This window comes from Nitrospira sp., from assembly GCA_029194675.1.
Taxonomy (GTDB): Bacteria; Nitrospirota; Nitrospiria; order Nitrospirales; family Nitrospiraceae; genus Nitrospira_D.
Genome location: JARFXP010000006.1, coordinates 57672 through 173014, shown reverse-complemented (window position 1 = coordinate 173014; position 115343 = coordinate 57672). Strand labels below are relative to the sequence as shown.

The 115343-nt window shown below is 56.6% G+C and carries 115 protein-coding genes (2 of these 115 cut by a window edge); 86 read left to right on the top strand and 29 right to left on the bottom strand.

Features of this window, described 5'->3' with window-relative positions:
* The 3 genes from P0120_22685 to P0120_22675 all read right to left on the bottom strand — a co-directional run.
* Positions 1-2052, bottom strand: partial view of a DNA polymerase III subunit alpha gene (locus P0120_22685; protein ID MDF0677118.1) — the 5' portion only. 1008 nt of this gene lie to the left of the window's left edge; 2052 of the gene's 3060 nt are visible here — the first part of the coding sequence; its start codon is at positions 2050-2052; its stop codon lies beyond the left edge, outside the window.
* Positions 2049-3230, bottom strand: a complete 1182-nt coding sequence (locus P0120_22680) for a hypothetical protein (protein MDF0677117.1) — start codon at positions 3228-3230, stop codon at positions 2049-2051. Before P0120_22680 ends, P0120_22685 begins: the two co-directional genes overlap by 4 nt.
* Before the next feature lie 220 nt (positions 3231-3450).
* Positions 3451-5871 (bottom strand): mechanosensitive ion channel, encoded by a 2421-nt coding sequence (locus P0120_22675; protein MDF0677116.1) that lies wholly within the window; start codon positions 5869-5871, stop codon positions 3451-3453.
* 267 nt (positions 5872-6138) lie between these two features.
* On the opposite strand from P0120_22675, the gene rpsF reads away from it, so the two are divergent.
* The 13 genes from rpsF (at position 6139) to P0120_22610 (ending at position 14988) form a co-directional block, all read left to right on the top strand.
* Positions 6139-6486, top strand: a complete 348-nt coding sequence (rpsF, locus tag P0120_22670; GenBank protein MDF0677115.1) for a 30S ribosomal protein S6 — start codon at positions 6139-6141, stop codon at positions 6484-6486.
* Complete coding sequence (locus P0120_22665) at positions 6473-6871, top strand: single-stranded DNA-binding protein (protein MDF0677114.1); 399 nt, start codon at positions 6473-6475, stop codon at positions 6869-6871. Before rpsF ends, P0120_22665 begins: the two co-directional genes overlap by 14 nt.
* 24 nt (positions 6872-6895) lie before the next feature.
* The gene (gene rpsR / locus P0120_22660) at positions 6896-7150 is read left to right on the top strand and encodes a 30S ribosomal protein S18 (GenBank protein ID MDF0677113.1); all 255 of its coding nucleotides are present in this window, start codon (positions 6896-6898) and stop codon (positions 7148-7150) included.
* A gap of 5 nt (positions 7151-7155) precedes the next feature.
* Positions 7156-7806, top strand: a complete 651-nt coding sequence (locus tag P0120_22655; protein ID MDF0677112.1) for a DUF177 domain-containing protein — start codon at positions 7156-7158, stop codon at positions 7804-7806.
* Between the two features lie 35 nt (positions 7807-7841).
* Complete coding sequence (gene rpmF / locus P0120_22650; GenBank protein MDF0677111.1) at positions 7842-8027, top strand: 50S ribosomal protein L32; 186 nt, start codon at positions 7842-7844, stop codon at positions 8025-8027.
* A gap of 116 nt (positions 8028-8143) precedes the next feature.
* On the top strand, positions 8144-9163 hold the full coding sequence (gene plsX / locus P0120_22645; protein ID MDF0677110.1) for a phosphate acyltransferase PlsX: 1020 nt from the start codon (positions 8144-8146) through the stop codon (positions 9161-9163).
* Entirely contained in the window at positions 9160-10134 is a 975-nt protein-coding gene (locus P0120_22640) for a ketoacyl-ACP synthase III (protein ID MDF0677109.1), read from the top strand. Before plsX ends, P0120_22640 begins: the two co-directional genes overlap by 4 nt.
* Before the next feature lie 125 nt (positions 10135-10259).
* Positions 10260-11195 (top strand): ACP S-malonyltransferase, encoded by a 936-nt coding sequence (gene fabD, locus P0120_22635; GenBank protein ID MDF0677108.1) that lies wholly within the window; start codon positions 10260-10262, stop codon positions 11193-11195.
* Positions 11196-11271: 76 nt separating this feature from the next.
* The gene (fabG, locus tag P0120_22630) at positions 11272-12015 is read left to right on the top strand and encodes a 3-oxoacyl-[acyl-carrier-protein] reductase (GenBank protein ID MDF0677107.1); all 744 of its coding nucleotides are present in this window, start codon (positions 11272-11274) and stop codon (positions 12013-12015) included.
* Between the two features lie 90 nt (positions 12016-12105).
* Positions 12106-12339 carry an acyl carrier protein gene (gene acpP / locus P0120_22625; GenBank protein ID MDF0677106.1) on the top strand — a complete coding sequence of 78 codons (234 nt, stop codon included), beginning with the start codon at positions 12106-12108 and terminating at the stop codon, positions 12337-12339.
* Between the two features lie 2 nt (positions 12340-12341).
* Positions 12342-13604 (top strand): beta-ketoacyl-ACP synthase II, encoded by a 1263-nt coding sequence (fabF, locus tag P0120_22620; GenBank protein ID MDF0677105.1) that lies wholly within the window; start codon positions 12342-12344, stop codon positions 13602-13604.
* Between the two features lie 13 nt (positions 13605-13617).
* Positions 13618-14325, top strand: a complete 708-nt coding sequence (rnc, locus tag P0120_22615; GenBank protein ID MDF0677104.1) for a ribonuclease III — start codon at positions 13618-13620, stop codon at positions 14323-14325.
* A 57-nt stretch (positions 14326-14382) separates the two neighbouring features.
* Positions 14383-14988: a peptidylprolyl isomerase gene (locus P0120_22610; GenBank protein ID MDF0677103.1), complete on the top strand. Its 606-nt coding sequence runs from the start codon at positions 14383-14385 to the stop codon at positions 14986-14988.
* Between the two features lie 147 nt (positions 14989-15135).
* Here the strand turns inward: P0120_22610 and P0120_22605 are convergent, their stop codons facing one another.
* Both P0120_22605 and P0120_22600 read right to left on the bottom strand, forming a co-directional pair.
* Positions 15136-15741, bottom strand: coding sequence for a hypothetical protein (locus tag P0120_22605; protein ID MDF0677102.1), 606 nt, complete (start codon positions 15739-15741; stop codon positions 15136-15138).
* 92 nt (positions 15742-15833) lie between these two features.
* Complete coding sequence (locus P0120_22600) at positions 15834-16817, bottom strand: hypothetical protein (GenBank protein MDF0677101.1); 984 nt, start codon at positions 16815-16817, stop codon at positions 15834-15836.
* Positions 16818-17039: 222 nt separating this feature from the next.
* Here P0120_22600 and folD point away from each other — a divergent pair, with 222 nt between their 5' ends.
* The 4 genes from folD to P0120_22580 all read left to right on the top strand — a co-directional run bounded on the left by folD (position 17040) and on the right by P0120_22580 (position 20515).
* The gene (folD, locus tag P0120_22595) at positions 17040-17900 is read left to right on the top strand and encodes a bifunctional methylenetetrahydrofolate dehydrogenase/methenyltetrahydrofolate cyclohydrolase FolD (protein MDF0677100.1); all 861 of its coding nucleotides are present in this window, start codon (positions 17040-17042) and stop codon (positions 17898-17900) included.
* A gap of 10 nt (positions 17901-17910) precedes the next feature.
* Positions 17911-18798: a methylenetetrahydrofolate reductase gene (locus P0120_22590; protein ID MDF0677099.1), complete on the top strand. Its 888-nt coding sequence runs from the start codon at positions 17911-17913 to the stop codon at positions 18796-18798.
* Positions 18798-19586: a 3-methyl-2-oxobutanoate hydroxymethyltransferase gene (panB, locus tag P0120_22585; protein MDF0677098.1), complete on the top strand. Its 789-nt coding sequence runs from the start codon at positions 18798-18800 to the stop codon at positions 19584-19586. Before P0120_22590 ends, panB begins: the two co-directional genes overlap by 1 nt.
* Before the next feature lie 152 nt (positions 19587-19738).
* A complete protein-coding gene (locus P0120_22580; GenBank protein MDF0677097.1) occupies positions 19739-20515 on the top strand; it encodes a sterol desaturase family protein in 777 nt (258 codons plus the stop codon).
* Between the two features lie 12 nt (positions 20516-20527).
* Here the strand turns inward: P0120_22580 and P0120_22575 are convergent, their stop codons facing one another.
* Both P0120_22575 and queF read right to left on the bottom strand, forming a co-directional pair.
* Positions 20528-21334 (bottom strand): symmetrical bis(5'-nucleosyl)-tetraphosphatase, encoded by an 807-nt coding sequence (locus tag P0120_22575; protein MDF0677096.1) that lies wholly within the window; start codon positions 21332-21334, stop codon positions 20528-20530.
* 88 nt (positions 21335-21422) lie between these two features.
* Positions 21423-21824, bottom strand: coding sequence for a preQ(1) synthase (gene queF, locus P0120_22570; protein MDF0677095.1), 402 nt, complete (start codon positions 21822-21824; stop codon positions 21423-21425).
* A 739-nt stretch (positions 21825-22563) separates the two neighbouring features.
* On the opposite strand from queF, the gene P0120_22565 reads away from it, so the two are divergent.
* The 5 genes from P0120_22565 to P0120_22545 are packed head-to-tail and all read left to right on the top strand — an operon-like array spanning position 22564 to position 26699.
* Positions 22564-23466 carry a thiamine pyrophosphate-dependent enzyme gene (locus tag P0120_22565; GenBank protein ID MDF0677094.1) on the top strand — a complete coding sequence of 301 codons (903 nt, stop codon included), beginning with the start codon at positions 22564-22566 and terminating at the stop codon, positions 23464-23466.
* A gap of 21 nt (positions 23467-23487) precedes the next feature.
* The gene (locus tag P0120_22560; protein MDF0677093.1) at positions 23488-24204 is read left to right on the top strand and encodes a 2-oxoacid:acceptor oxidoreductase family protein; all 717 of its coding nucleotides are present in this window, start codon (positions 23488-23490) and stop codon (positions 24202-24204) included.
* A 9-nt stretch (positions 24205-24213) separates the two neighbouring features.
* Complete coding sequence (locus P0120_22555) at positions 24214-24537, top strand: pyruvate ferredoxin oxidoreductase (protein ID MDF0677092.1); 324 nt, start codon at positions 24214-24216, stop codon at positions 24535-24537.
* A gap of 22 nt (positions 24538-24559) precedes the next feature.
* Positions 24560-25324 (top strand): carbon monoxide dehydrogenase beta subunit family protein, encoded by a 765-nt coding sequence (locus P0120_22550; GenBank protein MDF0677091.1) that lies wholly within the window; start codon positions 24560-24562, stop codon positions 25322-25324.
* A 40-nt stretch (positions 25325-25364) separates the two neighbouring features.
* Positions 25365-26699, top strand: coding sequence for a transketolase C-terminal domain-containing protein (locus P0120_22545; protein MDF0677090.1), 1335 nt, complete (start codon positions 25365-25367; stop codon positions 26697-26699).
* 171 nt (positions 26700-26870) lie between these two features.
* Here P0120_22545 and P0120_22540 read toward each other — a convergent pair whose 3' ends face one another.
* Complete coding sequence (locus tag P0120_22540) at positions 26871-27119, bottom strand: hypothetical protein (GenBank protein MDF0677089.1); 249 nt, start codon at positions 27117-27119, stop codon at positions 26871-26873.
* 209 nt (positions 27120-27328) lie between these two features.
* Here P0120_22540 and P0120_22535 point away from each other — a divergent pair, with 209 nt between their 5' ends.
* The 4 genes from P0120_22535 to P0120_22520 all read left to right on the top strand — a co-directional run bounded on the left by P0120_22535 (position 27329) and on the right by P0120_22520 (position 29931).
* The gene (locus P0120_22535) at positions 27329-28336 is read left to right on the top strand and encodes a small ribosomal subunit Rsm22 family protein (GenBank protein ID MDF0677088.1); all 1008 of its coding nucleotides are present in this window, start codon (positions 27329-27331) and stop codon (positions 28334-28336) included.
* A 178-nt stretch (positions 28337-28514) separates the two neighbouring features.
* Positions 28515-28796 (top strand): type II toxin-antitoxin system RelE/ParE family toxin, encoded by a 282-nt coding sequence (locus P0120_22530; protein ID MDF0677087.1) that lies wholly within the window; start codon positions 28515-28517, stop codon positions 28794-28796.
* An 8-nt stretch (positions 28797-28804) separates the two neighbouring features.
* Positions 28805-29119 carry a HigA family addiction module antitoxin gene (locus tag P0120_22525; protein MDF0677086.1) on the top strand — a complete coding sequence of 105 codons (315 nt, stop codon included), beginning with the start codon at positions 28805-28807 and terminating at the stop codon, positions 29117-29119.
* A 212-nt stretch (positions 29120-29331) separates the two neighbouring features.
* Positions 29332-29931, top strand: a complete 600-nt coding sequence (locus P0120_22520) for a hypothetical protein (protein ID MDF0677085.1) — start codon at positions 29332-29334, stop codon at positions 29929-29931.
* A 274-nt stretch (positions 29932-30205) separates the two neighbouring features.
* Here the strand turns inward: P0120_22520 and P0120_22515 are convergent, their stop codons facing one another.
* Positions 30206-30388, bottom strand: coding sequence for a hypothetical protein (locus P0120_22515; protein ID MDF0677084.1), 183 nt, complete (start codon positions 30386-30388; stop codon positions 30206-30208).
* A 64-nt stretch (positions 30389-30452) separates the two neighbouring features.
* Positions 30453-30812 carry a hypothetical protein gene (locus P0120_22510; protein MDF0677083.1) on the bottom strand — a complete coding sequence of 120 codons (360 nt, stop codon included), beginning with the start codon at positions 30810-30812 and terminating at the stop codon, positions 30453-30455.
* A gap of 101 nt (positions 30813-30913) precedes the next feature.
* Here P0120_22510 and P0120_22505 point away from each other — a divergent pair, with 101 nt between their 5' ends.
* The 11 genes from P0120_22505 to P0120_22455 all read left to right on the top strand — a co-directional run bounded on the left by P0120_22505 (position 30914) and on the right by P0120_22455 (position 46434).
* On the top strand, positions 30914-31324 hold the full coding sequence (locus tag P0120_22505) for a dual specificity protein phosphatase (GenBank protein MDF0677082.1): 411 nt from the start codon (positions 30914-30916) through the stop codon (positions 31322-31324).
* A 275-nt stretch (positions 31325-31599) separates the two neighbouring features.
* Positions 31600-32439, top strand: a complete 840-nt coding sequence (mutM, locus tag P0120_22500; protein MDF0677081.1) for a bifunctional DNA-formamidopyrimidine glycosylase/DNA-(apurinic or apyrimidinic site) lyase — start codon at positions 31600-31602, stop codon at positions 32437-32439.
* A gap of 180 nt (positions 32440-32619) precedes the next feature.
* The gene (locus tag P0120_22495; protein ID MDF0677080.1) at positions 32620-33816 is read left to right on the top strand and encodes an ATP citrate lyase citrate-binding domain-containing protein; all 1197 of its coding nucleotides are present in this window, start codon (positions 32620-32622) and stop codon (positions 33814-33816) included.
* A 92-nt stretch (positions 33817-33908) separates the two neighbouring features.
* A complete protein-coding gene (locus P0120_22490; GenBank protein ID MDF0677079.1) occupies positions 33909-35729 on the top strand; it encodes a citrate/2-methylcitrate synthase in 1821 nt (606 codons plus the stop codon).
* Positions 35730-35811: 82 nt separating this feature from the next.
* Positions 35812-38058 carry an aconitate hydratase gene (locus P0120_22485; GenBank protein MDF0677078.1) on the top strand — a complete coding sequence of 749 codons (2247 nt, stop codon included), beginning with the start codon at positions 35812-35814 and terminating at the stop codon, positions 38056-38058.
* 23 nt (positions 38059-38081) lie between these two features.
* Complete coding sequence (locus P0120_22480) at positions 38082-40310, top strand: NADP-dependent isocitrate dehydrogenase (protein ID MDF0677077.1); 2229 nt, start codon at positions 38082-38084, stop codon at positions 40308-40310.
* A gap of 124 nt (positions 40311-40434) precedes the next feature.
* A complete protein-coding gene (locus tag P0120_22475; protein ID MDF0677076.1) occupies positions 40435-41148 on the top strand; it encodes a 2Fe-2S iron-sulfur cluster-binding protein in 714 nt (237 codons plus the stop codon).
* Positions 41149-41234: 86 nt separating this feature from the next.
* Positions 41235-42818 (top strand): FAD-binding protein, encoded by a 1584-nt coding sequence (locus P0120_22470; GenBank protein ID MDF0677075.1) that lies wholly within the window; start codon positions 41235-41237, stop codon positions 42816-42818.
* 188 nt (positions 42819-43006) lie between these two features.
* Positions 43007-44185, top strand: a complete 1179-nt coding sequence (gene sucC, locus P0120_22465; protein ID MDF0677074.1) for an ADP-forming succinate--CoA ligase subunit beta — start codon at positions 43007-43009, stop codon at positions 44183-44185.
* Between the two features lie 163 nt (positions 44186-44348).
* The gene (gene sucD / locus P0120_22460) at positions 44349-45221 is read left to right on the top strand and encodes a succinate--CoA ligase subunit alpha (GenBank protein MDF0677073.1); all 873 of its coding nucleotides are present in this window, start codon (positions 44349-44351) and stop codon (positions 45219-45221) included.
* Between the two features lie 367 nt (positions 45222-45588).
* A complete protein-coding gene (locus P0120_22455; protein MDF0677072.1) occupies positions 45589-46434 on the top strand; it encodes a hypothetical protein in 846 nt (281 codons plus the stop codon).
* A gap of 327 nt (positions 46435-46761) precedes the next feature.
* Here the strand turns inward: P0120_22455 and P0120_22450 are convergent, their stop codons facing one another.
* A complete protein-coding gene (locus P0120_22450) occupies positions 46762-47115 on the bottom strand; it encodes a PilZ domain-containing protein (protein ID MDF0677071.1) in 354 nt (117 codons plus the stop codon).
* Between the two features lie 161 nt (positions 47116-47276).
* Entirely contained in the window at positions 47277-48716 is a 1440-nt protein-coding gene (locus tag P0120_22445; GenBank protein MDF0677070.1) for a secretin N-terminal domain-containing protein, read from the bottom strand.
* 1058 nt (positions 48717-49774) lie between these two features.
* On the opposite strand from P0120_22445, the gene P0120_22440 reads away from it, so the two are divergent.
* The 4 genes from P0120_22440 to P0120_22425 all read left to right on the top strand — a co-directional run bounded on the left by P0120_22440 (position 49775) and on the right by P0120_22425 (position 57424).
* On the top strand, positions 49775-53785 hold the full coding sequence (locus tag P0120_22440) for a hypothetical protein (protein MDF0677069.1): 4011 nt from the start codon (positions 49775-49777) through the stop codon (positions 53783-53785).
* A 102-nt stretch (positions 53786-53887) separates the two neighbouring features.
* Positions 53888-55372 (top strand): amidohydrolase family protein, encoded by a 1485-nt coding sequence (locus tag P0120_22435; GenBank protein MDF0677068.1) that lies wholly within the window; start codon positions 53888-53890, stop codon positions 55370-55372.
* 156 nt (positions 55373-55528) lie between these two features.
* Entirely contained in the window at positions 55529-56212 is a 684-nt protein-coding gene (locus tag P0120_22430) for a TIGR00266 family protein (GenBank protein MDF0677067.1), read from the top strand.
* 93 nt (positions 56213-56305) lie between these two features.
* Positions 56306-57424, top strand: coding sequence for a M48 family metallopeptidase (locus tag P0120_22425; protein ID MDF0677066.1), 1119 nt, complete (start codon positions 56306-56308; stop codon positions 57422-57424).
* Positions 57425-57471: 47 nt separating this feature from the next.
* On the opposite strand, the gene P0120_22420 is transcribed toward P0120_22425, so the two are convergent.
* Complete coding sequence (locus tag P0120_22420) at positions 57472-57810, bottom strand: hypothetical protein (GenBank protein ID MDF0677065.1); 339 nt, start codon at positions 57808-57810, stop codon at positions 57472-57474.
* Between the two features lie 432 nt (positions 57811-58242).
* Between P0120_22420 and P0120_22415 the strand changes: the two genes are divergently transcribed.
* The 3 genes from P0120_22415 (at position 58243) to P0120_22405 (ending at position 59588) form a co-directional block, all read left to right on the top strand.
* A complete protein-coding gene (locus tag P0120_22415) occupies positions 58243-58806 on the top strand; it encodes a metallophosphoesterase family protein (GenBank protein ID MDF0677064.1) in 564 nt (187 codons plus the stop codon).
* Between the two features lie 78 nt (positions 58807-58884).
* A complete protein-coding gene (locus tag P0120_22410; protein MDF0677063.1) occupies positions 58885-59094 on the top strand; it encodes a hypothetical protein in 210 nt (69 codons plus the stop codon).
* Positions 59091-59588 carry a hypothetical protein gene (locus P0120_22405; GenBank protein MDF0677062.1) on the top strand — a complete coding sequence of 166 codons (498 nt, stop codon included), beginning with the start codon at positions 59091-59093 and terminating at the stop codon, positions 59586-59588. The genes P0120_22410 and P0120_22405 overlap by 4 nt, the downstream gene beginning before the upstream one ends.
* A 154-nt stretch (positions 59589-59742) precedes the next feature.
* On the opposite strand, the gene P0120_22400 is transcribed toward P0120_22405, so the two are convergent.
* On the bottom strand, positions 59743-60321 hold the full coding sequence (locus P0120_22400) for a hypothetical protein (protein MDF0677061.1): 579 nt from the start codon (positions 60319-60321) through the stop codon (positions 59743-59745).
* A 188-nt stretch (positions 60322-60509) separates the two neighbouring features.
* Positions 60510-60833 (bottom strand): TRL-like family protein, encoded by a 324-nt coding sequence (locus P0120_22395; GenBank protein ID MDF0677060.1) that lies wholly within the window; start codon positions 60831-60833, stop codon positions 60510-60512.
* Between the two features lie 365 nt (positions 60834-61198).
* Here P0120_22395 and P0120_22390 point away from each other — a divergent pair, with 365 nt between their 5' ends.
* A complete protein-coding gene (locus P0120_22390; protein MDF0677059.1) occupies positions 61199-61705 on the top strand; it encodes a DUF3015 family protein in 507 nt (168 codons plus the stop codon).
* A 126-nt stretch (positions 61706-61831) separates the two neighbouring features.
* Here the strand turns inward: P0120_22390 and P0120_22385 are convergent, their stop codons facing one another.
* On the bottom strand, positions 61832-62041 hold the full coding sequence (locus P0120_22385; protein MDF0677058.1) for a type II toxin-antitoxin system HicA family toxin: 210 nt from the start codon (positions 62039-62041) through the stop codon (positions 61832-61834).
* Positions 62038-62241 (bottom strand): type II toxin-antitoxin system HicB family antitoxin, encoded by a 204-nt coding sequence (locus P0120_22380; GenBank protein MDF0677057.1) that lies wholly within the window; start codon positions 62239-62241, stop codon positions 62038-62040. Before P0120_22380 ends, P0120_22385 begins: the two co-directional genes overlap by 4 nt.
* 255 nt (positions 62242-62496) lie before the next feature.
* On the opposite strand from P0120_22380, the gene P0120_22375 reads away from it, so the two are divergent.
* Entirely contained in the window at positions 62497-64419 is a 1923-nt protein-coding gene (locus P0120_22375) for a DUF4105 domain-containing protein (protein MDF0677056.1), read from the top strand.
* 41 nt (positions 64420-64460) lie between these two features.
* A complete protein-coding gene (locus P0120_22370; protein MDF0677055.1) occupies positions 64461-65228 on the top strand; it encodes an alpha/beta hydrolase in 768 nt (255 codons plus the stop codon).
* Positions 65229-65261: 33 nt separating this feature from the next.
* Here the strand turns inward: P0120_22370 and P0120_22365 are convergent, their stop codons facing one another.
* From P0120_22365 to P0120_22325, 9 genes are all read right to left on the bottom strand, one after another.
* Positions 65262-65666, bottom strand: a complete 405-nt coding sequence (locus P0120_22365; GenBank protein MDF0677054.1) for a hypothetical protein — start codon at positions 65664-65666, stop codon at positions 65262-65264.
* 230 nt (positions 65667-65896) lie between these two features.
* A complete protein-coding gene (locus P0120_22360) occupies positions 65897-66631 on the bottom strand; it encodes an SDR family oxidoreductase (protein MDF0677053.1) in 735 nt (244 codons plus the stop codon).
* Positions 66632-66662: 31 nt separating this feature from the next.
* Positions 66663-67442, bottom strand: coding sequence for a TIGR04282 family arsenosugar biosynthesis glycosyltransferase (locus P0120_22355; protein ID MDF0677052.1), 780 nt, complete (start codon positions 67440-67442; stop codon positions 66663-66665).
* A 3-nt stretch (positions 67443-67445) separates the two neighbouring features.
* The gene (locus tag P0120_22350; GenBank protein MDF0677051.1) at positions 67446-68141 is read right to left on the bottom strand and encodes a TIGR04283 family arsenosugar biosynthesis glycosyltransferase; all 696 of its coding nucleotides are present in this window, start codon (positions 68139-68141) and stop codon (positions 67446-67448) included.
* Between the two features lie 5 nt (positions 68142-68146).
* On the bottom strand, positions 68147-68560 hold the full coding sequence (locus tag P0120_22345; protein MDF0677050.1) for a hypothetical protein: 414 nt from the start codon (positions 68558-68560) through the stop codon (positions 68147-68149).
* Positions 68561-68562: 2 nt separating this feature from the next.
* Positions 68563-69720 (bottom strand): 2'-deoxycytidine 5'-triphosphate deaminase, encoded by a 1158-nt coding sequence (locus P0120_22340; protein MDF0677049.1) that lies wholly within the window; start codon positions 69718-69720, stop codon positions 68563-68565.
* The gene (locus P0120_22335) at positions 69717-70910 is read right to left on the bottom strand and encodes a KamA family radical SAM protein (protein ID MDF0677048.1); all 1194 of its coding nucleotides are present in this window, start codon (positions 70908-70910) and stop codon (positions 69717-69719) included. The genes P0120_22340 and P0120_22335 overlap by 4 nt, the downstream gene beginning before the upstream one ends.
* Positions 70911-70928: 18 nt before the next feature.
* Positions 70929-71261 (bottom strand): glutathione S-transferase N-terminal domain-containing protein, encoded by a 333-nt coding sequence (locus P0120_22330; GenBank protein MDF0677047.1) that lies wholly within the window; start codon positions 71259-71261, stop codon positions 70929-70931.
* Between the two features lie 78 nt (positions 71262-71339).
* Complete coding sequence (locus tag P0120_22325; GenBank protein ID MDF0677046.1) at positions 71340-72854, bottom strand: hypothetical protein; 1515 nt, start codon at positions 72852-72854, stop codon at positions 71340-71342.
* Between the two features lie 184 nt (positions 72855-73038).
* Here P0120_22325 and P0120_22320 point away from each other — a divergent pair, with 184 nt between their 5' ends.
* The 11 genes from P0120_22320 to P0120_22270 all read left to right on the top strand — a co-directional run bounded on the left by P0120_22320 (position 73039) and on the right by P0120_22270 (position 84986).
* The gene (locus P0120_22320) at positions 73039-74520 is read left to right on the top strand and encodes a phosphatidylglycerol lysyltransferase domain-containing protein (GenBank protein ID MDF0677045.1); all 1482 of its coding nucleotides are present in this window, start codon (positions 73039-73041) and stop codon (positions 74518-74520) included.
* A complete protein-coding gene (locus P0120_22315; protein MDF0677044.1) occupies positions 74517-76829 on the top strand; it encodes a PAS domain S-box protein in 2313 nt (770 codons plus the stop codon). Before P0120_22320 ends, P0120_22315 begins: the two co-directional genes overlap by 4 nt.
* Positions 76830-76951: 122 nt before the next feature.
* Positions 76952-77767: a CbbQ/NirQ/NorQ/GpvN family protein gene (locus P0120_22310; protein MDF0677043.1), complete on the top strand. Its 816-nt coding sequence runs from the start codon at positions 76952-76954 to the stop codon at positions 77765-77767.
* 227 nt (positions 77768-77994) lie between these two features.
* Positions 77995-78321, top strand: a complete 327-nt coding sequence (locus tag P0120_22305) for a DUF167 domain-containing protein (GenBank protein ID MDF0677042.1) — start codon at positions 77995-77997, stop codon at positions 78319-78321.
* Entirely contained in the window at positions 78318-78749 is a 432-nt protein-coding gene (locus P0120_22300; GenBank protein MDF0677041.1) for a glycine zipper family protein, read from the top strand. Before P0120_22305 ends, P0120_22300 begins: the two co-directional genes overlap by 4 nt.
* Positions 78750-79140: 391 nt before the next feature.
* Positions 79141-79455, top strand: a complete 315-nt coding sequence (locus P0120_22295) for a hypothetical protein (protein MDF0677040.1) — start codon at positions 79141-79143, stop codon at positions 79453-79455.
* A 432-nt stretch (positions 79456-79887) separates the two neighbouring features.
* The gene (locus tag P0120_22290; protein ID MDF0677039.1) at positions 79888-80580 is read left to right on the top strand and encodes a Slp family lipoprotein; all 693 of its coding nucleotides are present in this window, start codon (positions 79888-79890) and stop codon (positions 80578-80580) included.
* Between the two features lie 720 nt (positions 80581-81300).
* Entirely contained in the window at positions 81301-81915 is a 615-nt protein-coding gene (locus P0120_22285) for a TetR/AcrR family transcriptional regulator (GenBank protein ID MDF0677038.1), read from the top strand.
* A 4-nt stretch (positions 81916-81919) separates the two neighbouring features.
* Positions 81920-82909 carry an HlyD family efflux transporter periplasmic adaptor subunit gene (locus P0120_22280; protein MDF0677037.1) on the top strand — a complete coding sequence of 330 codons (990 nt, stop codon included), beginning with the start codon at positions 81920-81922 and terminating at the stop codon, positions 82907-82909.
* Entirely contained in the window at positions 82906-83847 is a 942-nt protein-coding gene (locus tag P0120_22275) for an ABC transporter ATP-binding protein (GenBank protein MDF0677036.1), read from the top strand. Before P0120_22280 ends, P0120_22275 begins: the two co-directional genes overlap by 4 nt.
* Positions 83844-84986 (top strand): ABC transporter permease, encoded by a 1143-nt coding sequence (locus P0120_22270; protein MDF0677035.1) that lies wholly within the window; start codon positions 83844-83846, stop codon positions 84984-84986. Before P0120_22275 ends, P0120_22270 begins: the two co-directional genes overlap by 4 nt.
* Positions 84987-85567: 581 nt before the next feature.
* Here P0120_22270 and P0120_22265 read toward each other — a convergent pair.
* Both P0120_22265 and P0120_22260 read right to left on the bottom strand, forming a co-directional pair.
* Positions 85568-88495 (bottom strand): COR domain-containing protein, encoded by a 2928-nt coding sequence (locus P0120_22265; GenBank protein MDF0677034.1) that lies wholly within the window; start codon positions 88493-88495, stop codon positions 85568-85570.
* Between the two features lie 287 nt (positions 88496-88782).
* The gene (locus tag P0120_22260) at positions 88783-89274 is read right to left on the bottom strand and encodes a hypothetical protein (GenBank protein MDF0677033.1); all 492 of its coding nucleotides are present in this window, start codon (positions 89272-89274) and stop codon (positions 88783-88785) included.
* A 324-nt stretch (positions 89275-89598) separates the two neighbouring features.
* On the opposite strand from P0120_22260, the gene P0120_22255 reads away from it, so the two are divergent.
* From P0120_22255 to P0120_22210, 10 genes are all read left to right on the top strand, one after another.
* A complete protein-coding gene (locus tag P0120_22255; GenBank protein ID MDF0677032.1) occupies positions 89599-90465 on the top strand; it encodes an NAD(P)H-binding protein in 867 nt (288 codons plus the stop codon).
* 38 nt (positions 90466-90503) lie between these two features.
* Positions 90504-90965: a DUF5069 domain-containing protein gene (locus P0120_22250; protein MDF0677031.1), complete on the top strand. Its 462-nt coding sequence runs from the start codon at positions 90504-90506 to the stop codon at positions 90963-90965.
* A gap of 4 nt (positions 90966-90969) precedes the next feature.
* Entirely contained in the window at positions 90970-91647 is a 678-nt protein-coding gene (locus P0120_22245; protein ID MDF0677030.1) for a DsbA family oxidoreductase, read from the top strand.
* Between the two features lie 41 nt (positions 91648-91688).
* Entirely contained in the window at positions 91689-92366 is a 678-nt protein-coding gene (locus P0120_22240) for an ankyrin repeat domain-containing protein (GenBank protein ID MDF0677029.1), read from the top strand.
* Positions 92367-92403: 37 nt separating this feature from the next.
* Positions 92404-92952: a heme-binding protein gene (locus P0120_22235; protein MDF0677028.1), complete on the top strand. Its 549-nt coding sequence runs from the start codon at positions 92404-92406 to the stop codon at positions 92950-92952.
* 27 nt (positions 92953-92979) lie between these two features.
* Positions 92980-93399: a VOC family protein gene (locus tag P0120_22230; GenBank protein ID MDF0677027.1), complete on the top strand. Its 420-nt coding sequence runs from the start codon at positions 92980-92982 to the stop codon at positions 93397-93399.
* 128 nt (positions 93400-93527) lie between these two features.
* Complete coding sequence (locus P0120_22225; protein ID MDF0677026.1) at positions 93528-95138, top strand: Na+/H+ antiporter; 1611 nt, start codon at positions 93528-93530, stop codon at positions 95136-95138.
* A gap of 104 nt (positions 95139-95242) precedes the next feature.
* Positions 95243-95632 (top strand): cupin domain-containing protein, encoded by a 390-nt coding sequence (locus tag P0120_22220; protein ID MDF0677025.1) that lies wholly within the window; start codon positions 95243-95245, stop codon positions 95630-95632.
* 95 nt (positions 95633-95727) lie between these two features.
* Positions 95728-96030 carry a hypothetical protein gene (locus P0120_22215; protein MDF0677024.1) on the top strand — a complete coding sequence of 101 codons (303 nt, stop codon included), beginning with the start codon at positions 95728-95730 and terminating at the stop codon, positions 96028-96030.
* A gap of 335 nt (positions 96031-96365) precedes the next feature.
* Positions 96366-96929, top strand: a complete 564-nt coding sequence (locus tag P0120_22210; protein ID MDF0677023.1) for an ester cyclase — start codon at positions 96366-96368, stop codon at positions 96927-96929.
* Between the two features lie 153 nt (positions 96930-97082).
* Here the strand turns inward: P0120_22210 and P0120_22205 are convergent, their stop codons facing one another.
* Positions 97083-97547, bottom strand: a complete 465-nt coding sequence (locus P0120_22205) for a hypothetical protein (protein ID MDF0677022.1) — start codon at positions 97545-97547, stop codon at positions 97083-97085.
* On the opposite strand from P0120_22205, the gene P0120_22200 reads away from it, so the two are divergent.
* From P0120_22200 to P0120_22115, 18 genes are all read left to right on the top strand, one after another.
* The gene (locus tag P0120_22200; protein MDF0677021.1) at positions 97546-97818 is read left to right on the top strand and encodes an SDR family oxidoreductase; all 273 of its coding nucleotides are present in this window, start codon (positions 97546-97548) and stop codon (positions 97816-97818) included. The two genes, P0120_22205 and P0120_22200, sit on opposite strands and share 2 nt — an antisense overlap.
* 36 nt (positions 97819-97854) lie before the next feature.
* Positions 97855-98562 (top strand): SDR family NAD(P)-dependent oxidoreductase, encoded by a 708-nt coding sequence (locus P0120_22195; protein MDF0677020.1) that lies wholly within the window; start codon positions 97855-97857, stop codon positions 98560-98562.
* A 150-nt stretch (positions 98563-98712) separates the two neighbouring features.
* On the top strand, positions 98713-99798 hold the full coding sequence (locus P0120_22190) for an MBL fold metallo-hydrolase (GenBank protein MDF0677019.1): 1086 nt from the start codon (positions 98713-98715) through the stop codon (positions 99796-99798).
* Positions 99799-99814: 16 nt separating this feature from the next.
* Entirely contained in the window at positions 99815-100285 is a 471-nt protein-coding gene (locus tag P0120_22185) for a sulfite exporter TauE/SafE family protein (GenBank protein ID MDF0677018.1), read from the top strand.
* Between the two features lie 138 nt (positions 100286-100423).
* Positions 100424-103234 carry a 2-oxoglutarate dehydrogenase E1 component gene (locus P0120_22180; protein MDF0677017.1) on the top strand — a complete coding sequence of 937 codons (2811 nt, stop codon included), beginning with the start codon at positions 100424-100426 and terminating at the stop codon, positions 103232-103234.
* Positions 103224-104474 carry a 2-oxoglutarate dehydrogenase complex dihydrolipoyllysine-residue succinyltransferase gene (gene odhB / locus P0120_22175; GenBank protein ID MDF0677016.1) on the top strand — a complete coding sequence of 417 codons (1251 nt, stop codon included), beginning with the start codon at positions 103224-103226 and terminating at the stop codon, positions 104472-104474. Before P0120_22180 ends, odhB begins: the two co-directional genes overlap by 11 nt.
* 56 nt (positions 104475-104530) lie before the next feature.
* Positions 104531-105997 (top strand): dihydrolipoyl dehydrogenase, encoded by a 1467-nt coding sequence (lpdA, locus tag P0120_22170; protein ID MDF0677015.1) that lies wholly within the window; start codon positions 104531-104533, stop codon positions 105995-105997.
* 178 nt (positions 105998-106175) lie between these two features.
* Entirely contained in the window at positions 106176-106715 is a 540-nt protein-coding gene (locus P0120_22165; GenBank protein MDF0677014.1) for a hypothetical protein, read from the top strand.
* 21 nt (positions 106716-106736) lie between these two features.
* Complete coding sequence (locus P0120_22160; GenBank protein ID MDF0677013.1) at positions 106737-106934, top strand: hypothetical protein; 198 nt, start codon at positions 106737-106739, stop codon at positions 106932-106934.
* Positions 106935-106962: 28 nt separating this feature from the next.
* On the top strand, positions 106963-107547 hold the full coding sequence (locus tag P0120_22155; protein ID MDF0677012.1) for a sugar O-acetyltransferase: 585 nt from the start codon (positions 106963-106965) through the stop codon (positions 107545-107547).
* A 44-nt stretch (positions 107548-107591) separates the two neighbouring features.
* Positions 107592-108773 (top strand): cation:proton antiporter, encoded by a 1182-nt coding sequence (locus tag P0120_22150; GenBank protein ID MDF0677011.1) that lies wholly within the window; start codon positions 107592-107594, stop codon positions 108771-108773.
* Positions 108774-108794: 21 nt separating this feature from the next.
* Entirely contained in the window at positions 108795-110639 is a 1845-nt protein-coding gene (locus P0120_22145; GenBank protein ID MDF0677010.1) for a glycoside hydrolase family 15 protein, read from the top strand.
* A 44-nt stretch (positions 110640-110683) separates the two neighbouring features.
* On the top strand, positions 110684-111022 hold the full coding sequence (locus tag P0120_22140) for a hypothetical protein (protein MDF0677009.1): 339 nt from the start codon (positions 110684-110686) through the stop codon (positions 111020-111022).
* A gap of 228 nt (positions 111023-111250) precedes the next feature.
* Complete coding sequence (locus P0120_22135) at positions 111251-111925, top strand: hypothetical protein (protein ID MDF0677008.1); 675 nt, start codon at positions 111251-111253, stop codon at positions 111923-111925.
* A 171-nt stretch (positions 111926-112096) separates the two neighbouring features.
* On the top strand, positions 112097-112864 hold the full coding sequence (locus P0120_22130) for an ROK family protein (protein MDF0677007.1): 768 nt from the start codon (positions 112097-112099) through the stop codon (positions 112862-112864).
* Positions 112865-113065: 201 nt separating this feature from the next.
* Positions 113066-113542, top strand: coding sequence for a hypothetical protein (locus P0120_22125; GenBank protein MDF0677006.1), 477 nt, complete (start codon positions 113066-113068; stop codon positions 113540-113542).
* Between the two features lie 274 nt (positions 113543-113816).
* Positions 113817-114095 carry a BON domain-containing protein gene (locus P0120_22120; protein MDF0677005.1) on the top strand — a complete coding sequence of 93 codons (279 nt, stop codon included), beginning with the start codon at positions 113817-113819 and terminating at the stop codon, positions 114093-114095.
* Positions 114096-114335: 240 nt separating this feature from the next.
* On the top strand, positions 114336-115343 hold the 5' portion of the coding sequence (locus tag P0120_22115; protein ID MDF0677004.1) for an FAD-dependent oxidoreductase. The gene runs 525 nt beyond the window's last position; the window shows 1008 of its 1533 coding nt (coding positions 1-1008); it begins with the start codon at positions 114336-114338; its stop codon lies beyond the right edge, outside the window.

The following is a 115343-nucleotide window of genomic DNA, read 5'->3' as shown; positions in this document are numbered from 1 at the left end:
GCGAAAGAATTGGGCGCGGTAATCCTGTAGCTGCTTGGCCTTGTGTTTCTTGCTCAATACTTTTCGGAGCTGGTCGGCATCGTCGATTGAGAAATCTGCCAGTGCCATCGCCACTTTCGAGACGTCTTCCTGATACGTCATGATACAATGTGTTTCGTTCAGAACTCCCTTCAGTTTGGGATGCCAGAAGGCGCATGACCCTGCTTGCGCTCTGCGGATAAACTCTTCGACGAAAGGATTGGTCGCAGGTCTGACCAGAGACGAGACCATGACGAGATACTCGAAGACATTGGCCACTGCGCGGCGGTGCGGCGGCATGCCGGTCCATAGTTTTCTCAATAAGAGGCGCGTGGCGGGCGATTCGATGTAGAAGCAGCCGATCGTGTTGCCGCGTCGGATCGCCTCCTGCGTGGCGGCATCGTTCAGCGGGTCCCAGGTTTCGTAGTCGATCGTTCGGCCCGTATGCGTGGCGATGGCCGCGAGGGCATCTCGAATCACAGCGAGCGACCGGTTGCCTAGGATATCGATCTTCACGAGTCCCGCGTCCTCCGTCTGGTCCTTTTCCCACTGGATGACCGGCAAGCGCTTGGCCGTGTATTCCACCGGCACGTAGCGTCGGATTTCATCCGGTACGATGACGATTCCACCACAATGCATGGAAAGATGACGAAAGTGGTTCTGTGCCTTCAGTGCCAGAGCCAGAATCTCAGGCCACGGGGCTTTCAACCGTAGGATTTGTGACAGCCGATGAAGCCATTGCTCGTTGGTTGGCGGAGTGGAAAAACCGAGGAGATCTTTTTGACGGACAACATGTGAAGACATCCTGCCGATTTCTTCGCCCGGCATGCCGTACACCTTGGCGACCTCGCGGATGGCTGCCCGGAACCCAAGACCGTTTTGGTTTGCCACCATGGCGGCCTGGCGATCGCCGTACTGTTCGAACACCCATTTCAAAACGTTGTCGCGCTCGTCCCATGCAAAATCGATATCGATGTCCGGTGGATCTTTCCGGCCTGGATTGAGAAACCGTTCGAAGAAGAGATGATGTTTGATCGGGTCAACGTGGGTGATGTGAAGACAGTACGAAACGATTGATGCTGCGACTGAACCGCGGCCACAGGTGGTCCGTTTTGACGCCGTCACAATTTCCTCCACGACAAGAAAATAGTGAGCGAAGCGTTTCCCTCGAATGATCGTCAACTCTTTTTCAATCCGGTCACGAACCTCTTGTGTGATGACACCATATCGATCCTGTGCACCGGCATAGGTTTTGGCTTTGAGTGTCAAAAACGCTTCTTCATCGGTCAGCCGGCGAAAGGCAGGAAAGATCGCCTCGCCAAAACGCCAGTCGCTGTAGCAGGTCTCTGCGATGCGGACACTGTTCTCCAACGCATCCGGAACGTGAGGAAACTGGGATGCCATGAGCGCGGAAGGCATCAGCCATTGCCTCGGTGCGCAACAGGCTCTTTCGAGTAGTCGTGACAGAGTCGTGTTGAGGGCAATGGCGCGCAACAGGCGATGCGTAACAAAGTCATCTGCATGAGAGAAGTACACGCGATTGGTAGCGACGGGCGGAAGATCGATATGACGGCTGAAGAGGAGGGTATCATGCATAGCAGGTCCCGGCGTCAATTCGACATAGAGGTCTTGCCGCGAGTCTTTGGCCCAAGCCATGAGCGCCGCTTCGTCGTCCGTGAAGATGATGAGACCATCACGATAGCGTGAGACTGATGAAAGAACGTCGAACGAGGGATTGCAATGTCTCTCCGACAGCACCCGACAGAGGTTGGCATAGCCGCCCGGTGTTTTGGCCAGCAAAATCGCCCGATGGTCATCGGTGGTCAGTTCAGTGCCGAGAACCGGTCGGAACCCCAGTTGCTTCGCTTGCTCGACAAAACGGATCGCTCCGTACAATCCGTTCGTATCAGTCAAGGCCATGGTGGGCAATCCTTGCCGCTGTGCCGAGAGGCAGAGTTCTTCCAGCGGCGACACACCGCGCATTGGCGAGTAATCGGAATGGACATGCAGATGCACGAACGGAGGCGCCGTCATCGTAACGTTCTTCCCCAGGACAGGACCTGTTCGCCGAATTTTGCGCGAATTTGATCCATCGCCAACGAGAGGCGGTGAGAGCGGGGAAGCACGACGGATTTCGACTCGTCGAAGAGCAAAAGTTGCTGGGCCGGTGGTTCCAACCGACTGACCTGAAGCATCAGCCGTGTGAGACGTACCCGTCGACGGAAACATCGATAGAACAAGCCTGTCAGCACTGGCTGGAGATCGCTTTCCCAGTAGGTGTGGTGGGGCAGCGTCTTATGAGCGGTCTGCTCGATATGGTCGCTATGACGAACTGTCAGCGAGATGTGCCGGCACATCCGTTGCTGTTGCCGCAGCGTGGCGCAAAGCTGCTCCAATAATCGGTACAGCTGGCTCTGCAAGAGTCGATCATCCATTTCATCCGGATCGAGGAGAACGGACCGTTCGATCATCGGCTGAGCGATTGGTGGGCGTACCGGGGAAGGATCGACCCCCAAGGCCCAGTCGTGCAGCAAACTGGCCGGAGGGCCGATGGCGGCTTGCAGATGCGCCAATGAAACGGAGGCGATCGCGCCGAGTGTAAGGAGGTTTAAATCTTTTAATCGTTGTAGGACCCGTGAGGTTTGGATACGGTGAAGGCCGGGGAGCAACATGGTCGACAACGGAGCGAGGAACGGTTGCTCACACCCGGAGTGGATCGACAACACTCTGGGTGGTTTCGTGAGTGTGGTTGCGGCCAGTTGCGAGACCAGCTTGTTTCCCGCCAATCCGATCGTACTCGGCCATCCCTGCTGATGGGTCAACTCTCGACTGATGCGGGTCGCTGTATCGATGGGAGGGCCGAAGAGTCTGGTTGTGCCGGTGAGGTCCAGGAAGAGCGAACCGGGCCTGATCGATTCCCAAGCCGGCGCAAAAGATGAGATACGGTGTTGTAGCTCGCGATGGGCGGCTTGAGTCAGTGATGGGTCCGGAGGGATCATCCGCAGACCAGGACAGATCAGCCGTCCTAGGCCTACAGACATGCCCGGCTGAAGGCCTTCGCGAAGCGCTTCAGCGGAAACTTCTCGGATCAACGCGCGCGGCGTATGAGTCGGTGCTACGGCCACCGGCCTGTTCCGCAACGCGCTGTCAGCGGCACGGGCCAGCACGATTCTAAAGGCAGGAATCTGTAGACAGGCAATATGGCGATCCATGGCAAGTCAAATTCGTAACCAATGGTTACAGTAAAATGGATCCCCGTCAAGTACGTAGAATAGCCGAGCCTAGATTTCGGTCGTGGATCCCGGCCTATGAGGAGTGGGACTTCGGCGATGTGAACCCGCGGTCCATAAGATGGGCGACCTCCGGGCATTCGACGATCAGTGCGAAACGACAGGCGCTTCGGCCCTGATGTCCTCATGTGACTGCATGGCATCAGGCGGTCGGATGACTGTGAATCCCGCCCTGTTCCCGTCCTTCTGCTGGATGGATCGGCTGGTTCGGTTGATTCGTGACGTGAATTTCAATCGGCCTGGTGGTATTCAGATGGACATCTCGCTGGGGATACGAAACGGAGATGCGTTCGTCGCCCAGGCTCTTCTCGATCATGAACCGCAGGTCGCTGCCGACCAGCGCCGGGTTGACCCCGGGGGCGAATGCCACCCAGTAGTACAACGTGAACATGAGCGCGTTGTCTCCGAAGTCTTCAAATAGGACCAGCGGTTCCGGATCCTTCAACACCAGTCCGTGCTGGGCGGCCGCCTCGCTCAACAGGTCGCGGACCCGCTTGACCGGCGATCCATAGGCGACCCCGACCTTCAGGGAGAACCGCCTTGTTCGATTGGAGTAGGTCCAGTTGCTGAGATTCCGCTCCAAGAGGTTGCTGTTGGGTATGTGCATCTCCATGCCGTTGCCGTCACGGATCGTCGATGAGCGGAACCCGATGCTCCGGACCTCCCCCACGACCCCGTCGATCTCGATTAGGTCGCCCACGCGCAGCGGCCGCTCAATGAGGACCATGAGGCCGCTGATAAAGTTCTTGAGCAGATTCTGCGTGCCGAAGCCGATGCCGATGGCGAGCGCTCCGCCCAGGAAGGCGAACACGGTCAGCGGAATCTTAACCCAGACCAAGCTGACGATCAGCACCACGGTGAACAGTATGGCGAACGTCCACTTGCGGAGGATGTCGGCCAGGGGTTCTTCCATCCGCAGCCGGCCGACGGCGAGGCGCTGCACAAACTTGGCCATGGCCACGGACGCCCAGTATCCCAGCATCAACAACAGGATGGCACGAAACATTTTCCCGATCGTCACGCTCCGTCGGCCGCTGATGGATTGACCGTCGACCTCGATCGTGTCTTCGACCGCGAAAAGCTCGAACTCCCAGATGCTGGTCAGCGTGCGTGAAGCACCGGTGAGCGACGCCTGCAGGCGGGCCGAGAGCGGAAGCGCTTCCTCCTGTTGTTCGAAACGGGCTTGGAGCAATTCGAGCAGGCGATGGAACTGTTGTGAGCGTTCCAGCCCGCGATGATAGTATCGCCCCCGCTCTCGGTAGCGGTCTACGAGGGGACGTAACCGGGCGACCTCCGCCGGTGCCGTGGCATGTTTCAGCCGCGTTTCCAACTCGCCCTCCTGCCCCGATGCCATGTCGATCTGCTGCCCGATATAGTCCCTCCAGGTCCTGGCCTCTTGGATGATCGGCGTCAAACGGTGAAAGGCCTCGCGGGCTTTGGCCACGTCGCCCTCGCTCACGACCGCAAACCGGCCCTCCCAGATCCGACGTTCCATCTCTACGGTATCCAACATATGCCGCAACATCTCGACGCGGATATCGGCGTTTTCCGATTGCACGCGCCCCAACTCGGCGCGGTCGACCAGCAAGGAGCGGGCGGCAGCGGCTTTCGGCGATTCCTTGCCGCCCGTGGCTGTAGTCGTCTTGGCTCCATTGAGCCGTGTGACCGCTTGGTCGTGAGCACGATGGCTGGCTCGCTGGTCTCTCAGCGCCAGATCAAGCTCCGCCTCCAACCCCGTCCGTTCCGTCTCGAGTCGCTCTCGAACCTTATCCAAATCCTGTGTATTAAACCGTTGCTCGGGCTCGGCCCGAGCAAGCTGCCGTTGCGCGAAGGCCAGTCGGGCCGTCGCCTCGGCCAGTTCCTCCTGACGGGCTTTCACCGACTGAGTCAGCATGGTGGCTGAGGCGGCCATGGCGCGGCTACGCAGGTGAGCCAAGTCGCGGAGCCAGGTGAGTCGAGTCGTTTGGGTCCGATCCTTGCCCATTTCGAGTTGCTCGGCAGCCAGCCGCAATCGTTGCTCGGCGGCCTTGAGCGCTTCCTCGCTACGCTCAGCCGCACGCATCGTGGCGGCCAGCTTGGACTCCAGCAGCTCGACCGTCCGTTTCAGAGATCGGGCGCGGTCCCGGAGGGAATCGACGATGAGAACGGAGTAGGGGGGCGGATCTGGAAAGTCCATCCACTCGCGGTTCTCTCGTTCCACTTGTTCACGGCGTGTGCGCGCCTGCTGTAGCTTTTGGGTATCTTCAAGCTGCTGTTCGTAGGCACGGGCCAGCTGGTAGAGGAAGGAACGGCGCTCCAGCAATTCGTTCTCGGGAGTGCCTGGTGGAGCACCGGCCTCCAATGCGCCGGATGGGCCGACCGAATTGAGGTCCGCTTCGGCCGCAGCCAACCGGTCACGCAGTTGCCTGATCTGCTCTTCAGGCGATGGCGGGTCTGGGGCGGCGGGCTTGCCGGTCGCATTGCCGCCGCCGGAAAGGCTTGGGAGCCGAACCGGGGATTGGGCCGGGGCGATGGAAGGCGACAGGATCAGGAGGACTGATATGATCAGCAGCCAGCTTCTCATGGCTCCAACGTACCTCCTCATCCCTCCCGTCCGTCAAGTGGGATCAGGCAGGACGATTGACTTATCGCGATCGTGACGAACCGGGCGTGCCCTGGCGCGAAGCAAAATCTTGGCGCTCAGTCCTGGTGAGCCGGAGATTAGGGGTGGGCGGTGATTCATTGACAGTGTAAGAAATCTTGTGCTACGGTCCACCCTTCTTTCGCCGAATAGGCGCCCTACACCTCGCTCCCGACTGGTTCGGGGGCCTTTGCCCAGGAGGATCGCTGCATGGAGCTCTACGAGTCTCTGTTTATCATTCGTCCGTCCGTCTCTGATGAGGAGACGAAGGCGCTCATCGATAAGATGAAAAACGTCGCCGACAAGACCGGCGCCCAATTCATCAAAGCCGAGAATTTAGGGAAGAAGAAGCTCGCCTATGAAGTGCGTCGTGAACGGAAGGGTACCTACGCCTATTTCTACTTTAAGGCGCCGAACAACACGGTCGGTGACCTCGAACGGGCCTATCGATTGGAAGACAACATCATCAAGTTTCTGACGGTCCATCACGAGAAGCCCTTGGTGGAACGGCGTCCGGTGGAAGCCTCGACACAGGAGTCAGACGGTGGCCGGATTTAACAAAGTCATATTGATGGGGAACCTCACCCGTAATCCTGAGCTCCGGTATACGCCGAGCGGGACACCGGTGGCGAGTTTCGGCTTGGCGGTGAGCCGTCGGTTTAAACAGGGTGAAGACCTGAAGGAAGAAGTCTGCTTTGTCGATATCGTGGTGTTCGGCAAACAGGCCGAACATTGCGGGCAGTATCTCAGTAAAGGTAACGGGGCGATCATCGAAGGTCGATTGCAGCAGCGCCGATGGGAAACGGAAGATGGCCAAAAACGCAGCAAACATGAAGTGGTCGCCCAGACCGTGACGTTCATGCCCAAGCGCCAAGACGGTGGGACGAGTGCGGAACCTCCGATGCACGATGAGCCCGGCTATGAGATGAGTGAAGAAGGTTAATGACAGGAGCATGAGGAGGCAGTGATGGATCGAAGCGAGAGCGAACGTGGTGGAGGCGGAGGACGGTTATTTCAACGGAGACGTCCTTGTCGATTTTGTCTGGATAAAGTGCCGATCGATTTTAAGGATGCCGGACTCCTCAGGAATTTTTTGACGGAGCGGGGAAGGATCGTTCCGCGCCGCATTTCCGGGAATTGCATGCGTCATCAGCGTGAACTGACGGTGGCCGTCAAGCGGGCTCGACATATCGCCATCATCAGCTTTGCCGAGGAGCGATAGCGAACGTGATCGTCGATTTCGATGCACCGGGGTGGGGCAGCGGCAGGCTGCCGAGGATGACCATGGATGTATTGACACCGAAAATCGCGGACATCACGGCCGAAGGGCTTTCATTGTCGGGGGACCTGACGGGAGAAGAGTTGGGACTGACGGATACGGATGTGTCCATCCGCGGAACCATGGCAGTCGGGCTGGATCTTCGAGCGATTGAACGTACCATCTATGTGACCGGAGTCGTGGAAGGAACAGCTGTCCGCCAATGCGTGCGATGCCTTAAAGATTTTGACGACCCTCTGGCGTTTTCGTTACGTGTGGCCTATGAGCGCGAGGCCAAAGCGACGAGTGGCGTCGCAAAGCGAGACGATCCACGGAAGAGGAACTCGGCAGCACCTCCGGAGGGCGAAGCAGAAGAACAGAACGACGATCTCTACTACTTTACGGGTGATCATCTGGAATTGGGGCCGATGCTGCGCGAGCAATTGATTCTTGCTGCTCCCATGCACCCGCTCTGTTCCGAGGACTGCCGCGGACTCTGTGCTCGTTGCGGGAAAGATCTGAATGAGGGCCCTTGTCGTTGTGGTGAAGAGCCGACGGGAAGCCCGTTTCAGGTGTTGCGTACTATGAAAGACAAGCTGAGGGACCTTGGTGAGCGCTGAGCAGTGGTTCGAATCGAGCGGAAGAAGGAGTCATCATGCCCAATCCCAAACATAAACATTCACGGGCGAGGCGCGATAAGCGTCGTACCCAAAAGCTGCGCATGACCCCGCCGGGGATGGCAGTGTGCCCACAATGTCACGAGTTGAAGCTGCCGCATTATACCTGTTTGAATTGTGGCACCTACAAGGGCAAGGCGGTCATTCAAGTCGAAGAGGCGTGAGCAGGTTGTCCAAATCGGTCCATGGCGCGAGTTTCCCAGCACGTCTAACGTGAGCCTAGGGGGCGACGCGTGTTCAGCCAGTTATTCCAACGCCATCCGTGAGCACGCCATCTCGCATGAAGATTGCGCTCGACGCGGTAGGGGGCGACCATGGCCCCGCACCCTGTATCGAGGGCGCTTTTCAGGCCGTGAAAGAGTTTGACGTCGAGGTCATTCTCGTCGGCAACGAGACCACACTGAAACAGGAATGTGAGCGTCAGTCCTGTCACGATTCCCGCCTCACGATTCGGCATGCATCCCAGGTCGTCGAAATGCACGAGTCGCCCGCCGTTGTCGCTCGGAAAAAGCGGGACTCGTCGATCTGGGTTGCGACCGAGTTGGTCAAGAACGGCCATGCGGACGCGGTTGTGAGTCCCGGCAACACGGGCGCGAGCATGGTGGCGTCGTTCTTTGTGTTAGGACTGATGAAGGGAGTGGAGAGACCGGCGATCGCTACCAGCCTGCCGACGTTGAGTGGGGAAGCGATCATGCTCGATGTGGGGGCCAACGTCGACTGCACCGCCAAACATCTTGAACAATTTGCCTTGATGGGGAATGAATACGGGAAGCATCTGCTCAGAAAATCGAATCCCCGTGTCGGCCTTCTGAGCATCGGCGAGGAAGACAGCAAGGGCAACGAAGTCACCAAAGAGGCGTTCAAGCTCCTCAAAGGCAGTTCGATGAACTTTGTTGGGAATATCGAGGGGCGTGATGTGTACAGCGGTATTGCCGATATCGTTGTCTGCGACGGGTTCATCGGCAACGTCGCCTTGAAGATTTCCGAAGGTGTGGCCGAGATGATCAAGCGACTGTTGCTCAAGGAAATCTCGGGCCACTTCCTTGGCCGACTTGCCTATCCCTTGATCTCCGGGCCTCTCATGAATCTGAAACGGAAAATCGACTATGCCGAGTTCGGCGGAGCCCCGTTGCTGGGGGTCAATGGGATTACGATGATCTGCCATGGTCGATCGTCGGCCAAGGCCATCAAGAATGCGGTCCGACGAGCGAAGGGCATGGCTGAAGGCGGCGTGCGAGAGCTGATTCAGCGCGATATTGAAGAGAGTCGCTCCCGTCCGTCTATGGAACTGGAGATATGAAAGCCTGGATTGCCGGAACCGGCTCTTACGCGCCTGCCAGGGTCCTGACGAATGCGGATCTCGAACGGATGATCGCCACCTCCGATGAATGGATTCGCGAACGGACAGGTATTTGCGAGCGGCGTATTGCAGCCACCGGAGAGGCCTGTTCGGATTTGGCGGTGCAGGCCGGGAAGCGGGCTTTGACCGCGGCCGGTCTCGCGGCGACCGATCTCGACATGATTTTGGTCGCCACCTGTACGGGTGATTATCCTCTCCCTGCAACGGCCTGTCTTGTACAGCATCAACTCGGCGCGACCAGAGCCGCGGCGTGCGACCTTTCAGCCGCCTGCTGCGGATTTGTCTACGCGCTCTCGGTGGCGGATGCGTATGTCAAAAATGGGATGCGCCATGTCCTGGTGATCGGATCGGAGGTGATGTCTGCCATCATCGATTGGACGGACCGGAACACCTGCGTGCTGTTTGGGGATGGGGCCGGTGCGGTCGTCGTCAGTGCAAGCGATGGAGAACGAGGGATCCTCTCTACTCACCTTCGATCCGACGGTGCCCTCTGCGAGCTGATCATGGTGCCGGGAGGAGGCTCACGAACTCCACCATCCGAAAAAGTGCTCGCCGAACGCCTGCAGTACATCAAGATGAAAGGGAACGAGACGTTTAAAGTCGCCGTACGCACCTTGGAAGAGATCGCTCGTGCGACTCTTACGGCCAATGGTCTCAGGGTGGAGGATCTTGATCTCTATGTGCCGCACCAAGCCAATGTGCGAATTCTGAAGGCGGTGATGGAGCGGCTGGGCCTTCCGATCGAAAAGGTGCTCCTGAACCTCGATCGTTACGGGAATACTTCTGCGGCGTCCATCCCGATTGCACTGGATGAAGCGGTTCGCGAAGGGCGTATCAAGGATGGCTCGTTGGTGATGCTGGGGGCGTTTGGGGCAGGATTGACCTGGGCCTCCGCAGTCATCCGATGGTAGAGAACGAACAGTTCATGATCCAGGACCATTCCGATGTGGAGCTCATGCTGATTGTGGGAAGGCGACAGCTTGTGAAAACTTTTCCCGTTGACTTTGCTCGGGATTTCGAAGATATCTAACGCCCCATGACTCTAGGAATCGGGCTTGTTTTCCCTGGACAGGGTTCCCAGTCGGTCGGGATGGGGAAGGCGCTCTATGACGCGCATCCCTCATTGAAACCCGTTTATGATGAGGCCTCTTCGGTCCTGGGTTATGATATCGCCGAGTTGTGTTTCACGGGACCGGCTGATCGACTCAACCGAACAGAATTCACCCAGCCGGCCTTGCTCGTGAGCAGTGTGGCAGCGTTGAAACTGTTTGAGCCGGTCGGAATCAGGCCGCTGGCGGTGGCGGGCCATAGTTTGGGCGAGTACTCCGCGCTGGTTGCGGCAGGCGGCGTGTCCTTTCGTGATGCCGTTAGCCTGGTTCAGATACGGGGACGCTACATGTCCGAAGCCGTGGCTCCCGGAACCGGTCTCGTGGCGGCTCTGTTGGGCTTGACCGGTGAGGTTGTTAAAGAAGTCTGTCATGGAGCGTCATCCGTCGGGATCGTCGCCCCAGCAAACTTCAACTCCCCAGGGCAGGTGGTAATTGCCGGCGAAATGGCGGCGGTGGAACGAGCCATTGAATTGGCCAAAGCACAAGGCTGTAAAAAAGCCATCCCATTGCCGGTCAGTGTGCCGGTTCATACCCCATTGATGCAGCAAGCCGCCGATCGATTGGCGAAGGATTTAGCCGGGGTTCGGTGGTCGGACCTCAGCGCCCCTCTGGTGAATAACGCCGAGGCGAAAGCGATCAGCCGGGCGGACGAGATCCAAACGTCATTGGTTCGTCAGCTGCCCTCTTCTGTACTGTGGGAGAATACCGTCCAGACAATGGGAAGAATGGGCGTCACGACGTTCGTAGAAATCGGCCCTGGTACAGTCCTGACCGGCTTGATCAGACGAATTCTGCCTGATGCGAAACTGTTGAATGTGAACGATCCGAAGTCGTTAGACGCGACACTCAAGGCGGTCAGCTAAGGCCGGACTGTCCGCGTGGAAAACCAGGTGACGAATTCCCCGTCAGCCTGTTAACGTATCGTCTGAAAGGTCTGTAATGTCACTACAAGGAAAAACAGCTATTGTTACCGGCGCTGCGCAAGGCATCGGTCGGGCCATTGCCGAATGCCTGGCTCAAGCGGGGGCCGACGTTGCCGTGGCCGATCTCGACGCCGGTCGCTCTGTGGAAACCGTCGCCTCCGTCGAAAAACTGGGGCGGAAGGCTCTGAACATAAAAGTCAACGTAGCCGATGCGAATGAGACCAAGGCGATGGTCGAGCAAGTCCTGAAGACTTGGGGGAAAGTGGACATCCTCGTCAACAATGCCGGTATCACTCGTGATGGCTTGTTGCTACGGATGAAGGAGGAAGATTGGAATCTGGTGCTTCAGATCAACCTGAACGGTACGTTTAACTGCACAAAAGCGGTCTTGCAGCCGATGACCAAGCAACGGTATGGTCGCATCGTCAACATCGCCTCGATCGTTGGGGTGATCGGGAACGCGGGGCAGGCCAATTACTCGGCCTCGAAGGCGGCCGTCATCGGGTTTACAAAAACCGTTGGGCGGGAATATGCCAGCCGTAACATCACGGTGAATGCGGTGGCGCCCGGTTTCATCGACACGGCCATGACCCACGGACTACCGGCTGATGTGAAAGAAACGTTACTGAAGCAAATCCCGTTGGGGCGATTGGGCACGCCGGCGGATGTTGCGGGGGCCGTGCGGTTTCTGGTGTCCGAGGATGCGGCCTACATCACCGGCCATGTCGTGCACGTGAACGGCGGGATGTTGATGGTGTAAGGGCGTCGAATTGTGTGGATGTTCGGCCGTCACAGATCCCCATGGGGCGGTGGAGCGGGAGTCATACCGGGGAAGGAGGTAGTCATAGCGATGGCAACTGTTGAAGAGCGAGTCAAAAAGATTATTGCTGAACAGCTTGGTGTAGAGGAGGATGAGGTGACGCCGGAAGCCTCCTTCGTCGAAGATCTTGGGGCTGATTCGCTCGATACCGTCGAGCTTGTCATGGCGCTGGAGGAAGAGTTCTCGATCGAAATTCCCGATGAGGATGCTGAGAAGATTCTGACCGTCGGGAAGGCACTGGACTACATCAAGGAAAAGTCCTAGGCATGTCGGCAGGAATATCTGATCAAGCAGCACGGCGCGTTGTGGTCACCGGTCTTGGGCTGGTGACACCACTGGGCACGGGTGTCGAGAAGACGTGGAAGGCGATCTGCGCCGGTGAGTCCGGGATCGGCCGAATCACCAGGTTTGATCCGACGGGCTATGATGCCCAAATTGCCGGTGAGGTCAAAGACTTTGATCCTGCTCAGTTCATCGAAAAGAAAGAGATCAAGAAGATGGATGCGTTCATCCACTACGCTGTGGGTGCGGCCCAGCTGGCGGTGGATGATGCCAGGCTAAAAATAAAGCCGGAGGAGGCCACGAGGGTCGGGGTCTACATCGGTTCCGGGATCGGCGGACTCGGGTCGATTGAGCATTTTCATGATGTGCTCAAAGGCAAGGGGCCTGGCCGGGTCTCACCGTTTTTCATTCCCATGACCATCATCAATTTGGCGTCCGGGCAGGTGGCGATTCGGATCGGAGCCAAGGGGCCCAACTCTTGTGCGGTGACGGCTTGCGCCACGGGCAATCATTGCATCGGGGATGCATACCGCCTGATTCAACGAGGTGATGCCGATGTCATGGTAGCCGGTGGTGCCGAAGCAGCTGTCACACCGCTTGGTGTGGCAGGATTCGCAGCGGCCAAGGCATTGTCATTCCGGAATAATGAACCGACGAAGGCGAGCCGCCCGTTCGACAAGGACCGGGATGGATTTGTGCTGGGTGAGGGTGCGGGGGTCGTGGTGATCGAGGAACTGGAACATGCCCTTCGGCGTGGGGTCAAAATGTACGGCGAGATCATCGGGTATGGGATGAACAGTGATGCGTACCACATTACGGCCCCACCGGAAGAAGGCGAGGGAGCCGTTCGTTGCATGGAATTGGCCCTCAAAGATGCGGGAATCAATCGTGATCAGATCGGGTATATCAATGCGCATGGTACGTCGACGATGGCCGATGCCATTGAGACCCGAGCGATCAAACGGGTGTTCGGAGAACAGGCCTTTCGAATTCCGGTCAGCTCGACCAAGTCCATGACAGGGCATCTACTCGGAGCTGCGGGCGGGATCGAAGCCGTCTTCAGTCTTCTGGCGCTGTTGCACGGTATTCTCCCCCCCACGATCAATCTGGATCATCCGGATCCGGTCTGTGATTTGGACTATGTTCCCAATAAGGCACGACCTGCCGCCATTCAAACGGCGTTGTCGAACTCCTTTGGATTCGGCGGAGTGAATGCTTGTCTGATCTTCAAGAGACTGGACGCCTAGCGCGTAGGCCACAATGACGCCGGCTTCACCGGCCGATTCTTCTCCCGCCATATCGAACTATCGATTCACGAATCCGAGCTTCTTGACGGAGGCTCTGACCCACAAATCGTACGTGAATGAGCGCCGAGAGCCCGGTCGAAAACATAATGAGCGGCTTGAGTTCTTGGGGGATGCCGTATTGTCGCTCATCGTGAGCGATTATCTTGCGAGGCGGTATCCTGAGTTGAGCGAGGGAGCTCTCTCAAAACTCAAAGCCAAACTCGTGAGTGAAACGCCGTTGGCGAATGCCGCCAGGCGTCTTGATCTCGGAGCTCATCTGAAGCTTGGTCGAGGCGAAGAACGCTCGAATGGGAGGGACAAGGTCTCACTGTTGGCTGATGCGTTTGAAGCCATCATTGCGGCCGTCTATCTCGATGGAGGTTTTGAGGCGAGTCGAAACTTCACCATTGAGGCACTGACTGATGAACTACGCCAAGTCGATGCCCTGCAAGAGAAACCCGGAGGAGATGATTACAAAACGCGCTTCCAGGAATGGTGTCAAAAACGGTATGAACGGTTGCCTCGATATGTGATCGTACGCGAAACCGGCCCGGAGCACCAAAAGGTATTCGACGTTGAAGTGCACGTGAATGACAGGGTTTTCGGGATCGGCCGAGGATACAGCAAGAAGGAAGCGGAACAGGAGGCGGCGCAACGGGCGCTGGAGCAGTCTGAGCGGTAATGCCGAGTCCATGCGAAGATAGTCGACACTGTCATATGAAAGACATGGGAGGGGGAAATGCTGAAGCAACCCGAGTGGCGAATGCTGATGGGAGTGGTATTAGCGGTCGGTCTATCAGTCTCAGGTAACGCGCTGGTTGTCGCGGCTGATAACACGCCGGCGTCCAAGACTGAAGCACCGAAAGGGTCGAGGGCGATCATCAAGACGAAATTCGGCGATATCGAAATCAAGTTCTATCCGGATGTCGCGCCAAAACATGTAGAGAATTTTATCAAGTTAGCAAAGTCCGGATTCTACAACGGGACAATTTTTCACCGTGTCATTCCCGGTTTTATGATCCAAGGCGGGGATCCTAATACGAAGGACACACTTAAAAAGGACACCTATGGGCAGGGTGGCCCCGGTCATACGATCAAGGCGGAGTTCAGCGATATCCCGCACAAGCGTGGCATTGTTTCTATGGCCCGAGCAGCTGATCCGGATACGGCCGGCTCTCAGTTTTTCATCGTCGTAGAGGACTCACGATTTCTGGACGGCAAATACACCGTTTTTGGCGAAGTGACGAAGGGAATCGGTGTGGCCGACAAGATCGTCAACCTGCCACGCGACGAGCGGGATAATCCGAGAGAGCGTGTAGAAATGACGGTCACGATTGTGGAGTAAGTTTGGGGATGAGGTGCTTTCTGTCTTGGCGCACGGCGCACGCAAGGTAACAGCTGATTGAAATATAAGGGCGGTGCTCGGTGCCATGCGCATAGTTAAGGCAACTCGTCCCCTCGTGGTGAGAAGGGGAGAGATTTGGACCGGAGATCAATGGTCATGGTGCTTACAGTCGGGACCATGGGTGTGTTCTTCGGCGAGAGGTGGTGGCAGGAACGATTGCCCGGGTAGAAGAATGTGTCCCGGTTCCCGTTTCTTCTTGAGATGTGTCGCGATCTCTGGATGCTGCATCTTCACATACCCAAGCAGCCCTCCCAGAAACCGGCTTGACTGAAAATTCTTCCCTGAAAAGGTAGAGACGAACCGGTCGATCCGATCCAGGATTGCCGGGGCATCCGATGGATCTGCGATCTGCTCGGGGTTCTGTTTTCTGAATGTTTCATACTCCTTCCGGAGCTGTTCGGCGAACACCGGCATTGGAGCAGCAGGGACATGCAGCGGGCTGAGTGTACGCCGGAGAGCCTGAAGGGCTGTGATCACCTCGGCGTCCTGCCCGTCTCGACGTCCTTCAAAGTAACTGAACGTGATCACTTCGATCAGGTTGAATAACCCAACCGCCTTCTGCCCTCCCGATTCATCCAGCTCTCGATAGAAATCTCGCCGAATGGGCAAGAATTGCTCACTGAGTCGTTTCTGCTGGTAATCGTTTCCACTATCGAGATAGACACAATCAGTGGGGCAGGAAATCCGTGTCATGCGATGTTCGCCACAACAAGGGCTGCAGATCAACCCTCCAAGAGCTGGACAGGCACGTTTGCCCTTTCGATGGTGACAATAAGCACACGAGCTCATTTCTTCGTTCCTTCCGGTCCGGGCTTGGGAGGGGGAGGGATAAAACCGTAGTCGGCCAACGTACGTTTCTCGCCTTTCGGCTTGGCGACCGAAGGGGTTTCAAGTCCGTTCATTTCCGCGGCGTGGACATAATGGTAGGGAACCAAAATCAGGTTGTTCACCCGGTCGATACCGATGTCAGCCGGAGCGGGGAGATATTCAGCGATGACTTGGAATCGATAATCTCGGGTCATGCGCCAAATCTTGCCTTTTGTGATGTCTGATACGTACATGTTGCCCCATTGATCGAAATCCACTCCGCTCAGGTTTTGAAAGCGACTCGTAAAAAATCCGTTCGATTCTAATTCAGTCAGCTGTCCGTCAGGAGTGATCTCAAGGATTTTCCCCTTCTCCCAACTTACTATGATGAGCTGATTCGTCTTAGGATGGATTGCGATTCCTGCGGGACCGGCGAGCCTGTCATCATGAATCAACAGGTCGACCCGATGATTGGCCGATGGGTTGATACGGTAAATCGAATTGGCGGTTTGGTCCGAGGCGTAGAGGAGGCCGGTCGGTGAGGCGGCAACGTCCGTCAGTGATACCGGTGTCCGGGAGAGGGACGGGAACGACACCGTGGTCACGAGTTTTCCCGTTGTCTTGTCGAAGCCTTTCAGCTGATCAAGGTCCGCGACATAGAGAATCGGTCCGACTAAGGCCATCCCCTTTGGAGCATGCAGGAGGATCTCCGCCACGCCGCCTTGGATGAACTTGAGGTTGGTGACCTTTCCCTCGGCATTCAACTTTGTGATGAAGCCGTTGTTGTCCCGGGCCTCCGATTCCCCGTTGATGTTGGAGATGAAATATTCTTTCCCGGAAGGGTCGCCTACGAAACTGTTTGGCGATTCCAAACCCGTGATCTGTGCCGCCTCGCCGGGCAGCGTAAGGCTCAGTGTGAGTACCCACGGGAGGAGAAGCCGGTGGTAGGAATATAAGGGCAACGAAGGGCTATCCACAATTAGAATTTCGGTTATCGTATCTAAGGGTTGAAGAGGCTGTCAAGAAAGGCGAGGGAGGGATCAGGGCCGAAATGAAACGGAAACATCCTGATTCCCTGCTGCTCATGCTCGACGTCCACCCACTCAATGAGCGTTGACTTGCCTAAAATTCACCTGCTAAGTTGCAGCGATTTTATTGGACAAAACAGTGACAGGGAGGGGACCGTGGCCGCACAGTTGATTGATGGAAAAGCGCTCGCGCAACAGGTCCGTGATCGTCTGGCAAAAGACTCGGCGGAGTTGTTTGCCAAGAAATCGATGAAACCGGGTCTTGCGACCATTTTGGTCGGTGACGATCCCGCCTCGCATGTGTACGTCAGAAACAAGCAAAAGGCCTGCGAGTTAGCGGGGATCTACGTTGACGATCACAAACTCCCGGTGAACACGACGCAGGCAGAGCTGTTGGCGCTGATCGACAAAAAGAACACCGACCCCAAAATCCATGGAATCCTGGTTCAACTTCCGCTGCCCAAACACATCGACAGCCAGGTGATCCTCGAAGCCGTTTCGCCACTGAAAGATGCGGATGGATTTCATCCTTACAACTTCGGCCGACTGGTGGAGGGCCATCCGGTCTTCGAAGCCTGTACCCCAAAGGGTGTCATCAAGATGATCGAGTCGACCGGGGTGACAATAGAAGGCAAGCGGGCAGTTGTGGTGGGACGGAGCAATATTGTCGGGAAGCCGTTGGCGTTGATGCTGCTTCAACGGAATGCGACGGTCACGATCTGTCATTCAAAAACGAAGGACCTGCCCGGGGTTTGCCGTGAGGCGGAGTTGTTGCTCGTCGCGATCGGAAAGGCGAAGTTCGTGACGCCCGACATGGTGCGTGAAGGCGCGGTCGTCATCGATGTGGGGACCAACAAGACCCCTGAAGGCAAGCTGTGCGGCGACGTAGATTTTGACGCGGTCAGCCAAAAGGCCGGCTGGATCAGCCCTGTCCCCGGTGGGGTCGGCCCAATGACCATCGCGATGCTGCTGGAAAATACCGTGGAGTCGGCCAAGAGAGCGGCAGGAATGCTATGAGGAGCCATCCATGAGTCGAGAACCACAGCGCCTACTCGATGTCCTCAACCGAGGGATGTTTGCAGTCACGGTCGAGTATAACCCCCCCAAGGGCACCAACATCTCGTCCGTTCTCGAGAGTGCCAAACAGCTTGTCGGGCTGGTACACGGTGTGAACGTCACCGACAATACGGCCGCCGTGGTTCGGGCCGGCTCACTTCCAGTCTGTCGTCTGTTGTATGAGTTGGGGCACGACCCCGTGATGCAGTTGACCTGCCGTGATCGCAATCGGATCGCCATGCAGTCGGATCTGATGGGCGCCCACATGCTGGGGATTCGAAATATTCTGTGTCTCACGGGCGATTATCCGACGGTCGGTGATCATAAGGAGGCCAAGCCGGTATATGATCTCGATTCGGTCCAAGTCATGCAGCTCGTGCAAGGATTGAACAAGGGGCATGACATGGCTGGGCATAAATTGGACGGCTCGACATCGTTTACAATCGGTGCCGCTGTCACACCGGAGGCCGACCCCCTCGGGCCTATGCTGGCCAAGTTTGAAGTGAAGGTAAAGGCGGGCGCCCAATTCTTCCAGACCCAAGCGGTGTACCATCCGGAGCAGTTCGCGAGCTTCATGAAGGCGGTCCAGCCCTATAAGGTCAAGGTGCTTGCCGGTATCCTTGTGCTGCGCAATCACAAGATGGCGGAGTTCATGAACGCGCATATTCCGGGCATCTCGGTTCCAAGCGAGATGATCGATGAACTCAAAGCTGCCGGTGAGAAGGCAGAGGACGTCGGGGTGGACATCGCCGTACGGACGATCCAGGCGGTTCGGCCGCATTGCGACGGCGTTCATATCATGGCGATCAAAGCCACGCATCGGTTGGCCGAGATCATCGCCAAAGCTGAATTGAACTGATGACGATCCTCGATTTCCAGCAGCTCAAACGAGAGAGGAAGAAACTCGCCGTCGTGACGGCCTATGACGCGCTGTTCGCGCGCATCGTAGAGCAAGCAGGGATACGGGTGATTCTGGTGGGGGATTCGCTGGGCATGGTCGTGCAGGGGAAACCCAATACGCTTACGGTGACGATGGACGACATGCTGTATCACACCAAGCTGGTCGCAGGCGTGGTGCAGCGAGCGCTGGTGATTGCGGACATGCCGTTTATGTCCTATCAGACCAACACAGAGGAAGCTCTGCGCAATGCAGGCCGATTGCTGCAAGCAGGCGCCGCTGCGGTGAAGCTTGAGGGCGGAGCTGTGATGGCAGATCGAATCAAAGCCATGACTAGCGTTGGGATACCTGTCATGGGTCACCTTGGCATGACCCCGCAATCAGTCAATGCGTTGGGCGGATACAAGGTTCAAGGCAAGGCCGACGATCAAGCCTCCCGGCTTTTGGAAGATGCAAGGGCCCTTGAAGCCGCCGGCGCATTCGGGCTGGTATTGGAGGCAGTGCCTGCCGATCTAGCCAAAAAGATTACTCAAGCCCTTTCGATCTCCACCATTGGTATTGGAGCAGGTCCCCATTGCGATGGCCAAGTACTGGTGCTCTATGATCTCCTTGGACTCTTTGATGCGTTCATCCCGAAATTCGTGAAGACCTATGCACACCTCAAAGCCGACACGCTCCAAGCGCTGACTCGTTACAAAGAAGAAGTGGAACAGGGCAAATTTCCGTCTGATGCCGAAAGTTACCATTAGGCTCGCAGACTTGTTTCGCTTGATCCATCTCAGATTTTCCTTTCATATCTCGCAATCTCCGCTTACGCTTCACCGAAAGCGGGGGAGACAGAGCTGAGTCCGTTTGATAGAGTCGGGCCTTCCGACCTACCTTGGCATGCGGGATAGGCGCGATGGAATGGATTGAATGGCTGCTGAGCCGAGAGTTCCGGCAGTTCGTCTTCGACCATGACCTCTTCATTCCGCTTTTGTTCACGGCGAGGGTGATCTTCGTCACAGCGCTTGAATGGATGATACCGGCGAGAAAGGTGCCCTATCGGTCTATCTTCTTCATGGACATCGTGGGGGCCACGCTGGTCGGGTACCTGCTGCTCCCTACCGCCTTGTATGTAAGCGAACGGATCGTAATTCGGCCGATGTTGCCGGAATTTATCTCGGCCCTTCCGACCGCGGCGACTTTTGCCCTGTACTATGTGATTGGAGACTTCGGCGCCTACTGGGTACATCGGTTTCTGCACGTGAGCCCGTTTTGGTGCAGCCATAAGTGGCACCATTCCCCGAAGCACATGTACTGGCTGGCTGGATACCGAGCTTCGCTCCCGCAACAGGTATTGTTCAACCTGCCCTGGATGATGGCCTTTTCGGTTTTCGGCCATGCTCCATGGTGGATGTACTGGGTGGTCTTGTCTTCCCACATGTTGTTGAACGACTGGATGCACATGAACGTCACCTGGCGCTCGAATTGGCTGGAATGGATCGTTGTGACGCCGCGGTATCACCATGTTCATCACAGTGAGAACCTGGCACATGCCAATGTGAATTTTGGAGTGACGTTCTCGGTTTGGGACCGACTGTTCGGAACCTATGTTGATCCGGAGGAACTCAAGACACCGATTACATTTGGGATCGGCGAGCAGGTTCCCCTGGCGCGCCTGGTCGCAGGGGTCTGAGCTGCGCGTGCGTCAATGTCGTGTCTGCCCGTCAACCTGAAACACCGACCGATCTTCCAATCGCACCGCTGTCAGTTGTCGTCCCCACACACAGCCGCTATCGATGGCCAGCAGATTGGGCTCCATGTGTAGGCCGAGTGCAGCCCAATGACCGGTAATGATGGTCGTATCCGCATTGCGGCGAGCAGTGAGACGGAACCAAGGGAAATAGCCTGGCGGTGTCTTTTCAGGCGGACCGGAAAAGTTCGAGGTGTCGCCGGTCGGTGTACAGGTGCGAAGTCGGGTCAGCACACGGGCAACTGTGACCAACCGTGAGACGCCGGTAAGGTTGGGGCTCCACGTGACCGCCGGCTCATGGAAGAGTGATCGCAAGAACGATTGGAAGCCGGCACCGCGCAGGGCGGTCTCGACCTCGCCGGCCAATTGAGCGGCATCTTGCGTTGTCCATTGAGGGAGGAGCCCCGCATGGATCATGAAGAACGACCCCTCGTGGTGGTGCAAGGGCTGGTGCCGAAGCCAGTTAATCAAGTCAAGCCGATCGTCGGCCTTCAATACGTCGCCTATCGTATCCTTGGGTCGAAGTGCCACCACCCCTTCCGAGACTGCAAGAAGAAAGACGTCATGGTTGCCAAGCACCACGCGTGCGGACGGCCCGAGCGAACGGATGTAACGAAGCACCCCAAGTGAATCGGGCCCGCGGTTGACGAGATCGCCGACGAACCAAAGACGGTCGCAGCTCGGATCAAATTGGACAAGATCGAGAAGACGTTGCAAGGCGTCATGGCATCCCTGCACATCGCCGATCGCATAGGTCGCCATGCTTACCGTGAGTTAAACCGATGCAAGGAGGCCATACCCAAGGACCTTCGAATCCCGGCTGGTTTGCCGTTGTTCGGTTGTTGTTCAGTTAAGGAAACTTGGCTTCGATCTTACTCGAAAGCCCGCCGCGCGCAGTGAAGGTGCCGGTGACTTTCGCCCATACGGGATGGCAGGCGTTGACGATATCTTGAAGGATTCTGTTGACGGCATTTTCATAGAAGATGCCGAGATTACGGTAGGCATGGATGTACATTTTAAGCGCTTTCAGTTCAAGACATTCTTTGTCAGGCATATAGTGCAGTGTAATGATTCCGAAGTCCGGCAAGTTGGTTTTGGGGCAAATCGCGGTGTACTCGGGGATCTCAATCGTAATTTCATATCCCTTATATTGATTCGGAAAGGTCTCGATGTCGGGAAGCGTGGCACTGATTCCGCTCTTCGCATGCCGCTCGTTGTAACCCAATTTCGTGGTCCTTTGCTTGCCCCTCATTTTCTCCTCTCCTCCATGCTGGCCCACTCATACTTGTTTCATCCATTCTGTCTGGCCGATTTTCTCCAGTTCGATATAAAGCGAGACCCATGGACATTTCATCTCGGGGTAGACTTCGCAAAGCCCACCTTTGCGAACCCCTCCGCAAGGACCGTGCGCCATGAATTTCGGACATTCGGCTTTGACTGAATCGTCCGGAATCGGCGGGCGTTTATGAACTCCGCCGACATGGAAACCTGCATCATCTTCACCCGGGATGAGAACGCGTAGTGACATGATGTGCAGTGTAAACGGAATGCGGTAGATCGGCAATGTCTAAACGTGAATTGTTAAAAAGTTCGGAGGTGCCTGTTCTTGCGGTTTTCTCGTTCTGACCGTTTGGGGCGAATGGCCTATCTCGCCGATTGAAACTAGGCCTTCTTTTGGATACCTTGGGCCCTCTTAGAAGTTGCTTTGATTTTCACGACGTTATACTATGACAGAACGTATCGTGGAAAATTCATGACAAAATTCATAGCGGGGACTGTGACGACGGAGACGAGAAAAGGTTGAGCAAAGATTGACAGTCTTTTTTCGGCTTTGCTAGGATGCCCAATGATCGGCGAGTGTTAAGTAGTGGTTTGATTGTCAAATCCTCAAGTCCTCAAGTTTTCTTCGATGCATCATGTGGAAGCGGTGTGAAGCGGAAGAGAAGATGAGCAGCGGCCGACCGTTGCCAACGATATAAGGGAGGTGCCTGATGAGTCTTGATTATGTCAAGTTTTCCAATGGATTTGAGAAGTTCATGCCAAAGGAATATCGGGATATGGTGGAGCATGGGCCTTTTGGAAAGAAGGTCACTGTCTCACAAATGGGGAGTTTCAAGGAAGTGTTGGAAGAACATCCCATGTGCGCGGGCTGTGCCATGACGCTTTTTATCCGGCTCGCCATGATCGCATTTCCCAACCCCGAAGACACCATTACTGTCGGGACGGCTGGTTGCGGTCGTCTGGCCATCTCTCAGGCGGCGATTCCCTTTGTCTACGGCAATTACGGTGACCAAAACGGAGTGGCGAGCGGCCTGTCCCGTGGTCTCCGTCTCCGCTTCGGCGACAAGCCAAAGGACGTGGTTGTGATGGCCGGCGATGGCGGTACAGCGGACATCGGCTTTCAACAAGTACTCCACTCCTGGTTCCGCAAAGAGCGGTTCACGACCATCATGTTGGACAACGAAGTGTATGGGAATACCGGTGGCCAGGAGAGCGGCATGACCAACCGCGGCGCCGTGCTAAAGATGGCACCGCTCGGCAAGAAGTTCGAGAAGATGGATATGTTGCAGATGGCCAAAGTTGCCGGTTGCGCCTATGTGGCGACCGTGGTGCCGAATAATCCACGACGGGTGGAAAGCGTCATTAAGAAAGCCGTGTTGATTGCGCGAGAAGTTGGATCAACCTACATTCAAGCCTACACGTCCTGCAACATCGAGTACGCTATTCCGACCGACAAGGTCATGGAAGATGCGAAGACGGTCGAGAATGATCGGTATCAGTTCACGGAATATGTCAGCGACGAAGCGAAACAATACCTCACTGAGCGTTACGGCTACAAGGAATTCCTTGCGAAGCCGACTGCTCCCGCCGCCGCGATTCCCGGCAAAGCTTAGGCGTTCACGAGGAGGTCCATTATGGCAAAGAGATTCAATATTCGGATGGCAGGCGTCGGGGGGCAGGGTGTCGTCACCGGCTCGCATATTCTCAGCACCGCGGTGATCAATGCCGGCGGCGAAAGCACCATCGTGCCGTTCTATGGGTCTGAAAAACGGATGGCGCCGGTGGAAAGCTATGTCCGAGTGTCGGATGAGCCGATTTACGAGATCGGTGAAATCACGTTTCCGCACATCATCATCATCTTCCATCCACAGGTCATCACCCACGGCAAGTCCTATACGATGCCGTTCTATTTCGGCCTAAAAGAAGATGGAGTTGCGCTGATCAACAACGACGGGCCGATGAATCTTCACAGAGACCAGGCGGCTGAGCTGCAGAAGCTTCGCGCGAAACTCTATTACTTCCCAGCGACGAAGATTTCATTGGAAGTCGCGGGTATGGACCTCGCCACCAACATGGCGCTGATGGGTTGTATCGGCGCGATTACAGGTCTGACGAGTATGGCGGGATTGGATCAGGCCGTGAAGGACCGGTTCCTCGGGAAAGGTTTTGTGGTATCCGGCGGTACTGCCGCCCTCGATAGTGTCGTTGAACGGAAGTTCAAAAAGAAACAGGAACTGATCGAGAAGAATGTTGCCGTCATGCGGGCGGGATGGAACTATGCTGTCGACCACGGCTGGGCCGCGGATGCTGTCAAGCGCGCGGAAGAGCCGGTGGCGGCAGCCACCGCATAAAGGAGCACCATGTACCTTGTTGCCGATATCAGCGTTGAAATCTGCGCCTCGAAGAGCTGTAAGCTCTGTACGCAGTACTGTCCGGAAGCTAACACGATTCTCTACAGCGAGGAGATGGGCAAAGAGCAAGGGTTCAAGTATGGGTCGGCCTATGTCGCAGTGGACCGTTGTAAAGGCTGTGCGCAGTGCGTATGGGTCTGTGACAATATGGCCAAGAACAATGCGATCAAGATGATCATGATCGATCAATTGCCGAAGGCGGCGTTGACGGACAATATTACATACGGCGAAAAGAGCACGACGGCCGTTTTGGCCAGTCCGGTCGTCGGGTAAGAGCGAGGAAAGGGGGAAGGGCGTGGCAACAACACAGGATACTCGAGAGCGCATCATCGTACCGGGGCCTGCGGGCTTCCATCCTCCCTCAGCCGCGCAGCTAGGGGTGTCGCTGCCGGATCCAGGGGAGGGATTATTTTACGGATTGCTCGAGCCGAACGAAGAAGTGGTGATTGAAGAGATGGCTCGTAAGATGCTGACGAGCCCGAACGCGACTCTCTTCCCTGGACCGCTGTTGCTCTGGGCCTGGAACGATCATGCGGTGGAAAAAGCAAAGGCCACGCTGGAAATTGCCGCGCAGATTCCTGAAGTCATGATCATTCCGATGCCGGACTATCGGCCGAAGTATCCGAAGATCGATCCGGAAGAAGTCATCAACCCTAATCATCCGAATCTGACGATCTGGGGCAATAAGATCGAAGCTTGTATCTTCATCGGGGTGCATTGTCATTATGCGAATCTGACCCTCAAGATGATCCGGGCGGGAACGAATTGCTGCACCATGGCGATCTGCGCGGAACAAGGCCATGAGGATGCGATGCTGACGATCCGAGACTCCGATACGCTTAAGATCAAGCGCGTAGCGCAGATTTTTAAGCGTGTCCGTGAAGAGATGGGGATCAAGTTACCGGAAAATGGTGAAAATGTCCGCTTTACTGGCACGCAATCCAAGGTGCATGATGGGAAGACCCACACGAACCCGATGGCGTTCGCTCCAACTCCAGGTGGGACGGGTAGTGCGGCGATGTTCGGTCATTCTGCCGAGCACATGAAGCGGGAAGGATAAGGCCGGGCGGCAACGCTCGAACTAGCCAAGAGGTGTAACTATGAGCGAGACCGAAGTCAAAACCAATCCACAGGGTGACCCGATTACCAGCGTCGCCGTGCCTAAGTCTGATGGGAAAAAAGATCCCCATGGGGAAGCAAAAAGACAAAAGGTCGTGACCCCTGAGTACCTGTTCCTCGAAGCGCCGCGGACGAAGGAATTCATCACCGGGAGCGAAGCGGCAAAGGAAGCGGTTCGCCGCTCCAACGTGGATTTGGCCATCGCCTATCCGATCACCCCGCAGAGCGAGACGATGCAGCTCGTCGGCGTGCTCTACGGCGAAGGCTACGTGAAAGAGTATTATCGTGGTGAAGAAGAAGTCGGCGTCATGGCGGCTATTGCCGGTGGATCACGCGCGGGTGTCCGTTGCTATACGGCCACTGCCGGACCCGGCACGTTGCGCGGTTTGGAAGGGATTGCATCCTGGCCGGGTCACCGTCTTCCGGTTGTCGCCATGTTTACCTGCCGGGTGGTCAACGCGCCGCTCGCCATTCAGCCGGACAACATTGAAGTGTCCTACTTGCTGAACTGCGGGATGATTGTGTTCCATGCCGAGAACCAGCAGGACATGTTCGATTTCACGCTGGCCGGCTTCACGATCAGTGAAAAGAACGATGTGACTTTGCCGGTCGGTGTCTGCTGCGACGGGTTCTTCGTCACTCATGCCCGCGGCTATGTGCGCATGCAGGATCGTGGCATCAAGTTGCCTCCGCGTGAAGCCTGGCGCGGTGCCGTCCCTGTGCTTGATGCAGAGAATCCTCCCGCTCGTCTGTCTCGCGACGCTCCGGTCCAGAAATCAAACTTCATGGCGTACAATATTCACGCCGTGTGGCAACAAGAGGTCTGGGCGGCGGTTGAACGCTCCCGCAAGTACATCAATAAGTACATGGGTGGCTTGCTGACGGCGGAAAACGTCGAAGGTGCGGAGGCCATCATCATCGCTTCCGGCAGCGCGGCGGCCCAATCGCGCGAAGCGGTTCGTCTTTGCAAGGACAAGGGTCTCAACGTCGGACTGATCAAGGTTCGATCGCTCCGTCCATTTCCGACGAAGGAACTACGCGAACTGTGCAAAAACACGAAGCTGATTGTTGTGCCGGAATTTAACTACGTCGGTTGGTTGGCCAAGGAAGTGGCGACCGCGGTCTATGGGTACTCCAAAGCTAAGATCATCGGCGGCCCGCGCGTGTACGGCGGTCAATCGATGCCGGTGGAGTTGATCGTGGATGAGGTCGAATCCGGCCTGACCGGCAAGAAGTCCACGAACGTCGCGATGTCGCAGGTCATGGGCGGAGCCGTTAGTCACGACGAGGTTGCCCACTTCATGCGCAGCATCTGATAAGGCATTTCTTAGTAAAAGCAAAAGAGCCTGGCCGGGAAACCGGGCAGGCTCTTTTGCTTTAAGTGCGTCGAGTGTCACGTGATTCGTGAAGCCCGCTTCGACTCAACGAGGCGAGCGGATCTCTCAAGCATTCGAGGAACGACTTCTCACGAGATACGAGCAACGTTGTTATCCCTGGATCTCGTCCTCAACCATCTCCTCACTGGACGGCATGCCATACGCTACATACTTCGCATAGGACAGATAGATTGCCGCACTATCAGTCATGGCTTTTGAGCCGGCCGTCAGTCGAACGACCTTGTCGGAACCTGGTGGTTCCACGTTCTGTAGCATTGTGACATGGTCATGCAAGAGCCTGATATACCGTTCCACCGCTGATTCGACTTCTTTATAAGCCTTCAGGATTTCATCCGTCATGGTTGTCCTCCGTAATAGGTCGAGCATACACTAGCCTCATGCGATGCCTCAACGCCACGGTTTCACCGTTACTCCTAGAGGCCATCACTGAACGGATCGAGAGCGAGGGTCTGCCTCGAAAAAAGTTAGGGCAGGCAGTGGCGGCACTTTCCAAGAGCTTCACTAAAGAGCGGAGTCATCTAACCAGAACATATCTTGATGATGAACTTTTGGGTGCTGCATATCTTCAGTATTTCCTGCCGGTGAATCTGGCCAAAATCCAGTTGTTGCTCGATGAGATGCCGACACCGGAACCGGTCGAGGGGTTTTCCGTTCTCGACATTGGTTCAGGGCCGGGAACCGGGGCTCTGGCGGTCCTTGACTGGTGGTCTCAACGAAAGTTGCCATATACGTTATCAGTGACCGCTGTCGATCGTTCGACGGTAGCCCTCAGACAATCCAGGCAGTTATGGGATCGCTACTGTCGGGCGGCCAGTATTCAAGAAGCGGACTTGCAGGCGTATGAGGGAGATTTCGCGCGACGAGCCTGGTTGGAGCAGGTGAAGCTGAGAGGCCCCTTTAATCTCATCATCCTTGCCAATTGCTTGAATGAGATCTTTGCAGACGCAGGCGATCCCATCATGGCGCGAACTACCGTTGTTGATCAGTCTCTAGCGTTACTGGAACCGCACGGCACGATGATGATCGTGGAGCCGGCTTTACGAGAAACCTCTCGATCACTCCACCAGGTGCGCGATCGATTGCTTCAAGAGAAACGGTGCACTCTCTATAGCCCCTGTCTCCATGAGCAGAACTGCCCAGCCTTAGCGAAGGCCGACGATTGGTGCCATGAAGAACGTGCCTGGGAACCACCTGTGATTATTCAAGAGATCGACAATCAAGTAGGCTTCATCAAGGATGCGCTGAAGTTTTCGTATGTATTGTTGCGAAAAGACGGCAAGACAATTGTGAATCGGCTGCCTGATGTCTATCGAGTTGTAAGCGAACTCCGCGAGCTAAAAGGTGAGAAGCGGGCGTGGCTCTGCAATGGGCAAGGCCGGCAAGAGGTTGGCCGGCAGGATCGCCTGGCCTCTCCTCAAAACCAAGCACTCGATCAGTGGCATCGTGGGGCGATCGTGCAGATTGAGAAGATTGCTCACAAAGAACGGCGGGGAAAGGTGTCAGCGTTGGGACGCATCGAGCGGGATGGCGCTGTGCAGATCGTTCAATCAGCATGATGAGATGTTGTAGCGGAGGTGACGAACGGTGCATGTCTTCTGGCGCTGCAACCTACTGACAAATACCTCAGCGGACGAAGGGCGGGCGACTTCAGCTCTTTCATGATGCGTCAAGTATCGAAGGCTGACTCAGGTGGCACTGTTGCAAGATGTCACGTGGTAGTTTACACTCTTGCACGTGATCAGGACGTTTGCCGATCGCCACACGGCAGAACTATATGAGGTGGGTAAGGCCAAACGATTTCCTACCGAGATTTGGAGAGTGTCATTACGAAAGCTGCAATATTTAGATTCGGCTTCACGTGCGGACGATTTAAAGGTTCCCCTGAGCAACCGATTGCATAAGCTGAAGGAAGATCGAGAGGGCCAGTATTCGATTTCGGTAAACATGAAGTGGCGGATTTGCTTCAGATTTATCGATGGTGATGCGTATGATGTTGAATTGACCGACTATCATTGAGGTGAGGCATGGCTATTCCCAACAAAGGAGTTCGGAAGGTGCGACCCACGCATCCGGGAGAGATGCTGCGCGAGGACTTCCTACCGGACTATAAGTTGACCGTATCAGGCTTTGCCAAGGCCATTGGAGTGTCGCGCCAGACTGTGAACGAGGTGCTGAGAGAGAGACGGGCGGTGAGCCCCGAAATGGCATTGCGGCTCTCTCGTTTGTTCGGCAACAGCCCTGAGTTTTGGCTAAATGCCCAGCGAGCGGTTGATCTATGGGAGGCAGCGAAACAAGCCAAAGGTAGAATCAATCGCATTTCGCCACTGAGTGCTGCCTAGCACAACCCTCCGCGCTCTGTCTGAGACCTTAAGTCCTATTCAGAATGACCGATCACATCCGAGAGGAAGTCAGAAGGCAGATTGAGTCCTTAGTGCCATCCTTACTTCCCTATGTCGCACCGGTTCTCGTCTATCCAAGAGTTAGCCCAGGGACTGATGGTTGGATAACCGGGGGGACAGTCCTGCTTGCCCGAACAAGGCAGAATCGATTTTTGGTTACGGCCAATCATTTCGTCACTGAGATCGACAAACTTACTCAAGGCTCAGATGTCGTAGTGTTGCTTGGTGCGCCAGGCTCTTCGTTTACGGATATCACCTTGTGGCCTGTGATCGCCCGTGATGACCACGTCGACATTTGTACAATCCAGATCCCTCAAGAAGCTGAATGTCAGGAGTTAGAAGAGCATTATTTCGATCTCGATTTCCCCCAATCCACCGGAGCTTGTGTTGGTGACAAAGCGCTGATCATGGGTTTCCCAAAATTACACAGAAAAGCGGGCGATGGCTGGATCAATACAAGAGTACTACCTATATTGGACTACGTTACTAATGTGGGCGATAGAAGATTTACCATTGCCGATGAAAACGCTGGGCGAGAAGTCTTGATCAACCCGCATAATTTGAGTTTTCCGGATCATGTAGGTGGAATGAGTGGGGCTCCAGTCTTCAGGGTTTCAGCATCCGCTCCTCCATCTTTGATTGGTGTCCTTGTAGAAAGTGGTGATGGCCTACGAGGGGTTCACTTCTGTGCCCACGCACATTTCATCATGCCTGATGGAGGTCTTGACCTTGTTGCATTGCCACCGAGATGAGGAATATGGCTGGGATACCGATTAGGGATTCGGGATTTTTTCTGAAAGCGACGTACCGCAGTTTGCGAGTAGCTGCCGTTCCGAAGGAGGCTGGCGCTGTCCGACGATGGCTTTGCGAAGCAGAAAGCCAACTAGTTGCGCTGATCAGCAGCGTGAGCCTTACTGCGGTCGAGCCGAAGCGTGTGAGCAGGGCAGGACTGATCAACGCTGCTCAATCTTTCTTATTGATGAGGTGAACGGAAAGCTGACGGCTGATTGCTGAAAGCCGAACTGGCTAATCCGCTTCCGGTTCCGAGCTGCCGTGCTGGTGGGAGACCTTATCTTCTTCGAACAGATCCGCCATTTCTTCGGCCATCACAGCACTATCATCCTGAATGGCGATCAAGGGGATTTCTTTTCTCTCCTTTGGCTTCTCTTCTGGCGAGGAGATGTCAGGCTGTTTTGGATTGTCAGTCATAGGATTTAGTATACACCCAGGATGTTGAAAAAGTCCGCTGGCTTTGGTTTGAACCTCCTACCGATTATTCAAATGCCTCCAACGAAGATTTCTCAGGGAATTGCCGCTTGCAGTTCTGGCAAGTCACGAAGTAATAGGCATCGCGGACGGACAACGTGGCTCGAAAGTCTAAGCCCACCCCCTGATGACTGCAGGCCGTGCAGGAAATCTCTTTTAACCGGAGCGGCACATCCGGCTGTGTCCGAAGATAGAACTCCATATCGGTATAGACCGGAAACGTGTAGTAGCACTTCTTGCAGATGCCTCGCCAGTCGCCGTCTGTTCCCATGAACCGTTCGTCGATCGCGAAGCTGGACTGTTTGCAGACGGCGCATGGGACCGTGTCTAGGCGACGTTCTACTTCTTGCTGAGTAATAGTGACCATGCTGACGCGAGTATAACGGGCGGGGAAATGAAATCGCAACCACAAGCGAGCAGAGGAGAATACCTTGACGTCTCTCAAGGTGCGGTTATACTGAAAACGCCATGCATCAGATAACAGACAATCTGCTGGTAGGCAGCATCATCGATGCGGAGGAGCCTCCTCCGGTCATCGGCACACTCCTGCTCGTCGCCGAAGAGTTTACGATCACACCGGTTGCCTGGGTGGACTATCATCAGATTCCTTTTCGAGAGTTTGCCAAAGCCGATCCTGCCAAGCTGATGAAAGCGGTTCAATGGCTGGAACCACGTGCACCAAAAGGTCGGACGCTGGTCTGCTGTCGAGCAGGCATGGGCCGCTCCGTTTCAGTCGTCATGGCCTATCTATGCTGCATCGAAGGCCGGACCTATGATGAAGTCTTGAAGTTGGTCATGGCTCGGCGGCCTGGTGCCATGCCGCTGCCGAATCTTCAAGTTGCCATTGAACAGGTCCGCCAACTCCGGCGTGCCGCCTAACAGGGTGTTGAAAAAGCCTGCCAGCGGCGTTCCCTGCCTTCGCCGGAGCGGCTTCGCGCAGGCAGGTCGCGTCGCTCAGAGGTTCAACATACGGAACGGAGTACGCCTCGCCTCTTCGCTCGCTGCGGCCTTGCTGGACAGCCTTTTTGAACACCCTGGTGATTTCTGCTTGAGTCGGTCCCCGATCTTTTTCGTATCCCGCCAAGCCCGTCTTGCCTTTCCTCACTCCTCATGTCGTAATGGAGCTCCTCTCTAGCTCTTAACTTGGATGAGTTATGCCGGAGCTTCCAGAAGCTGAAGTCGTCGCTCGACAAATCCGTGCTCGTCTCCTTGGAGCACAATTGCGTGATGTGTGGGTCGGACGGGCGGATATCGTTCGAGAAGGCTACAGCACCGTGCCTTGGTATCGAGGTGCTGGCCTGCAATCTGTCGAGCGATTCGGCAAGAGCATCGTCCTGGGATTTGCGAAGGCTCAAGCCGGTCGCTATGTGGTGGCTGAGCTCGGGATGACCGGACTTCTCTTGTTCCAGTCGGCTCGGACGAAACATCCCCAGCATACCCATGTAAGGTTATCGTTCGAGGGAGCCAGTGAGCCGGAACTACGCTACTGGAATCCTCGTCGGTTCGGACGTCTTTCCCTGCTGGACAAGACGGGGCTTGAACGATATGTCGCCCGCCGATTTGGACTCGATCCGCTCTCCGCCTCGCAGCAAGACTTTGTGAGACTTTTGCAAGAGCGGCGTGGACGGCTCAAATCTCTCGTGATGCATCAACAAGTCATCGCCGGTATCGGAAACATCTACGCGAATGAGATTCTCTTTAGAGCCGGCTTGCACCCACATGTTCAGGTGAGCAGACTTTCGGTGGGTAGGATTGAAAAGCTCTACCGGATCATGCGTGAGGTCCTCCACGAGGCGATTGCCTGCGGAGGATCGAGCGTCCGAGATTTTTTTGCTCCCGATGGAACAGAAGGACGATACAAGCGGCGGCATCTGGTCTATGGGAAAGAGGGGCAGCCCTGTCCACATCGCTGTGGCGGGATCATTCAACGTTTTCAAGGGGAACGGAGCGCATATTTTTGCCCCCGATGCCAGTCTCTTCGATCTACAAAGTGATGGTCAGAAGAGGAAAAAGTACTTACATTTTCGCGGCTTAGTAAGAGCGAGGTTTGAAAATTTCAGGCTAGGCCTTTTGATCCGCTTCACGGTAGTCCCTCTGGTGTCTTGAGTCATCCCGTTGATTTCCGCTACAATCCAGCTCCCTATCGACTGGGTTGAATACGAAGGAGAACGCTCATGGCAAAGGTCTTGGAAGGTCCCGGGATGGGACTGATGAAGAAGTGGGGAATTCACGTTCCACATTATGCGGTTGTCACCTCCGCGGACGAACTCTCCAAGCTTGGTCAGGTCAACGAGTGGATGAAACAGACTAAATTGGTTGCCAAAGCGCATGAAGCGCTGGGTTCCCGGTTTAAGCTCGGTCTGGTGAAGGTCGGCCTCGATCTGAGTGGTGCAGTGGCGGCAACCAAAGAAATGATCGGTCGCCAGGTCGGGAGCATTACCATCTCGCAGGTCATTGTCTCTGAGATGGTCCCCCACAAAGACGAATACTATTGCGCGGTAAAGTCCACTCGTGAAGGTGTCGAGATCCTTGTCGCCAATTGCGGCGGTATCGAAGTGGAGTCCAATTGGGAGCGAGTGAAGCGCTTGTGTCTCGATGTCGGGCAAGCTCCTTCCACGGAGAAGCTTGAAAAACTCGCGAAAGAGGCAGGGTTTACAGGCCCGGTCGCAAAGAAGATGGCCGACTTCGCCGAAAAGATGTTTGCCTGTTTCGACCACGAAGATGCGCAGTATCTCGAAGTGAATCCTGTCGTCACACGCGAGAGCGACGGTGAGCTGATTGCGCTCGATGCCGTGACGCTGCTGGACGGCGATGCCAAATTCCGCCATCCGGATTGGAATTTCCAGTTCGCCGCGGAATTTGGGCGTGCCTACAGTAGGGATGAAGTGGAAGTCATGGGGGTTGACAGCAAAATCAAGGGGTCCGTCAAATTCATCGAAATTCCAGGCGGCGATACGGCGATGCTGCCGGCCGGCGGCGGTGCGAGCGTCTACTACTCCGATGCCGTCGTGGCGCGAGGCGGCAAGTTGGCGAACTATGCCGAGTATTCGGGTGATCCACCCGATTGGGCCGTTGAGGTTCTGACGGAAAAGGTCTGCTCATTGCCCGGCATCAAGAACATCATCGTCGGCGGGGCGATCGCTAATTTTACCGACGTGAAGAAGACCTTCGGCGGCATCATCAATGGATTTCGCAAGGCAAAGAGTGACGGCAAGTTAAAGGGGGTAAAAATTTGGGTGCGCCGCGGTGGGCCTCGTGAAAAAGAAGGGCTTGACGCGATGCGCGCACTGAAGGACGAGGGCTTCGACATTCACGTCTTCGACCGCAACACTCCGCTGACGGACATCGTCGACAAAGCATTGCAGAAGTAAGTAAGTCCTGAGTGCTGGGTGTTGAGCGAGGAGAAGCTGTTCTTCAACTCAGCACTCATCACTCAGAACTCAGCACTGAAGAGGAGATTGCGATGAGTATTCTGGCAAATAAAGACACCCACGTGGTGATTCAGGGTGGTGCTGCAGGTGTCAACGCTGCCCGCCGCATGGCGGAGTTCTGTTACCTGATCAAACGCCCGCTCAATGTTGAAGCGTTCGTCTATCCGCCTGACGCCGGCAAGACCAACGAGATTCCCTACGGCAGCGGTTTGATCGCGATTCCAATCTACAAGACCATCGCGGAAGCAACGAAGAACCATCCGACTATCAACACGAGCCTTGTCTACATCGGCGCGGACCGTGCGATGAAGGGCGCAATGGAAGCGCTGGATGATTCACATATTAAAGTGGTCTCGATGATCACCGAGGGTGTGCCGGAGAAGGATGCGAAACTGCTCGGCGCCCATGCCAGAAAGCTGGGCAAGGTCTTCAACGGTCCGTCGTCCATCGGCATTATCTCCGCCGGCGCTTGCCGGTTGGGCGTGATCGGCGGAGCGTTCGACAACCTCGTGCTCTCAAAGCTCTATCGGGAAGGTTCCTTCGGCGTCATCACCAAGTCGGGTGGTCTTTCCAACGAAATTATCTGGATCTGCTCGCAGTTCGCCGACGGCATCACGACGGCGATCGGTATCGGCGGCGATGCCTATCCCGGCACCGACTACGTCAGTTACCTCGAAATGTTCGAGCATGATCCGCAGACGAAGGCGGTGGTCATCGTCGGTGAAATGGGTGGCGATCTCGAAGAACGGGCGGCCGAGTGGTACGGTGCGAAGAAGCGCCGGATCAAGCTGATCGGCGTCGTCTCCGGGTTCTGTCAGGAAAGTTTGCCCAAGGGAATGAAGTTCGGCCATGCCGGTGCCAAGGAAGGGATGAAGGGAGAAGGTTCGGCCCGATCGAAGTCAGAGGCCCTCAAGAAATCCGGGGCATTGGTGCCTGAGACGTTCGGTGCGCTTGGTCCTGCGATCAAGGACACGTATCAGGGATTCTTGAAGTCCGGTCTGGTCAAGGAGATCATTGAGCCGGTCAGTCTTCCAAGGCTTCCCAAGACCGTCGAAGAGGCGATGAAGGCGGACGAAGTCGTGGTGGCGCCGCTCATCCGCACCACGATCAGCGACGACCGGGGGGACGAACCTTGCTACGACGGCTATCCTGCCTCCGAATTGATCAATAAAGGATATGAAATTCCTCATGTCATCGGTCTTCTCTGGGACAAGCGGTTGATCTCGAAACAGGAAGCGGAAATCATCAAGCGAATTATGATGTTGTCCGCCGACCACGGCCCCTGCGTGAGCGGTGCTTATGCGACGATTCTCGCGGCCTGCGCAGGCATCGGGCTGTCGCAAGCGGTGGCAGCCGGCTTGATCATGATCGGACCGCGCTTCGGCGGCGCTGTGACGGATGCCGGCCGCTGGTTCAAGTATGCTGTCGATAACAACATGAAGGTAGACGAGTTTCTGGCTTACATGAAAAAGCACGTCGGGCCTGTGCCGGGGATTGGGCACCGAGTGAAGAGCTTGCGTAATCCTGATAAACGCGTGAAGGAACTTGTGGGTTACGTGAAGAGCTTGCAGATCAAAACGCCCTGTCTCGACTTCGCCTTAGCGGTGGAGCAGGTAACGGCGGTGAAGAAGGATAATTTGATTCTGAACGTGGACGGCACGATGGCGGCCGTGTTGGTCGATATGGGCTTCCCAGTCGATAGTTTGAACGGGTTCTTCATCCTGTCGCGCACGATCGGATTGATCGGTCACTGGGTCGATCAGAAACGTCAGGATAGCCGCTTGATCCGGCTGTTCGATTACCTGGTGAACTATGCGGCGCCCAAACGAAGAGAAGTGCCGCCTCTCAAGTAAGTGCTGAGTAACGAGTGCTGAGTCCCTGAGTTGCGAGCCCAGTCTGAGCACCCAGCACTCAGAACATTGAAGGAGTGAAGCCATGTCTATGGATATTGCCAAAAGGCTGTACGATAAAATGCCGGAGGTCTTCGAAAAGGCCAGAAAGAAATTCGGCCGCGGCCTCACCTTGACCGAAAAGATTCTCGTCTCGCATGCCGACAACTTTGATGCCCAAACTTGGGAGCGCGGGAAAGCCATGTTGGCGCTCCGTCCCGACCGCGTGGCGATGCAAGATGCCACGGCGCAGATGGCCATGTTGCAGTTCATGCAGGCCGGCAAGAAGAAAGCGGCGGTGCCGAGCACGATCCACTGCGACCACTTGATTCGCGCCGAAATGGGGTCCGAGAAGGACCTGCTTCGTGCCATGGACGAAAACAAGGAAGTCTACAACTTCCTGGCCTCCGCGGCGAAGAAGTACGGCATCGGCTTCTGGAAGCCCGGCGCCGGCATCATTCATCAGGTCGTGCTGGAGAATTATGCATTCCCGGGCGGCTTGATCATCGGCACCGACTCGCACACACCGAACGGCGGTGGTCTGGGTATGTTGGCGATTGGTGTCGGCGGGGCGGACGCCGGGGAAGTGATGGCAGGACTCCCGTGGGAAGTGCTCCATCCGAAACTCATCGGTGTGCGTTTGACCGGTAAATTGAACGGCTGGACCTCGCCGAAGGACGTGATCCTCTACCTCTGTGGTCTTCTGACCGTCAAGGGTGGGACCAACAAGATTGTCGAATACTTCGGCCCCGGTTCGGAGACGATCAGCGCCACCGGTAAAGGCACCATCTGCAACATGGGTGCGGAGTTGGGCGCCACAACTTCCGTGTTCCCCTTCGATCAGAAGATGGTCGCCTACATGAACATTACCGACCGAGCTGATCTGGCTAGCTTGGCGCAGTCGCACAAGGATCTCTTGGTGGCTGATCCGGAGGTCTACCAATCGCCCGAGAAGTACTACGACCAGATTGTGGAAATCGATCTGTCGAAGCTGGAACCGCACGTCGTCGGTCCTCATACCCCCGATTTGGCCAGGCCTGTTTCCAAGGTTGCGGCCGAGGCGAAGGAGAAGGGCTATCCGGTCGAATTGAAGGCGGCGCTGATCGGGAGCTGTACCAATTCCTCTTACGAAGACATCAGCCGGTCCGCTCACATTGCGCAGCAGGGGTTGAAGGCCGGTTTGAAGGCCAAGACGTCGTTCCTTGTTTCACCGGGCTCCGAGCGGATTTATCATACGATGAAGCGCGATGGGTTCCTCGACACCTTTGAGAAACTGGGGGGCACCGTGCTGTCCAATTCCTGCGGTCCCTGCATCGGCCAGTGGAAGCGTGCGGATGGAGTAAAAGGCAAGGCCGATTCGATCGTCAGCTCCTTCAACCGAAATTTTCCCGGCCGTAACGACGGCATCAACGAGACGCTGTCGTTTTTGGCCAGTCCGGAAATCGTGACGGCCTATGCGCTGACGGGCGATTTGCGGTTTGACCCCATCAATCAACATCTAAAGGCCGCCGATGGTAAGGAGTTTAAGCTGGAGCCTCCGGTGGGAGAGGAACTGCCGGCCAAGGGTTTCGCCAAGGGTGAAGAAGGGTATGTGGCGCCGGCTGAAGATGGCTCAAACTTGACCGTCAACATTCCTCCGACCAGTGAACGGCTGCAACTGCTGCAACCGTTCCCGCGTTGGGATGGGAAGGATTTCGATAAGCTTCCGCTCTTGATCAAGACCAAGGGGAAGACGACGACGGACCACATTTCCCCAGCAGGGCCTTGGCTCAAGTTCCGCGGGCATCTGGATAAGATCAGCGACAACATGTTCCTCGGCGCCAACAGCGCGTTCGCATCTGAGCCGGGCAAGGGCACGAACGTCTTGACCGGCGAGGCGAACCTGAACATCGCGCAGATTGCCCGAGCCTACAAGTCGAAGGGCATCAGCTCGATCGTGGTCGGTGATGAAAACTACGGCGAAGGCAGCAGCCGCGAACATGCCGCCATGTCGCCACGGTTCTTAAATGTGCGGGTGGTAATCACGAAGAGCTTTGCGCGTATCCACGAAACCAATCTCAAGAAACAGGGGATCTTGGCGTTGACCTTCTCTGATCCGAAGGACTACGAGAAGATTGAGCAGCAAGACCGCATCAGTGTGACGGGGCTCGGCAGTGTGGCTCCCGGCAAACCGTTGCAGGTGACAGTCCACAAGGCGGATGGCCGATCGCTCACCATCCAGGCGAACCACAGCATGACGGCGCAACAGATTGCGTGGTTCAAGGCTGGTTCAGCGCTGAACGCGCTGAATTAATTCAGGAGGTGAGGGGGAGAATCATGGCGAAAGCAGACAAAATCATCTATACGAAGACGGACGAAGCGCCGATGCTGGCGACCTATTCGTTCTTGCCGATCATCAATGCATTTTCGAAGGCGGCTGGCGTGACGGTGGAATTGCGGGACATTTCGCTGGCGGGCCGGGTGATCGCGGTGTTCCCGGAATATCTCACTGAGGCCCAGAAGCAGCATGACGCCTTGGCCGAATTGGGCGAACTCGCCAAGACGCCGGAAGCCAATATCATCAAGCTGCCGAACATCAGCGCGTCGATCCCGCAGTTGGTCGCCACCATCAAGGAATTGCAGAAGCAAGGCTACAAGCTGCCAGACTATCCGGAAAATCCGAAGGACGACAAGGAAAAGGACATCAAGGCCCGCTACGACAAGGTCAAGGGCAGCGCCGTCAATCCGGTCTTGCGCGAAGGGAACTCCGATCGCCGCGCGCCCTTGTCCGTGAAGGCCTATGCGCGGAAGCATCCCCACAAGATGGGTGCGTGGTCGTCCGATTCCAAGACGCATGTGTCACATATGAAGGGAGGCGACTTCTTTTCAAACGAAAAGTCGCTCACGATTCCTGCCGCGACCACCGCGAAGATCGAGTTCGTCGGCGCGGACGGCAAGGTGACGGTGCTGAAAGAGAAAATCGCGTTGCAGGCCGGTGAAGTGCTCGATGCGACGTTCATGAGCGTGAAGGCGTTGCGCAAGTTTTTGGAAGAGCAGATCGAGGATGCCAAGAAGCAGGGTGTGCTGTTTTCGCTCCATATGAAGGCCACCATGATGAAGGTCTCGGATCCGAAGATTTTCGGCCATGGCGTGACGGTTTATTATAAAGATGTGTTCGAAAAGCATGCCGAGACGTTCAAGAAGCTCGGAGTCGATCCGGATAACGGCCTCGGCGACGTCTATGCCAAAATCAAGTCCTTGCCGGACGATCAACGCAAGGTTATCGAGGAGGACATTCAGGCCGTCTATCAGAAGCGGCCGCCCATGGCGATGGTGAACAGTGACAAGGGCATCACCAACCTTCACGTGCCCAGCGACGTGATCATCGATGCTTCCATGCCGCCTGTCATTCGCGACAGCGGCAAGATGTGGAACCCTCAAGGCCAGTTGCAGGATGTGAAGTGTGTGATCCCGGACGCCAGCTACGCGCCGGTCTATCGCGAAATGGTCGAGTTCTGTAAGCAGAAAGGCGCCTTCGATCCTCGCACCATGGGGACGATCCCGAACGTCGGCTTGATGGCACAGGCGGCGGAAGAATACGGCTCGCACGACAAGACCTTCAAAGCGCCGGGCAACGGCACGATCCGTATCGTGGATGCGTCCGGCAAGACCTTGCTTGAGCACAAGGTGGAAGAAGGCGATATCTGGCGCGCTTGCCAGGTGAAGGATGCTCCGATTCAGGATTGGGTGAAGCTGGCGGTGAGTCGGGCCAGGGCGACCGGTGCGCCGGCGGTCTTCTGGTTGAACAAGGATCGCGCTCACGACGCTGAATTGATCAAGAAGGTCAATGCCTATCTGCCGAAGCACGACACGACCGGGCTTGAGATCAAGATCATGGCGCCGGCCGATGCCTGCCGCTTTTCGATCGAGCGGATGAAAGACGGCAAAGATACGATCTCCTGCACCGGCAACGTATTGCGCGACTATTTGACGGACCTGTTCCCGATCCTCGAAATCGGCACCAGCGCCAAGATGCTCTCGATCGTTCCGTTATTGAACGGCGGCGGACTCTTCGAGACCGGTGCCGGCGGATCGGCTCCCAAGCACGTGCAGCAGTTCCAGGAAGAAGGCTGTTTGCGGTGGGATTCTCTCGGTGAGTTTTTGGCCTTGGCTGCTTCGCTGGAGCACCTGGCAAAGGTGGGAAACAATGCGGTGGCCAAGATCCTGGCGGATACGCTGGATCAAGCCAATGCGAAGTTTCTGGAGAACAACAAGTCACCGGCTCGCAAGGTCGGCGAGATCGACAACCGCGGCAGCCATTTCTATCTCGCGCTCTATTGGGCGCAGGCCTTGGCTGCGCAGACGGCGGACAAGAAGATTGCGGAGAAGTTTCAGAAGATCGCCAAGGACCTGACCGACCACGAGAAGACGATCGATCAGGAGTTGTTGGCGGCGCAGGGGAAGCCGCAGGATATCGGCGGGTATTACCACCCGGACGACGCGAAGGCGTTCAAGGCGATGAGGCCCAGCGCGACGTTGAATCGGATCATCGACGCGATCGCCTAACAGGACCAAGTAGCGAGGACTGAGGCTGAGGTTTTGAGAGGGAGCATCCATTCCTTCACTCGGCCCTCAGCACTCAGTCCTCAGTCCTGAGTAACGACGCTAGGACGGCTGAAAGTTGAGAGCTATGGCGACGGACGATACCCAAAACGTGATCGATCAACCCGAGGTGATGAAACCTCGGATGGCCACGATCGAGATCGCCGGTAAGAAGGTAGAGGTGCCGGAAGGGATCACGGTTGTAAAGGCCATGTGGTACGCGGGCATCGACGTGGTTCGGGGGATCGGCTGCCTCGGTGGGTTCTGCGGCGCCTGCGCGACCTACTACCGGACGAAGGATGATCCGAAAGTGAGGACTTGCCTGGCTTGCCAAACGGCGGTGCAAGATGGGATGTGCTTCACGATGATGCCGCCGTTCCCGGCGCGTAAGGCTACCTACGAGATCCAGAAACTCCAAGATCCGAAGCAAGACCTGTTCAATTTCTATCCGGAAGCGCCGCTCTGTCGCAACTGCAATGCCTGTACCGAAGCCTGTCCTCAGAGGATCGACGTGCGCGAGGGCGTGTGGAAGGCTGTGTTCGGCGACTTCAAGAGTGTCTCCGAAATGTTCATGGACTGCGTCATGTGCGGCATGTGCACACCGGTCTGCATTGCCGATATCGCGCCGAATCTTGTCGCGCTCTATGTCAGCCGGGCTCAGGGCGCGCATTTTGCCGAAAAGCCGATCGGACTGGATACCCGCATCAAGGAAATTCAAGACGGTCGGTTCAACGACGAGTGGAACAACATTCTGAAGATGAGCGACAAGGAACTTGCCGAGCATTGTGCGACTGTTAGGTGAGAAAGCTGGAAAGTGTGAAAGTCTTGAAGCCATGGTTCAGCAGCAATTGTGAACCGTTGAACTTTCCCACTTGCCACTGTTGAATCATGGACATTCACGCACTTCAGCAAATCGTCCACAGGACTCGCGATGCCAGGCGCAAGCAGACCATTCCGAAATTCTCGCCCGCCGACCGCGACCAATTGATTCACAAGTACCATCCGGATTTCCGAGCCAGCGCCTACCGGTCCATTCGGTTCGGTCCGAACGAGGGCGAGAAGACCGTGGTTGAACTGGCCACCTTGCTCGAAGGTGACAGTCCCATTCACGACGATCTCGACCTGACGCCGCAGTATCAGACCGACGTCCTGGTCATCGGCGGCGGCGGAGCCGGCTGCGCGGCGGCGCTGCACGCACAGGGAGCCGGCGCTAAGACGATTCTCGCGACCAAGCTTCGGTTGGGCGATTCAAACAGCGTGATGGCCCAGGGAGGGATGCAAGTGTCCGTGGCACCGGAGGACTCTCCGGTCACGCATTTTCTCGACACGCTCAAGGGTGGGCATATGGAGAACGACCATGCTCTGCTCAAGGTCATGGTCGAGGAAGGTCCATCGATCGCTAAGTGGCTGCTTGAGCTCGGGGTGTTGTTCGACCGCCAGGCGGATGGCAACCTCCACGTGAAAAAGGGCGGCGGCAGCTCCAAACCGCGACTCGTGACCTGCTCGGACTACACCGGGCTGGAGATCATGCGGGTGCTCAAGGATGAGGTCCTCAACCAGAAGATTCAGCTGCTGGAATTTGCTGCGGCGATTGAACTGCTCAGCGACGACAGCGGCGCCTGCACTGGGGCGATCTTCAAAGATCTCGACAATCAGCGCCATGTCGTGGTCGCGGCCAAGTCGGTTATTCTGGCGACCGGTGGGATCGGCCGGCTTCACATTCAGGGATTTCCCACGAGCAACCACTACGGCGCGACCGGTGACGGGCTCTGTTTGTCCTACCGCATGGGAGCGAAGCTGGCGCACATCGACACGTTTCAATATCACCCGTCGGGGGCGGTCTATCCGGAGCAATTGATCGGCGCTTTGGTCACGGAGGGCATCAGATCCGAAGGCGGCCAGCTGGTCAATGCCAAAGGCGATCGGTTTGTGAACGAGCTGGATACCCGCGATGTGGTGTCGTCCTCGATCATCCGAGAGTGCGAAGAAGGCCGCGGCATCCGCACGATGTCGGGCCGCGTCGGCGTCTGGTTGGATACGCCGATCTTGGATGCCGAACACGGAGCGGGCACAGTGGAGAAACATTTCCCGGCGATGATGCTGCAATTCGAGCGGTTCGGCATCGACATCAGCAAGGATCCGGTATTGATCTATCCGACCCTGCACTACCAAAACGGCGGTGTGAAGATCGATACGAACTCGGAAACGAACGTGAAGAACCTCTTCGTGGCCGGCGAGGCGTCCGGAGGACTGCATGGACGCAATCGATTGATGGGCAATTCGCTCCTCGACCTGATGGTCTACGGCAAGCGGTCTGGTTTGACGGCGGCAGGACGAGCCGGATCGATGAAGCAAGGCAAGCTCACATTGAAGCATCTCGAGCGGTTCCGCGCCGAGGCCAAGCAGCACGGGAATGTGAGCGGCGTGATCTCACCGATGATCCTGCCGGCGTACACGAGGAAAGTGGGGTGAGGACGGTGGAGGGGCATTTCTCTTGCTCGCTCACCGCACACCCAGTATCAATGAGATTGTTAAAAAAATATCGGTCGGTGTTCGCAGGGGTGAAGGCGCGTCCCGGCGCGCCTAGGGTGGGCGGGTGGGAGTAGCCCGCGCAGTAAGAAACGCTCCCGCCACCGTCCTCAGGGATAAAGGGGTAGAGAATGAACGTCCACGAATTCCAAGCGAAGTCGTTATTTGCTCAATTCGGCGTGCCGGTGCCTCGCGGGAAGGAGATCACCGCTCCGGACGCTGCGACGGCTTGGGCCAACGAGCTGAATACACCGGTATTCGTCGTCAAGGCCCAGATCCATGCCGGAGGACGGGGCAAGGCCGGCGGCGTCAAGATCACCAAAGATAAGGCTGCTGTGGCCGGGTTGGCCAAGGAGTTGATCGGCAAGACTCTGGTAACACACCAGACCGGTCCGAAGGGGCGCCAGGTCCATCGCCTCCTGATGGAGGAGGGGGCGAACATCGCCAAGGAACTGTATCTCTCAATCCTGGTCGATCGCGACACAGGTTGGCCGACCTTCATCGCCAGCACCGAAGGCGGCATGGAAATCGAGGAGGTTGCTGCCCATACTCCGGAAAAGATCATCAAGGAGGCAATCGATCCGGCGGTCGGATTCCAGGGACACAACGGCCGCAACGTCGCCTTTGCCCTCGGACTCCAATCCATCGAGCCTGCGGTGATAAATCCTTTCGTCAAGCTGCTCGAAAATCTCTATCGTCTGTTCATGGAGAAGAACGCGGCGCTGGTCGAGATCAACCCGCTGATCATCACGAAGGAAAAAACGCTGGTGGCCCTGGACGGCAAAGTCTCGTTCGACGACAACGGTCTTTTTAAGCACGAAGATGTGCAGAAAATGCGCGATCTGAATGAAGAAGAGCCGCTCGAAATCGAAGCCACGGCGAACAACCTGAACTATGTCAAGCTCGACGGTAATATCGGCTGCATGGTGAACGGTGCAGGCCTGGCCATGGCGACGATGGACGTGATCAAGCTGGCCGGCAGCGAGCCGGCCAACTTCCTGGACGTGGGCGGCGGCGCGACGAAAGAAACGGTGGCCGCCGGCTTCCGCATTCTCCTGAAAGACCCGAACGTCAAGGGCATTTTCATCAATATCTTCGGCGGGATCGTGCGATGTGAACGCATTGCGCACGGAGTGATCGAAGCGGCCAAGGAAGTGAAGATCTCGGTGCCGTTGGTTGTGCGTCTGCAAGGGACGAACGCAGAGGAAGGCCGCAAGCTGCTGGCCGAGTCGGGCTTGAAGCTCGAAGTGGCGAACGATCTGTGGGAGGCGGCGCAGAAGATTGTGAGGCTGACTGGGAAAGCGGCGTGAGGGCGTGAGAGAAGGTGCGCCGGGCCGAGTCTCAGTGCTCGCCCACCGCGCACACGAGGTCAAACTGGATTATGAGACATCGGTCGGTGCTCGGTGGATGCGCGCAGTATGAGCCTCGACCCGTCACACCTTCTTAAAAGGAAGGACAGGAAAAGAGGGAATCGTGAGCATTCTCGTTGATAAAAATACGCGGGTGGTGGTGCAAGGCATTACGGGTAAGGAAGGGTCGTTCCATGCGACTCAATGCAAGGCCTATGGGACGAAGGTCGTCGCGGGAGTCACGCCGGGGAAGGCCGGGCAGGAAGTGGAAGGCATCCCGGTGTTCAACACGGTGGCCGATGCGGTGAAGAAGACCGAGTGCGATACCTCACTCATCTTCGTACCGCCGCCGTTCTGTGCCGACGCGATTCTCGAAGCGGCCGATGCCGGCATAAAATTGGTCATCTGCATTACTGAAGGGATTCCCGTCAATGACATGGTGAAGGTGAAACGAGCGCTTCGCGGTCGCGATGTTCGCTTGATCGGACCGAACTGCCCCGGCGTGATCACGGTTGACGAAGCCAAGATCGGCATCATGCCGGGCTTCATTCACAAGAAGGGCGTGGTCGGGGTGGTGTCCCGCAGCGGCACTCTCACCTATGAAGCGGTGCACCAACTCTCGACGCTGGGATTGGGTGAGACGACCTGCGTCGGCATCGGCGGTGACCCAGTGAACGGCACGGGCTTTGTGGATGTCTTACCGCTCTTTGAAAAAGACTCTGAGACGCAGGCCATCGTCATGATCGGCGAAATCGGCGGTGACGCCGAGGAAAAAGCGGCCGAGTTCATCAAAAAGAACGTCAAGAAGCCGGTGATCAGCTTCATTGCGGGTATTACAGCGCCTGCAGGTCGCCGCATGGGCCACGCCGGCGCGATCATCTCCGGCGGCAAAGGCACTGCCGCTGAAAAGATGAAAAGCCTGGAAGCGGCCGGGGTCAAAGTCGTCAAGAACCCGGCTGAGATCGGTGCGGCAGTCAAAAAAGCGTTGGGACGGTAGTTCCCCAGGTACATTATTCCGTTGGCATCCTCCTCTGTCGCCACGGCCATGTCCGATGAGCTATTGGATTTACCGATAACTCCAATCCGTTTTATCTATTTTAAAAAATGAATGCGGGGTTGCTACTGTGGGCGCCGTCCGCCGAATGTATGCGAAAGGACCATCCCCTCATGATCGCTCTGGAGGCGGAGAGTTGGACACTCATGCCAATAACCGCAACAGCCGAAGCGGGGGTCGATTCGAGTATCACGAGGACGCAATCGTCTCGTATCGCCTCACTGACCATCGACGATCACTGCCGGATATCAGACTTCGCGACCCAAATTCGTCGAAGAAAATGTTTTCTTTACCATTGGGAGGGCGATGAATGAAAACCAGAATTTCGGCGATGATTTGCCTCCTCTGTGTCGTCAGCTATTCGGATCTCACCAGGGCGGAAGATCCGTACAGCCAACGGGTGGCGGATCCTTATGCCCTATCGCCTGATCCTCCAACCATGTCCTCTGGTACGATCGAGCCCTATCTTTCCTTTATGGCGGGCGTGGGAATTCCGATGAGTGAGAACGCCACGTTTATTGACGGGACACTGCCTACGGTGATGCCGAATATCCCTTATGCGACGAAACAGTCGATCGGTGGCAACGCGGGGATCTGGTTTCCAACCAGAAACAAGTTGGCAGGATTTGACCTCGGCTTTGAAATCGCCGGCTTTATTTGGTATCCGGACGTGAACTGCTGCATCCCCAATTTTAATGGGAGAATTCTGCCAGACGGAGCGTTTGAGGGCACCACGACTGAAATGCAAGGCATCTACGTCGGCGGCAATTTCCTGATTCGAAAACCGATGGCGATTTCCGAGGCCTATCCCAACGGGCGGTGGCATCCGTACGTCGGGCTCGGTGTGGGAGCGCATCAGATGTCGTATAGGCCAGGTGGATTCCGGGGGGCTGGTTTTGAGAACGCCATCGCCGACCAGCGGGATACGTCTGTCGGGTGGCTGGCAATGGGAGGACTCAAGGTCCATCTGTTCAAGTACCTGGCTGCGTTTGCTGAGGCGAAGTATGTCCAGGCCTTTCACGGCGGGCTGGGGACGGATCGGTACGGGTTGTCCACACCTAGTGGAAACGACCTAGTTATAAATAATTATGAATCCTCGATCAAAACGATCTTTGTGCATGCGGGCTTGTCGCTGCACTTTGACATAAAGCCGTAGGTCCGCATAGGAGCCACACAGGTTTCTTATCGCGGTGCAGCCTGGTGTTCAGCCAGGGTTGGCCTGGCTGAACACCGACCCCGAGAGCAATTCCTCCCTCTCCATCCAATACATCGCGGTTGCCTCACTCATGCTATAGGGATGGTAGTCGGTGAACCGTCCGGCCCTACCAAGGTCCTCGATCAACGTTTGTCCTGTAGCAGCTTGCCGAGGTAGTGGTAGGCGCCCACTATCTCCTATGCTCTTTCATTAGATTCTAGCCTTTCGCGTATCGCAGCAGCGCGTACCGGTCTGGCGTCAGCTAGATTTGAGGGGTTCGATTGACGTTCAGACCAATGTCGGCAAGCAGTTCACGTCTAGGGCCGGCGCTTGAGACATGACTCGATCCAATCGGTGACGGCTCATCGTCGGTAAGCGAATGAACTCGACGCCAAATGTATTTTCCCTTACCCAGCGGACTTTCCCCAGCTCAATGTACAAGGATGCGGTTGGATCCGGCAACAGGACGCTCAGCTTGATATAACTACCCGCCAGGACTGTCCGCTCACCATTGACAGAGCAGCCTGAAATGGAGAGGTCCGAAACCATGCCTTCTCCTACAAATGGGGCGCCTCCGAATATCACAGGATATGCCACGGGAAGCCGCCGATGTATTCGCCAGTTCACCCGTTGGTCTTCCATTTGGATGTCCTCCTAGGCCGCAGTCTATCCAGGTAGATGGCAAGCGACTATTCCTCGGAGGGGGGGCTTATGATGACTTGTGGATTGGTAGCAGTGGTTCGTTGAGCGACCCATTACAGAGCGTGACAGCGGAGTCGCAGCGATCCATGAATGTGCCGATCTTAAGGCTTGGTGGGGTTTTCCGTCGAGGAGGACGGAGCGACTGTCGACGGGAGCTCGAGTCGTTCAAGCACATCTTGCTTCAGTCGAGTCGGCTCCTCGATTCGGTTCTCTCGTTGCAGAGAATTCGCATCTCTAGCCTTCCTCGCGTTCAATTCGACCATGTCGCTCTGATCTCGCACGACGTGAGGAGTCAGAAATACAAGCAGATTGAGTTTTTCGGTCGCGCGAGTCTGCGTTTTGAACAGCCAGCCGATCCACGGAATGTCTCCCAGCCATGGAACTTTCTGTTCACTGAGTGTGATATTGTCGCGCACCAATCCTCCTATCACGATGGTCTGTTGATCCTGGGCAATCGTCGTCGTTTCCATGGATCGCTTGGTCGTTGTCGGTCCGACCGGGACAGAGGAGGTGCCGGTGCCGATCGTTTGAGCCACATTTTCTGCGATCGCCGTGATCTCTTGCTTGATTTCAAGGCGAATTAACTCATCTTCGAGTACCTGTGGCGTCAGCTCCAATGTCACACCTACGTCTTTCCGCTCAATTGTCACGAGGGTCCCACCCGTGATGCCTTGGGCCTGCCCGGTTGGAAAAGGACGATTCTCGCCGACGACGATCTTGGCCTTTTGATTGTCCGCGGCCAGCACTTGCGGGGTGGAGAGGACGTTGGTGTCGGTCATACTCATCAGGGCATGGAGGAAGGCGCGGACATTAATTGTGTTCATCACCGCTGGGAGCGTACCGCCCGTGGCCACGCCACCCGCGATGGCCGCCGCAAGAGTTGAGATGTCCTCCGGTGTCCGGTTGAGTCCGACGAGTCCCCGAACCATATCATTCCCTCCTACAGCGAGCACCTGCGTGGGATCGGTGCCGAGTTGTCTCAACCGGTCGACTTGCACCTCGAGGATGACGGCTTCCACGAATACCTGCTTGCGCTTGATGTCCAGGTCTTGGATCACTGGTCGGAGATGATTCCAGGCGATCTTGGTCGAACTGAGCACGATCGAGTTCGTTGCTTTATCGGCAAACACTTGGACCGGAGCCTCGAATTCGGTCAACGGTCTGATCGGAGGCCTGGTGCCGGGCGTTATCTGTGCAACGGTTTGTGAGCGTGCAACCAGGTTCGTCAAGACGGCGGCGAGATCTGTGGCATTGGCGTTTTTGAGTTTGTACACGAATACACCGCGTTCGGGAGGTAGATCGCCCATCGCAACGACCTGATACACATTCCCCCCTTTGGGAACGACTGCCAACCGAGCGGCTTCCAATGCCGCGACGAACATGTTGTAAGCCTGCTCTGACGAAACCTTGGTGGGAGAAAACACTGAAATTTTCCCCCCCTGTTTTTTGATGGTTTCATCCAAGACGAAGTTCTTCCCGGTCAGTTCGCTGATAAAGCGAACAAAGATCGGAACATCCACATCGCTAAAATCTAGCGCCACCTTCGCTGGGTGGCCTCCTGTACCCTGCGAGAATAGAGGAGGAGGGACGGCCAAGGAGAGAAACAGGAACAAAGCCAGACAGGCTTCAAGTCCCCTGGTCGTACGACAAACTCTTGGTAGACCTTGCACGATGGACTATTGATTCGGTGGTATCGGTGGTAGCAATTGAGCTGAATACGTGAGTCTGACCGTATCATAGGCGTATCGAATGACACAACCAGGATGAGGTTTTTGGAAAGGGAGCCTAAGCTCGTGTGTGGAAGAGGGGGTATCGCTGCAGCTTGATCCTTTCCTGGATCGGCGGAGCAGGGTATTCGTAGATCGTTAAAGACTCTCACAAAACATCCGATAAAGAGCGGCTACGTGTGTGTGACAATCAAACCAATGGATTCTAAGAACATACAAAGCAAAGTTACCGTATTCGCCGATCAATTGCTCCGGGAGACGAATGGTGGCTCCCTACGAGTCTCTGGCCTCCTGTCTTTGCTCTCGAAGGAGTTGACGAGTAACGAGCCTGTACCAAAAAACGCATCTACGGCGTGATGATCATATGCTTTCCGGCAGACTGAACAGTGATAGTTCTGATCTAGTTCGACTGTAGGACGCAATAGTCTAGGTACATTCTCACCGAATAAACTGATCGGTCTGCTTCACTCTGCGCATGTCTGATTTTGTGGCCCTCTCCACGTGGTCAAGCAGGGGAGGGTGAAGGTCTGTCCAAAATTGGGTGGACAATGGCAATGTAAAGAATACCCTTGAGCTAAGACATTAATTTTCAAGGCGTTGACTCGATGAATCATTAGAGCGCGAGGCATCCATGTTGCAGCCTGCTCAAAGGTTTTACCCCTATGGCCATACTCAATTCCAAGGGAGTCGAGGAGAGCGATTTCGGCCGCTGATGCAGACTCTGAGATGTAGGCATCTGCTAAGGTAGTAGCGTGCGCGCGAATAAAAAACTCCCTTTAAAATCTGATAAAACCCAGACCAGCCGTGGCCACAAGCGTGGTGTGGTGGGCTACAGCAGGAAGACCGCTCTTCTTGAGGAAGCTATCACCCAAATGAATGCCGGAAAATATGGGCGTTCTTCTGCCGCGCTGAAGGAATTGCTGACACTCGATCCACACAACATGGAGGCGCGGCGACTTTTCGCTACTCTCCATCTTCGTCTCGGGAGCCTTATCCCGGCGAGACAAGCCTTTGACTCACTCATCAGCGAAGCGTTTCAGCGTCAAGACTATTGGCTCGCAGAATCGCTGCTTCGAGAGTACTTAGCCGCCGGCCCGCGATGCGTTCCATTCCTGGAGAAACTTGGGACGCTCTATCAGGGGAAAGGAGATGCACTCGAGGCCGTTGCTGAGTACGGCAAGGCGATCGATATCTTGATCGAAGATCCTGATCCCGACAATCCGCACCATGCCTCTCTACTCTACGCAAAAATACGAGAACTTGCCCCCGCAAGTCCGGTCGCCTTTCGATTGGCCTCCTTCTTTGACGCGCAAACCGGTGAGTTGCTGGCCCGTCAGCCCAGTGATTCTGGGCAATCGACTGTGGCCTCATCATTAGCCGTGCCTGAGGGAAACCAGGGTATCCAGGCCGGTCCTGAACTGGTGGATGGGGTGATGCCGTGGGAGATTCAGGATGCTCAGACGATGGTGCCGGAAGACCGCAAAGCAGTCGAGGTCTCGGACTTATCGGGATCTCTTATCCCACCGACGATCACGGACCTTCCTGCACATCAAGGGCCGACTTTGAAAGGAGAATTGGTGCTCGCTGATTCACCTTTACGAGAGCAGGCAGCGAGCAGCGTGAATGAAGTGGGAGGCGATGTACCGGAAGAAGCTTGCACGCATGAGTTTGAGAGTGCTCCTTCTGGACCTCAGATGGATGATTTTCCCGGACAAGTTGCTCCTGGAGGTTTCCATCCATTCGCTTCCTCATCAGTGCCCGATGTGGAGGGCTCAGAGACACAAGATGGGCTGGATCCAGCTGTGTCGACAGGTGGTCATGCCGAAGCTCAACAGCAAGACAGTTTATCGGCCGAGGCTGAACCAGAGGCACCGTCTGATGTAAGTGGCTCGTCCATGGTTTCCGCACCCACGGAGCCTGCCAATGCTTCGGTACCTTCGCTTCAATCCACAGTACAGTCCATCGAGGCTGCCGGCGTCACACTCTCATCCCGGATGGAAAAGCTATCAGCACCCTCCTACTCGAACACGGAACCGTCGACCGCTGGACCAATAGAGGCCGAGGATCGCCAACCTGCCGCCCATCAGCCTGTCGACCCTAATTCAAAGGAGGTGGTTACTGAAGCCCCTCTAGACACCCGTGCTCCATCGAATCCCGAGTCGGTTTCAGTCAATGAGATTTCAGAACCATGGAAGCAACCCGGCTTCTCATGGGAATCAGTGTTTAATAGTGCATGGAAATTCGGAAGTGATCATTCAACCAATGTCTCCCCGTCTGAAATAACACAAACGAACGTCGAGGAAGCACTTCCCGCAGTCGCGTCCCTTCCCCAGGAACAAGGGTTAGAAAATCAACCGGTAGAAATTCCGGAGCGTGAAGAATCAGCGTCGCTTAGAGACCAAACCCCATCTGGATTTCAAATTGCGCCGATGCCATGGGATCAAGTTCAGGAGTCGGTCATCTCGATTCTCCCGGCGCAAACAAATGAGCCGGATGCCGAGGGCACGGAGTCAACGATAGCTCAATCAGCTGGTGAAGCTGGTACGGACTTGATAACGAGAATAAGTGAAGATCAAGCGCAATCACCGATCTCTCCACCTAGCCCTGTCGCAGAAACGGGAGCGTTCTCGATTATTCCGGCTCGAGAGACATCGGTCTCGACTGAGCCTGAGATACCGGCTGCTGATTCGGGACAAACCGCTTCCACGAGAGAAAGCGCCCCTGCCTTGGCAGGACTGGAACAGCAGCTTCCGGTGGTGAGCGGTCTTACGATGTATGCATCGCCGCCTTCGGAAGCCTCTCTCGCAACGATCATGTCGCCGGTTTTTGCGAATGGACCGGTCGCAGACGATGGAGTGCCTCCCGCAGAGGTTACGTCTCAGAGTGCTGACCCCGTCTTGAGGACGGAGGATGATCGTACGATAATTGCCGCTCAGAACCCCGTTCAGGAGTCTACGGCAGAACATCCCGCTACCCCATTACAACCGACCTGCGAGACGTTGAGCGGGGAAACCAGCGAGATTCTATCTTCCATCCCGCTACTCAGGCAACACAACATCTTGGAACCGCCGTCTGAAATGGCGACTGTTCCTCACCTCATTGAAGAGCCGACCGAGGTACAGGTCCAGGAACGACAACCGCAGGCAATGACGTTTGTTGAGGCGCGAACCCCCATTCCTACACCGGTTCCTGAGCCAGTGTCCGCACAAGAGGAATGGGTCAAAGCTGGAGAATCGATTCGGTTTATCGAGCCATCTCAAGCCACGCCTATTGCCCAGGTGCCCCCGTCGATTTCAGAGCTGCAGGAAGTCACCCGGTCTACGTCAGTGGCTGCCGCTGCAGTCGATGTGCTCTTTGAGTCGTCCCGAAAGGTCAGGTCGGCTGAGGCACGAGAGTCTGTCGCAGAATCAAAGCCCGGCCGAAAATCCAGTACGACGCTGAGTCGAGCCCGCATTGCGATCGCGGGATTTGTCGGTTCCTGCTTCTCGACCACGCGGGCTATTGTGGTGACATGTGTGAGTCTGGTGATGCTCTCCGGCGTGCTCATCGCGTTAGGAATCGGTGCCGTCGGACTGACCTGGATCATTATGGAAGAGTCACCATCTCCGGCATTTCAGCGCCTCACGACCACTCCTCAACACACTCTGTCGGATTTCAAGAAAAACGGCTACTTTCTTCTCCTTGGGATTGACGCGCCGGTCGGTCACGATCCGATACAGGCAGGGTATGATCGCAAGCCGGATATCAAGGAGGGCCATTCGGCGTTGGCCTGTTTTGGTGGTTTCGGATCGAGGACAATCGAAGGATCGAATGCATCAACCAATGTCATGCGTGGCTGGGTTCGCAGTTCAGATCCTGTCGGTGAGTTCAAGTCCCATCAGGAAACCATCAAGGGATGGGGCAACCAGCACCAGGCGTCGCTCAATCGGTATGGCCAATGGCAAAAACTTCCCTTTGAAGACTGGGGCTATGGTCAACCTGCCGATCCACCCTGTACCGCGATGGTCTTCGCCCACCAACTTTATGTGGCGGATGGATTCCTACAAGGTGCCGATTTCGGCGCCGACCGACTTGAAACGGACATGGAAGCGTGGCGGATCGTCCTTGGTCAGGCCAGGACCCTTCCCATGAAAATGGTGGCTCTGCAGGCGATCAATGACGACATTGCAATCGCCTCAGGTTTACTCGTACGCGCTGACTTTGATGGAAAATACCTGGGGCGCATCACGAAGTTTCTTCGGCCGCTTGATCAAACGGAACTCTCGCTGCGCTGGTCCATGCAAAGCGAGTTGGTCTCTGGCTCGAAGACCTACGACACCCAGCTGAAGGCAGCGAAGGCCAAAGAGCAGCCAGTGTACATCATGGTGGCATCGGCTCTCCCCTTGCCGGTGCAACGTCGGCTCAACGCCTATGCAGAATATTACGACGCGTCGTACAAAGCCGCCGGCGAAGGACGATATGGTTCATTGCCGAAGTGGAAAACCTATATGCACTTTCCGGCATCCGGCCTTATGGACTATTTCACTAATCCGATCGAGAATATCGTCGGTCTTGAACCGCTTGCTCCATGGGACCAGTACAACGGATTCGTGGTCGATACGGAGGCTCACCTCCGGCTTGCCAGCCTACAAGCCTGGCTCAGGCGTGGTCCACCAGATGGAAATCTCCTCACGCGGATCGCGAAAGCAGGACAGAGCCTGTATGACCCCTACACGGGACTGCCGATGTTGGTGAACATGAAAAAGGGCGTCCTCTACAGTGTTGGACACGACGGGAAAGATCAAGATGCCGATCTTCAGTCGGATGTGGTGGTAGAGATTCCTGCCGTTCAAATGTCTGCCGTCTCTGCGAAAACTTCAGCCGCTTCAACAAAGTCCAGATAAGCGTTTCCCCACCACTCCCTGTTTGTCCTCGCATCGCTGACTTGACAGCGCTTGGAGTATTTCACACAATCAACAAGCCTTATATCGATGAAGAGGTGCGCCATGGGACACTCATCAAGACTATTCTTTGGCGATCTTTCCGTGAAGAGGGGTGGAACTTTTCCGACTCCTGTTCCGACGCAGATCGTATCCAACGAGGAATTTGTCCCGATTCGCCAAACGACCGAGCAGGCTCGCGTCGAGCGAGCAACGAGAGAGTTGGTGGAAAAGGCGGCAGCTCAGAGTGGATTGACACGTCGAGACTTCTTGCAGACCACTGGCGGCGTGGCTGTGGCGCTGCTGGCCATGAATACCATATTCGGCCGCTTTTTCAATATCGCGGAAATTGAACTGTTCGAAACAGCAGCGTTTGCCGAGCAGCAGGGGGACCCGTATTTTATCTTCGACGTGCAAACCCACTACGTCGGTTCCCACTATGACCCGTCAGATGCCGAAGCCAAGCGCCAGGGTGCCGTTTCCAAACAGGCCTTGCTGTCGTTGAGAAAGCACATTCGTGAGGCGGGGCTCAACCCGAAACTTGCCGGAGATCGAGGCACCCTTGATGATCTGTCATGGAAGAATTTTGTAAAAGAAGTGTTTTTCGATAGTGAAACTACCGTGGGACTAATCAGCACACCACCGGGTCCCTATCCACAAGAGGCTGTTGTCCCGCCGAAGGAGATGGTCCACATTCGCGATGAGATCAATCGGTTGGCCGGTTCGCAACGGATGCTGGCCCACGGTCTGGCGACACCACAGCTGGGTGCGGCTGATTTAGAATTCATGGCGATGCAGGCTGAATCTCTCAAGGTCGATGCGTGGAAATGCTACACCGGTTCCTGCCCGAAGGGGTTCGATCGAGGCTGGCGGATGGACGATGAGCGCATCGCCTATCCGATGTTGGAACAGGCGCGAAAGCTCAACGTGAAGCGGATATGTGTCCACAAGGGGCTGCCCCTCGGGCCCGTGCCGGACTATAACCATCCAAGGGATCTGATCAAGGCGGCCAAGGACTTTCCAGATCTCAACTTTTTGGTGTATCACTCCGGGTTCCGAGGCGTGGCATCGATCGATCAGATATTTGCGAAGACCGGCGAGATCCCGTGGACGACCGAGTTCTGCCGGATGAAAGAAGTGGAGCCGGGCATTTCTAATATCTATATGGAGTTGGGTTCGACCTTCGCGCAATTGGTGACGACCCATCCGTTGATCTGTGCGCATCTGCTGGGACAAATTATCCGCTCGTTCGGGGCTGATCACGTACTGTGGGGTACAGATTCCATCTGGTATGGAACACCGCAATGGCAGATCGAGGCGTTTCGGCGATTTCAGATCCCTGAGGAATTGATCGAGAATCATCAGTATCAGCCTCTGACGAGGCGGGCGAAGGAACAGGTTTTGGGGTTAAACTCGGCCAGAGTGTTTGGGGTCGATGTCGAGGCAAAACGGCGCCAGGTGCCGACCGACGCCCTAGGTCGGCTCAGAATGAGCTATCTGGAAGAGGGGCCTGAGCCAAGCCGAAGAGTGTATGGATGGGTGGCGGGATGAGCGGACGGAGCAGGTCGTGTCTTCTGCTCGCGCACCGCGCACGCAGGAATGATTGTAGACCTAGATAGCGGGAGGTGCTCGGTGCATGCGCGCAACGAGACATCGATCTGCTCCATTCGTGGATGGATAATGTGAAAAGAATAAAGGAGAAGCAGGATGAAAAGCGAGATCTTGTATCCCGGTGCGTTTCCGATGGTGCGTGTTGAGTTAGCAGAGGGAGAGCATATCAAGGCTGAGTCAGGTGCGATGGTCGCCTGCTCACCGACCATCGACATTGAAAGCAAAATGGAGGGAGGGTTTCTCGGAGCGCTCTCACGAAAGTTTCTGACAGGAGAGAAGTTTTTCTTCCAGACGTTGCGTGCCAGTCGGGGTGCCGGGGAGGTGTTGCTTGCGCCGACAGTGCCGGGCGAAATCGTCGTTCTCGAGCTCGATGGTGTCAGCGAGTATATGGTGCAGAAGGATGGATTTCTGGCGGGTGCCGATGGGGTTATGATCGATAGTCAGATGCAGAGTATGAGCCGCGGACTGTTGGGCGGAGAGGGATTCTTCATCCTCAAAATGAGCGGGAAGGGAATGCTCCTCCTGAACAGCTTCGGCGCCGTTCACAAGATCGAGTTGAAACCGGGGCAGGAATATATCGTGGACAATAGCCATCTAGTGGCTTGGTCCACCACTACCTCGTACAACATCGAAAAGGCCACTTCGGGATGGGTCGCCAGCTTCACGTCGGGCGAGGGTTTTGTCTGCCGGTTCCGTGGACCGGGTCTTGTGTTCATTCAGAGCCGCAATCCGGGCGGCTTCGGCGCGTGGGTACGGCAGTTCATTCCTGTCACCGAGTGATAAGGACCTCAGTCGTCAACCATCACATGTGATGAATGGATACGACAAAATTATCTTCGTTCTTCGAATGACGAGCGACGTTTGACGCATCCCATGTCCTTCCAGCCCAACGCGCTCTGTTTTGGTGATGAATTCCCTGCCACTGGTATGCCCTGTCTTGTCCATGTCGAAGGACATGGCCTCACGATGACTTTTCTCTCGGATCGTGATGCAGGCGAGCGCCGTTCGGAATCCGTGCCATTTGCAGAACTGACCGTTTCAGCAGGTGGATTGGATCATGACCAGCTCGTCGCGACATGGAGGGGGCCGACAGGACAGCGGACGCTGTATCTCAAAAACCCCGACGTGATTCGTGTCTTCCGGCAAGCGGCGCCTGATCACTTGACGATACCGCTTGAACAAGCGGCGGAACAGGTTCGTCAGGTGCGGCAACGGCGCCGGATCATGTGGACTATCGTTGGAGGGGCGCTCCTGGCCTCGGTGCTGGGACTTTGGTTTGGGAGCGACCTGCTGGTAGAACTTGCCGTCGATCGAATCCCGATCGAGTGGGAGCGGAAGCTGGGCGAGTCTGCCTATCATGACTTTCTTGCTCGTCAAGAGGTTATGAAAGAAGGCCCCGTCGTGGCCGCTGTCACCGAGATGACCCATCGTCTGACCGACCAGATTCCGGAGAACCCTTACCGATTCGAGATCACCGTCGTGAAGAGCGACGTGGTGAATGCCTTTGCCCTCCCCGGTGGGTATATCGTCGTGTTCACAGGATTGATGAAAAAAGCGGAAAGCCCGGAAGAAGTGGCGGGCGTATTAGCCCATGAGCTGAACCATGTGCTGCAGCGGCACGGACTCGAACGTATCGTCAAGCAGTTGGGCTTTGTGGCCGTCGTGTCGATCGTGCTGGGAAACCAGCACGGGCTAAGTGGAGTCATGAAGCAGCTCGGTGTTGAATTGATGACGTTGAAGTTCGGCCGGGCCCAGGAAACGGAGGCGGACCTGACCGGCCTTCAGCTCCTTTACCGGGCTAAAATCGATCCGTCCGGCATGATCACCTTCTTCCAACGGTTGGCGGAGAAAGATGAGGCACGGGTCGAGTGGCTTTCCACCCATCCGATGAGCGCAGCACGCGCCGAGCGGTTGAGGACAGAACTGGCCTCACTGCCTCGGAGAGAGGCGGTACCGTTCTCGTTTGAATGGAAGACCGTACGCGAGAAATGAAAGGGAATATTCAGCCCATTGCAAACTTCTGCAAGGAACAGGAGGATTCAGGGCTTGAGCTTCTCAAGCGTCATCAGTTTTTGATCCGGACCGTATGTGAGGTGGTAAACGACGATCCTGTCTTTCATGGCGATCTCAGCCGGGGTGAAGAGAAGCTCAGTAAGGAAGAGGGTGAAGAAGTCCCCAGCTGCGTAGAATAGCGCGGTGAAAAATTTGGTCACGCCTCTGTGAGCGTCAGGATCCAACACATACCGGTCATCGTATCCGCCGTTCTCGAGCGTTGTAAAGTTGTCAGGTTGGCCGAGCTCAGCGATTACCACGGATCGTTGAACACCGAGTTGGATGACGTTGACATCACCTCTGTAGCTAGAACGGCTCGCGGCCATAATGACGGAGCAGCTTGATGACAGAAGGCAGACCAGCAGAAGGGGAATGAGGGATTTACGAGGCCTCAACAACGATTGCTCCGATAGGTTCAATATCTCGAAAAATACATCATTCCAAGTGCGGCCTGGACTATTGGATCGACGGACTGTCCACGTTCAACGTCCTTGGCAATTTGCCAAGTAATCAGGATCGCACTTCGTTCGGCGCAGTATAATCTCATTTGCCAATAGAGCAAGAGAAAAGTTGGCTAGTATTGTAGCTATACTTCCATTGTTCTGTTCTGGTGAGAGCATGAAGAAGCCGGAGTAGGAAGGTGGCTAAGTTGCCTGTACCGGAAGGCGCGGTAGATACGTATAAGAAAGCGATTCATGCTCTCCGGTCGAGGTGGGCGTTTGGGGACTGGTACCTTCTGAACTATAGGAGTTCCAGAATTGGCACCCACTGCTAGACGAAAAGATGAAAAGCACATCGGCGTCATCGCCGATACCCACGGCCTGTTCGATCCGGCGATCGTGAGACATTTCAACGGCGTTGATCACATCCTCCATGCCGGCGACATCGGCAAGCAATCCGTCATCGAACAGCTTGAGGCTATTGCTCCTGTGACGGCGGTTTCAGGCAATGTCGATGAATACGAAGAGAGCGGCTTCCCACCAGAAATAATGATTGAGTTGGCTGGTTTTAGAATTGCCATTCGCCATATTCTGTATGAAGGGGGAAAATTAACGAAGGAAGGACGGGCTTTTATGGATCGTACTCGACCGGACATCTGCATCTTCGGCCACACCCATCAGCCGAAGAATGAATGGCTCGGGGACATGCTGTTGTTCAATCCAGGCTCAGCGGGCCCGAAACGGTTCAAGCTGCCACGAAGGGTTGGACTCCTCACGATCAGCCAAGACCAGGTCAGCGGCTACCATGTCACACTGGCCGACCGTGCTGTGAAGTTTCATTCCATGGGCCGACATCCCGAGTCTCCGCCAAATAGTGGGTGAGGGGATGAGAGATTGGGAGCGGCGCCTGCGTTGAAGCCACGCGAATGGAAGTGCTAGACTTTATCTAACAAGATGGGCATGCCAGAAAAATCTAATAGAACGACCGAACAGAAAAGCGCGAGAGCGCTTCAGCCGGATCCGGTGATCGAAGCGTATAAACGCGATATCGATCGTTCATTGCTTCGAGAAAACTTGAAGCTCACGGTCGAGCAACGATTCCTGAAGTTGTGCGAGCTCCAACGGCTGGCGACCGAGCTGCGGAAAGCCCGCTCGCGCAGTGCCTCATGACGGATTTCGCCACGCTCATTCGACTCCTCGTCAAGCACAACATCGACTTCATCATTATCGGAGGAGCGGCCGCGACCACGCACGGATCAGCGCGGCTGACTGAAGATCTCGATATCGTCTATGGCCGCACGCCCAAGAACATGGCCAGCCTGGCAGCCTGTCTCGTTCCTTACAAACCTTACCTTCGAGGAGCCCCGCCAGGGCTACCCTTTCAGTTGGATGCTGCGACAATTCAACGCGGCCTGAATTTCACACTCACGACCGAACTTGGCGCTCTTGACCTTTTCGGCGAGATTCCCGAAGGAGGTCGCTACGAGGATTTGATTCCGCATACGATCACCATCACCGTGTTTGGCGCAACTTGTCGATGTCTCGGGCTCAAGCGCTTGATCGAAGTGAAGCGCGCAGCCGGAAGGCCTCGCGACCTCGAAGTGGTCGCCGAGCTGGAAGCACTCCTCGAAGAACGGGAAGGACGAACTCCTGCCGACAGCTGAGCTTGCTCTTATTTCATTCGGTCATGCACACTCCGAAGCCGTCGCCGCCTGAACACTCATCTTGTCCTGTTGCCGATTTCCCATGCAGCTGCCGGTGGGTGACCACGTCGCTCTCCGGTGAAGGCATTGTTTCTAACTGGAGGTGAGTGAGATCTTAAAACCGCAGTCCTACGCCCACTAATCCATAGTGAGTACGAAAATCAATGGCCAATGCGTCCCAATGATAGTCGGATGAAAGATACCGGTACTCACCGAACAGAAAGACGGGATAAGACCGGTTGCTACCGAATAGATGGACCTTGGGACTGAGAAGGAGTTGTATTCCACCCAGAAATTGATAGGTAAAGGCGCGGGCTGAGTCAAAGTCCTTATCATCTCGCCCCGCAATGTTTGGGTTGATGAGTGTCCCGTGGGACCAGCCGATGCCGGCCCCGATGTATGGCCGGATTCTTTCCCCCGGATAACGCAGAATGAGGTTGAATGTCGAATTGATGATGAGCAAGTCGGAGTTACCGGTCTCATTATTCCGTCCATTCGCGATGTTGGGAAAGGAGACCGCCGTGCCGTGCATATTGGAATCAATCTCAAGGCCCACCATTCGTCTTAGAACGGCTGGAAAGAGTCCCACTTTCAACCCGGCACCGAAACCGTCTTGAATCGAGGCGGGAACGGTTGTTTCTTGGTTGAATATATCCACATCGCGAGGCCAGGCGCCCAGTGCATAGAGGCTCACTTCGACGTCTCCGAATTCGGCTGCTAGAGCCACATTACGTAAGCACAGGCAGCAGAGCAGCACGGTTGGCAGAGTGACAAATCGCGGGAGGTAAGCGAGTCCCACGGTTCCAGAGGGAATGAAGGAGAAAATGAAAGGGCCTATCGGAAGTCGTCCCGAAGGCCCTTTCTAGAGCTTGTTACAGCTGATTAGCTACCACGAACGATCGTGCACCATTCGCCGTAGACGCCCAGAATGTTCTTGGCATAGTGGTCAACTGATGCGACGGTGCTGACTCCGCCGGCTGCCTTGGCCGCCTGGATGCTTGCATCACCTTGTGCGACCAGACCCAGGATCGAGGTGCCGCAGGCCTTGCCCTCTTTGGAAGCAGCAGACGCGTCGGTCGCGACAAAGCCGTACTTCGTCTCGCCAAAGATGGCGCCTGCCATCGGAGAGGCGACGATCTGACAGCCGCTCAAACCGAGGCCCGCTAGGGCAATGACCGCTAGGGAAAGTCTGGATACGTGCTTCATAGGTCCTCCTTAATAGAATGAAATAGTTTGACTGCCTAGCTAAGGGAGGCAATCGCCGAAGCGGAGTATAGTCGGACTCATCGCGTTCGTCAATTTAAATTGAGCTGAGGCGGAACAAGTGAATGATGGCATTTAGAATCGCTCGTGAGGCAGTGGGTAGGTAGGAATCCTTGGGCTGAGAAAAGTGGTTGCGATTCGTTCCGATTCGTCTATAATTACAAAAATTTCCCGCCGACAGAAGGAGGCCTAGGTACTTCCCTAGTGGCAAACTCTTTTAAAACCATCGACGGTGAGTTTGGTTATAGTACGTGTCAGTGTTTATGCAGTAGCAGGGGTGCTTAACCAATTCTAACGGAGGAGGACTTATGCCGAAGAAAATGCTCTTATTGGCTATCGCCGTACTGTTCGGCGCCCAGGCGGGTCTGGCCATGGCGGCAAATCCGGACACCGGTCCGGGCTGTGGCTTAGGAAAACTGGCTTGGGAGGATTATAAGGGCCAGAAGGAAATTCTCCCTCAGGTCTTGATGGTCACGACCAACGGCACCGGGATGAACACGTTTGCAATCAGCACCGGGACCTCTGGTTGTACCAATGACGGCAAAATCTTGGGTGAGCATAGGACGACTGTGTTTGCCTCGTTGAACTTCGATGCGCTCACTGCGGAGATGGCTCAGGGGCAGGGTGAACACTTGGCATCTCTTGCGACGTTGATGGGCGTTCCGGCGGAGCGCCACGGAGAATTCTTTGCCATGACCCAGGAGCGGTATACGTCCCTGGTTCAAGCTGGGGAAGCTTCTCCGGTGGCATTCGTGAAGTCTCTCAACGAAGCGATCGCGGGTCATCCTCTCCTCGCGCAAGCATCGGTACGCTAAGGTATTTAAGGTATTGTAAGGGCCCTGGCAGAGATGTCAGGGCCCCTCGCCGCTCAGATCCTCGTATAGCCCTGCAGAATTCTGAAAGTGTGCTTGATTGCGGTGATAATAGTTACGATATGTGTCTCAGCGGATCTGTTGTTCCGATAGCTCTGCTATTTTCAGTAGATGTTTGAAGAGACCGAGCTTCAGCGGCGCATTGGCGTGGATCGGAATAGACAGTCGAACCTTTGAGCCAGGCTTACCGTAAACATGATGGCTTCCCTGGATGCGGAGCAACTGCCAGCCATGTTGTTCCACGACTCTGGCAAGCTCCTTCCCTGAGAGAGGGGTCATACGGCGATTTCGAGCACCCGATCTTTGCCGGTTGTCTGCGGAGCTTCCAGCTCGACGGACAGACAGCCCTCGATGGCCTCGTAGAGATTCTGGAGTAGAGCCTCAAAGGTTTCCCCCTGGGTTGCGCAACCGGGAATGGCCGGCACTTCCGCCCAGTATCCGCCTTCCTCCGCTTCATGAACAACGACCTTCACTTTCATCGTCAGAGCCCTTTCATCAGCGCACGTTTCCGAGGACGATAGCATGGAAACCAACGTGGGGCAAGCAGTCGTGCCCTCAGGTTCACGAGACTCCGCTGAATTCCTGTCGTTCCCGTGGGTGGACCGATGTATGGTACATTTGCCGCGGTTTCCAGCGCGAGGGGTGTAAGGCAAAATGTATCAGATGCTCTTCACGTTTGTTTAAGCATGTCCGTTGTGTAAGCTCATCCATTCTGGAGGGCATCGAAGTTACAGATGTGGTTTTTCATTTTTATCCGAGTCAGTGCGCCGGCATTGATCCTTCTGGCGGCGATGACTTCCTTGACAGTGGCTGAGTCTACCTCCAACGAATACCTCGATCAGCTGATTCAACAGGCTAGAACGGCTCGTCTGGCTGACCAGCGAGAATGGCATCTCCTGTTGCACTACCGGAAGGGCCTTTTCGGCGGATATGAGAGCGAGCAGGACGATCCCGGTTTTTTCTTGTCTCCCAATGGGAAGACGGATCCGGCTGCCGAGCTCAATGCAACCCTTGCAAAGTTTTTTTCCGATGAACTGGTCGGTTCCACTCGACAGCCGGCTCAATGCGCGTTCATCGCACGGTACCACTGGCTCAAGGAACGACTGAACTTTGATGCCACCCGTCTGCTGCCCCTCGCCTGCGAACGGTTTCATCGGTGGTATGAGGATTTCGAGGTCCAATCTATCTCGCTGATCTTCCCATCAGCCTTTCTGAATAACCCGGCCTCCATGTTCGGCCATACCCTGTTTCGTGTCGATCAAAAGGGGCAGACCGAACAGACCCGCATCCTTGCCTATACCATCAACTATGCCGCGCAGGTGCCTCCCGATGCCGGCATCGCATTTCCTGTGAAGGGCATCTTTGGAATCTACAAGGGATACTTTTCGACGATCCCCTACTATCTGAAAGTTCAGGAATATCGAGACATCGAGAACCGGGATATTTGGGAGTATCGTCTGAATCTCACTGAAAATCAGTTACGACGATTTTTGATGCATGCGTGGGAACTCGGGAATGCGTACTTTGATTATTTTTTCTTCAAGGAGAACTGCTCCTACCATCTTATGGCCCTATTGGATTATGCCGACCCGGATTTACACCTCACCGATGAATTCGTTCTTTGGACGGTCCCGGCCGACACCATCCGGCTCATAACATCGAAACCTGGTCTGGTATCCGATATCGCGTATCGACCGTCCCGCAGCACGGTCATCAAACGAAAGCGAGAATCCTTGCCCGCAGGGCAACGGGATCTGGCTCATCGGATCACACAAGATCCAAGCGCGGTGAGCTCACGGGCATTCACCGAGTTGGAACTCTCCAAACAAGCCTTTCTGCTCGACCTCGCTTCGGACTACATGCGGTATCGGATTGAGACGACCGATTCGCCGAAACCTGAATGGAAAGAGCGCAACAAGGCGATTCTGGCCGCTCGCAGTCAGCTTCGCATTCCATCCGAAGAATTCACCGTGCGACCCTTCGCCGAGCGACCTGAGCTAGGACATAAGACGTCACGGGCCAGCATAGGGGGCGGTTGGCGGAACGACGATACGTTCGAGGAAGCGTCGGTGCGGGCCGGCTACCACGATTTGCTCGACCCGGAAATAGGCTATACACCCGGTGCCCAGATCGAAATGGCATCCATTACGATCCGTCATTACAATCGCGCCGCACAGACCCGCGTAGAACGGGCCACGCTGCTGAATCTCCTCTCACTTTCGCCGATCGACTCTGTCTTTCATGCCCCGTCATGGAAGGTCAACATCGGCATGAACACGATTCGCTATAATGACTGTCAACTCTGCAGCAATGGTCTCTTCAACGCCGGTATCGGAGGCGCGAAGGAATTTCGGTTGCTGAAGCGGGAGGTCCTGTTTGCCTTCGTGGAAGCCGAGGCGGACGTCAGCAAGGCTTATGATGAGATGTACCGAGTCGGAGGCGGTGGAACGGTCGGGATGTTGGCCGATCTCACCGAGCGGTGGAAAGTGATGGCGACGGGAACCTATCTAAAATTTCCGTTGGGCGACAAATCCGACGACTTCCGGTGGTTTGTCGGGTCACGTTTTACGTTGGCCCGGAATTGGACGGTGAGGCTGGAGTACAACCATCGTGACTACGACAACGATGTTCTGTTCAGTGTCCAGGCGTTTTTCTGACCCTCTTCCTTCTCTGAACCGGTTTACGCTATCCTCCCTCGGTGAGTTTCCTCGACCGATTCTTCGTCTATCATCCGGAACCCTGGCAAGATCGAGATTGGGCAAGGCTGAGCGGTGTGCCGCTCGAAGATGTGTGGTTTCATGCTTCCGACGGCGTCTCTTTGTTCGGTTGGTATGCCGAGGCAGCGGCTGATCGTCCGGTCATTCTGTGGTGCCATGGCAATGCCGGCAATATTATCAACCGCCTCGACAACCTCAAGCTTCTGTACCAGATGGGACTGTCGATTTTCCTGTTCGACTATCGTGGATATGGGAAGAGCCAGAGTATCCGACCCAGCGAGAAAGGGCTGTACCAAGATGCGTACGGGGCTTACGACTACCTGGTACGAACCAGAAAGGTTCGCTCGGAACGAATCGTCCTGTTCGGGCGATCACTCGGAGCGTCCGTGGCGGGCGAACTCGCGGTACAACGACCAGCCTCAGGGCTGATACTTGAATCGTCGTTTCCTTCCATCGAGGCAGTCGCCAAATTCCATTACGGTGGCTTTCCAGCCCATTGGTTCCTGGGGGCTGAGTTTCGGCTGATCGATCGTCTGCCGAATCTGTCACTACCGAAGCTCATTATCCATGGAGACAAGGACGACATCATCCCCGTTGAACTGGGTCGTCAAGTCTTCGACGCAGCCAAACCGCCCAAGGAATGGTATGTGATCCAAGACGCCGGCCATAATGACACCTACGTAGTGGGCAGCGGGGCGTACTTTCGCCGGATCGGAGAGTTTATTCGAAAAGCGGCCGCTGGATACTGAGATCCACGCCCCATTCCCGGACAGCCGGTTCAGTTACCGCTTCGCTTCTGGTGGTGGCCAGTTCATTTCGGTGTGCCGCCCGCAGTAGTAGCAGAGGAGGCGGTACCTGGCTTTGCGGCGAGGATTGGGCAAGGAGATGAAGGTAATGGGAGTATCGTCGTAAGGGCACGTGGGCTGTTCGTGGAGAAGATGTGATTCCGCCATCAGGGTGATGGAGGCCACATCCCACGAGGGCTGGTGTTCCTCCTTGCCGGTGATTTTCTCGGCGGCGTGACAACGTTCGCAAGTGGCTTCATAAGACTTGATCCGGGCGCTATGTGGAGTATGATCGGCCACGGCCATCGGTCCGCCGCAGCCAGGCTTTGCACAAGTGAGATGTTCATGCTGGAGAGCCTGAACAAACCGTCGATGAGCTTCGCGCTCCTGTTCTGATTTCATCGCCCCCCTCCATTGTCCTAAACTCTCTTTTCTCCAAAGAACGGCATCCAGGTTGGTTCCCCTGCGCACATTGAGCGAGCACAGTGTGTCCTCACCCGTCTCCCCGTCTATGGGGGGTGGATTAGTTTTGAACTGCGTGCATTGACCGAGCGTCGCCCCTGTTCTGAAATATGATCCACGTCTTGGCGCGCGGTCAGCGAGGACCAAAACTAATCCAGCCCCCTCACTCTTTATATTCCCCAGCCACCGCTGATTTGAATATTCGCTCCGTTCACGTACCGCGCGTCGTCGCTCAGCAGGTAACGAACAGCTGCAACAGTATCGTCGACCGCTCCAATGTAGCCGGCGGGAATGCGTTTGGTCATGGCGGCGAGTTCTTGCGGTGCCGCGCTCCCTGAATCGATGAAACCGGGCGAAATAGCATTCACGGTGATGCCGTATGGAGCCAAGAGCTTGGCCAACGTGCGTGTCAGGATGAGCACTCCGGCTTTGGCGATATAGTGGGCGGTCACGTCGGGCTGCGCTGCCATCTGATCCGCATTGGCCATACTGAAGCTGATGATACGGCCGGCCTTGCGGGCCTTCATGGCCGGAGCGACAGCTTGAGCAAGATAGAAAATGGGATGCAAGTTGCCGTCGAACATATCGTTCCATCCCTCGATGGTTTCGTCGAACAGGTTCCTTCGATGATAGGGGCCGGCGCCGTTGATCAAGACATCGATTCGGCCCCATTCTTTTTCAACCTGCGTGACCATGCGCTTGGCTGCCATTGGGTCAGAAACATCGCATCGAAGTGCCAGCGCTTGTCCTCCTTGCTGGGTGATATCCTGCGCCGTGGTCTTGGCCTCGGCTTCGCTGGTTCTATAGCAGAAGGCAATGTTCCACTGCCGCGACGCCAGGTCGAGCGCAATCCCTCGTCCGATGCCTTTCGCTCCTCCGGTGATCAGTGCGACGCGCTGACTCATGCGGCTCCCTGGTTGATCGATGAGTGGGTCATTATGCTCTCGACCGCAATCGTTTGGCGAGTGTTTCCAGCACACCTGTGGTACGGGCTGAAAAGGACCGCTCGTTTTTTGTTTTGTTGGTCTCGGCGGCGCAGGCTTCAATGAGGGCTTCAAGGTCGGCCAGGGTATCGACGTCTCGCCATGGAGAAATCAAGGAAACCTTGAGCCCGATCTCCGCTGCTTTCTTCTGTGTGAGTCTCAGTACCTGATCGGTTGACCAAGGAATGTCGACGAAGAGTTCCGGTGCCATCCGCTTGAGGCCGATCAGATAATAGCCTCCATCAAAAGCCGGACCGAGCACAAGATCGTGGTTCTCCAGCGAAGTGAGAGCCTGTTTAACATGATCGAGCGGAAGGGTCGGCACATCCGTCCCCATGAGCATGACCTGTCGGTATCCTTGCGCGAACAGTGTCTTAAATGCCTGGTTCATGCGCGCGCCGAGGTTGTCGCCGATTTGGTCGAGCAGCTTCACACTCTGCCGCTCTTCCATGATCTTGAAGAAGACATGGGTTGCCGACGGTGCACAGGCGAGATAGCGATCGAGCGGCAGTTTCAGTTTCGAGGCCGCCACCTTTATTCGCTCCAAAGTATCGATCACGAAACTGCCGTGGAGCGTGGCCGCTTCGTCGGGAGTCAGCGGCGGACAGAGACGCGTCTTCACCTGACCTGGGATCGGTGCTTTGGCGAAGATCACCAATGCAGTGTTGAAGGCTGAGTGCTCGCCTCGCTGAGCGGGCGAAGCGGGCTGAGTGCTGGGTTTTGGGTCGCCCATTTCCTATCGTACTGCCGTGTAGAAATCCTTGAGGCGATGGGGACTCACCCCGATCCAATACAAAAATCGCAGAGTCCACATCAAGAGGATCGTCCTCCAGGGGCCCTGCTGTTCCCAGCGGCGGAACGATGTGATGACCTTTTGATGAAGTGCCATCATCAGTCCAGTACGCTTCAGTCTCCGACTGAATTCAATGTCTTCCATCAGTGGGATATCAGCGAAACCTCCGAGCTGTTCAAAGATCTGGCGGCGTACGAACAGGGCCTGATCGCCCGTGGCAATGCCGCTCAATCGAGAACGCCAGTTCATGAATGTGCTGATCATGGTTCCCAAGGCCGAACGAGAGTCGAAGGTGACATCGAAGCGGCCTCCCACCACCGTCGGGCTGGTGAGCGCCGCCTCGATCATCAGCGTTGCTCCGGCCGGCAATAGCGTGTCGGCATGCAAGAAGAGCAGAATGTCACCTCGACCGGTCTTCGCCCCCTCGTTCATTTGGCGTGCCCGCCCTGCCGGAGCGGTGACGATACGAACGTTTGATACTTCCGCGCAAAAGACTTCGGCAATCGAGATCGTCTGATCGGTGCTCCCTCCATCAACAATGATGGCTTCGAGGATTTCAGACACCGGTAGGGATGAAAGTGTTTGCCCAATGGTCCTCTCTTCATTCAGAGTCGGAATGATGACGGAGATCGTCACCATGGAGGTCACGGCGTGGGCTTCTTGGGCTCGACGAACATGAAATACATGACGATGATGATGGTGACCCAGAAGAGGACCTGCTTGTGCCAAAAGAGCACTTCTCCGTATTGAACGAGGCCCAAGGCCAGGGCGATCGCAATGGCCATGGTTCCATAGCGGAGAGTCGGAGTTTCGATGGCGGCATTGGCCCAGATCGCAAGGCCACCGAAATAGACGAGAAACGGCATGACATTGATTTCGAAGCCGCCGCTGATGGACAGAAACACATTGAGAAAACCGATAAACATCAGCGCGGATCCGACCATCAAGCCGATGACGTGTATGTGATGCTCGTTCCCACCTCCCTGCTCTCCCGCTTTGGTCGGACGCGACGGGTGCGGAGGCTCGTCTTGAGGACGTGGCGGATCGGACGGAGCCATGGCTAGACTTTAAAATGCTTACTGAGTGTCAAGGTTTGTTGTTGATAGGATGATCCCAACAGGGTTCCGTAGAGCTGTTTCGGAATCCCCATCATCTTGTCATAGACGACCTTGAAAAAGGTCTGACCATCATGGATCAAGAATGGCACGTCATGCGGGCGAACTTCCAGCACAACCTGTGTACCTTTGATCTCTCCCTTCGATCCATAGCCGAAGCCAGGATCGAAAAAACCGGCATAGTGAGTCCGTAGCTCTCCGCAGGCTGCTTCGTACGCCACCATTTCGGCGGCATAGCCGGCCGGCACACGGATGCGCTCCTTCGAGGCAAGGATATAAAACTCTTCCGGCTCCAATAACAAGCTATCGTGGCGATGGCGATGGAGCGGTTCCCAAAAATCAGTCGCAGCATAATGGCCGACTTTCTCGAGATCAATGACATGGCTATTTTTCTTTGCGCGGTAACCGATGACACGAGCGTCTCCTTGATCCGTTCCGGCGAGATCAATGCGGAGGAATAGGCCGCGCTCAACACGAAAGTCTCGGCTGCTTACGGCCTTATGGGATGCCGTATTGTGATACAGCAATGGCGCGTCTCGATGCAGCACCCGAAGCGTCCGGTCCGGCACCGTGGCCTCGCCGCACACAAACCGGATCTGGTTCAGCGACTGCCCCGTGCGGACTTTGACGGCAAACGAGCGTGGGACGACCTCTAGGAAGAGCCGGCCTCGATAGCCGGCACGGATTTCATCGAAGCCGGAGGTGAGATCTGTCACGACGCGGGTGAAGACATCCAGACGGCCTGTCGTGCTCTTTGGGTTCGCGCGTGCGCGGACCGTCTTCGGGAGGGCCAGTTGTTCCAGCAACGGAACGAGATACACATGGCCCTTCTCCAGAATCGCCCCGTCGGTCAGATCCATCTCGTACATCACGAGATCCGACTGGTAAAAATCCAGCACGTTCAGTCTTGAGGAGATGGCCGACAGTTCCGGCAAAAAGCTGCTGATCAGTCGATAGGCTTTGAGGCCTAGACGGAGATCGAGACTGGCCGGCTGGATCTGCCGGTCTTCGACTGTCGGCGAAGCGCTGATGGCTCGGGCTGCGATCAAGCGCTTGATGTCCTGATAGGGGAGAATGCCGGCTCGGGGCGAATGAGTGGTCACAGGTCGTCCACATCTCCGCCGCAGCTGTTACCCCAGGCGGCGTAGCCGTCGCGATCGGGGTAGCTGTCACCGCAAGCCGCATAGGCTGCTTCTGAACCATCGAGCGAGGAGCGTACACCGATCATCGGAAGCTCCCGCCGACTATCGGACTTTGGCTGGGGATAGTGGAAGGTCTTATCCTCATAATTCCGGAGAATCGCCCCATCCTCATCCAGATGGACCACGTAGTTGTCGGGCAGCAACGGGATCTTACCGCCGCCGCCCGGCGCATCGATCACGAAGTGGGGCACGGCCATTCCGCTCGTGTGGCCTTGGAGCGCCTGAATGATGTTCAGGCCCGTTTCGACGGTCGTCCGGAAATGATTCGTTCCCTTGGTCAAGTCAGCCTGATAGAGGTAATAGGGCTTCACCCGCGCAAGGAGCAGTTGATGGACGAGGCGCTTCATGATTTCCGGATCATCATTCACGCCTTTGAGGAGAACCGTTTGGGCGCCGAGTGGAATGCCGGCATCCGCGAGTCGGCCGCAAGCGGCTTTCACTTCTGGCGTCAGCTCGTCCGGGTGATTGAAATGCAGGTTCATGTAAACGGGATGGTACTTTTTCACCATGTCACAGAGTTGGGATGTGATGCGTTGCGGCAAGGTTCCCGGAACCCTCGATCCGATGCGGATGATCTCCAAGTGAGGAATCGTGCGAAGACCCCTGAGCACACGTTCGAGGAGATGGTCAGGAAGCAGCAACGGGTCGCCTCCAGAGAGGATCACATCGCGCACCTCTTTGTGCTCGCGGATATATTCGATCGCGCGGTCCAGCTCGCCCTTCTTGAGAAATCCGGGCTTCCCGACCAGACGCTTTCTGGTGCAAAACCGACAATAGATCGGACATTGGTTCGTGACCATCAGCAGCACCCGATCTGGGTAGCGGTGCACGAGGTGCGGCACCGGGCTCATGAGGTCTTCTTCTAAAGGATCGTCGTCGGCCGCGATATCGTCCAACTCCGCCGCGTCGGGCACCACCTGCTTCCAGATCGGGTCATCCTTCGATTTGATCGTCTCGAGTACGGTCGGGGTAATCCGCAGGGGATAAGGGCCGACGATCGCTTCGACCTCTTTTTCATCGAGGCCGAACCGTTCGGCCAAGTCCTTGGGCTTCACGATGCTCTTTGCCAGGACTTGTCTCCAGTCTTCCATGAATCGTCCTTCGGTTGGTCAATTAATTCGGCAAGATGGGTGTTCGTCGTCTTTGTCTAACGCATCGGGCGTGGCGCGGGCTTGCGACTGAAACTCGGTTGCCACCTCGGCCCCCGCACGGTCGGCACCATATCGCTCGTTCAGATAGGCCAGAATGTCGTCGGTCTCCGTCAGAACGAGATCGCCGTCCTTGAGGACCGGCACATAGTATTGGCCGGATACCTCGTAGACCTGCGTGCGCATTCGCCTGCTGTCGGGCACGACGACCGCTTCGTACGTCAGTCCCAAATCAGTCAGTTTTTGGCGGACCTCCTGACAGTCAGGGCACCAGTCGACATGGAAAAGAGTCACAGCCACAATCGTATTAGGCTACCAGGAAAAGGCAGAAAGTGAAACGTCCAATTTTATGGTTGATCGTGAGGGCGCGCATCAGGCTGGTCGGAGGGCACAAGGAACCATAATGGCGTCCATCATCCCGTGAAGAATCTTCTTATCAGCCGGGCAGACGGTCGCCAGAATGCCTGCGAGCTCTATCTGACCCGCGGAAACAAAATAGTAGGGAGAGAGGCGTACGCGGCCTGACATGCGTGCCATGGTCTGTTGGTCGTTCTCCACAAAGTCCATTTCAAATAACCGCCCCTTATGGAACTCTTGCAAGATATAGGGTGTGGTCGGGAAAGATGCGAGCGCTTTCCGGAGCGCCTGGACCCATTCGACTTGGGGCATGTCATGTCCGATTGAAACGCCCCGACTTCCCCACGCGAGTGTGGAAAATCCGGAAGGCTTGACGACGAAATGGCGCTCCTTTTGCGTGGCTGTCTCGAGATCGGCCCAATTTGAAACCGCACGCCCCCCGATCCGTAGGCCGGGGATCGTCGCGATTGCAGGAATCGGTGCTGGGTCGAGCAACCAGGTCTTGGGCATGATGGTGCTTAAATGAAGCATGCAGTCGGTCCCCAGTTCCTTTTCCCAGAATGGACGAAGCATAGGATGGTGGAGCAGCGCGAAAGCAGATTTTTCTTCCAGTGCTGGCTTGTAAGGCGGCGTCACGGAAACCCAGCCTTTCTTCGCGGTATATTGAACGAGCTCGGTCTTGGGAATGTTCAACAGGTCGAACAGTTCATAAAAGCGATAGACCATGCTGATGGCTTGTTCGCTGCCGTCCACATGCAGCCGAAGCCCTTCCTCTGTAAATCGAACCTCATGCGGCTCGACACACCATACAGGCAGCTTCTCTTCGCGGAGTTCAGCGGCCAACCAGGACATTTCCGGCCGATAGTCCTTGGATTCATCCGAGACCAGGATCGCAATGCATCCTTCACGCGGGCCTCGCAAAGATTGCAGCATGCGGGCAAATCCGCGTACCATCCCGTCTCGTCCCCCGATGAGCTGTGAATCACCGCCGTCAAGGTCGTGGTAGATGTACGAGAGGCAGGCGGTCAGCCCGATGCCGCCTGGAACCGAATCCAGCTCGGTGATGACCATGCCGTCCTGTGTGGGAATCACATCGGGCCTGATGACGGCGGGCAGGGCATCGCGAAACCGTTTCATTCGGCTGTACTGCACCAAGACTTCCGGCTTACCTTGATCAAGGTATCGTGCAACCCAGGTTGGTTGGATGCCTTTGACGCTCTCGTTGTAGAGCCGGTTCAGCACTCGATAGAACGAGAGCAGTTGTGGCCCCAACTCGGTGAAGAACCGCAGTTGATCAGAGGACAGGTAAAACGGGCAGGGGCTGATTCGCCACGAGGTCGTCGCCCCCAAGCCTGAAGACGGCTGCTGAAGAGATGCGGCGGCTGGAACTCTAAACAGATTGGCGTGGCGCAATCGCGTGCGGATGGCGGTGCAGCGATCGCGTGCGGCCTCTGGAGAAAAGGTCTGGCAGGAGTCTTCGGTCTGGGACAACGGAGAAACCATATAGTTATGTTCCGGCCTGACGGACATGCGGCATCAAATGGTGCAAAGAGACTTCATGCTAGCACGCACATCAGAGACCGACAAGAGGTCGACGGACTGTCCGAGGGGAGCAGGATATATGGAGCAATGTGACAGGTCGCGAGTTGATTAGAAGCGAACCTTCCTTGCTACCGTCCCGCATGCATCGTATGATTGCATCTCGATGGATCTCATGACGGTAGATTCCAAACAGGCAATAAGGGTTCTGCCTCAGCTGGTTCCGAATGCAGCCTGTTTTCGTTGTGATGTCTGTTGTCGTTTTCCGGAAGCCGACAGCTTTCTTCGCCCATACTTTACGCATCTGGAAATCAGCGATGCCGTGGCACAAGGAGTTCCCGAGTCGTTTTTTCCCAACAAGTCCGGCTCGCAGGTCGATCTTGTCGAGAATCCAATCGGCGAAGGGTATCTCTGTCCTGCGTTTGATTCGAAGTCAGGCCTTTGTGGAATTTACGACGTTCGTCCATTGGATTGTCGGCTGTACCCGTTGGCGTTGATGTGGGACGCGTCGGGTCGAGTAGTCCAGCTTGGTTGGGATTCCAAGTGCCCATTCGTCCGCGACTCGCCCTCAAGTGCAATTCGCGAGTATGGGGACCGTGTCGCCACCTTCCTTGCGGATGAGGCGATCGTGGAAGCGATTGCGGCACATCCTCGCCTCATCGGTCGTTTTCAGGAGGATGTGGTCGTTCTCAAGGCGCTCCCGCACCTGACGGTTCGCCTTGGTCCTAAGCCGGTGGATCCTCAGCTCCGTCCGCTGAGGTTGCAGGACGCAGCCGGTTTCGCAAAGGCGCTCGAGCGTGCGCAAGTGATCGGTCATGACACGCCGGCCGCATTTGCGTTTCCCTACCACTATATATGGACATCGTTGCTTCCCTACTGGTGGATGGAGTCTGATCACACGTTGTTTCTTTTTGCCGAGTCTCCGGACGGATGGTTCATGCCGCTTCCACCGCTCGGAGCCGGACCGCTGGATCAGGCGGTGGAGGAAGCATTCGCGCTGATGCGGTCGTGGAACGGGCCGTCGCCGGTGAGTCGCATCGAAAACGTGATGGAGTCCCAAAGACGACTGTTGGAGAGCGACAGGATCCAATTCCGTCGGAAAGAAGGAGACTATCTCTACCCCGTCGCTGCTCTGGTTGCCTTGGCAGGAGACCGCTACAAATCCCAACGGGCGCTCTGCAATCGTGTGGCCCGAGAACGGGCGATCACGAGCGAACCGTATCGCGCTGAGCATCAAGCCGGCTGCGCGCTTCTGTATCGACGGTGGGCCGAGCAGAAACGGCGGAGCAACCTCGATCAGATGGGGAAGCTGCTTCTGGAGGATGCAGAAATGGCCCATGCCCTCGTCTTTCAAGAGCATGAACGGATCGGCTTGTCGGGTACGATCGTGAGAGTCAACGGTGACATCGCCGCCTATACCTTCGGCTACCGGTTGACTCCCCTGACCTGGTGCATCCTGTTGGAGGTCGCGGATCGTTCCATCCCCGGTCTGGCTCAGTGGGTCTTCCGCGACACCTGTCGAACTGCCATGGCGCAAGGGGCGGCCTCTGTCAATGTCATGGATCATGCAGGTCTTCCGGGACTCCGTGCTGCCAAGTCGGCCTACCATCCAACCGCACTCCTCGATACCTGGACAATCACAAGGACGACCACATGATCCAACCGGAAGAGCGAACCGCATCAACAGCTCGGCGGTATGAGTGGTTGATGTTCGTGATGGTCTTACTCACGCTGTTCACCCTGGGTGTGGGAACATTCCTGCTCGGCCATGTTGAGCGGAGCATCGTGGCGGCTGTCTGGCTCCCGCTGTTGGTGCTCTTATTATGGTCGACGATTCGATTGCGTGCTGAATATCGGCAGGCTCAACAGGAAAGTGCTTGGGCTCGCGCTGCCGAGGCGGCCTTATTGCAAAGTCAGGAACGCAATCGAGCGATTGTCGATACGGCGCTTGATGGAGTCATCACCATCGACGCCGCCGGAATCGTGACCGAATGGAATGCCCAAGCTACCGCTATCTTCGGGTGGACCCGAGAAGAGGCGATGGGGAAATTGCTCTCGGACACCATCATCCCTGAGCGGGATCGGGAGGCGCACACTCAAGGGATCAGGGAGTATCTTAGGACCGGAGTCGGCCCTGTGCTGAATCGTCGGATCGAGATCGCTGCGCGACATAAGGAAGGCCACGAATTTCCGGTCGAGCTCGCTGTCTCGCCGGCGCGTATCGGTGAAGCCTATATCTTCAGCGCGTTTGTGCGCGACATTACGGATCGTCGTCGGGCTGAACGACGGCTCGCATCCCAATATGCGGTAACGCGAGTCCTCTCCGAGGCCCTGACGCTGGAAGAAGCGGTGCCGAGGATCACTCAGGCAGTCGGCGAAAGTCTTGAGTGGGACTTAGGTTTATTTTGGCGATTGGATAAACAATCGGGAACATTGCGGTGTCTCCATCATTGGCAAGCAGAGACCGTCTGCGCTGAGGAATTCATTGCGGCGAAGCAGATTCAGAGCTTCAAGCTAGGGGTTGGGCTGCCGGGTCGAATTTGGGAGAGCGGGCGACCGATGTGGATCAGAGATGTGACATGCGATCCCGTGTTTGTTTTAGCGGATGTGGCTGCTAAGGCCGGACTTCATGGCGCGTTCGGGTTTCCGATCCGTATCGCCGGTGAGGTCGAGGGCGTCATCGAGTTTTTCAGCGATCAGGTCCGTGAGCCGGATAGCGAGTTACTCAGTATGATCACCGATGTCGGCCTAAAGATCGGGCAATTCGGCGAACGCACGAGAGCCGAGGAGGCGTTGCGCCTGACGGAGGCGCAACTGCGCCAAGCGCAGAAGATGGAGGCCGTGGGGCGGCTCGCTGGTGGTGTCGCCCATGATTTTAACAATCTGCTGACGGTGATTCGAGGATACAGCGAGCTGATCCTGAGTCGCTTGGGGTCGGCAGATCCTGCGCGACGCGAGATGGCAGAAGTCAAAAAAGCCGCCGATCGTGCTGCCGGCTTGACCAGCCAACTGCTGGCATTCAGCCGCCGGCAATTTGTGGCGGCCAAGATTGTGGATCTGAACGCGCTCGTCATGAACATGGACGGGATGCTGCGGCGGCTGTTGGGGGAGGACATCATTGAACTCTGTGCCGACCTGGAGCCGCGGTTAGGATCGATCAAGGCCGATCCGGGGCAGATTGAGCAAGTGATCATGAATCTGGCCGTGAATGCTCGAGATGCCATGCCTACCGGAGGCAAGCTGACGATCGAAACCCGGAATGTCACGATCGGAAAGGGCCCTCGGCGTGAAACGATGACGCTCGATGTGGGAACCTACGTGCTCCTGGTGATCAGGGATACCGGGCACGGGATGAGCGAAGAAACCCAATCGCATTTATTCGAGCCGTTTTTTACCACGAAGGAAAAAGGGAAGGGGACGGGCCTTGGGTTGTCCACTGTATACGGTATCGTCAAGCAGAGTGGTGGGACAATCGGGATCGAGAGCAAGCCGGGACAGGGAACCATCTGTAAGATCTTTTTCCCGAAGGTGGATCAAGCCACAGAGGCAACTCCCATCGTCAGCGGACCAGTGGGCGGAGCGATCGGGCGAGAAACGATACTCGTGGTTGAGGACGACCCTTCGGTGCGCGGACTTGTGCAAGAAGCTCTTCGCCTCAGCGGGTACGAAGTGTTGGTGGCGCGTCATGGCATCGAAGCGCTCCTGACCGGCGCGAAGCACCTGGGCCCGATCCATTTGTTGCTGACAGACGTCGCGATGCCGCAGATGAGCGGGCCGGAGGTCGCAGAAAAACTGACGGTTGTTCGGCCCGAGATCAAGATTCTGTACATGTCCGGTTACCCCGATCATCCGGTGTTCGAACAGGGTGGGGTCAAACGGGACACGGACTTCCTCCAGAAGCCTTTCACGCCTATTGTATTGACCCAAAAAGTTCGTGAAGTGTTGGATGGAAAGAAGGTGGCGTAGCGGACAGCTCAGACGCCCCCTTGCTTGATCTTCGCATTTTATTCCGTTTATTGTGGCAAAGACTTGAGATCTGCTGAGGTCAGGCGGATCGATCTCATGTCCAGACGAGGGGCGAATCGTTGATGCAGCAAGCGCGGGAAGTCGATGTAGCCAAGTATCGCATCCTGCAGGAACCGTTTTACGCGGAGGTCTGTGGGGAGATCGGCCTGTTCACCATTGCCGCCGAGAAAAAACTGCCGGTCATGCTCAAGGGACCGACCGGCTGCGGGAAAACCCGTTTTGTTCAATACATGGCGTACAGGCTCGGCCGACCGTTGATCACGGTCGCCTGTCACGAGGATCTCACGGCATCCGACTTGGTGGGCCGTTATCTCCTCAAGGGGCAGGATACCGTATGGATGGATGGGCCCTTGACCGCCGGAGTGAAGCATGGGGCCATTGTCTATCTCGACGAAGTAGTGGAAGCGAGAAAGGACACGACCGTCATCATCCATCCTCTCAGCGATGACCGGCGGGTGCTCCCGATCGAGAAAAAAGGCCAGATTGTGGAGGCAGCCGACGAGTTCATGCTGGTGATCTCCTACAACCCCGGCTACCAGAGTGTCCTCAAAGATCTGAAGCAAAGCACGAAGCAACGATTCGTGGCGATTGAATTCGACTATCCCGCTCCGGACATCGAAGCGATGGTGGTTCAGCGGGAAGCGGGGGTGGAGCCTGCAATCGCCGGAAATCTCGTCAAGCTCGGACAAAGGGTCCGCAACTTGAGGAACCACGGGTTGGAGGAAGGAGTCAGTACCAGACTCTTGATCTACGCCGGTACGCTCATCAAGCAAGGCGTGCCGCCCGAGCGGGCCTGTGATGTGGCCGTCGCTCGTCCGATCACTGATGATTCGGACATGCAACGCGCGATACTCGAATTCGTGAAGGCGATCTTTTGAATCCATCGATTCTAGCCCACATCATTCATGAGCATTTCTGCTGCAATTGTGGATTCGCCGCTGCGACAAGCCTTGCCAGGAGCTTATCGTGGCCAGGCGGGCGGACTCGCTGCTCGGTCTGTCAACGGACTGTTTCAAGTCTGCTTCCCTTCCTCGCGCCTCCGTGCGCCCGTCTCGCTTGGCGACTCCGCAATCTCGCGACGAACTGTCATGAATAATGTGGGCTAGTGAATTCCCTTCCTACCATCGCACGGGATAGTGAGCGCGGGGCGCTCCTGACCGTACATGTCCAACCCGGGTCTTCACGTACTGAGTGCGTCGGAATTCATGGCGACGCTATAAAGATCCGCCTGGCAGCTCGCCCGATCGACGGTGCCGCCAACGACGAACTGATCTGCTTCATCGCCGAGCGGTGTGCTGTGCCGCGCGCAAACGTACGCATTCACGCAGGGACCGAAGCTCGGCGCAAACGACTGTGTGTGAAGGATGTCTCGGCTCAGGTGCTCTTGGCTCGATTGCTGTCGCGAAACGAGCAAGAAACGGAGCGGATATGAAGGGATTACGAATGAGCGCCGTCCTCGCGCTGTTGATGCTCTCAGCCTGCTCCAGCGCACGTCCGGTGCTCTATCCCAATGCCCAGCTGGAGTCGGTGGGAAAAGACGGGGCGGAGCGTGATATCGAAGCCTGTCGGCAGTTGGCAGAGTCGGCAGGCGCGGTGGAAGGTGGAGGAAGCAAGGGAGGACGTGTCGCAACGAGCACGGCCGTCGGCGCCGGAGTCGGTGCCGCAAGTGGAGCGGTTGGGGGAGCGATTTTCGGAGGAGCGGGACGAGGATCGATGATCGGTGCTGCGAGTGGAGCGGTCTGGGGGCTCCTGACCGGTTTGTTTCATGCTGCGAGTCCCTCGCAACCAAACCAGACTTACACGAATTTCGTCAACCGCTGTTTGCAAGAGAAGGGATATGAAGTGACAGGCTGGCAGTGAGGGAGAGGGGAGGGCTGCGTACGGGAAATGTTCCTGTGCTCGCGCATCGCTCACACGAGACACAATCTGAGTAAAAATTAAGGGCGGTGCTCGATGCATGCGCGCAGGAGGAACCCCTCCCGTACGCAGCCCTGATGGAAAGAGTAGGGAAAGAAAGATAGGAGCAAGTAGAACAAAACCACTAGATATGTGCGCAATTGAAAAAGCCTCGACATTTGCTCCAAAGGGTGAGAAGTGAAGAAAAGCAGGGAAAGCATTCAAAGGGGTTTTTGTGGTCAATCGGTCATGGCATCGTCTTGTTGTGTATGCGGCACTCATAACCCTTACCTCCTGCACTGACCCACAGCCGATCTTCCGGTCCAATAAACAACTTCACTTGTATGGCAGAGAGATGGCTCAGCAGGAGGTTGAATCCTGTCGGAAGAAAGTTGAAGGGACCGGGTTGCAGCCTGGTGTGCACCAGAGCGCGAATGCGGCGACCGGCGCCATACTCGGCCTGACGCTCGGTGGTGCGGTCGGCGCGTCGGCTGGGGTGATGGGGGGATTACCAGGAGTGACGATCGGGGCCGCTGCCGGTAGCGGTCTTGGATTGGTCGTTGGACTACTCGGTGGAACATTCAAGCCGTTGGAACCGGAACCGCGATATGCCGATGCCGTCTCGGGCTGTCTTAAGGAAAAGGGCTATGAAGTCAGCGGTTGGGAGTAGTCCGAAAGGTCGTTTGGTTCCTATCAGTAGACGTAAGGCATCCCCCGATCCACTACCATCCCTCTCCGAATCTACAAAGACCACAGCGGACATGTGACTTCGACACCGTCTGACCTGATTCACTCTCCCAAGCGTATTCCTGCCAATATCTCTGTGCTTGCCTGAGGATTTCCAGTCTGCCACGTGGCAAAACCGCATCCTCCTCATGCCGGCTCAACTCCTTCGGATAGGCAACTGACCTTCCTTTGTCACGCTGGACAACGGTTCACGCGAAGAAGCCTGGCGATACGTCATGTTGAAGATCGAGAAACTCATACCGGGGACGGATCAGTATTTATGCAGGATTGCTGGTGAAGATTTCTTCACGATCTCATCATGGACCATTCATATTCGAACGATATACTTTTTACAGATCAAGGGAGATGAAGGTCAATGATGTCGATATTCTTAGCGCTCTCACCGACCGTTGTTTTTGGAGTGCTGGAGCAAGGGAGAAGATTTGCCATGCGCATGATCGGACTGTTTGCGATGTGTGTATTGTTGGAAGCCTGCACAATCATACCGATGTTTCCTCCAGAGGTGATGAAAAACGTCGAAACCAATACCTTTGACCTCGAGGCTTGGCAGCAACAGACCTATCACCCGTCGAACGACGACTTTGTCTCACACAAAGTGGAATTGGGAGGAGAAATCATAGAGGTTGTTCGGAAACCGGAAGGTGTCGTCCTTCTTGTCGAGGCGCAGCCCATCGAGAACCATACGACATATGGTACTAAGAGTGTGGAACGCGGAGACTCATTCTGGTACGCCGTTGCCTTTAACGGCTCTCCGGAATCCAGCATGTTGCAGAGAGGCAACAAACTCGTCGTTGTCGGAATGACCGAGAGAGCCAGCACGGAAATAATCGGTGGAGCTCCGAGAGTGCTGCCGCACCTTCTGGCGCAGTGTCTTCACATTTGGAATACCCGGGAAGCGGAAGCGGCGGACTTTTCTTATTATGGAGGTCCGATGGGACATCATCCCGCTGAAGAACAAACATTCTGTCTGAGAGATGACGGCGGGAAATCCTTGCCCATTAGCGAGAGTCGAGGTGACAAACAACAAACTCATTCTGAAGGGTTGTAACTGAAGCTGGAGCAGCCGTGCTGGGCAAGTGTTGAATGATGGTCGGTTTACAGAACAATTCTGATTTGCATTGTATCCGAAGCGAGCCGTCTCAAGGGAAAGTGCTATGAAGCCAGCGGGTGGGAATGGGGTAGAGGGTTGTAGACGAGAAAGCGCCCTGCCTCGACATCACTTGCCCGCACAATCGATAGTCCGCTAGAAGAATCTCTGCTGGTTCTCCTCCGCATCTACTTCCCCACGCGAGAATGGTGTCCGGGTTTGTCAGGAACAAGAAATTTCACGACGGACGCGAATCGATCAAGACTCATCAGTTAGGTCGCGCGGTTGAACGGCCCATCAAGGGCAACAGTAAGGATCAGCGGGTGCGGTTAGCGACCCAGCCCGTTCATTCTCGCTCCACCCATCCTCAGTCGACCTCTTCCACTGTGGCCAACGGGCTCCAGGATCGACGCCACCCCCAGAGAAGAAACACTTAGCAGGGCTGTAGAAAACGCGGTTTCCGTGCTTCGCCAGACCCGTCGTGAGATCAGTCGAAGGGCTCAACTGGAACGGAAACCTCAGCATATTTAATCACCGCTTCGTTCGTCCTGAGGCTCCCGAAGGATGAACGAAGGGGGTTTTCCGCAGCCTGCTAAAGGAGGAGATTTCCTGATTGACAACTCATGCAGGAAACTTATAAAACCATTTTAGTTTCTCTAGTGCTCATATGATCCGTCCCGTATGAAGAAGTCAACAGGCAAAATCATTCCGAGTCGTTCTCCAGCCGATAGGGTCGTCCGCGCGGCCCGGCGACAATTCTTCACCCATGGATTCAGAGCGGTCAGCATGGACGATATTGCCACCGAACTCGGGATGAGCAAGAAAACCTTGTACGCCCATTTCCCCAGCAAGACCGTGCTCGTCCAAGCCATCATGCAGGAGAAGTTCGGGGAAGTCGAAGCAGACCTCTCTCGTCTGAAAAGAAAAGCCGGGCGGAGTGTCGAGACGACGCTCCGGAACCTGCTGGATTGTGTGCAACAACACACAGCTGAGATTCAACCACCATTTGTGCGGGACATCGGGCGTGAGCTGCCCGAGCTATTTCAGGTCATCGAACGGCGTCGTCGAGACTTGATCCGCCAGCACTTCGGCGAACTGTTTGAAGAAGGGCGGAAGGCCGGCCTCATCAGAAACGATATCCCCGTTCATCTCATTATCGAGATCCTACTCGGAGCCGTACAGACGATCATGAATCCTCCCAAACTGGTGGAACTTGGCCTGACTTTAGAAACTGGATACTCATCAATCATTCGAATCATCCTCGAAGGGGCACTGAACAACCGGCGCAATCGGTGAACCGATGGCTGTAGGTCGTCCAGGAACTACGCAGGGGCTGATTCTGGCATTCACGCTGGTGGTTGCCGTGGTCCAGTCGGGCTGTGGACGATCTTCGTCCGATCAAGTTCAGGGCTACGTCGAGGGTGAATACGTCTACGTGGCTTCGCCCTATGCCGGTGCGCTTGCATCCTTGTCCGTACGGCGTGGAGAACAGGTCAGTGCGGGCGATCCCCTTTTCGCCCTGGAACAGGTGTCAGAGCAAGCCGCCCGTGACGAAGCAGCGAAGAAACTCAGCCAAGCGCTGGCCAACCTCGATGATGCGAAGAAGGGAAAACGGCCCTCTGAGATCGAATCGCTCAGGGCGCAACTGAAATATGCGCAGGCAGCGCTGCGCCTTTCTGTGCAAGAAGTCACGCGACAGGAAGGGCTCAAGGCTATGCCCGGTGCCGTAGTGGAAATGGAATTGGATCGCGCACGCGCGGCACGGGACCAGAATCAACAGCAGGTCGCGCAACTGAAAGCCGATCTGAACACAGCGGTGTTAGGGGCTCGTGCGGATCAAGTCGCGGCAGCCGAAGCAGAGGTTCGTGCAAGGGAAGCGGCGTTGGCCGGGGCAGAATGGGCTCTCGCGCAAAAACGCCAAGCGGCGCCGAAGGCAGGGTTGGTTTTCGACACCCTGTACCGTGAAGGAGAATGGGTAGCTGCCGGACGTCCCGTGGTTGTCCTGCTGCCGCCCGACCACATCAAAGTGCGTGCGTTTGTACCTGAGACAAGGGTTGGGACCATCAAACTCGGCGATGTAGTCCAGATCACGGTTGATGGTGTGCAGGGCATGGTTCAGGGAAAGGTGGGCTATATTTCTCCACGGGCAGAGTATACCCCGCCGGTCATCTATAGCCAGGAGAACCGCGAGAAGCTGGTCTTCATGATTGAAGCGCTGTTTGACCAGGATACCGCGCGCAATCTGCACCCCGGTCAACCGGTGGATGTACGATTCAACGGTGCTCCATGAACCAGGATGTCAACGGACAAGAATTGGTCATCGACGTACAGGGCATGACCAAGCGGTTTGGGTCACGGACCGTGGTCGACAACATCGGGCTGCAGGTACGTCGTGGCGAGATTTGTGGCTTCCTCGGGCCGAACGGCAGCGGCAAGACGACGTTCATCCGCATGCTGTGCGGTCTCCTGCACCCGGATGGAGGGAGCGGTACCTGTCTCGGCTACGACGTCATCACCGAAAGCGAAGCCATCAAAGCCGCGGTGGGTTACATGACCCAGCGGTTCAGTTTCTACGAAGACTTGAGCATCGCCGAGAATCTCGATTTCGTTGCCCGGATGTTTGAAGTTCATCGTCGCCGCGAGTCCGTCGAGCAGAGCCTCGAGCGGTTGGGCCTCACCGATCGACGAGAGCAGCTGGCCGGTCAGTTGTCGGGAGGGTGGAAGCAGCGACTTGCGTTGGCGGCCTGTCTGATCCATCGGCCCAAGTTATTGCTCTTGGATGAACCGACGGCCGGCGTCGATCCGAAAGCGCGCAGAGAATTTTGGGAACAGATTCACGAATTGGCCGCCGAAGGCCTCACCTTCTTGATCACCACCCACTATATGGATGAAGCCGAGCGCTGCCATCGCCTTGCCTACATCGCCTATGGGAAGTTACTCACCTATGGAACTGTCGCCGATGTCATCATCCAGGCGCAGCTTACCACTTGGTCCGTCAGTGGGCCGGATCTTCAGCAATTGGCGGGAATCTTGCGCCGACAACCAGGCGTGCAACAAGCCGTCGCGTTTGGTGATCGGTTGCACGTGAGCGGAGACGACCCTGTCGCGCTCGACGCGACGGTTTCGGCGTCTCGTGCTGCGCCGTATGAATGGCAGCGCGTGCCCACTGGTCTGGAAGACGTGTTCATCCATCTCATGCATCGATCCTCGAATGAGGTCACGTCATGAGTCTGCGATGGACATTTTCTCCCTCCCGTTTCTGGGCCATCGTCGTCAAGGAGTTCATTCAGATGCGACGAGACCGGGTAACCTTCGGGATGATGATCGGCATTCCGTTGATCCAACTCATTCTCTTCGGCTTTGCCATCAACACGGACCCGAAGCGCTTGCCGACGGCGGTGCTTCTCGCCGATTACGGTCCTCATGGACGAACCGTCCTCCAGGCGATACGGAACAGCGACTACTTCGAATTCACCCGGCAGGTGACGAGCGAGCAGGAAGCGAAGGAGGTTCTCGCGCGGGGCGACGTGCAGTTCGTGATCAATATTCCGCCAAACTTTTCGCGTGACGTAGTCCGCGGCGAGCGACCAGCTATCCTTGTCGAAGCCGATGCCACAGATCCGGCGGCAACCAGCAATGCCATCGGCTCGCTGCGCCTGTTGGCGGGGACGGCACTCCGGCAAGATTTCAAGGGGCCTTTAGCGTTTCTGTCTCAAGGTGACGATCCGATCGATTTGCGTATCCACGCGCGATACAACCCCGAGGCTATCACACAATACAACATCGTGCCGGGCTTGATGGGCGTGGTGCTGACCATGACGATGGTGATGATCACCGGCTTGGCAATTACGCGTGAGCGCGAACGCGGCACCATGGAAAATCTGCTCTCGATGCCGACACGGCCGTTCGAGGTCATGATCGGCAAGGTGCTTCCGTATATTCTTGTGGGCTATGTCCAAGTGGCGCTCATTCTCCTGGCGGCTCACCTGCTTTTCAAGGTGCCTGTGTACGGCGACGTCCCCATGCTGTTCCTCGCCGCGTTGGTCTTCATTACAGCCAACTTGGCGATGGGAATCACCTTTTCCACCATGGCACAGAACCAGTTGCAGGCCGTGCAGCTCTCGTTCTTTTTCTTCTTGCCGTCGTTGTTGCTCTCGGGGTTCATGTTCCCGTTCCGCGGGATGCCTCAGTGGGCGCAAATGATCGGCGAGCTGCTGCCGCTGACCCACTTTCTTAGGATCGTGCGGGGCATCATGCTGAAAGGAAATGGGGCAGAAGAGATTGTGCTTCAGTTATGGCAGATCGCCCTCTTCGCCGTTGTTGCCTTGGCGATCGGCGTCAAGCGATACCGCCAGACACTGGATTAGGAGAGTTCCTGGACGTGGAGCCGCCTTAAGTCAATGCGATAGCGAAGGGGCTATAAATGAGTAAGACCAGAAGGTCAACGGGTGGGAGTAGGTGCAACAATCGGTGCGTGTCCACACGCCGATGGCGGTGCATGCCGAGTACGATCGAGAAGGTTGGACTCTTGAAGGGGCTGACCCACCACGGTTCTTATCCGACTCTACAAGAACCACGGCAGGCATGGTGCCTTTACATGGCCTGACCTGATTCAGCGTCTCAATCGCATTCCTGCCACGCCGGATCCCAGTGCCTTAGCGGAACAGACATGAGCCCGCCCGCCCCCTGCCGCATATTCTCGGATCATGCCGCCTCACTCTGGGAGGTGGTCATGAAGATTGCCCTGGCCCTTGATCGAATGCCGCTTCACCATCGTGACCCCTTCGACCGCATCTTCTTGGTGTAGGCCCACGTCGAACACCTGCGCCTGCTCACGTATGAGGCGAGTTTCAAGCCGGATGGTCCGGTGTGTCCGGTGATCGGAGATATTTGAGTGATGACCGTGTGTCGATGGGGAGTAAGCGTGTCACCGGTGATTTCCATTCGCTCAACGTCTTCTCGCAATCTGCTCAAGCACCGATTTAAATCCTTCCTGGGCCTGGCGCTCGAAATCGCGTGGCTGCAGTTGGTCCACCAATTCTTCCAGCATGTCTGACGTGTGGTGCGCGAATTCACCCATTGACCAGAATTTCGTATATGGCTTGGGGCCAACTGCCTCGAGATTGTTCTTGACGCGGAGCTTTAGTTTCGCTTCCTCATTGGTCCAGTAAATCGCCCGTTCCAGCCTGTTGTCCGTGCTATCAATATTTGAGTCAGGTAGGATGATGGGGATCACCTTCTTGCGGAAGCGATCCGGTTTATGCGCGCAGTTGCGATAGATCCGAAACAGCTCATACATGCAGTACTCCGACCGAAGATATTTGTCGCTGATGATGACAATCACAAAGTCACCCTCAGCCAATCGGTCCATGAACTCGCTGATCAGATCGCCTGGCCGCATCTCGTCGCGATCGCGACGGACCGTGATGCCCTGTCGACCGAGGGCTGTGCAGAGATCGTCCACGACCTTCGCTCGCTGTCGGCCGGCTGGAGTGTCGTCGCCCCACGCATAGGAAATGAAAACCTGGGGCTCGCGTGAAGGGAAAAAGGACTCCGGTGGTTTGTCGAAGGTCGGTTCCAGAGCCACCAGCCCGCCTGCCGGCTCCATGGCGCCAAGGTCTACGGACAATCGATCTGACAGGCCGCCGACCTTCGGCGCGGCACCTCGGCCTGTCGCAGCTCGCTGCCGAGCGTGGAGACTCGGGCCGAAGTCGCCCACTGCGGGTTTCAGCTTGGGATAGCCGAACAGCCGGTTGCACTGCTCGATCCGTTCGCACAGCCAACGGACCAGCTCTTGGTGCCGGTGACCCCGCACGTTGAGGATGATTCGGCCTTGGCGCTCGTTATCCATCTGCTGCTCAAGTAGGGCACGACAGCCTGTCGATTTTTCATAGAGCCAGACGCCGAATTTCCAATAGACACCGGCTTCTTGGGATCGCCTGCCGACGTCGCACAGGAGGGTGCGCATCAGACCCGGATGCAGGAACGGATAGCTGTATTCGAGGCGCCAGCCCTCGTCTGTGTCGTTCCACCGTCCGGCAAGCTGATCGGCTACCGCACCCTTATCGGGAAGCAGATCCGGCGCGAGGTATTCGGTGGCAAATCCTATTTTTGGATCCGCCTTACGATGAACGAACACGATCCCGCAGGACTCCATCAGGCTCAGAAAGAGCCGTTGCTCCGGCTCGGAGTAGTCGCGCCAAGCCGTCATCGCCAGGAGTGACTGTGTGAATCGACCACGTAGGCTCTGAATGAGCGGATAGGCCTTCCGGCGGTCGAACAGGGTGTAGACAGCCTCCAGCGCCCACGATTGATCCAGGATGATCCGATTGTCGAAGAGGTGGGGCTGGTAGAAGACCACGCCGAGATTGTGCAAGTACGTGAGCAGATGTTCCGGCGACCGGACGCCGCCAATCTGCTCGCAGAGAGTGTGGAATTCTGCCTGGGACAAGGTCCGGTGACGTCGCTCCGCTGTGGGAAGGGCTTGGTCCTCGTTCCGCCACGCCTCGAGTTGGCGCAGCACGCGTGCTCGTCCCACCCCGATCGTGGCGATGCCGTCCCGCTCGCGCAGATACTGGATGGCGTCTCGCAGCGCCTCTTCGAGAGCCCCATGGCCCCGTTGGGTCTTCGCGCTGTACCAGCAGGGCTTGAGAAAGGTAAATTGGAGAGATGTATCGTCAGCCGGCAGGCGATGGACTTCCTGTTCCGGCCGGTCGCAGCGAGCCTGCACGACGAGGACCGGGCAGTCATTCCGCCCCAGCGTACGCGCGTATTCCAGCCAGTAGGGGAGCGGGTAGTTGCGGAACCAGATCCCGTCGGCGGACTGTTCACCCGTGGTCTCAAAATCAGGATGCCAGACGATCAGGAAGACCGCGCTGGTCTTCATGAACAGCGTGTGGGCTCCGTGATAGATATCCTGCCCGCCGAAGTCCCAAATGTTCAGCACCTCTCCGGTCATTGAGCCGACCCAAGGTTCTGCAGTGACGGTGATGCCATGCGTGGAAGTCACTGTCTCGTCGTACGGAAGCCCGCGCAGGCGACGACAGATCTGGGTCTTGCCGACTCGGCCGTTCCCCAGCACGAGAAGCTTTGCCTCAAGCACTTTTTCAAGGCCGCTCTCCGCATCGACCAGGTGCTCGCGTAAATCTTTGAGGCAACTCGAGTAATCAGAATCTGAGAGTACTTCCGCCGGTATCCCAGGAATAGTCGTTTGGTGGAGAGTGAGGTCACGGAGGCTCTGCTGGAAGAGCAACTGCCGTGGGAAGTCGTCGAGCCGGCAGTAGTTCACAGTGAGTTTCTGCAAACTCATGGTGCCAATGAGCGGGCTGGGATCAGTGATCTGGGTGGACGAGCACTTCAGGGTCTGCAGAGCCGTGAGCGCGTGGAGGGGGCTGAGATCGGTGACCTGGGTGCCCGAGCACTCCAGGGTCTGCAGAGCGGTGAGCGCGCGGAGGGGGCTGAGATCAGTGATCGGTGTGTACGAGCACTTCAGGGTCTGCAGAGCCGTGAGCGCGTGGAGCGGGCTGAGATCGGTGACCGCCGTGTTCCAGCAGTTCAGCTGCTGCAGAGCGGTGAGCGCGCGCAGGGGGCCGAGATCGATGAGAGGGTTGCCGCGCAGAGACAACGTGACCAGATTTCTCAACGTGCCGAAGCTGCTCGGCAAGGCAGGTAGCCTGTTGGCGCTGTCCTCATTGCCGTTGCTCGACTCGTGATATTCCCCCTGCCCGTCCACATACCCATGGCCGAGATTCAATCCGCACAAATGGATGAGTGTGAGCAGCTCGACCGGGAGTTCCGTAAGCCCAAGGTTGCCGAGATCGAGGAAGCCGGTTTTCTTTTCTCTCTCATCGGCAATCAGCCGCCGAGCGATGTCCATGCCATCCATGTCGGTGACACTATTGTGGGGTGTCTATGCAGGTCATACGTACTTATCTCTTGCGGGAAGGTACTGCTGAATGAATAAGGCTGTCAATGCGGCCAGCCTAAGACACGAGCGGAATAGACACTCGATTGACGGAGAGGTTGCAACGCGAGGAAGTAGCAATGGATCGGCTGCCGATACTACCAGCGATGGCTGATGTGCGATCCGGTCGAACGGTCGATATCGAAGAATGGGAGAAGCAGCATGCAGATCAGCAGCGGCTCCTGTGAGTCTGTCTGCACCTACTCTCGCGCTAGGTCGATATAGCGGATGGTTGCTTCCACCGATGAGGCGGAAGTGCCCGAGTTGGTTGGGATCATGATCTGCACTAGGAGATCGATCTGTTGGCCTGCCTTCAGCATCGGCGCCTTCAACGCCCCCACATTCTTCCCACAGGCCCCTTGATCAATCACCTCGATCTGTCCGCTGTCATCTTCCAGCGTGAGTGTCGTCCGTTCATGGGCGCTTCCACAGATCAGTTGATTCGTGATGGTCTCGGTCTGAACCGCCATGACGGTTCCGGCGATGTGGATATCCCTCATCTGATAGCGATCCGGATGCGCCAACATTGTGGCGATGGGAACTCGTTCATACGATGCGACGGAGATTCTTACTGAACTGACCCGGGATGGTAGGGAGCGCTCATCCGATGCGAGTGCAGAATCAGCACTGATCACCCCTGACAGGATGAGAATGACGGTTGGAATCCCGACGCGAATGAGTGGAGCTGTCATCAGCACCCCTCAGCTGAGGGTAGCGTACGCCTAGTAGAGAGAAGCCGACCATTCGGCACTGTGCCGCTGCCTCGTCACTGATCTGCGTCTCTCATTTTCTCAAATTCAGGTTCCCACGCAACGAATCCTCACTAATTACAGCGGTATCGGATTTTCCTCATGCAAGCTGTTTCAGTGGAATGCAAGTTGCCAAGACATTTTTATTATGATGGTGGCTTCTTCCGGAAAGGATTTGGGGGTGCTTTACAACCAAGGGTTGTGACGCCATCATCCAGCTTGTGTCACTGATTGTTCGCAAGGTCGGTAAGGAGAGGAGAACTCAACATGTTTGTTGTCGTAGGGGCTACCGGGAATACTGGATCTGCAGTCGTGGAGACGTTATTGAGTAAGAAACAGCCGGTTCGGATCATCGTCCGCTCGGCCGACAAGGGGGCAGTCTGGAAAGCGAAAGGCGCGGATGTCGTCGTCGCATCGCTTGACGATGTATCGGCCTCAACCAAGGCTTTCGAAGGGGCGAAGGGAGTCTATTTGTTGGTGCCGCCAAATTACGGTGCCGAGGCATGGTTGGCGGATCAACGAGCACGGATGGATCGGGCTGCAGAGGCCGTTCAGAAGAGTGGGGTGGAGCATGTAGTCTTTCTGTCGTCGGTCGGCGGACATATTGCCGGAAAGACCGGCCCAATCCGAGCCGCGAGTTATGGCGAACAAGCTCTCGGCCGGGTTGCTAAGCGCCTGACCATTCTTCGACCTTGCTATTTTATGGATAACTGGACGCCGGTGATTGGCGCGGCGAAAGCAGAGGGAATTCTTCCGACATTCATCGCGCCTCAGGCCAAGGTTCCCATGATTTCAACCAAGGATATCGGTAGGATCGCAGCGGAGCAATTGATCGCCGGTGGACTGGCCAAACAGATCGTGGAAATGGCAGGTCCGGCAGACTACAGCCCTGATGAGGTTGCTTCAGCACTCGGTCAGATCTTGGGGAAAACGGTAACACCTCAACATGCGCCCCTAAATGCCGTTGTTCCGACGTTCAAGTCGTTTGGGTTTTCGGATGAGGCGGCAAGACTTTTTGAAGAGATGTATGCCGCCTTCTCGACCGGCACGATTCACTACGAGCATCCTGCGTCGGTGATTCGAGGCCGAATTACGCTGGCCGAGGTTTTGAATGGACTTGTGAAGGCCGGATGAACCTCGCGCCAGCATGCGCAAGACATAAGGAGACCACTATGAAGACGGACCTCGACAAAGTGAGAAAGCTGGCCAAGGATCTCCGAGAGGGCTACCCGCGGAGTCCGCGAGAGAAGCTGGGCGGTTATGTGATTGCGGCTCGTTGCGCGGATAAGTGCCGGGCGTTCTTGCTGGGCATGAACGGCGAGTACAACTATTGGCCCTGTTCGTTGGCGAGCCAATGGTTTGCATTCACCGGGATCACGCCCGAACAGTTCAAGGACGTCGTCGCGACGGGAGCGAACGATGAGGAGATCGCGACCTGGATCTCTGGTGCATCCAAGGTCAAGGACGCGGATGAGGTGCTGAAATGGAATAATGCGATGCGTGATATGCGGTTGAGCGACATGAGTCTCCAGGCACAACAGTACCTGGAGGAATACATTCCGAGGTTCGTGCCGCAACCTCGTCCGGTCTATGTATGGTTCGACGTGTATGATCTGGAAGAAAAGCGATACTGAAAGTATGACTTTGACGATTGAGCCGGGCCCAAAACTCCATATCGACGTCTATTCCGATGTCGTCTGTCCTTGGTGCTATGTCGGTAAGCGACGGCTCGAACGGGCGCTCAAGAAACGGCGTGATGACGTAGGGGTGGAAGTGAAATGGAGGCCGTTTCAATTGAATCCCACCATGGCCAAGAGCGGGATGGATCGGACGGTCTATCTTCAAACCAAGTTCGGCAGCCTGGATAGGTTTAAGGAAATGGAGCAGCGTTTGTTAGAGGCCGGAAGGGCCGAGCAGATCCCGTTTGCCTTTGAGAAGATTGCCAGAACCCCGAACACCTTCCTAGCCCATCGGTTGATTTGGTATGCAGGACAGCAAGGTTGTCAGGACGCGGTGGTGGAATCGTTGTTCAAAGGCTATTTTGAAGAGGGTTCCGATATCGGTTCTAAGTCGATACTGGCAGAGTTGGCCGATCGAGCAGGACTGAGCGCGGACGAGTTTCTTGCGAGCGAAGAGGGAGCTGCAGAAGTCAAAGCGGAAGAGTCGGTTGGGCACGAGCTGGGCATTCGAGGAGTGCCGTACTTCGTTCTCGATGGAACCTATGGAATCTCGGGCGCACAATCTCCTGAAATACTTCACTCGGTTTTCCAACGCAGAGAGGCTGATCGTGCGGAGGGCAAGCCGCGGCGGGGATGATTGCGCCTTCCGCAGCTGGGACCAGAATGGTTGCACGAGCGATGACGACGCTGCACATAACCTGGGTAGTCGGTCTGATCCTCGTTGCCACCATGGTTGATGCTTACGGCCAAGGTGTAAACATTGCGGACGATCAAGCCTTGATCATCGCCGCAGAGCGTAACGATGTCTCAACCATACGGCGGCTGTTGGAAGCGGGAACCAACGTCCGTGCTCGCGATGCGCAAGGGCGCACGGCATTACTCGCAGCAACCGCTCAGAACCATATCGCAAGTGCTAGACTGCTGATCGAAGCTGGTGCGGATGTCAACGCCCAGGACGACAAGCTCGACAGCCCGCTGCTTTTAGCCGGCGCCAGCGGGTACCTCGACATTCTCAAGCTCACGCTCAAAGCCAATCCGAACTTCAAGGTCTACAACCGTTTTGGTGGCACGGCGCTGATCCCAGCCTGTGAACGTGGACACGTCGAAGCGGTTCGGGAATTGCTCAAAACGGAAATTGACATCGACCACGTGAACAACCTTGGTTGGACGGCGCTGTTGGAGGCCATCGTGCTCGGCGACGGCGGACCGAAGCATCAGGAGATCGTCCGTATGCTGGTGTCTGCTGGGGTCAACGTCAATCTCTCAGACAGACAGGGCGTGACGCCGCTTCAACATGCTCGACGAAGTGGTTTTGAGGTGATTGCTCACGTACTGGAATTGCACGGCGCCCGATAGAGCAGAGAGCAAGACTGCATTTACGAAGGAGGAGAAGATGCGAAGGAATTGCGAGTTTCATTTCCTGAGACAATTATGTGTCTGTGGGCTGCTTGGTGCGGTGATGATCGTCGGATTCTTTCCTGCGATTGTTGAAGCAGAAGACTTGCCGCGAGAAGCGGTGCTCCCGCTGTCTCTGGCGGCGAAGGCCGCTTCTGCCGCATTGGCCCAATGCGCTCAAGATGGGTATCGCGTCAGCGTGGCAGTCGTTGATCGGGCCGGGATCGTGAGATCGTTCTTGCGCGCCGATGGAGCCGGGCCTCATACCGTCGAAAGCAGTCAGAAAAAAGCCTATACGGCTGCGAGCATGCGTGGACCGACAGCCAATGTCGCCGATCTGATTGCCAAAACGCCGGCGGTGCAGGGGCTTCAGTATATGAACGATAAGATCCTATTTCTGGCCGGAGGGTTACCGATCGATATCGACGGTGACGTGGTGGGGGGAATCGGAGTCGGTGGCGCTCCGGGAGGACATTTGGATGCCGCCTGCGCCCAGGCCGGTCTCGACAGCATCGGCGCGGCGCCGAAATTCCAGGGACCGAAATAGCCACAAGAAAAGCGTAGTGAGGGGATTATGGCCGTTCAAGTCTATGGTTGTAACCATGTCGTGATTGAAGTCACGGACGCCAAAAAAGCGGTGAAGTTCTACTCGGACGTTTTCGGACTGAAGATGTTACGAGGCGGCGAAGGAGCAGCCTGGTGCAAACTCGGCGAACATCAATTCATGGCGATTTTTGAAGTCGAGCAATTACAGCCGGATCGGACCAAGCACTTTGGACTCATGGTCCGCGATGCGAAGCAGATTCAAGAAGTCCGCAAGAAACTGACGAAGAAGTACAAGTTGAAGCTCCATCCGAACTTCCGTTGCGACTTTCGAGATCCATGGGGCAATCGTATTCAGGTGGGTGATCTGAGTGACGAGTCGTTGGTGTGGCTCCTCCCTTACCAGGAAGTTCAGAAAACTGGAATTGTCTTCACCTCAAACAAGAAGTGAAAGAAGGAATCGGCTGCGATCACTGCACAGCAGCCGAGTTCGCCGAACAGTGCTATCCGAGAAGGAACTCGATGGAGAAATGGTATTGATGGAAAACGGGCGGCTTTACTAACCAGTGTTGTATCGAGATGGACAGCCTACACCAGCTCGAAATCATCATACTACTGCTCGCGATCGTGCTGGCCCTCACGACCGTGGCGCGCCGGATCTTGATCCCCTATCCCATTCTACTCGTCGTCGGCGGACTCGTATTGGCCATGGTGCCGGGATTGCCGACGGTCACCTTGAATTCCGATCTGGTCTTTTTGGTCTTCTTGCCTCCGATCCTATGGGCGGCCGCCTACTTCACTTCCTGGCGCGATTTCCGCCGGAACATCCGCCCGATCTCGCTCTTGGCGGTGGGGCTTGTGCTGGCGACCACGGCAGTTGTCGCGGCAGTCGCACATGCCGTGTTGGGGTTCGGTTGGGCTGAAGCCGTTGCACTCGGCGCCATCGTGTCTCCCCCGGATGCCGTATCGGCCACGGCCATCGGCAAACGGCTCAACATGCCGCGCCGGATCGTCACGATCCTAGAAGGCGAAAGTCTTGTCAACGACGCAACGGCATTAGTCCTCTATCGGGCCGCCGTGGCAGCGGTCGTCAGCGGCGGTTTCGTACCGGGCGATGCGCTATTCCAATTTGTTTATGCTGCGGTCGCCGGCGTCGTGGTCGGAGTTTGTGTCGGATGGGTGACGCGATGGGCGCTCCACGCCGTTGAGGACAGCTTTACCGAGATCGCAGCGACCTTATTGGCTCCTTACGTGGCATGGGTGATTGGTGAATCGATCCATGCCTCTGCGGTGCTGTCCTGCGTTGCCGGAGGCATCTATCTACGGCAACATTTCAGCATGGCGGTTGCGCCGAGCACTAGACTTCAGGGACGTGCCGTGTGGGATTTAGTCGTATTCGTGTTGAACGGTGTGATTTTCATCATGATCGGTTTGCAGCTGGGCACGCTTCGGGAAGCCGTTCCGTCGGATCGATTGTGGTCCATTGCGATCGGCGGGACACTCATTAGCGTGGCGGCCATTATCGTCCGATTGGGATGGGTTCCTTTGATCGCAACCATCCCCCGATACCTGAGTTCAACACTCCGTGCCCGGGACCCGCTGCCGCCTTGGCCTCATATTTTTTTGGTGGCTTGGACGGGCATGCGGGAGATTGTGACGTTGGCGGCCGCAATGGCCTTGCCCGTTTCAACCAGCACCGGCGCACCATTTCCCTTCCGGTCGGAAATCATCCTGCTCAGCTTTATGGTGATTCTTGCCACGTTGGTCGTCCAGGGGTTGACGTTGGCTCCGCTGATACGAACACTCGGAATAACCGGTGGTCCTGAGGGAGAGGAAGAAGAAATGCATGCGCGGGAACAGGCGGCTGCGGCGGCATTGTCCCGTCTGAACGAATTGACCAAAGAAGATTGGACGAAACCGGCTCATGTCGACCAATTGGAATTGCATTATGGTCAACGTCTTCGGCGCTTCTCTCCGAATGCCGAGATCGATCCTGATTGTAAGAAAGAAACGAGCGAAGCCTTTCTTCGACTCAGAGAAGAGATCCTAGCAGCCGAACGTTCAGCGTTGATCCGGCTCCGGGATGAAGGCACGATCAGTGACGAGGTTCTGCACCGCTTGGAACAGGAGGTGGATGTCGAAGCATTGCGGCTGGGGCTCGGCGAACGACGGTTGCATCATGCTCAGTGACCGTCGACAAAGGTCCGGCAGAAGCATCTTCACGCGAAGCTCGAACCGCTCATTGCCGATCAGAATACAGCTCACATGCATACAAAGATGAAAGGAGCGAAGCGATGAGAAGGGCATTGATCATATCGATCGGACTGTTCATGACGGCCAGTACCGTGTCCGCTGAATCAGGACAGGTCACCCCACTCATGAATAAGGACTTAAAGGAGATTGCCGGTAAAGAAGTTGTCCTGATTACGGTTGACTACCCGCCGGGTGCTTCGGATCTTGCCCATCGCCATCATGCGCATGTCTTCGTGTATGTCCTGGAAGGATCCATAGTGATGCAGGTGAAGGACGGAAAGCAGGTGACACTTGGACCGGGACAAACCTTCTATGAGTCACCGGACGATATTCATGCGGTGGGTCACAACGCCAGCGAGACAAAGCCGGCTAAATTTCTCGTGTTCTTTGTGAAGGATAAGAAAACGCCACTGCTTTCACCCACGCAATGAAAGAGACACTTAACGTGCAAGGCGAGTAGAACTTCGGCATGATTCGATATCTTTCTCGCCGACATGACTGAAGCTGATGAACAGGAGAAGGACATATGCAAGCTTCCGCCGCGACTTTCGGGATTCGTGGGGCAATCGGATTCAAGTCGGTGACCTCAGCGATGAATCGTTGGTGTGGCTGCTGCCCTATCAGGAGGTGCGGAAAGCCGGGATTATGTTCACATCCAAAAACACATGAAAGGAGTTCGACGAGGAGCGATCACAATCTGCAACAACGACTGAACGACCTATTCGGCCACGTCCGCCATGGCAAGATCATCGAGGCGATGAACGAGTTCTACGATAAGGATACGGTGATGCAAGACAACGCGAATCCTCCGACGAAGGGGTTAGCCTAGATACTTCACGACTCTGGCAATAAAAAAGCCACCGATGCTCCCAACTGTGCTATAGGTTACCGCCAACATCGAGTGAGAAAAGCAATTCCTGAGCGGAGTGAAGAAATGGAAGGGTTTTGATGTGAAAGCCAGCGGCGCGGGTGACAACGTCACGTCTTATGAATGTACGATGGATTTCATCTGGACAAGTGGGCAGTCCGTTCATATGGAGCAAGTGTCCGTCGCGAAGTGGAGAAACGGAAAAATCGTCCACGACCGGTTCTATTACGATACGGGTAAAAGGTTGATCGCGGCGTCGAGACCATTGTCAGTCCATCAAACAAAGGAGGGTTTCCATGAAGACTCGAGCCTATCTCGTCGTGCTGGGTACTGTCCTGCTGGCCGGTTCTCCGAGCATCGGTCTAGCCCAGTCAAACGCCGACATTGACGTGATGAAGCAACAACTTGCCGAGGTCCAGCGCCAGCACCAAGTGGAAACCGCGAACCTGGAAAACTTCGATGACCTCGACTTCAATGTCTACAGTAACCAGAAATGGGAACTCCTCGGCAAGAGCCACGCCAAGGACATCCTCGTCCACTACCCAGATGGTAGCACGACCAAGGGCCTGGACCCGCACATCGCTGCACTCAAACCGACGTTCGCCTTTGCGCCCGATCACAAGATCGTCGACCACCCGATCCGCATCGCCTCAGGCAACTGGACAGCGGTCATGGGCACGATGACTGGCACGTTCACCCAACCGATGCCCATCGGCGGCGGCAAGATGATCCCGCCGACGGGCAAAGCCTTCAAGCTCAACATGGTCACCATTGGTCGCTGGGAGGGGGCCACCATGGCTGAGGAATGGTTGTTCTGGGACAACCAGGCGTTCATGAAGCAGTTGGGATTGGCTCAGTGATGGTAGTGTGTTTCCCGCTCTGAAGCCTGAAGGAGCCTGTCATGCCAGATGCCAAGTGGACCGAGGTAGGACATGTTGACGAGCTTCAGCGGAAGCCGCTGCCACGGGTATGAATAGCTCGAGAAGGATCAAAGGAGAGAGACCATGACACAGTCACTTAAAGGAAAAGTTGCGTTGGTGACCGGTGCCTCGCGTGGCATCGGCACTGCAATCGCCAAACGTTTGGCCGCCGAAGGTGCAGAGGTCGCCATTACCTATGTCGAAGGAAAGGAGAGGGCCGATGACGTCGTGCATGCCATTGAGGTAAGCGGCGGACGAGCGATCGCCATTCGCGCCGACAGTGCCAATCCTGAGGCCGTACAACGTGCCGTTACCGAGACCATCAAAACGTTTGGTCGCCTTGACATCCTGGTCAATAACGCCGGTATAGCTGTAATAGCTCCATTCGATCAGTATTCTCTCGCGGATTTCGACCGCATGGTTGCGATTAACATCCGTGGTGTCTTTGCCGCCTCCCAACAGGCTTCTCGTCATATGAGCGACGGCGGGCGTATCATCACAATTGGCAGCGTAAACGCCGATCGCATGCCATTTGTGGGGGGGCAGCGTATATGCCATGACAAAAGCAGCTGTCGCTGGATTTACGCGTGGGCTTGCCCGTGATCTGGCTCCGCAAGGTATCACAGTCAACAATATTCAACCTGGGCCTATCGACACTGAAATGAACCCAGCCAATGGCCCTTTTGCAGAAACACTGAAGGGGTTAATGGCCGTGAAGCGTTATGGACGTGGGGATGAAATCGCCGCCATGGTGGCATACCTAGCAGGGCCCGAAGCTGGCTTTGTGACTGGGGCGAGCTTGACGATTGATGGCGGCTTTGCAACCTAGTCCGGTGCCTAACACACGGCGGAAATAAGGGGGACCATGCCATTAAAGCAACGCGTCGTGCTGATTGCTGGAGGATCCGGCGCGCTGGGTCAGACGGTCACACCGGCCTTTGCGCAATCGGGCGCGCGCGTCATTACCGCAGACCGCAATCCGCCACCGGAACAGGTGGCAGCAGGGAAGGCGATGAAGACCGACGTCACCGATGACGCGGCTGTCCGTCGGCTCGTGGATGACGTGATCCGAACGGCGGGCCGTCTCGATGTGTTGGTGAATTTGGTCGGAGGCTTTGCCATGGGGCGCGCTGTGGACACCGATGTGTCGTTGTGGCAGCGGATGTTGACCATGAACGTGACGTCGGCGTTCCTGTTGTCGAAAGCCGTCTTACCCCATATGGTGGAACGCGGAACCGGTCGCATCCTGCACGTGGCGGCTTGGGCGGCGGTCGAGCCGTTTCCCGGCGCTGCCGCCTATCTCGTCGCCAAGTCGAGCCTGCTGGCGCTGATCCGCGTGTTGGCGCTTGAGCTGAAAGGCTCGGGCGTGACGGTCAATGGGGTGCTGCCCACCACCATTGATACGCCGGCCAACCGCGCGAGTATGCCCCATACTGATCCGTCGACGTGGGCGAAGCCGGAATCCATCGCCGACACGCTGCTCTTCCTCGCTTCGGACGAAGCCGGTCAGATCAGCGGGGCCGCGATTCCCGTCGGCACCGGAGGCGGTGCAACACCGGCGGGCAAGCTGTAGCAGCGCCGTTAGCTCGGTCGTGAGAACGGAAGGCGAGGTTATCATGGAGAGTCGTTGGAGCGGATGGAACCGAAAATCCTGCCGATCTCGGGAAGGTCTGACATCCGTTAACAGAGTTCATCCCCCCGCAAGTCGAGAAGAAAGGACCGTATGATTTTCACACAGCTCAATCCCGGCTCTTGCCGTACCTATCTGATCGCCGATGAGAGGAGCAAGGAGGCAGTTCTTGTTGACCCGGTGTTAGAACGGGTTCCGGACTATATCAAGACGATTGAGCAGCAGAAACTGGCCCTCACGCACGTCATTGACACCCATACCCATGCCGACCACATTTCGGGCGGCGCGTCTCTCAAGGATCAGCTCAAATGCGAGTATGTCATGCACGCCAAGGCCCCGGCGCGCTGTGTGACCTTTCACCTCACCGACGGATTCGAATGTCGGCTCGGCAATATGTCAGTGAAAGTCCTGTCCACGCCCGGCCACACCAGGGATAGCGTGACCTTGATCCTCCCAGACCTTGTGCTCACCGGCGATGTGCTATTTCTTGATGATGCAGGTGCCGGCCGCACTGACCTACCAGGAGGCGACCCGGGCGAACATTGGGATAGTCTACAACGGATTCTCGGACTGCCCGATCATCTCGTTGTATACCCAGCCCATGAGTACCGGAATCGCCAACCTTCCACCCTCAAGCAGCAGAAGCAGCGCAATCCGAACCTGCAACCCAGGAGCAAGCAAGCGTACCGCGACTATCTGGAAGGGTTGAAGCTCGGGCCGGCCGAGTGGATGAAAGACGTGCTCAAAGCGAACTACGCCTGCGCCCGCGATCCCAAGGCTGCCTGGATTCCGGTGGATGTCCCAGCCTGCGAGGTCAAAGGAACCCTTGGCCAAGGTGCGAACGATCAGTTGGTTGCCGGGATTCCGCCTGATCAAGTCAAGCGGGCGCTGGAAGGCGACAATCCTCCGCTGTTGCTCGATGTAAGGGACCCAGAGGAGTTGACCGGGGAACTGCGACACATTGAAGGGATCATCAATATTCCGGTGACCGAATTGGCGCGTCGGCTTGGTGAATTGGAGGGCTTCCAAGCTCGGGAAATCGTCACGGTTTGCAAGAGCGGCGGGCGAGCTCATACGGCGGCACAGGTTCTGATGCAAGCGGGCTTCCTCAAGGTGCATGTGATGGTGGGAGGCATGACCGCCTGGAAGCAGGCCGGCTACCCCACAGTGAGCAGTTGAGCGGCATCGCGGCGGCGTGAGCATCCTTGGTCATGAACAAACAGGACTCGCGCTGCTCTCAGGCGCACTCGTCGGTCTGTCGCTCGGCCTGACCGGGGCCGGCGGCTCGCTGTTGGCGATTCCGCTCCTGGTCTACGTTCTGAAACTCGGTCTGCATGAAGCAACCACGATCTCATTGCTCTTGCTCGGACTGTCGGCAGCGCTCAGTCTCGTGGGATACTTCCGGACCGGCGATGTGAAGGTAAGACCGGCGCTCGTTTTCAGTCCAACGGGTGCGGTCGGAGCATGGCTTGGGGCGCTCGGCCAGCAATTGGTCCGCTCTGAAATCTTTTTGCTCTCGTTCAGCCTTCTTATGATGGTGATGGCCATAGTGGGACGATGGCTTTCCACTGAAATCACAGCCAAGATGTTCGCCGCTCTCACCATAGGAGTCGCCGTCATCCTGATGTTCGACAATGCGCCCAAGGTATTCACCGTGCCGGCGTGAAGAGGACCTGCTCGGCAGAACTGACTATGACATCGACGGATCTCGCCCCTCAAAGGTTAACTTGAGGGCTTCCATGGCGGACTGATGTAAGTATAATGAGGAAGCAGCAGGGTCGAGCTGCACGAATTTCACATACCTATGACACAGCGAATCCCACTACCCCTTCTCGCAAATCTCCCGTTCGTGGAGGATCTGTATGTGGAGTTCCTGCGGGACCCCGCCTCGGTCTCGCCGGAGTGGCGGGACTTTTTTAAGGATGTGGGAAACGATGGCGATCACCTCATGGCTCTGCGGCGCGGCCCCTCTCGTCCGCCGAAATCTTTCTTCGACCCCGAACGCAGTGGTGTTGCCGAAGGAGGTACCAGTCGACTCGAACGAGACCGTATCGTCGGGCAACAAGCTCGTGTCTCCCAGCTCGTGCACGCGTACCTAGTTCGGGGGCACATGGCTGCAGCCATCGACCCGCTGGAGCTGCCGCGTCCGGTTCATCCCGAGCTGGATCCTGCGTTCCATGGGTTCACGGAGAACGACTTGGACGGACGATTCTACACGCATGGAACTGCAGGAGCGGATTTCCTGACCCTGCGTGAGATCCTGGACCGGCTGCGGGCCGCCTATTGCGGATCGATCGGCTCGCAGTTCATGCATATCGACGATCCGAAGCGGCGGGTATGGGTCCGAGAACGGATGGAGAGGCCGGAGAACCATGCAGGCCTCAAGCGACAGGAGCAGATCCGTATCCTTACCCGACTGACCGATGCAGTCATCTTCGAAGAGTTCATCCAGCAGAAGTATCCCGGCGCCAAGAGCTTCTCACTCGAGGGGGCGGAAAGCTTGATCCCGTTGCTCGATCTGGCGATCGAGACCGCAGGCGAGCATGGTGTGGAAGAGATCGTGTTGGCGATGGCCCACCGGGGTAGACTCAATGTCCTGGCGAATATTGTCGGGAAGCGACCGCGTGAGATTTTCCATGAATTCGAGAACGTGATCGACCCTCTTCGAGATGGGCGCGGCGACGTCAAGTACCACCTGGGTCACAGCACGGACTGGCTCACGGCATCAGGGCGAACGGTGCACCTGTCGCTCTGCTTCAACCCAAGCCACTTGGAATTCGTCAATCCGGTCGCACTTGGACGTATCCGCGCGAAGCAAGATCGGACCAACGATCCGACGCGCGCGCGCCGCATGGCGCTTCTCATCCATGGAGATGCGTCCTTCGCCGGAGAGGGGGTCGTGCAGGAGTCGCTCAATCTGAGTCGGCTTAAGGGGTACCGCACGGGTGGGGCGCTGCATGTCGTGGTCAACAACCAGATCGGCTTCACGACGTCGCTGGAAGAGGGACGGTCATCGCTCTACGCGACGGACGTGGCCAAGATGCTTCAGATCCCGATTTTCCACGTCAACGGGGAGGATCCCGAAGCCGTCGCCCGAGTTGTGCGGCTCGCGATGGATTTCCGACGGGCCTTTCACAGCGACGTTGTGATAGACATGTACTGTTTTCGACGGCGTGGCCACAACGAAGGGGACGAGCCCGCCTTTACGCAGCCGCTCATGTATGGAGTCATCGACAAGCGCCGACCCCTCCGCGAATACTATCTTGGACATCTCTTGCGCCTCGGCGAGGTAGATCGTGGCGAGGCGGATCGGATTGCGGTGGAGCGGCGGCGTGAGCTTGAGCGGGATCTCACCGAGGCCCGGAGTCATACCTACATTCCATTGCGAGAGAAGTCGACCGGGATATGGGCGGGGTACCATGGAGGACTCGACGGAGATGCCGAAGACATCGGCACCGGGGTTGAACGAGGCCGTCTGGTCACGCTGATGGAAACGCTCACCCGATTGCCTGAGTGGTTTCATCCACATGCAAAGATCACCCAGTGGCTGGAGCGCCGACGCGAAATGGCAGCCGGCGCGCGTCCTCTTGACTGGTCTGCCGGCGAGGCTCTGGCCTTCGCCACGCTGGCTGTGGAAGGGCATCAGGTCCGTGTATCGGGTCAGGACACGTCTCGTGGAACCTTTAGCCAGCGGCACGCCATCCTGCACGATACCGAAGATGGTCGGATGTATGTGCCGCTTCAGCATCTCGCGCCGGATCAGGCGCCGGTGGAAATTTACAACAGTCCCCTCTCCGAGGCGGGTGTGTTGGGTTTCGAGTACGGGTACAGCTTGGACTGCCCCAACGGACTGGTTCTTTGGGAGGCCCAATTTGGAGACTTCGTCAATGCGGCCCAGGTCATCATAGACCAGTTCCTTGTCAGTGCCGAAGAGAAGTGGCGTCGGCTGAGTGGGCTTGTGCTTCTCCTTCCCCATGGCTTCGAAGGGCAGGGACCGGAGCATTCGAGCGCGCGCCTGGAGCGTTTCCTGGAGCTTGCCGTGAACGACAATATCCAAGTTGTAAACCCGACAACACCGGCCCAATACTTCCATGTGCTCAGGCGCCAGGTGCTGCGCCGATGGCGAAAACCGCTGATCGTGATGACACCGAAGAGCCTGCTTCGCCACCCGCAAGCCATCTCCACGATCGAGGACCTCGAACAAGGCCGGTTCCGGCGAATCCTCTTCGACCGGACGGTCAGGCCGGAGTTAGTCCAGCGTGTCCTGCTCTGCAGCGGGAAGGTCTATTATGACCTGGTGGGCTTGCGGGACGAGCTCAAGCGCGACGACGTCGCGATCCTGAGATTAGAGCAGCTCTACCCTCTGCAGGATGAGGAATTGCATAAGGGCCTAACGTCCTATTCATCGAAGGCGCTGGTGGTCTGGGTCCAGGAGGAACCAGCGAACATGGGGGCCTGGCGGTATTTGTTTGCACGATTCGGCGATAGACTGATGAACACCTGGTCATTCTCGGCGGTCTGCCGGCCGGCCTCGGCCAGCCCCGCGACTGGATGGCATGATCTCCACAAGATCGAGCAGCAGAAGCTGCTCAAGGCGGCATTCGATGTCCATTGAGCTGAAAATTCCGACGATCGGGGAATCGATTACGGAGGTCCAGATCGACGAGTGGCTGAAATCGCCCGGTGAGACCGTCCGCCAAGATGAGCCGATCGTGTCGCTCGAGACGGAGAAGACCTCACTCGACTTGCCCGCGCCAGTATCGGGCGTCCTTGTCAAGGTGCTCAAGAAGAAAGGCGAGATGGCCCACGTCGGCGAAGTGATCGCATATCTGGATGAGGCGGTAGTTCCGAAAGATACGGTAGCCCCGGCGGTTTCCGGCAAGACGACCGAGCGCACTGCGGCTCCCAAGCCCTTGCCGGTCTCGACGCCTGACCCGGCGCGAGTGATGCCGTCCGCCCGCCGGCTCTTGCACGAGCACCGGCTTGGTATCAAGGAGCCGATGCCGACCGGGCCCGGCGGCAGAATGCTCAAAGAAGACGTCCTCCGCCGCCTGGAAGAGCGTCCGTCTCAAACGGAACCAGCCTCCGCGGTCGAGACGGATTCCGAAGAGGAGGCTGCTCCGCCTAGGTCCGTGCCGCGTCAGCCGTTGGGAAGCCGAGACGAAGAAGCGGTACCCATGAGCCTGCTCCGGCGTCGCGTCGCCGAGCGGCTTGTACAGGCTCAACAGACTGCCGCTCTGCTCACGACGTTCAACGAGATCGACATGACGGCAGTGACGGCCTTGAGGCAAGACCTTCAAGAAAGCTTCCAGCAACGTTACGCGGTGAAGCTTGGCCTCATGTCCTTTTTCGTAAAAGCAGTGATCGAGGCGCTCAAGCTGATTCCGGAGCTGAATGCCGAGATCCGAGGTACGGAGATCGTTTATCGTCACTATTACGATATCGCGATCGCGATTGGAAGCGGGCGTGGCCTGGTCGTGCCGGTGTTGCGGAACGCCGAGCGTTTGAGCTTTGCCGAAATCGAGACCGCTATCGCCGATTTCGCTCGGCGTGCACAGGCCAACCGGCTCACTCTGGAGGAACTGCAGGGAGGCACCTTCACGATTTCGAACGGTGGAGTGTACGGCTCGCTGCTATCGACCCCGATCATCAATCCGCCTCAGAGCGGCATCCTTGGGCTTCATGTGATTCAGGACCGACCCGTGGCTCGGGATGGGCAGGTCGCGCTCCGGCCCATGATGTACGTCGCCCTCACGTATGATCACCGGATCGTGGACGGCCGCGAGGCGGTGACGTTTCTCAAGCACATCAAGGCCTGTATCGAAGCACCGGCCCGCATCCTCCTCGAAATTTAGAAGAAGGTTAAGGTTGAGGTTAGGGGCGCATAGTCCCGGTGAAAGGAAGCGAAAAGATGGCTGCTCAGCGCGAGCATGATTTGATCATCATCGGCGCCGGTCCCGGAGGCTACGTCGCCGCCATCCGAGCTGCGCAACTTGGGATGAATGTGGCCTGCGTGGAGCGAGAGCCCGCGCTCGGCGGGACCTGTCTCCGTGTGGGATGTATCCCGAGCAAGGCGCTTCTCGAGTCGAGCGAGCTCTTCGCCGCTGCCAAGCTCGCGGAACGGCGCGTTCCGGACTTCGGCGAGCTCAGTCGAGTCGCGCGCCGGGGTTCGGCGGGTGAGACTAGTAGCTTTGAGGCACACGGCATTCGACTTGTGGACGTGACACTCGACCTTGCGGCCATGCTGGGCCGGAAGAATGAAATTGTGGACCGTCTCACGAAAGGCGTTGACAGCCTCTTCCGGAAGCACAAGATCGTTCGGTACCTCGGGCACGGGCGCATCTCTGGCCCCGGGGCGGTCGCCGTCGAGACTGGCAAGGAAACCGTGGCTCTGCGGGCCCGCTGGATTCTGATCGCGACCGGTAGCACGCCGGCAAACCTGCCTGGAGTCAGACTCGATGGCGATCGCATCGCCACGAGCACCGAGGCGCTCAGCTACCCCGATGTGCCGGACCATCTCGTGATCATTGGTGCGGGATACATCGGCCTCGAGCTCGGGTCCGTGTGGCGCCGGCTCGGTGCCAAGGTCACGGTCGTTGAGTATCTGGACCGCATTCTTTCGGGGATGGACGTGGAGATCGCCGATGAGGCGAAACGGATGTTCGAGCGGCAGGGCCTCGACTTTCGCCTCAGCAGCCGCGTGACGGGGGCGCGGGTTGAGGGCGATCACTGTATCGTGGAATGCGAAGGGGCCGAACCCATCAGCTGTAACCGCCTGTTGGTGGCCGTGGGGCGAACCCCGATGACGGCGAACCTGGGACTGGAGACCGTCGGCATCACGCCTGACGAGCATGGCCGCATCGCTGTGGACGAGCACTTCGCCACGAGCGCAACCGCCATCTACGCCATCGGCGATGTCATCCGGGGTCCGATGCTCGCGCACAAGGCATCGGAAGAAGGAATCGCCTGTGTGGAGACGCTCGCAGGCGGCTATGGACATGTGCAGTATGAGGCGATCCCCAGCGTGGTCTACACGCACCCCGAGATCGCATCGGTTGGAAGGACGGAGGAGGAGCTCCGAAAGGCGGAGATCGACTACCGAAAGGGCGTCTTTCCGTTTCTCGCGAGCGGCCGCGCGCGCGCCCTGGGCCAGACCGAAGGGCGCATCAAGGTGCTCGCCGACAAGAAGACTGATCGTCTGCTTGGAGTCCACATCCTCGGACCGCGAGCCGGTGACCTGATCGCCGAGGCGGCCACCGCGATGGCCTTCGGCGCGAGCAGCGAGGATATCGCCAGGACCTGCCACGCGCATCCGACCCTGGCCGAAGCGTTCCGGGAAGCAGCGCTTGCGGTACAGGGTCGAGCACTTCACATCTAGGCAGGCCCCACAGAGTGCAGACCATACATTAGAACGACCTGGTCAACAAACAATCTCGCGCAGGCGCTTGGTGACGCGTTCGCACAGTTATCTCTGAAGGAGGAACGATGAGTAGCCAAAAGAGAATCGACACGCGGAGTTGGATGTGAGGACTCGGATACGGATAAGGGAGGTGGATATGGAAGATACAGGCAGTCCGCGTGCCCGTTTTGTGAAAAGGTCTCTCATGCGGCTCGGCGGCATGATGAACGCCAACATGTTCGATGAACTGGGCCGCAACGCTACACGTTCGTCTTTCCCGGGCTGGATCCCCAGGGCAGTCAAGCGGAAGTCCGGCCGGACGGATGTGCAGCTGGTTCCCGCGCACATCCGAATGTTAGGAGTCGATCTCAGCAAGGAGCAACGAGCGTCCATCCGGCAAACGCTGAGCGTGAAGCTCGGAAAGTTTGCAAACTCCATCGAGCGGGTCAGCGTTCGTGTGGAGGACGTGAACGGTCCGCGCAGCGGCATCGATCATGTTTGTCGAATCAAAGTGGTCCTGAGTGGTCTCCCGAGCGTGGTGTACGAAGCGCAGGGCGAATTCCCGGATGCTGCGATCCGCAGCGCTTTGGTGGGGACGGAGCGGGCCGTACGCCGAAGCCTGAATCGCAGACGCAAGCAACCGATCAAAGTCGGGGCGAGATCGAGAACCAGCGCCACCCGACCGCCAAAAGGATGAGGAGTCGCAAATGTTCCTCACATGGATCGGAGGCCGCGCCTCGTCGTGCTCAACCCGAACCCCCCATGCTCGACGCAACTCCTGGCTACCGTTGGGGCCACCGTTTCACAGAGTGTCGGCAAAGCCGGTGTGCCTGAGGAAGTCGTTGCCGACAGGACAGCCGGAAAGCTGAACGGCCGGGAGGAGCGGTGGCCTGTACGGGGTGCGTTACGGCGGTGAGCGGATCGATTTAACAAGCGGGGGCTCTATGAGGACAAGAACTGAAAAGGAGAAGATGTTGGCCGGGGAGCTCTATCGCTCGGCTGACCCAGAGCTTGTCGCAGACACACAGCGCGCGCAACGACTGCTCGCCGACTACAATGTCACCCCGATCGAGGCGGTGGAAGCCCGCATGGCGTTGCTGCGTCGACTCTGTGGTTCGGTCGGGGACGGCGCGGTCGTCAGGCCGCTCTTCTCCTGTGACTATGGCTATAACATCCGTCTTGGTCGTAATGCCTTCATCAATTTCAATTGCATCTTTCTCGACTGCGCACCGATCGAGATCGGCGATAATCTGCAGATGGGTCCGGCGGTACAGTTGTACACCGCGGCGCATCCGCTTGAGGCGGACGTGCGACGATCCGGTTTGGAGTATGCCCGTCCGATCCGCATCGGCAGCGATGTGTGGATCGGAGGCGGTGCGATCGTGCTGCCGGGCGTGACAATCGGGGAGGGCGCTGTGATCGGGGCAGGCAGCGTCGTGGTACGCGATGTTCCGCCAGGCAGTGTTGTCGTGGGGAACCCAGCCCGAGTCAGCCGCGCCGTTCCCGCCGATAAGGATGGGCAAGGATAACGGCCCAGTATTTCCTTATAAGACTGCCCTGTGGAAACGTTGTTATGACGGATTCATTCATCTATCGGGATCTGGCCTACGTATTTGTCGCGGCGTTGCTCGGCGGCATCGTAGCCAGAAAGCTCCGCCAACCGCTGGTCCTTGGCTATGTGCTTGGAGGCATCCTTGTCGGTCCGTTTACGGCGGGCCCGACAGTGTCGGAGGTCCATGTACTCGAGCTCTTTGCGGAGATCGGCGTGATCATGCTCATGTATTCGATCGGCATGGAATTCTCGCTCAAAGACCTACTCCAAGTAAAATGGGTCGCCCTGATCGGCGGGCCGCTCGGCATTCTCGCGGTGATCGCGCTGAGCGCGGCGATGGGACGGATGCTGGGCTGGAGTCTTTCGCAGAGCATCAGCATCGGAGCGGTGGTGTCCCTCGCCAGCACGATGGTGCTTTCTCATATGCTGCTCGACCGGGGCGAACTCCATACGGAGCATGGACGGGCGATGATCGGTATCACGCTGGTCGATGATCTCGTCTTCGTCATCATGGTGGTGCTCCTTCCGACACTGGCGGCCTCCGGCGGGGATGGGATCGTGGACATAGGCCTCGCTTTCGGCAAAGCTCTCTTCCTTCTCGCGCCGGTCGTGTTCATCGCCGCTAAGCTGGTGCCGCCATTTATGGCGCGTGTCGAGAGAATGAGGAGTCAGGAACTCTATCTTCTGGTGGTGCTCGCTTTGGGCTTTGCGACTGCGGCCATTACGCATGCTCTCGGGTTATCGCTTGCGCTCGGTGCGTTTTTGGCGGGTCTCCTGGTCAGTGAATCAGAACACCGCCATCAGACGCTCACCCAGGTGCTCCCGTTCCGGGACGCGTTCACGGCTCTCTTTTTTGTCACGATCGGCGCGCTGATCAATCCGCAGACCTTGTTCTCGAATCTCCCCCTGCTGGGAGCAATCGTGGCCTTGATCGTGCTGGGAAAACTTGCGATCTGGACCTTGGTGGTGCGACTATTCGGCTATCCAGTCAGAACCGCCATCCTGGTCGGCATAGGGCTGACTCAAATCGGCGAGTTCTCCTATGTGCTCGTCAAAGTCGCGCATGACAACAAACTCGTCGGCGCCGATGTGTATGGCGCCACGCTGGCTGCGTCGCTCTTTACGATCTTACTGAATGCCGCATTGATGCAACTCGTGCCTAATTTGATGGGGGCGAAGGCGAGAGACATGACCTGTTCTTGAAGGTGACAACGGGCTGTGCCGATGAGTTACCAACCGATCCAAAACTACGGCATCATCGGGAACATGCGTACGGCGGCGCTCGTCAGCATCGCCGGTTCGATCGATTGGTTCTGCTTTCCGCACTTCGATTCTCCGAGCGTCTTCGCGGCCATTCTTGATCACGAGAAAGGCGGCCGATTCGAGATTGTCGCCACTCATGAGGAGGTGAGGACCAAACAGTTCTATTGGCCTGACACGAATATCCTGATCACGCGCTTCTATTCGGCGGGCGGAATCGCCGAGATCGAAGATTTCATGCCGCCCGGCCTGTCGAGCGAATCCGCGTGGCGGCATTCGCTGGTTCGGCGGGTAAGAGTGACGCAGGGAAGCATGGAGTTTCGCATGCGATGCCATCCCGCTTTCGATTATGCGCGGGCGGGCCATGACGTCGTCATTTCCAAACAGGGAGCCAGTTTCCATTCTGCCGGCCTGAGTCTGAGTCTCGCGACGGATATTCCGCTTACGGCGGATGACCGCGGCGCGACGGCGGTCTTTGTCCTGTGCGAGGAGCAGTCGGGGGTGTTCGTGCTTGGTGGCATTCAACCCGATGAGGGCTGCAGTCCCTGTCCCTCAATCGGTGAAGCCGACGAACTCTTTGAACAGACGGTGAACTATTGGCGGGGCTGGCTGTCGAAATGCACCTATACCGGTCGTTGGCGGGAAATGGTCCACCGCTCAGCGCTTACCCTGAAACTACTGACATTCGAACCGACCGGCGCCATCATCGCAGCTCCGACATGCAGCTTGCCGGAAACGCTCGGTGGAGTCCGGAACTGGGACTATCGCTATACGTGGATTCGGGATGCCGCCTTCACACTGTACGGCCTGCTGCGGATCGGATTTACCGACGAGGCGGTCGGCTTTATGAGATGGTTAGGGGCGCGAGCGGGAGAGGTGGAATCGGATGGATCGTTGCAGATCGTCTACGGCATCGACGGCCGCCACGATCTCACGGAAACGACGCTCGATCATTTGGACGGCTATCGAGGGTCTCGACCGGTGCGCATCGGTAACGGCGCCTATAACCAACTGCAGTTGGATATCTATGGTGAACTGCTGGACTCATTGTACCTGTACAACAAATATGTGATGCCGATCGGGTATGATGTGTGGATGCGTATCCGGCGGCGGCTCGATTGGCTCTGTGAGAACTGGCAGCAGCCGGATGAAGGCATCTGGGAAGTGCGTGGCGGACGGAGACACTTCGTGTTCTCTAAGTTGATGTGCTGGGTCGCCATGGATCGCGGCCTTCGATTGGCCGAGAAGCGGTCTTTGCCGGTCGATCGCGCACGCTGGCTTCAGGTCAGGGACCGAATCTACGAAGAGATCATGACGAAGGGATGGAGCTCCGAACGTCAAACCTTCGTGCAGCACTATGACGGCGACTCGCTGGATGCCTCCAATCTCATCATGCCGCTGGTGTTCTTCCTCTCCCCGAACGATCCGAGGATGCTGAAGACATTGGATGCCATCAACCGTTCACCGAAATATGGCGGTCTTGCCTCGGACGGGTTGGTGTACCGCTACGACAGCGAAACGGGAGCAGACGGGCTGCACGGAAAAGAAGGCACCTTCACCATGTGCTCATTTTGGCTGGTCGAGGCATTGACGAGGGCGGGACGCGTCGATCGCGCGAAACTGAACGAGGCTCGGCTGCTGTTTGAGCGCATGCTGGGTCATGCCAACCACGTCGGGCTGTATTCGGAAGAGATCGGCACAGGCGGTGAAGCACTCGGTAACTTCCCGCAGGCATTCACTCATCTGGCTCTCATCAGCGCCGCTTTTAATCTTGATCGCACACTCGACAGGAAATCGAAGGCAGGATGACGGCGCGAAGCCGATTGTGCCATTAACCAACAAAGAGGTGGGAAATGACTCGTGTACTGGTGCTCTCGGTGCTGGTCGGCCTGTTGTCATTGGGAACCGGCGTGACTGGTTGGACAGCCGATGACGATAGTAGCCGACTCACGATCGTGAGTCCGACACAGGGCGCAGTGATCAAAGGGGATTCCGTCAAAGTGCAGTATAAGCTCTCAAAGGGTGCGGAAGCCACGCACATCCATTGTTACGTGGACGGAGAGTATCAAAAAGGGTTTAAAGGTGTGGTGAAAGGGCTGGCTCGCGGCTCGCATGAGATCAAGCTTGTGGCGGCGAGCCACGATCACGACGCATTGGGTGCCGAAGCGGTAGTCTCGATCGAGGTGGAGTGAGGTACAGGACCGATCGAATGGGTCGGCTGCACGCTTGAGATGATCGGACAAGGGTCATGGAATTCAGACGGGCGAAACTGGAGGACATCCCGCCATTCTCAATGTGCGGCGGGCAACTTCATCGACAACCTGGAGAATGGTCAAGACAATGATCAATGAAATCGAGCGCGCCACGCAATGCCTCACCGTGGGCTCGTGAATAGACGCGCTAAAAAGGAGGACACGAACATGGCATTGACGGTTGACGATATCAAGAAATGGCTGGGTTCCTTGGAACAGAAGCGGGATGAGTTGAAACTGCAGGCTCACCTATTGGGGATGGAGGCCCGCGACGAACTCGACAAAGTGGACCAATCGATCGACAAGTTTCGCGGCGCGGTGCAATGGGTGTCGTCGACCGCAACGGCTGCGGCTCGCGAAGCACCCGCCACGATCAAGACCGGCGCCGAAAAACTCACCAGGACCGTGTCGGATTCCATCACCGAATTCCAGGCTGCGCACGCCGACACCGTCGATTCGCTCAAACAACGGGCCGGCGACCTTCACGCGGAGCTCGAAAAAGCCACCCTGTCTCTGCAAGAAACGGTCGGATCGTTGAAAGACAAGGCGGGCGAGGCGTCGGCCGATTTTTTGCGTCTGGCCGAAGAAGCCAAGACCGAATTCATCGCAAAAGCCGCAGAAGCCAAAACCCAAATGGCAGGGAAGCTTGAGGAGATGAAGCACAAAGGTCAGGAGATGAAGGAACGGTCGGGACTCCTGTCGGAAGGAGTGAAAGGAGCCTTGAAAGGCATGGCGGAAGACTTTTCACGCCATCTCGGTGAACTGCATACCGATTTGGACAAGCGGCTGACCGCTCTCAAGAGTAAGGTCGAATCGTCCGGGCAGTCCGAAGACAAGAAGTAGGGCGCCGCCTTGGGTCAAGAATACGGTCGATCAAGGATAGTGCGGCGATAACGTGATTGAGGGTCTGCCTCGATCAGCCTTTGGGTAGTTGCCCCATCACGGTTGTGTGCGTTTACCGGCTGGCTGTTTTAAGGGAGTACGATGTGAATGCAAAGTTGGAGGCCTGATGTTATGGCGGGACGAGTGAAAGACGACGGAGCATCCCGCCGTCTTCGCAACGTATTGGTGATCGATGTGGGTGGGACCCACGTGAAGATCTTGGCCACCGGCAAACGGACAGCGCGAAAGATCCCTTCCGGTCCGACCATGACGGCGCAGAACATGGTGGAGGCGGTCAAACAACTCGCCGCTGATTGGTCCTATGAAGTCATCTCGTTGGGATTTCCAGGGGCGGTACGGGGCGGTCGGCCGACTGCGGAACCCAAGAATCTGGCCAATGGATGGGTCGGGTTCGATTTTAAGCAGGCGTTCGGTTGTCCGGTCAAGGTGCTCAATGACGCCGCGATGCAGGCTCTCGGGAGTTACGAAGGCGACCGCATGTTGTTCTTGGGGCTCGGCACCGGGTTGGGCTCCGCGTTGATCACCGACGGCGTGCTGGTACCGATGGAACTCGCGCATTTGCAGTACCGAAAAGGGCGCACGTATGAAGATTGCGTCGGCTTGCGCGGCCTCAAACGGTACGGCAAGAAGAAATGGCGCCGATATGTCGAGGATGTCGTGATGGCGCTGAAGAACGCGCTTCAAGCCGACTACGTGGTGCTGGGCGGCGGCAATGCCAAGCGGCTCAAGCAGTTGCCGAAAGGCATTCGCCTTGGCGACAACGACCACGCCTTCACCGGCGGCTTTCGCTTATGGGAAGAGGTCTGGAAGGATGAGCGCGCCTGCTGCGTCGTGCAGAGCGGCAGTGCGAGAGAAGAGCGCGGGAGGGGGACTCCATGAGCGACGATAAGCTCAGGGCGAATGTGGGCTAGCTGACGCCGGCAAGCAGTAGTCGGAGGTGATGCGCATGTCGGTAAAAGTCACGGTCGGCCCTCCCGTCATCTCCATTAATCACGAGAATACCTTCTTCATTTCTGAATTCGACGGCTCCATCACGGTTGGCTCCGATCAGGGCCTCTATTCGCGAGACACTCGAACTGGTTGGGCGATGATGCGCTCGTTGATCACTTTGAGCAAACCGTCAAGCCCTGCTTGAAGTGGATCGATGAATACGGAGATCGAGACGTGGACGGATTTCAGGAGTACCAGATCCGTTCCGACAAAGGCTATGAAAACATGGGATGGAAGGATGCGGGCGATGCGGTTCTCTATCCGGACGGCTCGATGGTGAAAGGGCCCAAGGTGCTCTGCGAACTCCAGGGGTACGTCTTCGATGCGAAACGCCGGGCTGCCGAGGGCGCGAAATATTTCGGCGATGCCGACCTGGCGGCGAAGCTCCGGCGAGAAGCCGTGGAGCTGCAGCAACGGTTTGAAGAGCGGTTCTGGTGCGAGGATCTCGGGTACTACGCCTATACCTTGGATGGGGACAAGAAGCCGGTGAAGACGATCGCCTCCAATGCGGGCCATCTCTTATGGAGCGATATCGTCCGTCAGGACCGAGCGGAACGAGTGGGGTAGCGCCCAGCAAGGTAGCAAGATTTCGGCCGAAAGCGAGCCTACGGCCTTCGCCGTCAGGTTACCCGAAGTGCGTTGATATCATCTCTTCCGCATCGTGATTTCTGCAAACATGCGTTTTCTTTTCCTCTCTCCTAGTTCGGCATCAACAGGGGATTCACCCAGTAGGACTCTTATAGTACAACAGCGTAGGTTTGAACCGTGAGCGGCATGAGGTGGGACTACAGACCTGGAAGCGATCACGGATGGAACCATCCTTCCTCGGAGAATATTCAAAGTGATCGTGGACAGGGGGCTGGCACCCGATTACAAGGTCAGACGGGATGTCTGGGAAGCCTTTAAACAGACCCCTGCGCTCGAAAGCAATCCAACCGTCCAGGTCTCAGTGCGTAAGGCCGAGGTGACCCTCAAGGGCGACGTTCTTGATGACCTGTCAAAGACAGCGGCCGGAAGGGCGGCCGAGGGCGTCCATGGGGTCAAAAAAGTGATCAATCACTTGCAGGTGGTGGAGCAGCTGCCTCCGCAGAAGCTCGATAACCGCGAGATCGTCCGCTGACCGGTCACCGGAGGTCAAACTCAAGGAACGCACATCGTCGTCATTGCGCTGTCGGTATTGCTGCTGTTGATGAAGCGTGGCACGTCCCTGGTCAACTGTGCGCAAGAAACTCGTCGACACGGGTGTCAGATCCCACCAACTGACCTGATCCGAAATTTGAACGTGATGCTGACATATGACATCGACGAACGACAGTTCAAGGTGGGCGACCGACGGTTTGCATGATCAAGGAGGACTGCAATGGCCGAACATTCATCATCACAGACCGGACCGGATCTCACTGAGGGAGTTCCGTTAGCGGATATCGTTGAAGGCGGTATGGTGACAGGCCATGTCGGTGGCGAGCCGGCTCTGCTCGTGCGTCAGGGTGGCGAGCTGTTTGCCATCGGTGCGCTGTGCACGCATTATGGGGCGCCGCTGGGTAGCGGGCTGCTGGTCAATGATACGATCCGGTGTCCGTGGCACCATGCCTGTTTCAATGTCCGCACAGGCCAGGCTCTTCGGCCGCCCGCTCTCAATGATCTGAAATGCTGGCGTGTAGAGCGGCGTGACGGCCGCGCCCTCGTGCGCGAAGCATTGTCGACAGCACAACCACCAAAATTGGTGGCCGCAGATCTTCCTGAATCAGTTGTGATCGTCGGAGGCGGCGCAGCCGGATACGCTGCGGCCCAGACGTTGCGCCGGGACGGCTATCAAGGTCCCGTGACGATGTTGAGCGCTGATCTTGCGTTGCCGTACGATCGTCCGAATTTGTCGAAAGATTATCTCGCCGGGACTGCGCAGCCAGATTGGATCCCTCTACGGTCTCCGGCGTTCTACGAGGATCATCACATCGATGTGCGATGTGAGAGCCGCGTCATCAAGCTCGATCCCGCCCAGAGATCCCTCACTCTCTCAGATGACAGTCGGGTGACCTATGGTGCATTACTGCTCGCCACAGGCGCCGAACCCATCCGGCTCTCGGTTCCCGGCGCCACCTTGCCACACGTAAGCGTGCTCCGTACTCTGGCGGACTGTAGTGCCATGATCGACCGAATAGGGACGGCACATCGCTGCGTCGTGGTTGGCGCAAGCTTCATAGGTCTCGAAGTCGCGGCGTCATTACGAGCGCGCGGATTGGAGGTACAGGTTGTCGCCCCAGAGGCTCGTCCGATGGAGCGCATTCTCGGCGCGGCACTCGGGGATATGGTGAGGGCGCTTCATGAATCTCATGGGGTTGTGTTTCATCTCGGCGCCACCGTCACCAAG

Excerpts from the sequence above, each read along its gene's own strand:
- P0120_22680 (MDF0677117.1), bottom strand. The coding sequence starts at position 3,230 with ATGGATCGCCATATTGCCTGTCTACAGATTCCTGCCTTTAGAATCGTG.
- P0120_22675 (MDF0677116.1), bottom strand. The coding sequence starts at position 5,871 with ATGAGAAGCTGGCTGCTGATCATATCAGTCCTCCTGATCCTGTCGCCT.
- rpsF (MDF0677115.1), top strand. The coding sequence starts at position 6,139 with ATGGAGCTCTACGAGTCTCTGTTTATCATTCGTCCGTCCGTCTCTGAT.
- rpsR (MDF0677113.1), top strand. The coding sequence starts at position 6,896 with ATGGATCGAAGCGAGAGCGAACGTGGTGGAGGCGGAGGACGGTTATTT.
- rpmF (MDF0677111.1), top strand. The coding sequence starts at position 7,842 with ATGCCCAATCCCAAACATAAACATTCACGGGCGAGGCGCGATAAGCGT.
- plsX (MDF0677110.1), top strand. The coding sequence starts at position 8,144 with ATGAAGATTGCGCTCGACGCGGTAGGGGGCGACCATGGCCCCGCACCC.
- P0120_22640 (MDF0677109.1), top strand. The coding sequence starts at position 9,160 with ATGAAAGCCTGGATTGCCGGAACCGGCTCTTACGCGCCTGCCAGGGTC.
- fabD (MDF0677108.1), top strand. The coding sequence starts at position 10,260 with ATGACTCTAGGAATCGGGCTTGTTTTCCCTGGACAGGGTTCCCAGTCG.
- fabG (MDF0677107.1), top strand. The coding sequence starts at position 11,272 with ATGTCACTACAAGGAAAAACAGCTATTGTTACCGGCGCTGCGCAAGGC.
- acpP (MDF0677106.1), top strand. The coding sequence starts at position 12,106 with ATGGCAACTGTTGAAGAGCGAGTCAAAAAGATTATTGCTGAACAGCTT.
- fabF (MDF0677105.1), top strand. The coding sequence starts at position 12,342 with ATGTCGGCAGGAATATCTGATCAAGCAGCACGGCGCGTTGTGGTCACC.
- rnc (MDF0677104.1), top strand. The coding sequence starts at position 13,618 with ATGACGCCGGCTTCACCGGCCGATTCTTCTCCCGCCATATCGAACTAT.
- P0120_22610 (MDF0677103.1), top strand. The coding sequence starts at position 14,383 with ATGCTGAAGCAACCCGAGTGGCGAATGCTGATGGGAGTGGTATTAGCG.
- P0120_22605 (MDF0677102.1), bottom strand. The coding sequence starts at position 15,741 with ATGACACGGATTTCCTGCCCCACTGATTGTGTCTATCTCGATAGTGGA.
- P0120_22590 (MDF0677099.1), top strand. The coding sequence starts at position 17,911 with ATGAGTCGAGAACCACAGCGCCTACTCGATGTCCTCAACCGAGGGATG.
- panB (MDF0677098.1), top strand. The coding sequence starts at position 18,798 with ATGACGATCCTCGATTTCCAGCAGCTCAAACGAGAGAGGAAGAAACTC.
- P0120_22580 (MDF0677097.1), top strand. The coding sequence starts at position 19,739 with ATGGAATGGATTGAATGGCTGCTGAGCCGAGAGTTCCGGCAGTTCGTC.
- P0120_22575 (MDF0677096.1), bottom strand. The coding sequence starts at position 21,334 with ATGGCGACCTATGCGATCGGCGATGTGCAGGGATGCCATGACGCCTTG.
- queF (MDF0677095.1), bottom strand. The coding sequence starts at position 21,824 with ATGAGGGGCAAGCAAAGGACCACGAAATTGGGTTACAACGAGCGGCAT.
- P0120_22565 (MDF0677094.1), top strand. The coding sequence starts at position 22,564 with ATGAGTCTTGATTATGTCAAGTTTTCCAATGGATTTGAGAAGTTCATG.
- P0120_22560 (MDF0677093.1), top strand. The coding sequence starts at position 23,488 with ATGGCAAAGAGATTCAATATTCGGATGGCAGGCGTCGGGGGGCAGGGT.
- P0120_22555 (MDF0677092.1), top strand. The coding sequence starts at position 24,214 with ATGTACCTTGTTGCCGATATCAGCGTTGAAATCTGCGCCTCGAAGAGC.
- P0120_22545 (MDF0677090.1), top strand. The coding sequence starts at position 25,365 with ATGAGCGAGACCGAAGTCAAAACCAATCCACAGGGTGACCCGATTACC.
- P0120_22540 (MDF0677089.1), bottom strand. The coding sequence starts at position 27,119 with ATGACGGATGAAATCCTGAAGGCTTATAAAGAAGTCGAATCAGCGGTG.
- P0120_22525 (MDF0677086.1), top strand. The coding sequence starts at position 28,805 with ATGGCTATTCCCAACAAAGGAGTTCGGAAGGTGCGACCCACGCATCCG.
- P0120_22515 (MDF0677084.1), bottom strand. The coding sequence starts at position 30,388 with ATGACTGACAATCCAAAACAGCCTGACATCTCCTCGCCAGAAGAGAAG.
- P0120_22510 (MDF0677083.1), bottom strand. The coding sequence starts at position 30,812 with ATGGTCACTATTACTCAGCAAGAAGTAGAACGTCGCCTAGACACGGTC.
- P0120_22505 (MDF0677082.1), top strand. The coding sequence starts at position 30,914 with ATGCATCAGATAACAGACAATCTGCTGGTAGGCAGCATCATCGATGCG.
- mutM (MDF0677081.1), top strand. The coding sequence starts at position 31,600 with ATGCCGGAGCTTCCAGAAGCTGAAGTCGTCGCTCGACAAATCCGTGCT.
- P0120_22495 (MDF0677080.1), top strand. The coding sequence starts at position 32,620 with ATGGCAAAGGTCTTGGAAGGTCCCGGGATGGGACTGATGAAGAAGTGG.
- P0120_22490 (MDF0677079.1), top strand. The coding sequence starts at position 33,909 with ATGAGTATTCTGGCAAATAAAGACACCCACGTGGTGATTCAGGGTGGT.
- P0120_22485 (MDF0677078.1), top strand. The coding sequence starts at position 35,812 with ATGTCTATGGATATTGCCAAAAGGCTGTACGATAAAATGCCGGAGGTC.
- P0120_22480 (MDF0677077.1), top strand. The coding sequence starts at position 38,082 with ATGGCGAAAGCAGACAAAATCATCTATACGAAGACGGACGAAGCGCCG.
- P0120_22475 (MDF0677076.1), top strand. The coding sequence starts at position 40,435 with ATGGCGACGGACGATACCCAAAACGTGATCGATCAACCCGAGGTGATG.
- P0120_22470 (MDF0677075.1), top strand. The coding sequence starts at position 41,235 with ATGGACATTCACGCACTTCAGCAAATCGTCCACAGGACTCGCGATGCC.
- sucC (MDF0677074.1), top strand. The coding sequence starts at position 43,007 with ATGAACGTCCACGAATTCCAAGCGAAGTCGTTATTTGCTCAATTCGGC.
- P0120_22455 (MDF0677072.1), top strand. The coding sequence starts at position 45,589 with ATGAAAACCAGAATTTCGGCGATGATTTGCCTCCTCTGTGTCGTCAGC.
- P0120_22450 (MDF0677071.1), bottom strand. The coding sequence starts at position 47,115 with ATGGAAGACCAACGGGTGAACTGGCGAATACATCGGCGGCTTCCCGTG.
- P0120_22440 (MDF0677069.1), top strand. The coding sequence starts at position 49,775 with ATGAATGCCGGAAAATATGGGCGTTCTTCTGCCGCGCTGAAGGAATTG.
- P0120_22435 (MDF0677068.1), top strand. The coding sequence starts at position 53,888 with ATGGGACACTCATCAAGACTATTCTTTGGCGATCTTTCCGTGAAGAGG.
- P0120_22430 (MDF0677067.1), top strand. The coding sequence starts at position 55,529 with ATGAAAAGCGAGATCTTGTATCCCGGTGCGTTTCCGATGGTGCGTGTT.
- P0120_22425 (MDF0677066.1), top strand. The coding sequence starts at position 56,306 with ATGTCCTTCCAGCCCAACGCGCTCTGTTTTGGTGATGAATTCCCTGCC.
- P0120_22420 (MDF0677065.1), bottom strand. The coding sequence starts at position 57,810 with ATGGCCGCGAGCCGTTCTAGCTACAGAGGTGATGTCAACGTCATCCAA.
- P0120_22410 (MDF0677063.1), top strand. The coding sequence starts at position 58,885 with ATGCCAGAAAAATCTAATAGAACGACCGAACAGAAAAGCGCGAGAGCG.
- P0120_22405 (MDF0677062.1), top strand. The coding sequence starts at position 59,091 with ATGACGGATTTCGCCACGCTCATTCGACTCCTCGTCAAGCACAACATC.
- P0120_22395 (MDF0677060.1), bottom strand. The coding sequence starts at position 60,833 with ATGAAGCACGTATCCAGACTTTCCCTAGCGGTCATTGCCCTAGCGGGC.
- P0120_22390 (MDF0677059.1), top strand. The coding sequence starts at position 61,199 with ATGCCGAAGAAAATGCTCTTATTGGCTATCGCCGTACTGTTCGGCGCC.
- P0120_22385 (MDF0677058.1), bottom strand. The coding sequence starts at position 62,041 with ATGACCCCTCTCTCAGGGAAGGAGCTTGCCAGAGTCGTGGAACAACAT.
- P0120_22380 (MDF0677057.1), bottom strand. The coding sequence starts at position 62,241 with ATGAAAGTGAAGGTCGTTGTTCATGAAGCGGAGGAAGGCGGATACTGG.
- P0120_22375 (MDF0677056.1), top strand. The coding sequence starts at position 62,497 with ATGTGGTTTTTCATTTTTATCCGAGTCAGTGCGCCGGCATTGATCCTT.
- P0120_22365 (MDF0677054.1), bottom strand. The coding sequence starts at position 65,666 with ATGAAATCAGAACAGGAGCGCGAAGCTCATCGACGGTTTGTTCAGGCT.
- P0120_22360 (MDF0677053.1), bottom strand. The coding sequence starts at position 66,631 with ATGAGTCAGCGCGTCGCACTGATCACCGGAGGAGCGAAAGGCATCGGA.
- P0120_22355 (MDF0677052.1), bottom strand. The coding sequence starts at position 67,442 with ATGGGCGACCCAAAACCCAGCACTCAGCCCGCTTCGCCCGCTCAGCGA.
- P0120_22350 (MDF0677051.1), bottom strand. The coding sequence starts at position 68,141 with ATGGTGACGATCTCCGTCATCATTCCGACTCTGAATGAAGAGAGGACC.
- P0120_22345 (MDF0677050.1), bottom strand. The coding sequence starts at position 68,560 with ATGGCTCCGTCCGATCCGCCACGTCCTCAAGACGAGCCTCCGCACCCG.
- P0120_22335 (MDF0677048.1), bottom strand. The coding sequence starts at position 70,910 with ATGGAAGACTGGAGACAAGTCCTGGCAAAGAGCATCGTGAAGCCCAAG.
- P0120_22325 (MDF0677046.1), bottom strand. The coding sequence starts at position 72,854 with ATGTCCGTCAGGCCGGAACATAACTATATGGTTTCTCCGTTGTCCCAG.
- P0120_22320 (MDF0677045.1), top strand. The coding sequence starts at position 73,039 with ATGACGGTAGATTCCAAACAGGCAATAAGGGTTCTGCCTCAGCTGGTT.
- P0120_22315 (MDF0677044.1), top strand. The coding sequence starts at position 74,517 with ATGATCCAACCGGAAGAGCGAACCGCATCAACAGCTCGGCGGTATGAG.
- P0120_22310 (MDF0677043.1), top strand. The coding sequence starts at position 76,952 with ATGCAGCAAGCGCGGGAAGTCGATGTAGCCAAGTATCGCATCCTGCAG.
- P0120_22300 (MDF0677041.1), top strand. The coding sequence starts at position 78,318 with ATGAAGGGATTACGAATGAGCGCCGTCCTCGCGCTGTTGATGCTCTCA.
- P0120_22295 (MDF0677040.1), top strand. The coding sequence starts at position 79,141 with ATGGCTCAGCAGGAGGTTGAATCCTGTCGGAAGAAAGTTGAAGGGACC.
- P0120_22290 (MDF0677039.1), top strand. The coding sequence starts at position 79,888 with ATGATGTCGATATTCTTAGCGCTCTCACCGACCGTTGTTTTTGGAGTG.
- P0120_22285 (MDF0677038.1), top strand. The coding sequence starts at position 81,301 with ATGAAGAAGTCAACAGGCAAAATCATTCCGAGTCGTTCTCCAGCCGAT.
- P0120_22280 (MDF0677037.1), top strand. The coding sequence starts at position 81,920 with ATGGCTGTAGGTCGTCCAGGAACTACGCAGGGGCTGATTCTGGCATTC.
- P0120_22275 (MDF0677036.1), top strand. The coding sequence starts at position 82,906 with ATGAACCAGGATGTCAACGGACAAGAATTGGTCATCGACGTACAGGGC.
- P0120_22270 (MDF0677035.1), top strand. The coding sequence starts at position 83,844 with ATGAGTCTGCGATGGACATTTTCTCCCTCCCGTTTCTGGGCCATCGTC.
- P0120_22265 (MDF0677034.1), bottom strand. The coding sequence starts at position 88,495 with ATGGACATCGCTCGGCGGCTGATTGCCGATGAGAGAGAAAAGAAAACC.
- P0120_22260 (MDF0677033.1), bottom strand. The coding sequence starts at position 89,274 with ATGACAGCTCCACTCATTCGCGTCGGGATTCCAACCGTCATTCTCATC.
- P0120_22255 (MDF0677032.1), top strand. The coding sequence starts at position 89,599 with ATGTTTGTTGTCGTAGGGGCTACCGGGAATACTGGATCTGCAGTCGTG.
- P0120_22250 (MDF0677031.1), top strand. The coding sequence starts at position 90,504 with ATGAAGACGGACCTCGACAAAGTGAGAAAGCTGGCCAAGGATCTCCGA.
- P0120_22245 (MDF0677030.1), top strand. The coding sequence starts at position 90,970 with ATGACTTTGACGATTGAGCCGGGCCCAAAACTCCATATCGACGTCTAT.
- P0120_22240 (MDF0677029.1), top strand. The coding sequence starts at position 91,689 with ATGACGACGCTGCACATAACCTGGGTAGTCGGTCTGATCCTCGTTGCC.
- P0120_22235 (MDF0677028.1), top strand. The coding sequence starts at position 92,404 with ATGCGAAGGAATTGCGAGTTTCATTTCCTGAGACAATTATGTGTCTGT.
- P0120_22230 (MDF0677027.1), top strand. The coding sequence starts at position 92,980 with ATGGCCGTTCAAGTCTATGGTTGTAACCATGTCGTGATTGAAGTCACG.
- P0120_22225 (MDF0677026.1), top strand. The coding sequence starts at position 93,528 with ATGGACAGCCTACACCAGCTCGAAATCATCATACTACTGCTCGCGATC.
- P0120_22220 (MDF0677025.1), top strand. The coding sequence starts at position 95,243 with ATGAGAAGGGCATTGATCATATCGATCGGACTGTTCATGACGGCCAGT.
- P0120_22215 (MDF0677024.1), top strand. The coding sequence starts at position 95,728 with ATGCAAGCTTCCGCCGCGACTTTCGGGATTCGTGGGGCAATCGGATTC.
- P0120_22210 (MDF0677023.1), top strand. The coding sequence starts at position 96,366 with ATGAAGACTCGAGCCTATCTCGTCGTGCTGGGTACTGTCCTGCTGGCC.
- P0120_22200 (MDF0677021.1), top strand. The coding sequence starts at position 97,546 with ATGACAAAAGCAGCTGTCGCTGGATTTACGCGTGGGCTTGCCCGTGAT.
- P0120_22205 (MDF0677022.1), bottom strand. The coding sequence starts at position 97,547 with ATGGCATATACGCTGCCCCCCCACAAATGGCATGCGATCGGCGTTTAC.
- P0120_22195 (MDF0677020.1), top strand. The coding sequence starts at position 97,855 with ATGCCATTAAAGCAACGCGTCGTGCTGATTGCTGGAGGATCCGGCGCG.
- P0120_22190 (MDF0677019.1), top strand. The coding sequence starts at position 98,713 with ATGATTTTCACACAGCTCAATCCCGGCTCTTGCCGTACCTATCTGATC.
- P0120_22180 (MDF0677017.1), top strand. The coding sequence starts at position 100,424 with ATGACACAGCGAATCCCACTACCCCTTCTCGCAAATCTCCCGTTCGTG.
- odhB (MDF0677016.1), top strand. The coding sequence starts at position 103,224 with ATGTCCATTGAGCTGAAAATTCCGACGATCGGGGAATCGATTACGGAG.
- lpdA (MDF0677015.1), top strand. The coding sequence starts at position 104,531 with ATGGCTGCTCAGCGCGAGCATGATTTGATCATCATCGGCGCCGGTCCC.
- P0120_22165 (MDF0677014.1), top strand. The coding sequence starts at position 106,176 with ATGGAAGATACAGGCAGTCCGCGTGCCCGTTTTGTGAAAAGGTCTCTC.
- P0120_22160 (MDF0677013.1), top strand. The coding sequence starts at position 106,737 with ATGGATCGGAGGCCGCGCCTCGTCGTGCTCAACCCGAACCCCCCATGC.
- P0120_22155 (MDF0677012.1), top strand. The coding sequence starts at position 106,963 with ATGAGGACAAGAACTGAAAAGGAGAAGATGTTGGCCGGGGAGCTCTAT.
- P0120_22150 (MDF0677011.1), top strand. The coding sequence starts at position 107,592 with ATGACGGATTCATTCATCTATCGGGATCTGGCCTACGTATTTGTCGCG.
- P0120_22145 (MDF0677010.1), top strand. The coding sequence starts at position 108,795 with ATGAGTTACCAACCGATCCAAAACTACGGCATCATCGGGAACATGCGT.
- P0120_22140 (MDF0677009.1), top strand. The coding sequence starts at position 110,684 with ATGACTCGTGTACTGGTGCTCTCGGTGCTGGTCGGCCTGTTGTCATTG.
- P0120_22135 (MDF0677008.1), top strand. The coding sequence starts at position 111,251 with ATGGCATTGACGGTTGACGATATCAAGAAATGGCTGGGTTCCTTGGAA.
- P0120_22130 (MDF0677007.1), top strand. The coding sequence starts at position 112,097 with ATGGCGGGACGAGTGAAAGACGACGGAGCATCCCGCCGTCTTCGCAAC.